This window comes from Paraburkholderia sp. JHI2823, assembly GCF_038900695.1.
In the GTDB taxonomy this organism is placed as follows: domain Bacteria; phylum Pseudomonadota; class Gammaproteobacteria; order Burkholderiales; family Burkholderiaceae; genus Paraburkholderia; species Paraburkholderia mimosarum.
Window position 1 is genome coordinate 1 of sequence record NZ_JAYMRY010000030.1, and the last position, 99,719, is coordinate 99,719.

At 66.6% G+C, this 99,719-nt stretch carries 94 protein-coding genes, 1 pseudogene and 1 riboswitch; of the genes and pseudogenes, 41 read left to right on the forward strand and 54 right to left on the reverse strand.

Features of this window, described 5'->3' with window-relative positions; all coding sequences use genetic code 11:
- Positions 1-2: 2 nt before the first annotated feature.
- The 6 genes from paaC to VSR34_RS26515 all read left to right on the forward strand — a co-directional run bounded on the left by paaC (position 3) and on the right by VSR34_RS26515 (position 4,930).
- The gene (gene paaC, locus VSR34_RS26490; protein ID WP_342964011.1) at positions 3-773 is read left to right on the forward strand and encodes a 1,2-phenylacetyl-CoA epoxidase subunit PaaC; all 771 of its coding nucleotides are present in this window, start codon (positions 3-5) and stop codon (positions 771-773) included.
- Between the two features lie 38 nt (positions 774-811).
- Positions 812-1,342 carry a 1,2-phenylacetyl-CoA epoxidase subunit PaaD gene (gene paaD / locus VSR34_RS26495; protein ID WP_042292954.1) on the forward strand — a complete coding sequence of 177 codons (531 nt, stop codon included), beginning with the start codon at positions 812-814 and terminating at the stop codon, positions 1,340-1,342.
- A gap of 1 nt (position 1,343) precedes the next feature.
- A complete protein-coding gene (gene paaE, locus VSR34_RS26500) occupies positions 1,344-2,432 on the forward strand; it encodes a 1,2-phenylacetyl-CoA epoxidase subunit PaaE (RefSeq protein ID WP_342964012.1) in 1,089 nt (362 codons plus the stop codon).
- Between the two features lie 161 nt (positions 2,433-2,593).
- Positions 2,594-3,415 (forward strand): DUF1835 domain-containing protein, encoded by an 822-nt coding sequence (locus VSR34_RS26505; protein WP_342964013.1) that lies wholly within the window; start codon positions 2,594-2,596, stop codon positions 3,413-3,415.
- Between the two features lie 5 nt (positions 3,416-3,420).
- The gene (locus tag VSR34_RS26510; RefSeq protein WP_028232818.1) at positions 3,421-4,023 is read left to right on the forward strand and encodes a TetR/AcrR family transcriptional regulator; all 603 of its coding nucleotides are present in this window, start codon (positions 3,421-3,423) and stop codon (positions 4,021-4,023) included.
- A gap of 241 nt (positions 4,024-4,264) precedes the next feature.
- Positions 4,265-4,930, forward strand: coding sequence for a GNAT family N-acetyltransferase (locus VSR34_RS26515; RefSeq protein ID WP_342964014.1), 666 nt, complete (start codon positions 4,265-4,267; stop codon positions 4,928-4,930).
- A 77-nt stretch (positions 4,931-5,007) separates the two neighbouring features.
- On the opposite strand, the gene VSR34_RS26520 is transcribed toward VSR34_RS26515, so the two are convergent.
- Entirely contained in the window at positions 5,008-5,502 is a 495-nt protein-coding gene (locus tag VSR34_RS26520; protein WP_342964015.1) for an Lrp/AsnC family transcriptional regulator, read from the reverse strand.
- Positions 5,503-5,638: 136 nt separating this feature from the next.
- On the opposite strand from VSR34_RS26520, the gene hppD reads away from it, so the two are divergent.
- Positions 5,639-6,736, forward strand: a complete 1,098-nt coding sequence (gene hppD / locus VSR34_RS26525; protein WP_028215302.1) for a 4-hydroxyphenylpyruvate dioxygenase — start codon at positions 5,639-5,641, stop codon at positions 6,734-6,736.
- 141 nt (positions 6,737-6,877) lie between these two features.
- Here hppD and VSR34_RS26530 read toward each other — a convergent pair whose 3' ends face one another.
- Entirely contained in the window at positions 6,878-7,066 is a 189-nt protein-coding gene (locus VSR34_RS26530) for a hypothetical protein (RefSeq protein ID WP_342964016.1), read from the reverse strand.
- A gap of 387 nt (positions 7,067-7,453) precedes the next feature.
- Between VSR34_RS26530 and VSR34_RS26535 the strand changes: the two genes are divergently transcribed.
- Positions 7,454-11,050, forward strand: a complete 3,597-nt coding sequence (locus VSR34_RS26535; protein WP_342964017.1) for an indolepyruvate ferredoxin oxidoreductase family protein — start codon at positions 7,454-7,456, stop codon at positions 11,048-11,050.
- A gap of 93 nt (positions 11,051-11,143) precedes the next feature.
- Here the strand turns inward: VSR34_RS26535 and VSR34_RS26540 are convergent, their stop codons facing one another.
- Positions 11,144-13,429 carry an NADP-dependent malic enzyme gene (locus VSR34_RS26540; RefSeq protein WP_176072324.1) on the reverse strand — a complete coding sequence of 762 codons (2,286 nt, stop codon included), beginning with the start codon at positions 13,427-13,429 and terminating at the stop codon, positions 11,144-11,146.
- A gap of 318 nt (positions 13,430-13,747) precedes the next feature.
- Entirely contained in the window at positions 13,748-15,004 is a 1,257-nt protein-coding gene (locus VSR34_RS26545; RefSeq protein ID WP_028212101.1) for an MFS transporter, read from the reverse strand.
- A 418-nt stretch (positions 15,005-15,422) separates the two neighbouring features.
- Between VSR34_RS26545 and VSR34_RS26550 the strand changes: the two genes are divergently transcribed.
- Positions 15,423-16,109 (forward strand): orotate phosphoribosyltransferase, encoded by a 687-nt coding sequence (locus VSR34_RS26550; RefSeq protein ID WP_028212100.1) that lies wholly within the window; start codon positions 15,423-15,425, stop codon positions 16,107-16,109.
- 108 nt (positions 16,110-16,217) lie between these two features.
- Here the strand turns inward: VSR34_RS26550 and VSR34_RS26555 are convergent, their stop codons facing one another.
- Positions 16,218-16,916, reverse strand: coding sequence for a response regulator transcription factor (locus VSR34_RS26555; RefSeq protein ID WP_028232739.1), 699 nt, complete (start codon positions 16,914-16,916; stop codon positions 16,218-16,220).
- 266 nt (positions 16,917-17,182) lie between these two features.
- On the opposite strand from VSR34_RS26555, the gene VSR34_RS26560 reads away from it, so the two are divergent.
- Positions 17,183-17,773, forward strand: coding sequence for a YbhB/YbcL family Raf kinase inhibitor-like protein (locus VSR34_RS26560; protein WP_042292304.1), 591 nt, complete (start codon positions 17,183-17,185; stop codon positions 17,771-17,773).
- Between the two features lie 341 nt (positions 17,774-18,114).
- Positions 18,115-19,062, forward strand: a complete 948-nt coding sequence (gene argC / locus VSR34_RS26565; protein ID WP_342964018.1) for an N-acetyl-gamma-glutamyl-phosphate reductase — start codon at positions 18,115-18,117, stop codon at positions 19,060-19,062.
- 236 nt (positions 19,063-19,298) lie between these two features.
- Here argC and VSR34_RS26570 read toward each other — a convergent pair whose 3' ends face one another.
- Entirely contained in the window at positions 19,299-19,664 is a 366-nt protein-coding gene (locus VSR34_RS26570; protein WP_028212095.1) for a response regulator, read from the reverse strand.
- Positions 19,665-19,964: 300 nt separating this feature from the next.
- The gene (locus VSR34_RS26575) at positions 19,965-20,843 is read right to left on the reverse strand and encodes an NAD(P)-dependent oxidoreductase (RefSeq protein ID WP_028232742.1); all 879 of its coding nucleotides are present in this window, start codon (positions 20,841-20,843) and stop codon (positions 19,965-19,967) included.
- Positions 20,844-20,985: 142 nt separating this feature from the next.
- Here VSR34_RS26575 and VSR34_RS26580 point away from each other — a divergent pair, with 142 nt between their 5' ends.
- A complete protein-coding gene (locus VSR34_RS26580; RefSeq protein WP_042292307.1) occupies positions 20,986-21,810 on the forward strand; it encodes a Mut7-C RNAse domain-containing protein in 825 nt (274 codons plus the stop codon).
- A gap of 102 nt (positions 21,811-21,912) precedes the next feature.
- On the forward strand, positions 21,913-22,188 hold the full coding sequence (locus VSR34_RS26585) for a hypothetical protein (RefSeq protein WP_028212093.1): 276 nt from the start codon (positions 21,913-21,915) through the stop codon (positions 22,186-22,188).
- A gap of 142 nt (positions 22,189-22,330) precedes the next feature.
- Here VSR34_RS26585 and VSR34_RS26590 read toward each other — a convergent pair whose 3' ends face one another.
- Positions 22,331-22,552, reverse strand: coding sequence for a hypothetical protein (locus VSR34_RS26590; RefSeq protein ID WP_028212092.1), 222 nt, complete (start codon positions 22,550-22,552; stop codon positions 22,331-22,333).
- 437 nt (positions 22,553-22,989) lie between these two features.
- Between VSR34_RS26590 and VSR34_RS26595 the strand changes: the two genes are divergently transcribed.
- The gene (locus VSR34_RS26595; protein WP_036019053.1) at positions 22,990-23,955 is read left to right on the forward strand and encodes a DMT family transporter; all 966 of its coding nucleotides are present in this window, start codon (positions 22,990-22,992) and stop codon (positions 23,953-23,955) included.
- A 451-nt stretch (positions 23,956-24,406) separates the two neighbouring features.
- Here VSR34_RS26595 and VSR34_RS26600 read toward each other — a convergent pair whose 3' ends face one another.
- The 7 genes from VSR34_RS26600 to VSR34_RS26630 form a co-directional block, all read right to left on the reverse strand.
- The gene (locus VSR34_RS26600) at positions 24,407-24,910 is read right to left on the reverse strand and encodes a CinA family protein (RefSeq protein WP_342964019.1); all 504 of its coding nucleotides are present in this window, start codon (positions 24,908-24,910) and stop codon (positions 24,407-24,409) included.
- 115 nt (positions 24,911-25,025) lie between these two features.
- On the reverse strand, positions 25,026-25,784 hold the full coding sequence (locus VSR34_RS26605) for a Sir2 family NAD-dependent protein deacetylase (RefSeq protein ID WP_244145476.1): 759 nt from the start codon (positions 25,782-25,784) through the stop codon (positions 25,026-25,028).
- A 289-nt stretch (positions 25,785-26,073) separates the two neighbouring features.
- Complete coding sequence (glmS, locus tag VSR34_RS26610) at positions 26,074-27,900, reverse strand: glutamine--fructose-6-phosphate transaminase (isomerizing) (RefSeq protein ID WP_342964020.1); 1,827 nt, start codon at positions 27,898-27,900, stop codon at positions 26,074-26,076.
- A gap of 67 nt (positions 27,901-27,967) precedes the next feature.
- Positions 27,968-29,329 carry a bifunctional UDP-N-acetylglucosamine diphosphorylase/glucosamine-1-phosphate N-acetyltransferase GlmU gene (glmU, locus tag VSR34_RS26615; protein ID WP_028212087.1) on the reverse strand — a complete coding sequence of 454 codons (1,362 nt, stop codon included), beginning with the start codon at positions 29,327-29,329 and terminating at the stop codon, positions 27,968-27,970.
- Positions 29,330-29,520: 191 nt separating this feature from the next.
- The gene (gene ttcA, locus VSR34_RS26620; protein ID WP_342964021.1) at positions 29,521-30,516 is read right to left on the reverse strand and encodes a tRNA 2-thiocytidine(32) synthetase TtcA; all 996 of its coding nucleotides are present in this window, start codon (positions 30,514-30,516) and stop codon (positions 29,521-29,523) included.
- Positions 30,517-30,519: 3 nt separating this feature from the next.
- On the reverse strand, positions 30,520-30,915 hold the full coding sequence (locus VSR34_RS26625) for a dihydroneopterin aldolase (protein ID WP_342964022.1): 396 nt from the start codon (positions 30,913-30,915) through the stop codon (positions 30,520-30,522).
- A gap of 210 nt (positions 30,916-31,125) precedes the next feature.
- On the reverse strand, positions 31,126-31,950 hold the full coding sequence (locus tag VSR34_RS26630; protein ID WP_342964043.1) for an SDR family oxidoreductase: 825 nt from the start codon (positions 31,948-31,950) through the stop codon (positions 31,126-31,128).
- Positions 31,951-32,002: 52 nt separating this feature from the next.
- Between VSR34_RS26630 and VSR34_RS26635 the strand changes: the two genes are divergently transcribed.
- Both VSR34_RS26635 and VSR34_RS26640 read left to right on the forward strand, forming a co-directional pair.
- The gene (locus tag VSR34_RS26635; RefSeq protein ID WP_342964023.1) at positions 32,003-33,205 is read left to right on the forward strand and encodes an SAM-dependent methyltransferase; all 1,203 of its coding nucleotides are present in this window, start codon (positions 32,003-32,005) and stop codon (positions 33,203-33,205) included.
- A 19-nt stretch (positions 33,206-33,224) separates the two neighbouring features.
- Positions 33,225-33,419 carry a DUF2905 domain-containing protein gene (locus VSR34_RS26640; protein ID WP_028212082.1) on the forward strand — a complete coding sequence of 65 codons (195 nt, stop codon included), beginning with the start codon at positions 33,225-33,227 and terminating at the stop codon, positions 33,417-33,419.
- A 39-nt stretch (positions 33,420-33,458) separates the two neighbouring features.
- On the opposite strand, the gene VSR34_RS26645 is transcribed toward VSR34_RS26640, so the two are convergent.
- The 4 genes from VSR34_RS26645 to VSR34_RS26660 all read right to left on the reverse strand — a co-directional run bounded on the left by VSR34_RS26645 (position 33,459) and on the right by VSR34_RS26660 (position 38,484).
- On the reverse strand, positions 33,459-34,712 hold the full coding sequence (locus VSR34_RS26645; RefSeq protein ID WP_342964024.1) for a multifunctional CCA addition/repair protein: 1,254 nt from the start codon (positions 34,710-34,712) through the stop codon (positions 33,459-33,461).
- Entirely contained in the window at positions 34,709-35,359 is a 651-nt protein-coding gene (locus VSR34_RS26650) for a glutathione S-transferase family protein (RefSeq protein ID WP_028212080.1), read from the reverse strand. Before VSR34_RS26650 ends, VSR34_RS26645 begins: the two co-directional genes overlap by 4 nt.
- Before the next feature lie 47 nt (positions 35,360-35,406).
- Entirely contained in the window at positions 35,407-36,363 is a 957-nt protein-coding gene (locus VSR34_RS26655; RefSeq protein WP_028212079.1) for a complex I NDUFA9 subunit family protein, read from the reverse strand.
- Positions 36,364-36,510: 147 nt separating this feature from the next.
- A complete protein-coding gene (locus VSR34_RS26660) occupies positions 36,511-38,484 on the reverse strand; it encodes a lytic transglycosylase domain-containing protein (protein ID WP_028212078.1) in 1,974 nt (657 codons plus the stop codon).
- A gap of 8 nt (positions 38,485-38,492) precedes the next feature.
- On the opposite strand from VSR34_RS26660, the gene VSR34_RS26665 reads away from it, so the two are divergent.
- The gene (locus VSR34_RS26665; protein WP_238327830.1) at positions 38,493-39,119 is read left to right on the forward strand and encodes a 5-formyltetrahydrofolate cyclo-ligase; all 627 of its coding nucleotides are present in this window, start codon (positions 38,493-38,495) and stop codon (positions 39,117-39,119) included.
- A 29-nt stretch (positions 39,120-39,148) separates the two neighbouring features.
- Here the strand turns inward: VSR34_RS26665 and VSR34_RS26670 are convergent, their stop codons facing one another.
- On the reverse strand, positions 39,149-39,661 hold the full coding sequence (locus VSR34_RS26670; protein WP_028212076.1) for a winged helix DNA-binding protein: 513 nt from the start codon (positions 39,659-39,661) through the stop codon (positions 39,149-39,151).
- A 209-nt stretch (positions 39,662-39,870) separates the two neighbouring features.
- Here VSR34_RS26670 and pxpB point away from each other — a divergent pair, with 209 nt between their 5' ends.
- From pxpB to VSR34_RS26695, 5 genes are all read left to right on the forward strand, one after another.
- Positions 39,871-40,530: a 5-oxoprolinase subunit PxpB gene (gene pxpB, locus VSR34_RS26675; RefSeq protein WP_036019022.1), complete on the forward strand. Its 660-nt coding sequence runs from the start codon at positions 39,871-39,873 to the stop codon at positions 40,528-40,530.
- Positions 40,527-41,594 carry a biotin-dependent carboxyltransferase family protein gene (locus VSR34_RS26680; protein ID WP_342964025.1) on the forward strand — a complete coding sequence of 356 codons (1,068 nt, stop codon included), beginning with the start codon at positions 40,527-40,529 and terminating at the stop codon, positions 41,592-41,594. The genes pxpB and VSR34_RS26680 overlap by 4 nt, the downstream gene beginning before the upstream one ends.
- Before the next feature lie 40 nt (positions 41,595-41,634).
- Positions 41,635-42,390: a 5-oxoprolinase subunit PxpA gene (gene pxpA, locus VSR34_RS26685; protein ID WP_342964026.1), complete on the forward strand. Its 756-nt coding sequence runs from the start codon at positions 41,635-41,637 to the stop codon at positions 42,388-42,390.
- A 219-nt stretch (positions 42,391-42,609) separates the two neighbouring features.
- A complete protein-coding gene (locus tag VSR34_RS26690; protein WP_342964027.1) occupies positions 42,610-43,362 on the forward strand; it encodes a DUF969 domain-containing protein in 753 nt (250 codons plus the stop codon).
- Positions 43,359-44,312, forward strand: a complete 954-nt coding sequence (locus tag VSR34_RS26695) for a DUF979 domain-containing protein (RefSeq protein ID WP_342964028.1) — start codon at positions 43,359-43,361, stop codon at positions 44,310-44,312. Before VSR34_RS26690 ends, VSR34_RS26695 begins: the two co-directional genes overlap by 4 nt.
- A 177-nt stretch (positions 44,313-44,489) precedes the next feature.
- Here VSR34_RS26695 and VSR34_RS26700 read toward each other — a convergent pair whose 3' ends face one another.
- From VSR34_RS26700 to VSR34_RS26750, 11 genes are all read right to left on the reverse strand, one after another.
- A complete protein-coding gene (locus VSR34_RS26700; protein ID WP_342964029.1) occupies positions 44,490-45,584 on the reverse strand; it encodes a TraB/GumN family protein in 1,095 nt (364 codons plus the stop codon).
- Positions 45,585-45,768: 184 nt separating this feature from the next.
- Complete coding sequence (locus VSR34_RS26705) at positions 45,769-46,803, reverse strand: peptide ABC transporter ATP-binding protein (protein WP_342964030.1); 1,035 nt, start codon at positions 46,801-46,803, stop codon at positions 45,769-45,771.
- The gene (locus VSR34_RS26710; RefSeq protein WP_028212068.1) at positions 46,800-47,798 is read right to left on the reverse strand and encodes an ABC transporter ATP-binding protein; all 999 of its coding nucleotides are present in this window, start codon (positions 47,796-47,798) and stop codon (positions 46,800-46,802) included. The genes VSR34_RS26705 and VSR34_RS26710 overlap by 4 nt, the downstream gene beginning before the upstream one ends.
- 2 nt (positions 47,799-47,800) lie before the next feature.
- Entirely contained in the window at positions 47,801-48,718 is a 918-nt protein-coding gene (locus VSR34_RS26715) for an ABC transporter permease subunit (protein WP_028212067.1), read from the reverse strand.
- A 54-nt stretch (positions 48,719-48,772) separates the two neighbouring features.
- Positions 48,773-49,786: an ABC transporter permease subunit gene (locus VSR34_RS26720; protein ID WP_028212066.1), complete on the reverse strand. Its 1,014-nt coding sequence runs from the start codon at positions 49,784-49,786 to the stop codon at positions 48,773-48,775.
- A gap of 130 nt (positions 49,787-49,916) precedes the next feature.
- Complete coding sequence (locus VSR34_RS26725) at positions 49,917-51,551, reverse strand: ABC transporter substrate-binding protein (RefSeq protein WP_028231378.1); 1,635 nt, start codon at positions 51,549-51,551, stop codon at positions 49,917-49,919.
- Between the two features lie 315 nt (positions 51,552-51,866).
- Complete coding sequence (gene metF, locus VSR34_RS26730; protein WP_028212064.1) at positions 51,867-52,697, reverse strand: methylenetetrahydrofolate reductase [NAD(P)H]; 831 nt, start codon at positions 52,695-52,697, stop codon at positions 51,867-51,869.
- Positions 52,698-52,728: 31 nt separating this feature from the next.
- Positions 52,729-53,082 carry a phage holin family protein gene (locus tag VSR34_RS26735; RefSeq protein ID WP_028203399.1) on the reverse strand — a complete coding sequence of 118 codons (354 nt, stop codon included), beginning with the start codon at positions 53,080-53,082 and terminating at the stop codon, positions 52,729-52,731.
- A gap of 134 nt (positions 53,083-53,216) precedes the next feature.
- Positions 53,217-54,635, reverse strand: a complete 1,419-nt coding sequence (gene ahcY, locus VSR34_RS26740) for an adenosylhomocysteinase (protein ID WP_028212063.1) — start codon at positions 54,633-54,635, stop codon at positions 53,217-53,219.
- 33 nt (positions 54,636-54,668) lie between these two features.
- Positions 54,669-54,787: riboswitch (S-adenosyl-L-homocysteine riboswitch) on the reverse strand.
- A gap of 240 nt (positions 54,788-55,027) precedes the next feature.
- Positions 55,028-55,750 carry an LrgB family protein gene (locus VSR34_RS26745; RefSeq protein ID WP_028212062.1) on the reverse strand — a complete coding sequence of 241 codons (723 nt, stop codon included), beginning with the start codon at positions 55,748-55,750 and terminating at the stop codon, positions 55,028-55,030.
- Positions 55,751-55,790: 40 nt separating this feature from the next.
- Positions 55,791-56,270 carry a CidA/LrgA family protein gene (locus VSR34_RS26750; RefSeq protein WP_028212061.1) on the reverse strand — a complete coding sequence of 160 codons (480 nt, stop codon included), beginning with the start codon at positions 56,268-56,270 and terminating at the stop codon, positions 55,791-55,793.
- 154 nt (positions 56,271-56,424) lie between these two features.
- On the opposite strand from VSR34_RS26750, the gene VSR34_RS26755 reads away from it, so the two are divergent.
- Entirely contained in the window at positions 56,425-57,372 is a 948-nt protein-coding gene (locus tag VSR34_RS26755) for a LysR family transcriptional regulator (RefSeq protein WP_028212060.1), read from the forward strand.
- 40 nt (positions 57,373-57,412) lie between these two features.
- On the opposite strand, the gene VSR34_RS26760 is transcribed toward VSR34_RS26755, so the two are convergent.
- Positions 57,413-59,053: a GMC family oxidoreductase N-terminal domain-containing protein gene (locus VSR34_RS26760; protein WP_342964031.1), complete on the reverse strand. Its 1,641-nt coding sequence runs from the start codon at positions 59,051-59,053 to the stop codon at positions 57,413-57,415.
- 385 nt (positions 59,054-59,438) lie between these two features.
- On the opposite strand from VSR34_RS26760, the gene VSR34_RS26765 reads away from it, so the two are divergent.
- Both VSR34_RS26765 and VSR34_RS26770 read left to right on the forward strand, forming a co-directional pair.
- Positions 59,439-61,187 carry an isovaleryl-CoA dehydrogenase gene (locus VSR34_RS26765; protein ID WP_342964032.1) on the forward strand — a complete coding sequence of 583 codons (1,749 nt, stop codon included), beginning with the start codon at positions 59,439-59,441 and terminating at the stop codon, positions 61,185-61,187.
- An 83-nt stretch (positions 61,188-61,270) separates the two neighbouring features.
- The gene (locus VSR34_RS26770) at positions 61,271-62,752 is read left to right on the forward strand and encodes a coniferyl aldehyde dehydrogenase (protein ID WP_342964033.1); all 1,482 of its coding nucleotides are present in this window, start codon (positions 61,271-61,273) and stop codon (positions 62,750-62,752) included.
- Here VSR34_RS26770 and VSR34_RS26775 read toward each other — a convergent pair.
- The 5 genes from VSR34_RS26775 to fliE all read right to left on the reverse strand — a co-directional run bounded on the left by VSR34_RS26775 (position 62,730) and on the right by fliE (position 66,105).
- The gene (locus VSR34_RS26775) at positions 62,730-63,161 is read right to left on the reverse strand and encodes an EscU/YscU/HrcU family type III secretion system export apparatus switch protein (protein ID WP_342964034.1); all 432 of its coding nucleotides are present in this window, start codon (positions 63,159-63,161) and stop codon (positions 62,730-62,732) included. The two genes, VSR34_RS26770 and VSR34_RS26775, sit on opposite strands and share 23 nt — an antisense overlap.
- On the reverse strand, positions 63,158-64,705 hold the full coding sequence (locus VSR34_RS26780) for a flagellar hook-length control protein FliK (RefSeq protein WP_342964035.1): 1,548 nt from the start codon (positions 64,703-64,705) through the stop codon (positions 63,158-63,160). The genes VSR34_RS26775 and VSR34_RS26780 overlap by 4 nt, the downstream gene beginning before the upstream one ends.
- A 144-nt stretch (positions 64,706-64,849) precedes the next feature.
- On the reverse strand, positions 64,850-65,182 hold the full coding sequence (locus VSR34_RS26785; protein ID WP_028231371.1) for a flagellar protein FliT: 333 nt from the start codon (positions 65,180-65,182) through the stop codon (positions 64,850-64,852).
- Positions 65,179-65,625: a flagellar export chaperone FliS gene (fliS, locus tag VSR34_RS26790; RefSeq protein ID WP_028212054.1), complete on the reverse strand. Its 447-nt coding sequence runs from the start codon at positions 65,623-65,625 to the stop codon at positions 65,179-65,181. Before fliS ends, VSR34_RS26785 begins: the two co-directional genes overlap by 4 nt.
- A gap of 144 nt (positions 65,626-65,769) precedes the next feature.
- Entirely contained in the window at positions 65,770-66,105 is a 336-nt protein-coding gene (gene fliE / locus VSR34_RS26795) for a flagellar hook-basal body complex protein FliE (protein ID WP_028212053.1), read from the reverse strand.
- Positions 66,106-66,400: 295 nt separating this feature from the next.
- Between fliE and fliF the strand changes: the two genes are divergently transcribed.
- From fliF to fliR, 13 genes are all read left to right on the forward strand, one after another.
- A complete protein-coding gene (gene fliF, locus VSR34_RS26800; protein ID WP_028212052.1) occupies positions 66,401-68,206 on the forward strand; it encodes a flagellar basal-body MS-ring/collar protein FliF in 1,806 nt (601 codons plus the stop codon).
- A complete protein-coding gene (gene fliG / locus VSR34_RS26805; protein ID WP_028212051.1) occupies positions 68,196-69,191 on the forward strand; it encodes a flagellar motor switch protein FliG in 996 nt (331 codons plus the stop codon). Before fliF ends, fliG begins: the two co-directional genes overlap by 11 nt.
- Entirely contained in the window at positions 69,184-69,861 is a 678-nt protein-coding gene (gene fliH, locus VSR34_RS26810) for a flagellar assembly protein FliH (protein WP_028212050.1), read from the forward strand. The genes fliG and fliH overlap by 8 nt, the downstream gene beginning before the upstream one ends.
- Complete coding sequence (gene fliI / locus VSR34_RS26815; RefSeq protein ID WP_081716003.1) at positions 69,855-71,555, forward strand: flagellar protein export ATPase FliI; 1,701 nt, start codon at positions 69,855-69,857, stop codon at positions 71,553-71,555. Before fliH ends, fliI begins: the two co-directional genes overlap by 7 nt.
- A complete protein-coding gene (gene fliJ, locus VSR34_RS26820) occupies positions 71,552-72,004 on the forward strand; it encodes a flagellar export protein FliJ (protein ID WP_028212048.1) in 453 nt (150 codons plus the stop codon). Before fliI ends, fliJ begins: the two co-directional genes overlap by 4 nt.
- Positions 72,005-72,025: 21 nt before the next feature.
- Complete coding sequence (locus VSR34_RS26825) at positions 72,026-73,648, forward strand: flagellar hook-length control protein FliK (RefSeq protein WP_342964036.1); 1,623 nt, start codon at positions 72,026-72,028, stop codon at positions 73,646-73,648.
- A gap of 352 nt (positions 73,649-74,000) precedes the next feature.
- Positions 74,001-74,513 carry a flagellar basal body-associated protein FliL gene (fliL, locus tag VSR34_RS26830; protein WP_342964037.1) on the forward strand — a complete coding sequence of 171 codons (513 nt, stop codon included), beginning with the start codon at positions 74,001-74,003 and terminating at the stop codon, positions 74,511-74,513.
- A gap of 46 nt (positions 74,514-74,559) precedes the next feature.
- Complete coding sequence (fliM, locus tag VSR34_RS26835; RefSeq protein ID WP_028212045.1) at positions 74,560-75,558, forward strand: flagellar motor switch protein FliM; 999 nt, start codon at positions 74,560-74,562, stop codon at positions 75,556-75,558.
- On the forward strand, positions 75,551-76,009 hold the full coding sequence (gene fliN, locus VSR34_RS26840) for a flagellar motor switch protein FliN (protein WP_028212044.1): 459 nt from the start codon (positions 75,551-75,553) through the stop codon (positions 76,007-76,009). The genes fliM and fliN overlap by 8 nt, the downstream gene beginning before the upstream one ends.
- Positions 76,010-76,170: 161 nt before the next feature.
- Positions 76,171-76,665 (forward strand): flagellar biosynthetic protein FliO, encoded by a 495-nt coding sequence (gene fliO, locus VSR34_RS26845; RefSeq protein WP_342964044.1) that lies wholly within the window; start codon positions 76,171-76,173, stop codon positions 76,663-76,665.
- A gap of 102 nt (positions 76,666-76,767) precedes the next feature.
- Entirely contained in the window at positions 76,768-77,511 is a 744-nt protein-coding gene (gene fliP, locus VSR34_RS26850; protein ID WP_342964045.1) for a flagellar type III secretion system pore protein FliP, read from the forward strand.
- A 10-nt stretch (positions 77,512-77,521) separates the two neighbouring features.
- Positions 77,522-77,791 (forward strand): flagellar biosynthesis protein FliQ, encoded by a 270-nt coding sequence (fliQ, locus tag VSR34_RS26855; protein ID WP_028212041.1) that lies wholly within the window; start codon positions 77,522-77,524, stop codon positions 77,789-77,791.
- Between the two features lie 37 nt (positions 77,792-77,828).
- Positions 77,829-78,620 carry a flagellar biosynthetic protein FliR gene (gene fliR, locus VSR34_RS26860; RefSeq protein WP_028212040.1) on the forward strand — a complete coding sequence of 264 codons (792 nt, stop codon included), beginning with the start codon at positions 77,829-77,831 and terminating at the stop codon, positions 78,618-78,620.
- A 78-nt stretch (positions 78,621-78,698) separates the two neighbouring features.
- Here fliR and VSR34_RS26865 read toward each other — a convergent pair whose 3' ends face one another.
- From VSR34_RS26865 to VSR34_RS26930, 14 genes are all read right to left on the reverse strand, one after another.
- On the reverse strand, positions 78,699-79,124 hold the full coding sequence (locus tag VSR34_RS26865) for a hypothetical protein (RefSeq protein WP_028231366.1): 426 nt from the start codon (positions 79,122-79,124) through the stop codon (positions 78,699-78,701).
- Positions 79,125-79,135: 11 nt separating this feature from the next.
- The gene (locus VSR34_RS26870; protein WP_342964038.1) at positions 79,136-80,122 is read right to left on the reverse strand and encodes a hypothetical protein; all 987 of its coding nucleotides are present in this window, start codon (positions 80,120-80,122) and stop codon (positions 79,136-79,138) included.
- Positions 80,123-80,363: 241 nt separating this feature from the next.
- Positions 80,364-81,608 carry a flagellar hook-associated protein FlgL gene (gene flgL, locus VSR34_RS26875; protein ID WP_028212039.1) on the reverse strand — a complete coding sequence of 415 codons (1,245 nt, stop codon included), beginning with the start codon at positions 81,606-81,608 and terminating at the stop codon, positions 80,364-80,366.
- A gap of 11 nt (positions 81,609-81,619) precedes the next feature.
- Complete coding sequence (gene flgK, locus VSR34_RS26880) at positions 81,620-83,647, reverse strand: flagellar hook-associated protein FlgK (protein WP_028212038.1); 2,028 nt, start codon at positions 83,645-83,647, stop codon at positions 81,620-81,622.
- A 212-nt stretch (positions 83,648-83,859) separates the two neighbouring features.
- Positions 83,860-84,621, reverse strand: a complete 762-nt coding sequence (locus VSR34_RS26885; RefSeq protein ID WP_028212037.1) for a flagellar brake protein — start codon at positions 84,619-84,621, stop codon at positions 83,860-83,862.
- 238 nt (positions 84,622-84,859) lie between these two features.
- On the reverse strand, positions 84,860-85,858 hold the full coding sequence (gene flgJ / locus VSR34_RS26890; protein ID WP_028212036.1) for a flagellar assembly peptidoglycan hydrolase FlgJ: 999 nt from the start codon (positions 85,856-85,858) through the stop codon (positions 84,860-84,862).
- A 10-nt stretch (positions 85,859-85,868) separates the two neighbouring features.
- Entirely contained in the window at positions 85,869-87,068 is a 1,200-nt protein-coding gene (locus VSR34_RS26895) for a flagellar basal body P-ring protein FlgI (RefSeq protein ID WP_028231364.1), read from the reverse strand.
- Entirely contained in the window at positions 87,062-87,775 is a 714-nt protein-coding gene (locus VSR34_RS26900) for a flagellar basal body L-ring protein FlgH (RefSeq protein WP_028212034.1), read from the reverse strand. The genes VSR34_RS26895 and VSR34_RS26900 overlap by 7 nt, the downstream gene beginning before the upstream one ends.
- Before the next feature lie 35 nt (positions 87,776-87,810).
- Complete coding sequence (flgG, locus tag VSR34_RS26905; protein ID WP_028231363.1) at positions 87,811-88,599, reverse strand: flagellar basal-body rod protein FlgG; 789 nt, start codon at positions 88,597-88,599, stop codon at positions 87,811-87,813.
- Positions 88,600-88,663: 64 nt separating this feature from the next.
- Entirely contained in the window at positions 88,664-89,422 is a 759-nt protein-coding gene (gene flgF, locus VSR34_RS26910) for a flagellar basal-body rod protein FlgF (RefSeq protein WP_028212032.1), read from the reverse strand.
- Positions 89,423-89,449: 27 nt separating this feature from the next.
- Complete coding sequence (flgE, locus tag VSR34_RS26915) at positions 89,450-90,688, reverse strand: flagellar hook protein FlgE (protein WP_342964039.1); 1,239 nt, start codon at positions 90,686-90,688, stop codon at positions 89,450-89,452.
- 26 nt (positions 90,689-90,714) lie between these two features.
- Positions 90,715-91,371 carry a flagellar hook assembly protein FlgD gene (locus VSR34_RS26920; protein WP_081716005.1) on the reverse strand — a complete coding sequence of 219 codons (657 nt, stop codon included), beginning with the start codon at positions 91,369-91,371 and terminating at the stop codon, positions 90,715-90,717.
- Between the two features lie 199 nt (positions 91,372-91,570).
- The gene (gene flgC, locus VSR34_RS26925; protein ID WP_028212029.1) at positions 91,571-91,996 is read right to left on the reverse strand and encodes a flagellar basal body rod protein FlgC; all 426 of its coding nucleotides are present in this window, start codon (positions 91,994-91,996) and stop codon (positions 91,571-91,573) included.
- A 110-nt stretch (positions 91,997-92,106) separates the two neighbouring features.
- Entirely contained in the window at positions 92,107-92,628 is a 522-nt protein-coding gene (locus VSR34_RS26930; RefSeq protein WP_028212028.1) for a flagellar basal body protein, read from the reverse strand.
- Between the two features lie 246 nt (positions 92,629-92,874).
- On the opposite strand from VSR34_RS26930, the gene flgA reads away from it, so the two are divergent.
- The 3 genes from flgA (at position 92,875) to VSR34_RS26945 (ending at position 95,321) form a co-directional block, all read left to right on the forward strand.
- Positions 92,875-94,272, forward strand: a complete 1,398-nt coding sequence (flgA, locus tag VSR34_RS26935; protein ID WP_342964040.1) for a flagellar basal body P-ring formation chaperone FlgA — start codon at positions 92,875-92,877, stop codon at positions 94,270-94,272.
- Positions 94,273-94,465: 193 nt separating this feature from the next.
- Positions 94,466-94,828, forward strand: a complete 363-nt coding sequence (flgM, locus tag VSR34_RS26940) for a flagellar biosynthesis anti-sigma factor FlgM (protein WP_342964041.1) — start codon at positions 94,466-94,468, stop codon at positions 94,826-94,828.
- A 49-nt stretch (positions 94,829-94,877) separates the two neighbouring features.
- Positions 94,878-95,321, forward strand: coding sequence for a flagellar protein FlgN (locus VSR34_RS26945; RefSeq protein ID WP_028212025.1), 444 nt, complete (start codon positions 94,878-94,880; stop codon positions 95,319-95,321).
- Between the two features lie 165 nt (positions 95,322-95,486).
- On the opposite strand, the gene VSR34_RS26950 is transcribed toward VSR34_RS26945, so the two are convergent.
- The 3 genes and pseudogenes from VSR34_RS26950 to flhF all read right to left on the reverse strand — a co-directional run bounded on the left by VSR34_RS26950 (position 95,487) and on the right by flhF (position 99,499).
- Positions 95,487-96,218, reverse strand: coding sequence for an RNA polymerase sigma factor FliA (locus VSR34_RS26950; RefSeq protein WP_028212024.1), 732 nt, complete (start codon positions 96,216-96,218; stop codon positions 95,487-95,489).
- A gap of 424 nt (positions 96,219-96,642) precedes the next feature.
- A pseudogene (locus VSR34_RS26955) lies at positions 96,643-97,425 on the reverse strand (MinD/ParA family protein); the annotation flags it as partial.
- A complete protein-coding gene (flhF, locus tag VSR34_RS26960; protein ID WP_342964042.1) occupies positions 97,418-99,499 on the reverse strand; it encodes a flagellar biosynthesis protein FlhF in 2,082 nt (693 codons plus the stop codon). The gene flhF and the pseudogene VSR34_RS26955, both read right to left, overlap by 8 nt.
- Positions 99,500-99,719: the final 220 nt, after the last annotated feature.

Sequence of the window (99,719 nt, forward strand, 5' to 3'; positions counted from 1 at the left end):
TGCTGCGCCTTGCCGATACGGCGCTGATCCTCGGTCAGCGCAACACGGAATGGTGCGGCCACGGCCCGGTCCTCGAAGAGGACATCGCACTCGCCAACATGAGCCTCGACCTGATCGGTCAGGCGCGCCTGCTCTACACGCATGCCGCCACGCTCGAAAAGGCGCTCACCGGCCGCGAACGCACCGAGGACGACTACGCCTATTTCCGCGCCGAGCGCGAATTCGCCAACTACACGTTCGCCGAGCTGCCGCATTTCGGCCCGCTCACCGGCACGACGCATTCGTCCAACGATTACGCCGTGACGATCGTGCGCAATTTTCTCTATGCCTCGCTGATGGCACATCTGTGGACGGCGCTGCTGCGCTCCGCCGATCCCCAGCTGGCCGCGATTGCGGAGCGCTCGATCAAGGAAACGCGCTACCACCTCCACCATGCGCGTGAGTGGCTGATCCGTTTCGGCGACGGCACCGACGAATCGCACCGCCGCGCGCAAGCCGCGCTCGACTGGCTGATGCCGTACACGCGCGAGTTCTTCAGCACCGACGCCGTGGAAACGGCCGTGGCCGAAGCCGGCATCGCGCCGCTCACCGCGCAGCTGGAAGCGGCGTGGCGCGCCGACGTGGAAGCCGCGTTCGAAGAAGCCACGCTCACGCTGCCCGAGCAGGTGTTCCACATCACGACCGGCAAGCACGGCGAACACTCGGAACACATGGGCTTCGTGCTCGCCGAGATGCAGAGCCTCGCGCGCCAGCATCCGGACGCGCGCTGGTAAGCACGCTTCACGCTCACGCAGGAACAGGGGAAGTCACGATGCAAGCAACGGCAGATCGCGCGCTCGAACGCGCGTGGGAAGTGCTCGAAGCGGTGCCCGATCCGGAGATCCCGGTCGTGTCGATCCGTGAACTGGGCATCCTGCGCGAAGTCCGCCGCGCCGAAGACGGCCACCTCGAAGTGGTGATCACACCCACTTACTCGGGCTGCCCGGCGATGTCGCAGATCGCGGAGGACGTCGGGCACGCGCTCGAAGCCGCCGCACTCGGGCCCTACCGCATTGCGACGACCTTGACGCCCGCGTGGACCACCGACTGGATCACCGACGAAGCGCGCGAGAAGCTGCGCGCCTACGGCATCGCGCCCCCCACCGGCAACTGCGGCGGCGGCGCGGGCCAAGCCGCCAGCGAGCAGCCCATCGCGTTCATCCCGAAGCTGCCCGCGCCCGCCTGCCCGCACTGCGGCTCGAAGCACACCGAACGCCTCGCGCAGTTCGGCTCGACCGCGTGCAAGGCGCTCTACCGCTGCATTGACTGCCGCGAACCCTTCGACTACTTCAAACCGTACTGATATGGCCACTCCGCAATTCCATTCGCTGCGCATCCGCGAAGTGCGGCCCGAAACCGCGGACGCGGTCTCTGTCGCTTTCGAAGTCCCGCCCGAGCTGCGCGACGCGTATCGCTTCACCCAGGGTCAGTTCGTCACGCTCAAGACCCATATCGACGGCGAGGAGACGCGCCGTTCGTACTCGATCTGCGTGGGCGTGACCGACTATGACCGCGACGGCGAACTGCGCATCGGCATCAAGCGCGTGCGCGGCGGGCGATTCTCGAACTTCGCGTTCGAGCAGCTCGCGCCGGGCCACGAAATCGAAGTGATGACGCCCGACGGCCGCTTCTTCACGCACCTGAACGCCGAGCACGGCAAGCACTACGTTGCGTTCTCGGGCGGCTCGGGCATCACGCCCGTGCTCGCGATCATCAAGACGACGCTCGAAACGGAGCCGCGCAGCGCGTTCACGCTCGTGTACGGCAATCGCAGCGTCGACGCGATCATGTTCGCCGAAGAGCTGGAGGACCTGAAGAACCGTTTCATGAGCCGCTTCCGGCTCTATCACGTCCTTTCCGACGACCTGCAGGACGTCGAGCTGTTCAACGGCGTGCTCGACCAGGCCAAGTGCGCGGCGTTCCTCGAAACGCTGCTGCCGGCCGACGAAATCGACGAGGCCTTCATCTGCGGTCCCGGCCCGATGATGGACGCAGCCGAGGCCGCGTTGAAGGACGCGGGGGTGCCGCAGCAGAATGTTCACGTCGAGCGCTTCGGCTCGCCGCTGCCGCAAGCGGGCGTGCCGCCTGTCGAAATCACGGAGAACACGCCGGCCGCGGACCTCGAAATCGTCATCGACGGCAAGAAGCGCAAGATGCGCCTGCCGTACGAAGGCGTGAGCCTGCTCGACGTCGGCCTGAAGGCGGGCCTCGCGCTGCCGTACGCCTGCAAGGGCGGCGTGTGCTGCACCTGCCGCGCGAAGGTGCTCGAAGGCGAGGTGAAAATGGACAAGAACTACACGCTCGAAGAGCAGGAAGTAAAAGACGGCTTCGTGCTCACCTGCCAGTGCCATCCGGTGAGCGAGCGTGTGGTCGTGAGCTACGACGAGCGTTAAGGCGTTAGCGCAACAGCCCGCTTTCGGCCTGCAGGCGATCCGCTTACACTAGGGGCCGCCCGCCGGTGTTGCAGCGCAGCGCTGCACACCGGCGGGCGGCCCTTTGTCTTTTGCGCGCTTTCGGGCGTCCTGGCGTTCGTCGTGAACGCAACGGGTTGTCGATGACCACAATTCACCTCATTTATGGCGAGCCTGGCGCGGCGGCGCTGCGCCGGGCGCTCCAGACGGCCGATCGCCAGGACCGCGTGATCGCCCTGCGCGACGACCTGACGGTAGGCCCGCTGCGCGATATCGACGAAGCGGGCGACCCAGGTGTGGCGCAACGCGCCGCCTTCTGGGAAGGCCTGGATGGCGCAACGGCCGCGCTTGCGCACGACGACTGCGCGGTGCTGACAGCGCTCGAGGCCGACGACGCCCACCTGGTGATCTGGCACACGCACGACGCCGCGCACCAGCTCGCGCTGCGGCGTGTCTGCTATCGCTTGCGCGCCGTCCCGCAGCGCTTGAACGAAGTGCGCCTCACCGCCGAACCCATTGCAGGCGCGAACCTCTCGGCCCGCCGCCTTTCGGCGCTGCTGCTCGACGCCGCACCGATCTCGGTACTGCGCATCACGCGCCTCGCGCTCGAGTGGCAGGGAGCCAAGTTCGCCAATGGCGAAATGCGCCGCTGGCGCGACAACACCTTTTCAAGCGGCACGTGGAGCGATCTCGACGCACTGATACTCGACGTGCTCGACGCCCACGAGCCGCGGCAGTCCGAAACCTCGTGGCTCGACAGCGACGCGCTCGGCGCGGCGCTCACGGGCGCCGGTTTCACGGTCGACGAGCCCGTTGTCCTGTGGCGCCTGCGCGAACTGTTCGCGGCCGAAGCACTGCGCCTGCGCGACGACGTGTGCGCCGCCAGCGCTCCCCTCGCGGCAGCCGCGCGCGCTGCGCGGCCGCCTCTCCCCAAAACCGCCACGCACCTTTCCTTCCCTCGCTGAATCCCATGGCACGCACCCGAGCGCCCGACCACGAAACTCAACGCGACCAGATCCTCGAACTCGCCGCCACCAAATTCGCGCAAACGAGCTACCCAAGCACGTCGATGGCCGACCTCGCGGCCGCGAGCGGCACCTCGAAGGCGCGGCTTTACCATTACTACGAAAGCAAGGAAGCGATCCTCTTCGATCTGCTCGACCGCTACACGAAGCGGCTGATGCTGATCATCGCGGAGGTGGAAGGGGCGAGCCAGCGGCGCGGCCTCGACGAACGCGAGAGCTTCGCGGAGCTGATCCGCGCTTTCCTGGCGGAATACGAAACCTCGCACAGCCGCCACGTGGCGCTTCTGAACGACGTCAAATACCTGGTGGACGCCCAGCGCGAGATCGTCCTGAACCGCCAGCGCGACGTGGTCGCCGCCTTTACACGCCAGCTGGCACGCGCCTACCCGGGTCGCGTGACGAGCGAAAACCAGACCGCGCTGACGATGATGGTCTTCGGCATGATCAACTGGACGTTTACCTGGCTCAAGCCAGGCGGCCGCATGGGCTATCGCGACTTTGCCGAACAGGTGATCGACGTGGTCGATCACGGCCTGAAGGGCGCCTGAGCGGGAGAAATTTCCGGGCTGGACTGCTGCGGTGCGACATGATGTATCGCGACAACAGTTGACCGGTCAAACTATTCGATCAGAATACTTCTTAAAAATCAAAGAGTTACACTTATAAATTTGTTAATTAGGTGCAACACTCAAATTTACACTCCGGGTTTTCCCTAGAGTGCACCCAGGGTTTCCGCTAGAATGCGTTCTGCACTGCATCATGCCGTACGCATTTTAAGGAGAACCCATCATGACCCTGCTTTCGACCCAAGCCAGCGAGCCGACCCTGGCGTCCGTTCGCTCGATGACGTCCGGTCATGCGCCCGTCATGGTGCGAGTACTCACTTCCGCAGACCGCGAACGCCTGCTCGCGCACTTCCTCGCACTGGAAAGCGACGACCGCCTGCTGCGCTTTGGCCAGGCCGCTCCGGACCACGTCATCGAGAAGTACGTGCGCTCGATGGACTTCACGCGCGACACCGTGTTCGGCGTGTTCGACCACCAGCTGCAACTGGTCGGCGTCGGCCATCTGGCGTATCTGCCGGCGGACGGTAACGGCCGCACCGCTGAATTCGGCGTGTCCGTGCTGGAAAGCGCGCGAGGTCAGGGCATCGGCTCGAAGCTGTTCGAGCGCGCCGCCATCCGCAGCCGCAATACGCATGTCACCACGCTCTACATGCATTGCCTGTCGCGCAACTCGACGATGATGCACATCGCGAAAAAGTCGGGCATGAAGATCGAGTACGCCTACGGCGAAGCCGACGCGTACCTTTCGCTCGAGCCGGCCGACCAGAGCAGCATCATCGCCGAAATGCTTCAGGAGCAAGCCGCCGTGTTCGACTACGCGCTCAAGCGTCAGGCGCGCCAGGCCAGCAAGTTCATCGAGACGATCCTGCCTCAAGCGGTCGCAGCGTGACTCCTGCCCCTCGGGACTGACTAATGCATTGGAAAAAGCGGCTTCGGCCGCTTTTTTTTCGTCAGCGGGGCGCGCAATCAGCGAATCGGCAACGCCGTCGTTTCCTTGAACGTGTCGAGTGAAAAGCTGGATTTCACGTCGATCACCGACGGATGGTGCAGCAACTGGCTCTGCACGAAGCGCGAGAAATGCGCCATATCCTCGACCTGCACGCGCAGGAGGAAGTCCATATCGCCAGTCATGGCGTGGCAGGCCACCACTTCCGGCCAGGTCTGCACGGCCGCGCGGAACAGTTCGGCGTGCGTCACGCCCTCGCGCCCCGCCGCCGTGGGCCCGCGCTTTTCGAGCCGCACGTTCACGTACGCGAGCAGGTCGAGCCCCAGCTTCTGGGCATCGAGCAGCGCCACGTAGGCGCGAATCACGCCGCTCTCCTCCAGGCGCCGGATGCGCCGCAAACACGGGCTCGGCGAGAGATTCACACGCTCCGCGATCTCCTGGTTGGAGAGGCGGCCATTCTCCTGAAGGATTGCCAGAATACGCCTGTCGATCGCATCCAATTCGAGGCTTGCCATTTTCTGCCCTCCCATGATTCTTTAAAGGCAGTTTATAGCGCAAACCGACGACAGCGCGACCCAACTCGCAAGTTTTCTCCCAATACGGCGGTCTACACTCTGCTACACGAAATCTGATCTACGTCAGGAGACAACCATGCTGGTCCCCACCTGGGAGAACCCCGTCGGCACCGACGGCTTCGAGTTCATCGAATACACCGCGCCGGACCCCAAGGCGCTCGGCAAGCTGTTCGAACGCATGGGCTTCACGGCCATTGCGCGTCATCGCCATAAGGACGTCACGCTCTATCGCCAGGGCGAGATCAACTTCATCGTCAACGGCGAACCCGATTCGTTCGCGCAGCGCTTTGCGCGTCTGCACGGCCCGTCGATCTGCGCGATCGCGTTCCGCGTGCAGGACGCCGCCAAGGCCTACAAGCACGCGCTCGAGCTGGGCGCATGGGGCTTCGACAACAAGACGGGCCCGATGGAGCTGAATATCCCCGCCATCAAGGGCATTGGCGATTCGCTGATTTATTTCGTCGATCGCTGGCGCGGCAAGAACGGCGCCGCGCCGGGCAGCATCGGCGACATCAGCATCTATGACGTCGACTTCGAGCCGATTGCGGGGGCCGACCAGCACCCGGTCGGGCACGGCCTCACCTACATCGATCACCTCACGCACAACGTCCACCGCGGCCGCATGAACGAGTGGGCGGAGTTCTACGAACGCCTCTTCAACTTCCGCGAAATCCGCTACTTCGACATCGAAGGCAAGGTGACGGGCGTGAAGTCCAAGGCGATGACCTCGCCCTGCGGCAAGATCCGCATTCCGATCAACGAGGAAGGCGGCGAGACCGCGGGCCAGATCCAGGAATACCTCGACGCCTATCATGGTGAGGGCATCCAGCACATCGCGCTCGGCACGAACGACATCTACCGCACCGTGGATGGACTGCGCGCCAAAGAGATCGCCCTGCTCGACACCATCGACACCTACTACGAGCTCGTGGACCGCCGCATCCCGAACCACGGCGAGCCGCTCGACGAGCTGAAAAAGCGCAAGATCCTGATCGACGGCATGCCCGAAGACCTGCTGCTGCAGATCTTCACGGAGAACCAGATCGGCCCGATCTTCTTCGAGATCATCCAGCGCAAGGGCAACCAGGGCTTCGGCGAAGGCAACTTCAAAGCCTTGTTCGAATCGATCGAGCTCGACCAGATCCGCCGAGGTGTGGTGCAGGACAAGGCCTGATCCGCATCGACCGCTAAGCCCGCTAAAGGCAAATAAAAAGGGCGAAGACCACGCGATCTTCGCCCTTTTTTCTTCTGAACCCTTCGCCGCACACCCCGGCGCCGGGCGGGTGAATGGAACGCTGCGCGGATCAGCGCGGCATCAGGATTTGCGCCCGGCTTTCGTGGCGGGCATCGCGTTCGTCCCCGCCTTGGCGCTCAGCGTGTACTCGGCGCAGCGGGTCGTTGCGTTCGCACCGCTCTTCGTGCTGGCGTTCGAATGCAGCGGCGTGCTGATGGCAAAGAATGCAGCCGAGACCGTCAGGAAGGTCTGGATATGTCGATGATTCATGCTGTACTCCTTTTTTCAGACTGCCTGTTGCGACAGCGCCCTTTCAAATACCGCTAACGACAAGGGGCGCTGAGCGGCTCGCACAGGTGAAGGAGTTAGACAGGATATTCAAGACCGGTTCCTCGCCTGTGCACTTTTTACACGTTGTTACTCGTCGGAAGAAATCCGATACATCCTTTGTTACATCGGATTTCGCCAAGTTTCGTGACGCCTGGACACCGGCCCGGAAAGTGCAGTGAGTTCCGGGTGTCAAGGCGGCGGGTTTATCCGAGTGCTACTATCGAAAAAAAGAAGCCAATATGGCGACCCCGGCCAACGCATTCACAAGATGCCGAGGCCCTGAATTTCTGGCGATCCCACAACGGATTGGTTGGAGGAAGACACATAATGAATGCCCCGCTAGACGCAGGTCAGCGCGCTTCGCTCGAAGCCGCACTCGCTTCCGTCACGCTCGACGATAAATACACCCTCGAACGCGGCCGCGCGTACATGAGCGGCATCCAGGCGCTGGTCCGCCTGCCGATGCTGCAGCAGGAACGCGACAAGGCCGCCGGTCTCAATACCGCGGGGTTCATCTCGGGATATCGTGGCTCGCCGCTCGGCGGTCTCGATCAGTCCCTCTGGAAGGCGAAGCAGCATCTCGCCGCGCATCAAATCGTGTTTCAGCCCGGCGTCAACGAAGACCTCGCCGCGACCGCCGTCTGGGGCTCGCAGCAGGTGAACCTGTACCCGGCCGCGAAATACGACGGCGTGTTTTCGATGTGGTACGGCAAGGGCCCCGGCGTCGACCGCAGCGGCGACGTCTTCAAGCACGGCAATTCGGCGGGCTCCTCGCCGCACGGCGGCGTGCTCGTGCTCGCCGGCGACGATCATGCGGCCAAGTCTTCCACGCTCGCGCACCAGTCGGAGCACATCTTCAAGGCCTGCGGCCTGCCGGTGCTGTTTCCGTCGAACGTGCAGGAATATCTCGACTTCGGCCTGCACGGCTGGGCCATGAGCCGCTACTCCGGCCTCTGGGTCGCGATGAAGTGCGTGACCGACGTGGTCGAATCGTCGGCTTCGGTGGAGATCGATCCGCATCGCACCAGCATCATCCTGCCCGAAGACTTCGCGATGCCCGAAGGCGGCCTCAACATCCGCTGGCCGGATCCGCCGCTCGTGCAGGAAGCGCGTCTGCTCGACTACAAGTGGTATGCGGGCCTCGCCTATGTGCGCGCGAACAAGCTCGACCGCGTCGAGATCGATTCGCCGCATGCGCGCTTTGGCATCATCACGGGCGGCAAGGCGTATCTCGACGTGCGCCAGGCGCTCACCGATCTCGGCCTCGACGACGAAACCTGCTCGCGCATCGGCATCCGGCTCTACAAGGTGGGCTGCGTGTGGCCGCTCGAGGCGCAGGGCGCGCACGCGTTCGCGCGCGGGCTCCAGGAAATTCTCGTGGTCGAGGAGAAGCGTCAGATCCTCGAATACGCGATCAAGGAAGAGCTGTACAACTGGCCTGACGCGCAGCGTCCGCGCGTGTTCGGCAAGTTCGACGAGAAGGATGGCGCCGGCGGCGAATGGTCGGTGCCGATGGGCAACTGGCTCCTGCCCGCGCACTACGAACTTTCGCCCGCGATCATCGCCAGGGCCATTTCCACGCGGCTCGACAAGTTCGAGCTGCCCTCCGACGTGCGTGCGCGCATCGCCGCACGCATGGCCGTGATCGAGGCCAAGGAAAAGGCGCTCGCAAAGCCGCGCGTGCAGGTCGAGCGCAAGCCGTGGTTCTGCTCCGGCTGCCCGCACAACACGTCGACCAACGTGCCCGAGGGCTCGCGCGCCATGGCCGGCATCGGCTGCCACTACATGACCGTGTGGATGGACCGCAACACGAGCACCTTCAGCCAGATGGGCGGCGAAGGCGTGGCGTGGGTCGGCCAGGCGCCGTTCACGAACGACAAGCACGTGTTCGCCAACCTGGGCGACGGCACCTACTTCCACTCGGGCCTGCTCGCCATACGCGCGGCGATCGCCTCCAAGGCGAACATCACGTACAAGATTCTCTACAACGACGCCGTGGCGATGACGGGCGGCCAGCCCGTCGACGGCACGCTCACCGTGCCGCAGATCACGCATCAGGTCGCAGCCGAAGGCGCGGCGAAGATCGTGATCGTCACCGACGAACCCGGGAAGTACGAGGGTGTGACAACGCTCGCGCCGGGCGTGACGATCCATCACCGCGACCAGCTCGATGCGATCCAGCGCGAGCTGCGCGAGATTCCCGGCACGACGATCCTGATCTACGACCAGACCTGCGCGACCGAAAAACGCCGCCGCCGCAAGCGCGGCACGTATCCGGACCCGGCGAAGCGCGTCGTCATCAACGAGGCCGTGTGCGAAGGTTGTGGCGATTGCTCGGTGCAATCGAATTGCCTGAGCGTCGAGCCGCTCGATACGGAATACGGCACGAAGCGCCAGATCAACCAGTCCACCTGCAACAAGGACTACTCGTGCCTGAAGGGCTTTTGCCCGAGCTTCGTGACGGTCGAAGGCGGCCAGCTGCGCAAGCCAAAGACCAGCAGCGTGGCGAACGAGGCGATGCCGGCCGTGCCGACGCCTGACGTGCCCGCGATCGATCGCCCCTATGGCGTGCTCGTCACGGGCGTGGGCGGTACCGGCGTGGTGACGATCGGCGCACTGCTCGGCATGGCCGCGCATCTCGAGGCCAAGGGCGTGACCGTGCTCGACGTGACCGGCCTCGCGCAAAAGGGCGGCGCGGTGATGAGCCACGTGCAGATCGCCAACCGCCCCGATGACATTCACGCTACGCGTATCGCCATGGGCGAGGCGAAGCTCGTGATCGGCTGCGACGCCATCGTGACCGCCGGCGACGACTGCGTCTCGCGCATGCAGGAAGGCATGACGCACGTGGTGCTCAATAGCGCGCACACGCCGACCGCCGAGTTCATCAAGAACCCGCAGTGGCAGTTCCCGGGCACCAGCACCGAAGCCGACGTGCGAGCGGCGGCGGGCACGGACAACGTCGCGACCGTCGATGCGAACCGCTACGCGCTAGCGCTGCTCGGCGATGCGATCTACACGAACCCCTTCGTGCTCGGCTACGCGTGGCAAAAGGGCTGGCTGCCGCTCATGCACGAGTCGCTCGTGCGCGCGATCGAACTGAACGCGGTGCAGGTCGAGAAGAACCTTGCGGCGTTCGAGTGGGGCCGGCGCGTGGCGCATGACCGCGCGGCCGTGGATCAGCTCGTGAAAAAGCCGGTTCTGGATCAGAACACGGACGCTGCCGGTGCGAAGATCGTTTCCCTGCACACGCCCAAGGCGCTCGACACGCTCATCGAAAAACGCGCGGAGTATCTCGCCGCGTATCAGAACGAGGCGTATGCGCGCCGTTATCGCGCGTTCGTCGAAAGCGTGCGGCAGGCCGAAGCGAAACTCGAACACGTGGATGGCCGGTCCCCGCTCACCGAAGCCGTGGCGAAGAACCTGCACAAGCTGATGGCGTACAAGGACGAATACGAAGTCGCGCGCCTTTACGCGGACCCGGCGTTCATCGAGAAGATCAAGGCGAGCTTCGAAGGCGACTGGAAGGTCAACTTCCATCTCGCGCCGCCCGCGTTCGCGAAGCACGACGACAAGGGCCATCTCGTGAAGAAACAGTACGGCCCGCGCATGCTCGCGGCCATGCGTCTGCTCGCGAAGCTCAGGTTCCTGCGCGGCACGGCGCTCGATCCGTTCGGCCGCACGGAAGAACGCCGTCATGAGCGTGCGCTCATTGGCGAATACGAGACGCTGATGCGCGAGGTGATGGGTGGGCTGAGCGAGGCTAATTTGCCGTTGGCACTGGAACTCGCGAACCTCCCCGATGCGATTCGCGGCTATGGCCACGTCAAGGAGAACAACCTCAAGGCCACGCGTGCGAAGTGGGCGACGCTGCTCGCGAAATGGCGCTCTCCGGAAAACGGCGCAGCGCGGCACGCGGCTTGATGCCGGCTTGACGCTGTTGAAGCTGTAAATACGAAGGGCGCTCCATGCAACATGGAGCGCCCTTTTCACATCAGGCGATCAGCGAAAGCTCGTTTACTTCGCCGCTGCCTTCGAGACCTCCGCGTTCGCCGAAGCCACCGCCGTCATGTTGATGATGCGTCGCACCGTCGCGGCAGGCGTGAGGATGTGCACCGGCTTCGACGCGCCCAGCAGGAACGGGCCGACCGTCACGCCTTCGCCGCCAATCACCTTCAGCAGGTTGTACGCGATGTTGGCCGCTTCCACGTTCGGCATGATCAGCAGGTTCGCTTCGCCCGTGAGCGTCGTGCCCGGGAACGACTGCTTGCGGATCAGCTCGGAGAGCGCCGCGTCGCCATGCATTTCGCCGTCCACTTCCAGTTGCGGCGCACGGGCGGCGATCAGCTCGCGCGCGGCCTGCATGCGCTGCGACGTCGACGAACGCACGCTGCCGAAGTTCGACGAAGAAAGCAGCGCGACCTTCGGCGTGATGCCGAACTTTTCGATCTCGCGCGCGGCGAGGATCGTCATGTCGGCGAGCTGCTCGGCGCTCGGCACTTCGTTCACGTAGGTATCGCTGATGAAGATGTTGCGCCCCGGCAGCATCAGCAGGTTCATCGCCGCGTAGTTTTCTGCTTCGCTGGCCTTGCCGAACACCTGGTCGACGAACTTGAGGTGATAGTCGAAGCTGTTCAGCAGACCGCAGATCATGCCGTCGGCATCGCCCAGATGCACGAGGATCGCGCCGATCAGCGTGTTGAACTTGCGCACCGAAGCCTTCGCCACTTCAGGCGTAACGCCCTGTCGCGCGCCGAGTTCGTGGTACGCCTGCCAGCTTTTCTGGAAGCGCGGATCGTCTTCGGGATCGACGATCTCGAAGTCGGTGCCCGGACGCAGCTTCGAGCCCATCTTCTTCAGGCGCATTTCCACGACCGACGGACGGCCCACGATGATGGGCCTGGCGATCTTCTCGTTGAGCACGAACTGGGCGGCGCGCAGCACGCGCTCGTCTTCGCCCTCGGCGAACACGATGCGCGCGCACTTCGCCTTCGCCGCCGCGAACACGGGCCGCATCACCATGCCCGAGCGGTAGACCGTCGCGCCAAGCTGCTCGCGGTAGGCTTCCATGTCCTGGATCGGGCGCGTGGCCACGCCCGAATCCATCGCGGCCTGCGCCACGGCCGGTGCGATCTTGATGATGAGGCGCGGATCGAACGGCTTCGGAATCAGGTACTCCGGGCCGAATTCGAGCGTGTGGCCTTCATAGGCCTTCGCCACTTCGTCGCCCTGGTCGGTTTCCTCGGCCAGTTCCGCGATCGCGCGCACGCATGCGAGCTTCATCTCTTCCGTGATGGTCGTCGCGCCCACGTCCAGCGCGCCACGGAAGATGAACGGGAAGCACAGCACGTTGTTGACCTGGTTCGGATAATCCGAACGTCCCGTGGCGATGATCGCGTCCGGGCGCACCTTCTTCGCTTCTTCCGGGCGGATTTCCGGCTCGGGGTTGGCGAGTGCGAGGATCAACGGCCTGTCGCCCATCTCCTTGACCATCTCGGGCTTGAGCACGCCTGCGCTCGAGCAGCCGAGGAACACGTCGGCGGCCTTGATCGCGTCGCCGAGCGTGCGCGCATCGGTGTTGGCGGCGTAGCGCGCCTTCGACGGATCGAGATTGCCGCGGCCTTCGTAGATCACGCCCTTCGAGTCGGCAACGAGGATGTTCTCCTTCTTGAGACCCAGCTTCACGAGCAGGTCGAGACACGCGATCGCCGCCGCGCCCGCGCCCGAACACACGAGCTTCACGCTGCCGAGATCCTTGCCCACGACCTTCAGGCCGTTGAGGATCGCAGCCGACGCGATGATCGCCGTGCCGTGCTGGTCGTCGTGGAAGACCGGGATCTTCATGCGCTCACGCAGCTTCTGCTCGATATAGAAGCACTCGGGCGCCTTGATGTCCTCGAGGTTGATGCCGCCGAGCGTCGGCTCGAGCATGGCGATGGCGTCGACGAGCTTGTCCGGGTCCAGTTCGTCGAGCTCGATGTCGAACACGTCGATGCCGGCGAACTTCTTGAACAGGCAGCCCTTGCCTTCCATCACCGGCTTGGCCGCGAGCGGGCCGATGTTGCCGAGGCCGAGCACGGCCGTGCCGTTCGTCACGACGCCGACGAGGTTGGCGCGCGAGGTGTATTTCTGCGCATCGAGCGGGTCTGCGTGGATCGCCTCACAAGCGGCTGCAACGCCGGGCGAGTAGGCAAGCGAAAGATCGACCTGGTTCGAGAGCGGTTTGGTCGGCGTGACCGAGATCTTGCCGGGCTTCGGATTCTGGTGATACGCGAGCGCGCTTTGCTTCAGTTGTTCATCCATTTTCAGGCCTGCCTGGACATGAGAGACGTAGAGAGAGAATGTTTTATTTTCGTAAGCCCACCAGGACGTCTCGCCGCGCAAGATTTCGAAGGCGTGGGATCCGCAGGCAAGCCAACGAACCCGGCAGCAGACGAAACGCAGACGAATCACCTGAACGACACGGCGCGAACTACGCGGCGCGAGCGCTCCAGCGGGGCCGATTAGTGTACACCTCGTGCCGTACACGTCCACTTGGGTCAGGCACTCATAGCGGGCATGGGCGCGGCTGAGAAAGCAGCGGCGCGCGCGATACCGTGTCGTCTTACGGATGAGCGGCGATCATTCGAGCGCCGCGCCGCGCCGTTCGGGAATCAGGAAGAGCGTGGCGAAGATGTCGAGTACATAGATCGAGGCGAGCATGCCGAGTGCCGCCGCGAAAGAGTAGCGCGCCGCGAGCGCGCCTACGGCGAGCGGCCCGAAGCCGCCCACGGCGCGGCCGATGTTGAAGAGCACGTTCTGCGCGGTTGCGCGCGCGGCGGTCGGATACAGCTCCGAGATGAGCGCACCATACCCGCCGATCATGCCGTTCACGAACACGCCCATCGCCGCGCCGCCGATCAACAGCGCGAACGGCGTGGAAAGCTGCGCGTAGACGAACACCATGATCACGGCGCCCGCCTGGTAGAACAGGAACGCTGGACGGCGGCCGAAGCGGTCGGCCGCGACGCCGAAGAGCCAGATGCCGAGCGCCATGCCAGCGACAGTCGCGGCGGTCCAGAGCCCCGACTTCGTGAGCGAATATCCAAAGGACTTCGACAGGTACGCGGGCAGCCAGATCATCAGCCCGTAATAACCGAAGTTCTGCACCGAGCAAAGCACGGCCACGCCGAGGCTCGCACGCGCGGTACGCGCATCGGCCACGAGCAGACGCAGCGCGCGCGGGCGTTCTGCCTTGCCGGCCACGGCAACGCGCTGTGCATGCGCAAGAAAGAGTGCTGGCTCCTCCACGCGCCGGCGCACCACGAACGAGACGACGGCCGGCAAAAGCCCGATTGCGAACATGCCGCGCCAGCCGATCACGGGCAGCAACAACGGCGTGAGCAGCGCCGCGGCCAGCACGCCCAGCTGCCAGCCAAGCCCGACATACGACGACGCCCGCGCGCGCAGCCGCGCCGGCCACGCCTCGGCGACGAGCGCCATGCCGATGCCGAACTCGCCGCCGAGCCCGATGCCGGCAATGGTGCGATAGACGAGCAGATCGCCGTAGCCGCGCGCGAGCGCGCACATCCCCGTGAAGACCGCGAAGAGCAAGATGGTCCAGGTGAGCACGCGCACGCGTCCGTAGCGATCGCTCAGGACACCGAACCCGATGCCGCCCGCGACCGCGCCGACGAGCGTCCACGTGACGAGCGCGCCAGCCTGCGCGCCGCTCAGATGCAGATCGGCGCTGATCGCGGGCAACATGAAGCCGAGCATCAGCAGATCGAAGCCGTCCATGGCGTAGCCGAGCACCGAAGCGACGAGTGCACGCAGGGCGTGGCCGCGCGTGGCAGCGGCTGTTGTGACAGAGGCGGCAGGCGGAGAAACGGCAGTCATGTGGGCAATCCTGTGGCGCACGCGCTCGCGGGGGAAGGCGAACCGGCGTGAGTGTAAAGGCGCGGCCAGACCGTCACAACCGAGGAACAAACGGACGGCACCGTTCGCGTCCGCCTGATGCCCGGGCGACAACGCCAACCGGAGCGTCCCGGGCGTTCGCGCCCCAGATAGCAGTCGCCGGTTGCCGGCGCGACTCGTCGGCGATCGTCAAGTCGGGTAAAATACCGGCCTACGCGCGCAAGAGAAGCCGTCCGGATCGGGCGAGTCGTCGAGACCCAGGATCGTGAGAAAGGTCAGACGATCGACGCCCCCGGGCCGCGCATCGCAGGCGCCGAAGCGAGGCTTCGGCGCCGCCGTGCCAGCGCCACCGGGCCACCGCGCCCACCCTCCTCCCGCACTCATACCCAAGGATTCGCCCATGACAGGCTACGATCGCCAGACGATCTCGGACACGACCGCCAAGATGCTGCTCGAAGTGAAGGCCGTGCACTTCAACGCCGAAAAGCCCTTCATCTTCACTTCCGGCTGGGCGAGCCCGGTCTACATCGACTGCCGCAAGCTCATCTCGTATCCGCGCGTGCGCCGCGGCCTGATGGAAATGGCCGAAGCCACGATCCTGCGCGACGTCGGCTACGAGCAGATCGACGCCGTGGCCGGCGGCGAAACCGCGGGCATTCCGTTCGCGGCATGGCTCTCCGACCGCCTGATGGTGCCCATGCAGTACGTGCGCAAGAAGCCGAAGGGCTTCGGCCGCAACGCGCAGATCGAGGGTCTCCTCACCGAAGGCCAGCGTGTTCTGCTCGTCGAAGACCTGACCACGGACAGCCGCAGCAAGATCAACTTCATCAATGCGTTGCGCACGGCCGGCGCGCAGGTGAACCACTGCTTCGTGCTGTTCCACTACAACATCTTCAAGGAAAGCGTTTCGGTCCTGAAAGACATCGACGTCGATCTGCACGCGCTCGCCACCTGGTGGGACGTGCTGCGCGTCGCCAAGCAGTCGGGCTACTTCGAGACGAAGACGCTCGACGAGGTCGAGAAATTCCTGCATGCGCCGGCAGAGTGGTCGGCGGCGCACGGCGGCGCGACAGCGGCACCGCAGTAAGCGCCCGCGCGCAGCTAGCGCAAAGCAAAAGGCCATCTGCTTCGTGGGCAGATGGCCTTTTTTACGGCCCCGTGCCGTAATTAACGTGCGGAAATCGACATGAGGAATTCAATGCGCCGTTTCTGCCTCGCCGCCCTCCTTTGACGCCTGCGAAGAAAGGTTGAGCAACCCATTGCTCTGCGCATACTGAAACAACTCCGGGTCTCGATCGAGTCCGAGCTTGCGCATCGCCGTATTTTTTTGGGTACTAATAGTCTTAATGCTGCGACTGAGTTTTTCGGATATTTCTTTAATCGTCATTCCCGAAACGAAAAGTCGTACGACTTCGAGTTCGCGTTTTGAGAGCGTGACTTCCTCCGATTTACCGCCGCTGTTAGCGCGAAACTGATCGAGCGCGATCCTCACCTGCGGGCTCATGTACTCGAGATTACGACTCACATGCTGCACCGCGAGGCCGATGTGGCTCAGATCGTCGGATTTGTGCACTACCGCGATCACGCCCAGCTCGCCGAGGCGTTTGAGCAGCGCGGCGTTCTCGAGCATCGTAAGGACGACGATGGGGATATTGGGGAAGTTGCGTCGCAGGTAGCCGATGAGCGGCAGGCCGTCACCATACTGGCCGCCAGGCATGGCAAGGTCGGTCACCAGCACATCGCAGGGAACCGTCTGCAACACCTTGACCAGCTCCGTGGATTGGCGTGCGCGGCCAACAACCTGAATTCCCGGGAAATTGAGTAGTGCCTGTTCCGCACCAAACAAGATCACCGGATGATCGTCGGCGACTACGACCCTGATTGGTTGCTGCATTACCCCTCCGTGTAGCCAAATCTGTTTCTCTCTCCGGCGCGCGGCAAGTTCATATTGGCTTCTTCTTGTGGCGCCCGGCGGCCTCACGTGCCCGAACGGGAGATTTCATGACTATAGCCGAATCTTTCGGCGCACTTTGTTCACGTGCAGGAGAAACCTCGCTCGCTTATGCCCGCTATATTGGACAGATTTGGGCCAGAGGGCAAATGAAACGTTTCCTTCAGGAGAATGTGGCCCGAATTTCACAAACCCAGGAGAACTCGCTGATGCGCACTCCATATGACTTCGAGCTGAATTGCGCGCCCCGCGCAAGCATAATCGCGAGGCTTGCCGTGGCGAGTCTCGGGATCGTTTCGGCTTTAGCTTATTCTGGCGAAAACTTCGCACTCTCCAGCGCCGACCTGACGGATGGCGGCAAAATCGGCCCACGCCAGATATTTAACGACGCGGGATGCAACGGCCCGAATCGATCACCGAGCTTGACGTGGCGCAATGCTCCAGCGGGGACGCGGAGCTTCGCCATTACTGTCTTCGATCGCGACGCGCCAGGGCGCGGCTGGTGGCACTGGGCCGTCGCCAATGTTCCCGCGAATGTGACGAGCCTGCCCGAGAATGCCAGCGCGTCGGGCGCGCTGCGCAAGCTCGGCGCAATCGAGGCGCGCAACGATTTCAACGTCGACGGTTACGGCGGACCTTGCCCGCCTCCGGGCAATCCGCATCGCTACGTCATCACCGTTTATGCATTGCGCATCGACACGCTCCCCCTCGCCCAGGGGCGCCCCGCTGCGTTGTTCGATCGCGAAATCAGCGGGTCGACCCTTGGCAGCGCGAAGCTCACGGTGACATACGGTCGTTGATCGAGCGCGCCGTGGGTCGAGAGCGGTTCACCGCGAGGTATGCGTCGGGCGGCCAACATGCGCCCGAGCGCCTCTGGCGAACCGACGCCCGCAAGATCGCGAGCCGTTCGGTCCCCGAAGAAATCCTGCGGCGCTACACGTGCCTTCACGCGTGGCTCGCCTCGGCTCGCGGGCAGACCCGTTTTTTTGGCGACGCGTTCACACGTGCGCCCGCATGAAGTCTTAAAATACCGTTCCGGCGCCGCCTGGCTGACGCGTGGCGCAGCGCCCGGCATAGCCTCTGCAATTCCGCTTGCAACTTCGCTTGCAACCCCGCAATCCCCGCGTTCAGAGAGACCGAGATGAGCACGAAAGTTTTTGTCGACGGACAGGAAGGCACGACTGGCCTGAAGATTTTTGAATACCTGTCACCGCGCACCGACGTCGAAATCCTGCGTATCGACGATGCGAAGCGCAAGGACGTCGAGGAACGCCGCCGTCTCATCAACGCTTCGGACGTCACCTTCCTCTGCCTGCCAGACGTTGCCTCGCGCGAATCCGCGTCGCTCGTCGAGAACGACCGTACCGTGCTGATCGACGCGAGCACGGCGTTCCGCACGCACGCGGACTGGGCCTATGGCCTGCCCGAGTTGACCCGCGCGCAGCGGGAAAAGGTGCGTACCTCGAAGCGCATCGCGGTGCCGGGGTGCCACGCGTCGGCGTTCATTCTGGCCATGCGCCCGCTCGTCGAGGCGGGCCTCGTCGCGCCGGAATTCGCCGCGCATAGCTACTCGCTCACGGGCTACAGCGGCGGCGGCAAGAAGATGATTGCGGAGTACGAAGCAGGCGGCAACGCGAAGCTCGCGAGCCCGCGTCCCTACGCGCTCGGCCTCACGCACAAGCATCTGCCGGAAATGGCGGTGCACGGCGGCCTGAAGTCGGCGCCGGTGTTCACGCCGATCGTCGGACCGTTCTACAAGGGACTCGCCGTCACCACTTATTTTTCGCCGCAGCAGCTCACGCGTCGCGCCAGACCGCAAGACGTGCAGGCGCTCTTCGCCGAGTACTACGCCGGCGAGCCGTTCGTGCGCGTCGCGCCTTTCAACGCCGAGGAGAATCTCGACGCCGGCATGTTCGACGTGCAGGCGAACAACGACACGAACCGCGTCGACCTCTTCGTGTTCGGCAATGAAGAGCAGTTCGTCACCGTCGCGCGCCTCGACAATCTGGGCAAGGGCGCCTCGGGCGCGGCGATCCAGTGCATGAACGTCGCGATCGGCGCGGCTGAGAATACTGGCCTGCATGCCTGATGCGCCCGCAACGGGAGCGCAAACAAGAAAACCGGCTCGTTGAGCCGGTTTTTTTTCGCCCGTACGAAGCGTACGCGTCCGACGTACAGGCAAAAAAAAGCCCGCCAATGTCGGCGGGCTTAATCCATATCAGAGGAGACATGGAGGAGACAGGAACCAGTATAGCGACTAGCGTGATGCAATGCAACATGTAAAGTAGTGCACACCCTGAATGTTGCTTCGCAACAACGCATTTGTCACGATCCCGTCATAGAAAGAATGAACATCAGCTGATCGAGCCCTACGGGCCGCACGAGATGGACGTCGAAGCCCGCCGCCAGCGCCTCGTCGCGGTGGCGCGATTCTCCCCACCCGGCCAGCGCGATCAGCAATGGCACGCGTTCGCCGCTCACCGCGCGAAGGCGGCGCACGATCGTGGCCGGCTCGTCCTGCGCCAGCGAAAGCGCCATGACGGCCACGGCCGGGGCTCGGCGCGCCGCTAGCTGGATCGCGTCGTCGAGCGTCTTCGCGGCGGAGACCCCGTAGCCAAGGTCGGTCAGCAAGGTGCTGAGCCCGTTCAGTGACTTCTCGTCGTTATCGGCGATCAGGATGCGGGTCTCCATTCGCCGTCTCCTACCCTGTTGTGGCTGCGCGCCCAGATTTCCCGTTGGGTCTGTCGTGCGGCCTGTCGTCTGACCGGTTTCCCGTCCTGCATTCGCGAACGGTGCCGGGAATCCGGCCGCCGTCCGTTGCGATGCGCCCCTATTGTGCTTAGCCGCCCGGCACGCATTTGTGCGTCACCGAGCGGTTGTCTGAAGATTTTGACGCCGTATGACCGGGCAACGTTCGCCGCGGCTCATTGCATCGTGACGCGAGGCGGCGATTCGACGACGAGCCAGCTCCCGCTCGGCTGCCGCCAGCCGCTATCCGATGCCGCGCCCCGCGCGACGCGCCGCCACGTTGCCCAGCACGGCGAAATCGCGCTCGCCGTCGCCATGCGCCACCGCTTCGAGCAAACTGTCGCGCAGCACGCTCGCGAGAGGCATCGGCGTTGCCGCCTGGTCGGCGGCGGCCAGCGCGAGCCGCACGTCCTTGAGGCCGAGACGCGCCTTGAAAAGCGCCGGCTCGTAGCGCCGCTCGGCGATCATGGCGCCATAGCCCGCATAAACCGGACCCGGAAACGGTCCGCCCGTCACGACGTCGAGAAAGTCGCGCATCGGCACACCGTAGCCGTCGAGCAGCGCCGCCGCCTCGCCGAGCGACTCCACGGCCGAAGCCAGCATGAAATTCGCGGCGAGCTTCATCACGTTTGCCTGCTGCGGCTGGGCGCCGACGTGCCATGTCTTCTGGCCGATCGCGTCGAAAAGCGGTTGCACGCGCGCTATTGCTTCGGCCGCCCCAGCGGCCATGATCGTGAGCTTCGCCGCCTGCGCGGCATCCGGCCTTCCCAGCACCGGCGCCGCGACGTAGTGCAGGCCGCGCGAGGCATGCGCCTGCGCCAGCGATTCGGCCAGCGCCACCGAAATGGTCGCCATGTTCACGTGCACGAGCCCTTGACGGGCATGGTCGAGCAGCGTCGCGTCGATCACCTCGCGCAGCGCGGCGTCATCGGCGAGCATCGAAACCACGGCATCGCCGGCAAAGGCCTCACGAGGCGAGCCGACGATGCGCGCGCCCGCCGCCGCTGAAGCCTGCGCCTTCGCCGCCGTGCGGTTCCATACGCGCACCGTATGGCCCGCCTTCAGCAGATTGCCGACCATCGCGGCGCCCATCTCGCCGAGACCGATAAAGCCAATGTCCATCGCCCACTCCTTCCACGAAAAGCCGTGACAACAACCGGGAAAACGTCCACTAGAACACAAGCCGGCCCACGTTGCATGCGCGCCCCGAGGAAATGAACGCGCCGCCGCGCGCGGCGAGGCATGCGGTGCGATACTGCTTTGCATGGTCACCGCCACCTTCCGCTTTTATGAGGAGCTGAACGACTTTCTGGCGCGGCCGCTGCGCCGGCGTGCGTTCAGTTGCGCCTGCGCGCGCAACGCCACGGCGAAGCACATGATCGAAGCGCTCGGCGTGCCGCATACGGAGGTCGAGCTGATTCTCGTGAATGGCGAATCGGTAGGTTTCGAGCACCCGCTCGCCGACGGCGACCGCGTGGCCGTCTACCCGAAGTTCGAGGCGCTCGACATCCGGCCCCTGCTGCGCGTGCGCGACGCGCCGCTGCGCGAGTTGCGCTTCGTCGCCGATGCGCATCTTGGCGGCCTCGCCCAGCTCCTGCGGCTGGCCGGCTTCGACACGCTCTACGACAACCACTACCCCGACGACGAAATCGAGACGCTCGCCGCCGCCGAGCACCGCATCGTGCTCACGCGCGACCGCGAGCTGCTCAAGCGGCGCAGCATTACGCACGGCTGTTACGTGCGCGCGCTCAAGCCGCGCGCCCAGGTCCACGAGATCTTCGAGCGGCTCGACCTTGCGGCGAGCGCCCGGCCGTTCCGTCTGTGTCTCATGTGCAACGCGCCGCTGCGGCCCATCGAGCGCGCGGCCGTGCGCAAGCGTGTGCCGGAGGGTGTCTATGAGCGGCAAACGCGCTTCGTCACCTGCGACGTCTGCGAGCGCGTGTTCTGGGAAGGCTCGCACTGGCAGCGCATGCGCGCGCTAATGGATGGCCTCACGCGCCGAACCGGCGGTCCGCTCGAGACGCCCGACGCGCGCGAAGTCCGCAAGCGGCACGACGACGGCGAAGGGCTGGATCCAGGCGGCGCCTGAAGGCGAGCGTCGCTGGTTCGGCACCGCCGCACCTGCCGGCAATGGACGCGCGCGAGCGTTTGCGTACAATGCGCGCCACCGCCCAACACCGGAGCACGACATATGGCCATGAAGAAAACCGACCTTGAAAAGAACAAGGCGCTGAAACTGATGCAGGCGACGCACAAGTCCGGGCCCGAGCGCTTCGGCAAGGGCTCGGCGGCACCGGCGCTGGACCGCCGCGAGCAACGCAAGCTGGATCAGGCGCAAGGGCTCGTGCCGTTCGCGTGCAAGCTCAACGCCGAACTCGTCGAGAAGCTGAAGTCGCGCGCCGCGGACCATCCGGGCGGCCTCAACGGCCTGGTCGCCGAACTGCTCGAGGCTGGACTCGCACGTTGAGCGCCCGGGCGGCGCCGTCGAGCCCTCTCGCGCTGCAACGCCCACGGCGAACGAAAAAAAAAGCCAGAGCAATGCTCTGGCTTTTTCATGGCCACGGTTGCGCGCGGCGTCGAAACCGCGCGAACCTGGCCGCGCAGGCGTTTTAGTTCGCCTGACCCTTGTCGGCGGTGCCGGCGGCCGATGCGCTTTCCGACACAGCGGCGCGCTTGCCGTGTTGCTTGAGCTCCTTGTGGTGCTTCTTGGCCTTCGCCGGTGCGCTGGCTGCCGGCGCGGTTGCGGCGGGAGCCGAAGCGTCTTGTGCAAATGCCTGAACCGAAATCAGTGCGACCGATGCTGCGATGAGCGAGGCGAGAGTCTTTTTCATCTGTTGTTCCCCAAACCTGACAAATAATGACCGGCACGTTGTGAATTAGAGCAGCGTGAAACCGCGACACGGTCCGCTTGCCGATCGGGGCGGGCGTTTCGCGCGAAGCAGTATCACGCAGCGTTGGACGTTTGTCATCCGTAAATGGACCGGTGTATTTTCCGGGCGACAATTTCCTTTCAATTCGGATACGATTGGCATTTACGCTCCGCGGTTCGTTGTCCTTTCGCGTAATGCGCTGAATTGCCTTGCCGCTGGTCAGTTCGTGTCCGATTCGCAGCGAATCCAGGCACGATCGCAGACACGATCGCGAGCAAGGAAACGACCCCTAACGTCCCATGCGCAACAGTGCGCCGCACGCGATCGGCGCGCTGGCCGCCGAAAGCGCCGTCGCACCCCCCGCTGTTGCACCGTTACACGCGAATAGAGATCTCCACTTGCCATCCACCACCCGCCGCCACGTGCGCGCCAATCTGCTGATGCTGGCCGCCGCCCTGATCTGGGGCTCGGCATTCGTCGCCCAGCGACTCAGTCTCGATAGCATCGGCCCCTTCCTGTTCACCGGCCTGCGTTTTCTGCTGGGCGCCGGTGTGGTCTCGGCCTTCTTGTTCGTGCGCCGCCGCGCCGGCCCGCGCGCCGTGACAGGCGGACTCAGCCCGGCGCCCCGGGCGCTGTTCACCGGCGCGCTGCTGCGCTCCGGCGCGGTGCTCGGCGTCGTCCTGGCCGCCGCCATCTCGCTCCAGCAAATCGGCCTCGGCTACACGAAGATCGCCAACGCCGGTTTCATCAGCTCGCTCTATGTCGTGATCGTGCCGATGCTTGGCGTGCTGCTGCGCCATCGCACGGGACTCGGCACCTGGCTCGGCGCCGCGCTCGCAGCGGTCGGCCTCTACTTTCTCAGCATCAACGAGCACTTTTCGGTGATGTACGGCGACTGGTACCAGCTTGGCTGTGCGCTCGTGATCTCGATCCAGGTCATGCTCGTGGGCCACTACGCGCCGCGCCACGATCCGCTCGCGCTCTCGATCGTGCAGTTCGTCGCCTGCGGTGTGGTGTGTCTCGTGATCGGGCTCGCCTGCGAACCACTGCGCGCGGCCGATATCGTGCGCGCCGCGCCGACCATCCTTTATGGCGGCGCGCTTTCGGTGGGCGTCGGCTATACGCTGCAAGTCGTCGCCCAACGCGACGCCGCGCCCGCGCACGCCGCTGTGATATTCAGCATGGAAGGCGTATTCGCCGCGCTCGCGGGCTGGGCCGCACTCGGCGAAACGCTTACGCCGCGCGCACTCGCCGGCTGCGCGCTCATGCTCGCGGGCCTGCTGGCCTGCCAGTTGCTGCCGGCATGGCAGGCGCGCGTGCGCGCTCGTCAGCGCGCCGCCACGCAGCCCACGGAGACGGCGTAAAGACGGCATACGGCACGTCGCGCACGCCCAGTTCGCCGCCGGGTTTCGATGAATGGCGTCGCCTTCGCGCGACGCCTTTTTTTCGCGCAGACTTTTCACGTGGATAACGACGCGCAATCGTGCTGCGCCGCCCGGGTTATCCACGCCCACCTCTGGATAACCTGGGGACGACCTGGCGAACGCCCTGTGGAGCATTTCTTGATAACCCCACGTCGGACCGAGCAACCCGAAAAGTTATCCCGCAAGCGCGCAACGCGTACAGCGTTTGTCCGCATGGCTATTCGATCGGCATCGATATGAACGGATTGGCAATTTCCCTGTTGTCCACAGTTAACGCCAGGACTTGTTAACTGCTACTACTTATAAATATAAATACTCAAATGAATATGGAGAAAACGCGCGACGCTCGCTGCGCGTGCGTGCTGCGCAGTCGCGCAGAGACATCGCGGCTTCAATGTTCTCGCGCGAGCACGCTATCGACGAACCGCGGCAACCCGAGCAATGCGCGGCGCGCGACCGACCTGCGAATCTCGTTGCGTCTCCCGGAAAAGCAGACCGTTTCGCCAGCGCTATGCACGCGACCCTCTTCGATGAACGCCCACGCGAAGCAATGCGTCACCGCTGAACTGCGCTCGTCGTCTTCGTGCGCGAAGAGGCCTATGCTCGCCAACGCAACGCTCGCGCGTCCCGCGCTTCGCGCAAGCGCACCTTCGGCGGCTTCGCGCGCAATCGCTTCGCTCACGAGCCCGCAGCGTTCGACCGTCTGCGCATTCACACCGGGCAGTGCCGCGAGCGCCGCTTGCGAATGCGCGACGCAGCCGCCATCGAGACACCCCGACGCTCCGCGCTGCTCCGCCAGCATCACGCCGATCGCACCGGCGGTGCAGGTCTCGACACTCGCGAGCACGAGCGAGCGCGATTTCAGATAGCCGACGATCTGCTTCGAGATGTTCATGGCGACAACGAATGAAAAGCGAAAATGCGAGTGTCGCACGCGGAGACAACGAAAAAGGGCGTGGCTCCCGAGGAGACACGCCCTTGCTCGATGCGCCATGCGGTGACACCGCGCGTTAGCCGCCCGCCATCATCCGCTCGATGATGGGCTCGAGATTGCGCAAGCCGATGGTCGCGGGCTCGGCCGCCACGACGCCGAAGCATTCCGTGCGCCGCGGCGCCGGGTCGACGAGGAAATTGCGTTCGTGGCGCCCATAGCGCTCGGGTGGCAGCAGCCGCTCAGGCGGAATGACCTCGAACGCCGTGCCGATGGCGATGAAGAGATCGCCCGGCGTCATGTCGCGCTGAATGCGCCACAGCGTCTCGTATTCGGGCGCCGCCTCGTTGAAGAACACGACGCCGGGCTTCACGCTCTCCACCTGCCCGCACGCGGGACAGGCGGCCTGCGGATCGAGTCCCTTGCCGGAGACCGGAAAGCGATAGTCGCAATCGGTGCACAGAAGCGAAATCATGTCGCCGTGCAGATGCGTGACCTGACGCGCACCGGCCTGCTCGAGCAGGTCGTCGATGTTCTGCGTGACGAGATGCACGCGCTCGGTGCCCCAGGCGTTCTGCCACTTCGCGAGTCGCTCATGGGCGGCGTTCGGGCGCGTGTCGACGCATTCGGCGATGCGCTGGTTGTAGAAGCGGAACACCGCGTGCCGGTTGCGGCGCCACGTGAGGTAATTGCATACCTCGTCGATGCTGGCTTGGGACCAGATGCCGTCGCCGGTGCGGAACGTCGAAATACCGCTCTCCGCAGACAGGCCCGCACCGGAAAACACGAACAGGCGGGGCAGTCGGCCTGACTGGCCAGGTTGCCGGGATTGCACCACTTTTGTCTCCTTGGTCGAACCGCGACATTATGACTGGCCGAGGGCGTTTCGGCAGCGGTTGGCGATGGAGACGTACCCCGTCGCCCTAGCGAGCGCGCAGCGGCGCCTGGAGGCGGCGCTGCGCGCGAGATGAGCCCGCCCCTATGCGGCGGGTGCGCGAGGCGTCTGAGCGGCCTCTCGGTGCTTCCAGCTCGATGGCACAACAAAAAGGGGATGCCGCACTGGCATCCCCTCTCTCAGGACGTTCCCGGCGCGGCCACAGAAGACGACCTGCGACGCGCGAAAAGCCTCACTCCACCGTCACCGACTTCGCGAGATTGCGCGGCTTGTCGACATCGGTGCCGCGCGCGCAGGCCGTGTGATACGCGAGCAGTTGCAGCGGCACGACGTGCAGGATCGGCGAAAGCAGCCCGTAGTGCTCCGGCATGCGGATCACGTGGATGCCATCTTCGCTCGTGATGTGGGTATCCGCATCCGCGAAGACGTAGAGCTGGCCGCCGCGCGCGCGCACTTCCTGCATGTTCGACTTGAGCTTTTCGAGCAGCGCGTCGTTGGGCGCCACCGTCACCACGGGCATCGCCTCGGTCACGAGCGCGAGCGGCCCGTGCTTGAGTTCGCCCGCCGGATAGGCCTCGGCGTGGATGTACGAGATTTCCTTGAGCTTGAGCGCGCCTTCGAGCGCGATGGGGTAATGGAGCCCGCGCCCGAGGAACAACGCGTTTTCCTTGCGCGCGAATTCCTCCGACCACGCGATGATCTGCGGCTCCAGCGCGAGCACGCCATTGAGCGCCGCCGGCAGATGGCGCAGCAGCTTGAGATACGCGCTTTCCTGCTCGGCGCTCACATGGCCGCGCAGCTTGCCGAGCGTCACGGCGAGAATGAACAGGCCCACGAGCTGCGTGGTGAACGCCTTGGTCGACGCCACGCCGATCTCGCGCCCGGCGTGCGTGAGGAATTTGAGTTCGGTGAGGCGCACCATCGCGCTCGTCGCCACGTTGCACACCGCGAGCGTGTGCTGCATGCCGAGCGACTGCGCGTGCTTGAGCGCGGCGAGCGTATCGGCGGTTTCGCCCGACTGCGAGATCGTCACGACGAGCGCGCGCGGATTCGGCACCGACTCGCGATAACGGTATTCGCTCGCGATCTCGACATCGGTGCGGATCTTCGCCACCGATTCGAGCCAGTACTTCGCCGTGAGGCCCGCGTAGTAGCTCGTGCCGCACGCGAGAATCAGGATGCTGTCGATGTCGTTGAACACTGCGCCCGCGCTCTCGCCGAAAAGCTCGGCGGCGAAGGCATCGGTGGCGGGAATCGTGTCCGAGATCGCGCGCGGCTGCTCGAAGATTTCCTTCTGCATGTAATGGCGATACGGCCCGAGATCGACCTCGCCGCCATACGCACCGTAGGCCTGCACATCGCGCGCCTCGCGCACGACTTCCACGCCCTGGCGATCGATGATGCGCACGCCCTCGAGCGTGATCTCGCACACGTCGCCTTCTTCCAGATAGCTCACGCGCTCGGCGCTGCCCGCGATGGCGAGCGCATCCGATGCGATGAAGTTTTCGCCCTTGCCATAGCCCACCACGAGCGGTGAGCCGGCGCGCGCGCCCACCACCGTATGCGGCTGGCTCTTGTGCACCACGCCGATCGCATACGCGCCCGCGAGCTGCTGCACGGCCGCGCGCACGGCGGCGAACAGGTCGCCTTGATAGAGGCTGTGGATCAGGTGGGCGATGACTTCGGTGTCGGTTTGCGAGACGAACTCGTAGCCCTTCGCGCGCAGCGTTTCGCGCAGCGACTCGTAATTCTCGATGATGCCGTTGTGCACGATCGCGAGCGTGTCGCGCGAGAAGATCGGGTGCGCGTTGTTCACCGTGGGCGCCCCGTGCGTGGCCCAGCGCGTGTGGGCGATGCCGGTCACGCCCTCGAAGCGCGCCTCGCGCACCTGCTCGTCGAGTTCGGCCACACGCGCGACGCTGCGCACGCGTTGCGGGCCGTCGGCCGTCACGACGGCCACGCCGCATGAGTCGTAGCCGCGATATTCGAGCCGCCGCAGTCCTTCGATCAGTACGGGGACGATGTTACGAAGCGCAACCGCGCCGACGATGCCGCACATGGATTCGATCCTTTGCAATGAGGGCGCCGCGCAGCTTTTGACGCAGCGGCGCCTGGGATTCAACCGTTCAGTTCTTTTTCTTGACCGGCCGAACGTAGCCGGTTTTTGCGATCTGCGTCTTCTCGTTGAGCGCGAGCGTCGCTTCGGGCACATCCTTCCACACCGTCGTGCCAGCCGCGATCGTCACGCCACGGCCCACGCGCACGGGCGCCACGAGCTGCGTATCCGAACCCACGAACACATTGTCCTCGATGACCGTGCGGTGCTTGTTCGCGCCGTCGTAGTTGCAGGTGATGGTGCCCGCGCCGATGTTCACACCCGCGCCCACGTCGGCGTCGCCCACGTAGCTCAGGTGGTTCGCCTTCGAGCCGAGCCCGATGTTCGCGTTCTTCACCTCGACGAAGTTGCCCACGTGGACTTCGTCGGCGAGCTTCGCGCCCGGGCGCAGGCGCGCGTACGGCCCGAGCACCGCGTTCGCGCCCACCGCCGCGTTTTCGATGTGCGTGTAGGCGTCCACGCGCGTACCCGCGCCGATCGACGCGCCGCGAATCACGCAGTTCGGGCCGATGCTCACGTTGTCCGCCAGCGTCACGTCGCCTTCGAACACGCAGTTCACGTCGATGAACACGTCGCGCCCGCACGTGAGCGAGCCGCGCACGTCGATGCGCGCCGGGTCCGCGAGCGTCACGCCCGCCACGAGCAGCGCCTCGGCCACGTTGCGCTGGTGCACGCGCTCGAGTTCGGCGAGCTGCTGCTTGCTGTTCACGCCGAGCGTTTCCCATTCTTCGTCGGGTTGCGCGGTCACGGCCGGATGGCCGGAGGCGATCGCGGCTTCCACGACGTCGGTGAGGTAATACTCGCCCTGGGCGTTGTCGTTCTTGAGCGCGGCGAGCCAGCCCGCGAGCGGCGCGGTGGGCGTCACGACGATGCCCGTGTTGATCTCGGCGATCTTGCGCTGTTCTTCGTTCGCGTCCTTCTGCTCGACGATGCGCACGACCTTGCCCGCCGTGTCGCGCACGATGCGGCCGTAACCGGTCGGATCGTCGAGCGTGACGGTGAGAATGCCGTAGCCGTCCTGGCCGGCGGCATCGACAAGGCGCCTGAGCGTCGAGGCACGCGTGAGCGGCACGTCGCCATAGAGCACGAGCGTGGGCACGCTGGCGTCGAGCAGCGGCAGCGCCTGCGCGAGCGCGTGGCCCGTGCCGAGCTGCTGCGCCTGCAGCGCGAACTGGACGTCGGGCGCGCCGACGGCCTCGCGCACCGCTTCGCCGCCATGGCCGACCACGACCACGAGGCGGGTGGGCGAAAGCGTGCGGGCGGTGTCGATGACGTGCGAGAGGAGCGGCCTGCCGGCGAGCGGATGCAGGACCTTGGGCAGCGCGGAGTGCATGCGTTTGCCCATGCCTGCCGCGAGGATCACGATGTTCATTGCATCGGTGAGCGAATGGGGAATGAAGCGGCCGATTTTAGCATGCGGGGTATGCCCGACACGCCCACAGGACGGGCCGCCAAGTCCTCAATAAACACTCTTTTACAACGGCTTTTCAAAACCGTCCGGCGCAAAGCAAAACGCTCCGATGCAGGGTCGGAGCGTTTCAGGCAAACCGCGGCGGCGGTGGCTCAAATGTCGTCGAATGGCGTGAACTTGATCGTCGTGCCATCGGCGGGTGCCGGATCGGTCGAACACGGCTCCTCGTCGAAAGCGATATCGCCCGCCGGATCGGCCACGCCCGTCGCGCGCAGCCCTGCGAAGTCGAACAGCTTCGCGTCCATGAGGTGCGAAGGCACGACGTTGCCGAGCGCGTTGAACATGTTCTCGATGCGACCCGGGAAGCGCTTGTCCCACTCGCGGATCAGCGCCTTCATCTCCGCGCGCTTCAGGTTCGGCTGGCTGCCGCACAGGTTGCACGGAATGATCGGGAATTCGCGCAGCACCGCGTACTTCTCGAGATCGGTTTCCTTCACGTAGGCGAGCGGGCGGATCACGACGTTCTTGCCATCATCCGATTGCAGCTTGGGCGGCATGCCCTTGAGCTTGCCGCCGTAGAACAGGTTCAGCAGCAGCGTCTGAAGGATGTCGTCGCGGTGGTGACCGAGCGCGATTTTGGTCGCGCCCAGTTCGCCCGCCACGCGGTACAGGATGCCGCGCCGCAGGCGCGAGCACAGCGAGCACGTGGTCTTGCCCTCGGGCACGAGGCGCTTGACGATGCTGTACGTATCCTGATTCTCGATGTGATACGGCACGCCCACGCGGTCGAGGTACTCGGGCAGCACGTGCTCCGGAAAGCCCGGCTGCTTCTGGTCGAGGTTCACGGCGACGATGTCGAAGTCGATCGGCGCGCGCTCGCGCAGGCGCAAGAGCACATCGAGCAGCGCATAGCTGTCCTTGCCGCCCGAGAGGCAGACCATCACCTTGTCGCCGTTCTCGATCATGTTGTAGTCGCCGATCGCCTGGCCGACCTGGCGCACGATGCGCTTGAACAGCTTGTTGTTCTCGTAGGCTTCCTTCTGCTCGCGGCGCGTGAGCGCGCGGCGGCCCGCTTCTTCGTTGTGCGCGTCGTGATGCGCTTCGCTCGTGGCGTCCTCGCCGACGGGGAGCGTTTCGGGGGCGTTCATGAATCAGTCCTCTTTGATACGAAAGACCTCGACGCCCACCGCGTCGCAGTCCGGATAAACGTCGGGCTTCTCGGTCGAGACGCGCACCGCGCGCACCTGTTCGTGCGAGAGCAGCGCCGCGGCCAGATCGTCGCAGAGCGTTTCCTGCAGATGGATATGGCCTTTGCCCACGCGCTCGGCGACGGTCGAACGCATGAAGTCGTAGTCGACGACTTCGCGCAGCTTGTCCTCGCGCGGCGTGGTCAGCGCGAGCGGCACGAACAGGTCGATGTTGATGACGACACGCTGTTCGCCGCGCTTTTCGAAGTCATGCACGCCGATGTTGATGTGCACTTCGTAGTCGCGCAGGAAAAGCCGGCGGCAGTCGGCGAGCCGGGGGTAAAGCAAAACGGTGGACATGTATCTTCCAGTCGATAAAAGCGTGCGTCTTCTCGCACGTATGCGGGCGCCGGGCGCCCGGCGTCATTGGAGCCGGTCTGCGCAACCGCTCGTGCGCGGCGGTTCGCGTTCCTTCGTGTTCGTCAGTACCGCTGGCTCGCGGTTCTGCGCTCGGCGGCGCTATGCATTTAGTTGCAAATGCGGCGTCGCGCGCGATGCAACCACGGTACTTCAGCCGCCCGTCAAAAACATCACGTCGCGTGGCAGCGGCACGAGGTGCTGGCCGCCGTCCACGACGAGCGTCGCGCCGGTCACGCCGGAAGCCCCGGCGAGATACAGCGCGGCTTCCACGAGATCGGCGGGCCGCGACGCGCGTTTGAGCGGCGTGACCCGGTGCGCGGCGGCGAAGGTTTCCGGTGTCTGGTCGCCAGACTGCATCGTGAGGCCGGGCGCGAGCCCCACCACGCGCACCTTCGGTGCGAGCGCCTGGGCGAGCGCGACGGTGGCGTTCTGCAACGCGGCCTTCGTCAGCGTGTACGACAGATAGTCCGGATTCATGTTGTACAGCTTCTGGTCGAGCACGTTGATCACACAGGCGCGCTGCGTCTCGTCGTCCACTGCCGCTTCGGGCGTGGCCTCGTACAGCGTGCGCGCCAGCACGAGCGGCGCGCCCACGTTGATCGCCATGAGCTGCAGCAGCTTCGCATAGCCCACGTCGCGCGCGGTGTCTTCGTCGAAGCGCGAGGCGTTGTTCAGCACGCACGCCGGCCGGCCGAGCGCCGCGGCGCAGTCCTGCACGAGCCGGGCCACTTCCGCTTCGTTGCCCAGATCGGCGTGCAGCGCCACGGCCTTGCGGCCCAGCGCCGCGATCTGGGCGACCACTTCATCGGCGGCTTCGCGCGACTCGCCGTAATGCACCGCGACGTCCCAGCCGCGCGCCGCGAAGCCGAGCGACAGCTCGCGGCCAATGCGGCGCGCCCCGCCCGTCACCAGCACCACAGGCGCTTGCTGATTGGCGTCTGAATTGGGGTGCGATGCCCGGAGGGTGGCGGACATGCCGGCGTCAGCCGGGCGGATGCCGGGAGTTGCGCTCATTTACAATGCCGGGATGAATCCGAAAGCTCACGAACCCGATAGTTTACCTGTTCCCGAGCCGATCGCGCTCGCGCAGTCCGAAGCGCTCGCGGCCACGCTGCGCGCCGAGATTGCGGCGGCGGGCGGCTGGCTGCCGTTCGACCGCTACATGGAACGCGCGCTGTACGCGCCGGGACTCGGCTATTACGGCGGCGGCGCGCGCAAGTTCGGCCTCTTTGCCGCCGATGGCAGCGACTTCGTGACCGCGCCCGAGCTTTCGCCGCTCTTCGCCGCGACGCTCGCACGCGCCGTGGCCGAAGCGCTGGCCGCCAGCGGCACGCGCCGCCTGATGGAGTTCGGCGCGGGCACCGGCCGTCTCGCGGCGGGCGTCATGCTCGCCCTCGACGCCGCGGGCGTGCCATTCGATTCCTACGCGATCGTCGATCTGTCGGGCGAGTTGCGCGAACGCCAGCGCGAGGCCCTCGCGAAGCTCGCGCCCGCGCTGCTCCCACGCGTGACCTGGATCGACGCGCTGCCCGCGCAGTTCGAAGGTGTCGTGATCGGCAACGAAGTGCTCGATGCGATGCCGGTGCGCCTCTTCGCTCGCAAGGACGCCGTGTGGCACGAGCGTGGCGTGGGCGTGAACGCCGCAGGCGCGTTCGTCTTCGCCGATCAGCCCGCGAATTCGGGCCGCGACGCCAACTGGCCCGAAGGCGCGCTCGCGGGCGTGGAAGGCAGCGAAGACTACGTGACCGAAACGCACGAAGCGGCGCTCGCGTTCACGCGCACCGTATGCGCGATGCTCCAGCGCGGCGCGGCCTTCTTCATCGACTATGGGTTTCCGCGCCACGAGTACTACCACGCGCAACGCACGCAAGGCACGCTGATGTGCCACTACCGGCACCGCGCGCACGGCGACCCGTTTCTGTACCCCGGCTTGCAGGACATCACCGCGCACGTGGAATTCACGGGCATTGCCGAAGCCGGCGTCGAAGCGGGCGCGGACCTGCTCGGCTACACCACGCAGGCGCGTTTTCTGATGAACGCGGGCATTACCGAAGTGCTCGGCGAAATCGATCCGCGCGATCCGCAGCGCTTCCTGCCCGCCGCGAACGCGGTGCAGAAGCTCGTGTCGGAAAGCGAGATGGGTGAACTCTTCAAGGTGATCGCGTTTTCGCGCGGCATCGACGAAACCATCACGGCGTTCGCGCGCGGCGACCGCAGCCACACGCTATGACGCTTACGCCGAGGCGTTCATGATCCGCTGGTTCCTCACCACCTTCATCGCCGTCGCGATTCTCTCCAGCGCCCAGCCGTGGCTCAGGAAGCTCGGCATCGGGCGCCTGCCCGGCGACATCACGCTGCGCATTTTCGGCCGCGAGTACCCGTTGCCATTCATGTCGACGCTCGTGCTTTCCATGGCGCTCTCGTTGCTCGTACGCGCGCTCTGAGGGCCATCGCACGAACGCCCCGAAGCGGCGCGCCGCGCGTCAGGCACAAGCGAGCGCACCTTCCACGGCCGCGATGCGCGCCTCGTGCACGGCTAGCTTGATCTTCTCGGCGCCGCCCTTCGCGCCCGACTCCGCGATCGAGCGGGCGATCGCCCCTGCATCCACGCCGCGCGCGGCCACGAGCGCCACGCGCAGCCGCTCGGCCTGCGGATAAGGCGCGTTCTCCCAGTTCAGCCGCCCGCGCAAGTCCGACTCGCAGGCCTGCAGCGCCTCGGCGAAACGCGCGGGCTTGCGCAGTGCGTCGCAGCGTTCGAGCATGCGCACGAGCGCGGCCGCGCCCATGTCCATCACGCGATGGATGTTGCCGTGCTCGCGCGCGACGAGCACCGCGAGTTCGCGGCAGTCGTTGGGCACGCGCAGGCGGTCGCAAAGCGGCTTCAGCAGTTCGACGCTGCGCCCTTCGTGGCCGATGTGGCGCGGCAGCACGTCCTCGGGCGTCGTGCCCTTGCCGAGATCGTGCGTGAGCGCCGCGAAGCGCACCGGCAGCGCGTAGCCCTGCGCCGCGGCATGGTCGATCACCATCATCACGTGCACGCCCGTGTCCACTTCCGGGTGATAGTCGGCGCGCTGGGGCACGCCCCACAGCGCATCGACCTCGGGCAGCACGCGCGCGAGCGCGCCGCAATCGCGCAGCACCTCGAACATGCGCGAGGGTTTCGCTTCCATGAGCCCGCGCGAGATTTCCTGCCACACGCGCTCCGGCACGAGCGCATCGACTTCGCCCGAGGCGACCATTTCGCGCATGAGTTCGAGCGTTTCAGGCGCAACGGTGAAGTCGGCGAAACGCGCAGCGAACCGCGCGATGCGCAGGATGCGCACGGGGTCTTCGAGAAACGCTTCGCTCACGTGACGAAACACGCGCGCTTCCAGGTCGCGCGCGCCGCCGAACGGATCGACGACCGGCCCCGTGAGCACGCCGCCCGGCTGCACTTCGCGCGCCATCGCGTTGATCGTCAGGTCGCGGCGCGCAAGATCTTCTTCGAGCGTCACGTCGGGCGCGTAGAAGAACTGGAAGCCGTGATAGCCCGCGGCCGTCTTGCGCTCGGTGCGCGCCAGCGCGTACTCCTCCTGGGTCTCGGGATGCAGGAACACCGGAAAATCCTTGCCCACCGGACGATAACCCTGCGCAGCCATCTGCTCGGGCGTCGCGCCCACCACGACATAGTCGCGGTCGCGCACGGGCAGCCCGAGCATCTCGTCGCGGATCGCACCGCCTACGACATAGATCTTCATTCGTCGTCGCGTTCGTCGTCGGCGACGATGTGCGTTTCGCGGCGCGCGGCTGCGACCCACTCGGCCACGGCGGGCAGCGCGCTCACGCGCTGCGCGTAAGCCGCCGCTTCCGGCGAGAGCTTCGGCGCATAGCTATTGAAGCGCATGACGACCGGCGCATACATGGCATCGGCAATGCCGAATTCGCCGAACAGGAAGGGGCCGCCGCTCGCTGCAAGACACTCGCGCCAGAGCGCGTCGATGCGGGCGATATCGGCGAGCGCGCCAGGCGTCGCGCCGGCGCCTGGCTTCACCTTGCGGATGTTCATCGGCATGTGGTTGCGCAATTCGCCGAAGCCCGCATGCATTTCGGCGCTCACGCTGCGCGCGCGGGCGCGGGCGTTCGCATCGCGCGGCCACAGCGCATGCTGCGGGAAGCGCTCGGCGAGCGTCTCGGCAATCGCGAGCGAATCCCACACGGCAAAGCCGTCTTCGGAGACGAGGCACGGCACCTTGCCCGAGGCCGAAAACGCGAGGATCGAGGACCTGGTGCCCGGCTCGTCGAGCTCGATCAGCACTTCCTCGAACGCGATGCCGAAGTGCCTGAGCAGCACCCACGGGCGCATCGACCACGACGAATAGTTCTTGTCTCCGATAACGAGCTTCATTGTTCCAATGACCGTAGTGAGTTGAAGGGAAACCAGCCAGCGGCGAATCAGCGGTGCGCGCTGGCGCGAAAGATGTTCAGCCGCGAGCGCAGCGAGGCGTCGGCGAGATAGAGCGGCGCGATCGTCTCGATGCTCGCCGGGTCGATATCGAGTTCGGGTGCGAGCGGCCCGGTCATCACGCTGTCCACCTTCATCGAATCGAGATTATCGCGCGTGAGCACCGGCACGCCGGGCGCCATCTCGAAAGAAAGCGCCTGCAGACGCCCGAAGGCATCGGGCAGCCGCACGATACGCGCGCGCCGGCCGATCACTTCGCCGCAGTACTGCACCAGCTGCTCGAGCGTATAGACCGTCGGGCCGCCGAGTTCGTAAGTGTGCCCGCTCGCGGCATCGAGATCGAGCACGTTGACGATCGCCTTTGACACGTCGCCGACGAACACCGGCTGGAACTTCGCATCGGGCATCGCGAGCGGAATGATCGGAAAGAGCCTTTGCAGGAGCGCGAAGCGGTTGAGGAACGTGTCCTCGGGGCCGAACACCACCGAAGGCCGGAAGATCGTCGTGGCGAGCGACGTGGAGGCGTGCACGGCTTTTTCGCCGTCGCCCTTCGAGCGCAGATACATGCTCGGCCCGCGCGGGTCGGCACCGAGCGAGCTCACGTGGATGAGCCGGTGCACGCCCTTGCCCTCGCAAGCGGCGACGATCTTCGTGGGCAACTCGACGTGCAGCTTCGCGAAGCCCGGGCCGTAGGGATCGCCGCGGCCGCCATTGAGCGTGCCGACGAGATTGATGACCGCGTCCGCGTTCTCGACGAAGGCGGCGAGCGCGACCGGATCGGACACATCGGTCTCGATCACGTCGATGGGCAGCAGGGTGAGATGGCGGGCGTTGTAGCGGCGGCGGGTGGCGATGCGTACGTCCTTGCCCGCCTCGACGAGCGCGTTGACGAGGTGGCTGCCGATGAATCCCGAACCGCCGATGACCGCAATGGCTTGATGTCTCATCTTCGACCTCCTCGGGCAGACGGCGCCGCCGCGTACGAGGTCCGGTTCGTCCCGCAGCGCGCCGGCCAGAAGGCGCAGCACGCCGCGTGCCGTCATGCCGCGCGCGGTCCACAAGTAGGGAAGCGGCGCGGCGTGACGACCCGGCGCTTACGGCGAGATATAGCCGAGACGCGCCTTCAGCGATTGCGGACGGCCCTCGAAAAGCGCCGCATAGTAGACCGTGTTCGACAACACGTTTTTCACGTAATCGCGGGTTTCCTGGAACGGGATGGTTTCCGCGAAGATGGCGCCTTCGACGCCGCCCTGCAACGACTGGCGCCACGCGCGCGGGCGCCCCGGCCCGGCGTTGTAGCCCGCGGTGGCGAGCACGGCCGAGCCGTCGAACTGATTGTAGATCATCGACAGATAGTTCGTTCCGAGCAGGATATTGGTGTTCAGATCGTCGAGCTGGTCACGCGAGAGCGGGCCGAGGCCGATCTTCTTCGCCACCATTTGCGCCGTGGCCGGCATGATCTGCATGAGGCCGCTCGCGCCCACGCCCGACTTCGCGTTGAGGATGAAGCGCGATTCCTGGCGGATGAGGCCGTAGGCCCATTCGACGTCGAGCCCGTTGGTCTGCGCGTCGCGCTCCACCACGTCGCGGAACGGCGCGAGGTAGCGCAGCGAGAAGTCGTGCTCGGTTTGCGTGCGATCGGCGGTGTTGACGGTGCGGTCGAGCAGCTGGATGCGTTTCGCGTATTCGGCGACGGCGAGGAGCTGGCGATCGCTCATGCCGCGCAGTGGCCAGTTCCATTCGCGGTTGCCTTCGAGCCGCAGGTTCAGCGCGTAGAAGCGCTGCGCGAGCGCGAAGCCCGGTGTTTGCGCGGCCTGGGCAATTTCCGCGTCGCTCACCGTCGTCCTGGCCGGAATCGTGATCTTCTGGCCGAGTTCTTCGGTGGCGAGCTGGCCGTAGAAGTTATAGCCCTGCGAGATCGACGCGAATTCCTGGTTCGCCTGCCCCGTTTCGCCCGCCTGCTTGAGCGCGCGCGCGTGCCAGTAGACCCACGAGGGTTGCGTGCGCAGCGCCGCCGGCATCTGCTCGATCGACCAGCGCACCATCGTCCAGTCGCCGCCCAGCAGCGCCGCGCGGGTGCGCCATTCGTACGCGGGGCTCGAGAGCGGCGCGTTGACCGAGAGGCGATACCAGCCGAGCGCGGCGGGCAGGCGCTTGAGCGCGCCCTGATAACCGATCGTGCCCCAGCCGATCGCGCGCTCCGGCGAACTGAGCTGTGGCGCGACGGTGGCGAAGGTCGCCGCGGCCATGGCCGGGTCTTTGCTCGCCATCACCGTCACGGCGAGCAGCGCGAGCTGGTGCGATAGCGGATCGGCGGTGACGCCTTGCGCGAGCGTGAGCGGCGGCGTGCTGACGGCCTGGCTGAACGCCGTGGGGTCGGGGCGCTGCGCGAGGCCGTCGAGCAGCTTCGCGCCGGTCGACGTCTGGTTCTGCTCATACGCGATGCGGATCTGCTGCCACACGTCGTCGCCCGAAAACTGGCCCTTGATGGCGAGCGCCGTGATGAGATCCACGCAGCCGTCGCCGTAATAGCGCGGGTCGGTGAGCAGCGCGCGCGCATCGTCCGCGACGCTCTCGCCGCGCGCGGCGCGCGACTCGAGCGCGTAGCACTTCACCTGCGTGTCGTCGTTGAGCACGAAGCGCGCATACTGCCGGTCGAAGTTCGCCCAGTCGTGGCGCGCGCCGAGCACGAGCAGATAGTCGTTGCGCAGGCGGTCGGCGATCGCCTGGCCGTCGTAGCGCTGCAGGAACGACTGCACCGGTGCATCGGGCGCGTCCACGCGCGCATGGCCCTGCGAGTCGAAGAGCTGCGGCTTGAGCTGGAAGTATTCGAGATACGAAGGCGCCGGGTAATCGGGGATCGTCGCAGCGAGTTGCGCGGCGCGCGCGGGATCATTGTTGCGCGCGGCTTCGCGAAGCTGGATGAAGGTCTGATCGTCGTTGGAAAGGACGGCGCCTACGGGCAGTGCGACGGGGCGCACGGCGGACGCCGTGCTGCATGCTACGAGTGCCGCGCCGGTCAGTGCGAGACCGACCACGCGATATACTCGGACGAGGCGTTTGGACATCGTTATTTCTGGAGCGCGAAGTGACCCAAAGGATAGCACGCAACCCCCATGCGGAATCCAAAAAGGACTGGCGTGCAAGGCTCCTTCCCCGGCGAATCGAGGCGGCTTCCAACGCGGCAATCGGTGAGGCATTGACGGTTCGTCTCGAAGCGCTCATCGCGCAATTTGCGCCGCGTTCGATCGGGTTCTATTGGCCCTTGCGCGGCGAGTTCGATGCGCGCGCCTGGATCGCCGCATGGCTCGCACAGGATGCCTCGCGCCGCGCCGCCCTCCCCGCCATTGCCGAGCGCCACGCACCGCTCGTCTTCCACGCATGGACGCCCGATGCGCCGATGCGCGAAGGCCATCACGGCATTCCCGAGCCGCTGGCGCAAGAGGCGCTCACGCCCGAGCTCCTGCTCGTGCCTTGCGTGGGTTTCGATCGCGACGGCTACCGGCTGGGTTACGGCGGCGGCTACTACGACCGCACGCTCGCCGCATGGCCGGGCGCGGCCTTGCCCGTCACGGTTGGCATTGCATATGAAGCGTGCCGCATCGACGACGGCGTGCTCGCGCGCGAGGCGCACGACCTGCCGCTCGACGCCGTGGTGACGGAAGCCGCCACGCACCTTTGTCAACGTTCGCGCGCTCGCTGAAAGCGCGTGCACGCATCAGACGAATCGCATCAAAGCGAAGCCGCCGCGCGTGCGGCCGTGTCGTAGAGCCCAGACGCATTGCGCATGAGCTGCGCGGCGTCGCCGATCTGCTGGTTCGTGAGGCCGCTTTCCTTGAGCGTCGCAATGAGGCAGCTCTCGCGCACGTCGCGATAGCGCAGGCACAGCGCCTGGCCTTCCGGCGTGACCGAAAAGAACACTTCCTTGCCGGTCTTTTCGCTTTTTACATACCCTCTGGAAACAAGCTTCTTCAACGCGTACGTGGCCACGTGCGTGTCCTCGATGTTGAGCACGAAGCAGATATCCGCGAGCTTCTTGCGGCGCTCGCGATGGCCGACGTGATGAAGCAGCGACACCTCGATCGGCGTCATGTCCTTCACGCCCGCCGCCGACATGCAACGCACCATCCAGCGGTTGAACGCGTTGCTCGCCATGATGAGCGCGTACTCGAACTCGGAAAGCTCGGCGCTCGACTCGGAGACGAGATGTTCGGACGAAACGATCTTGGTCGGCTGGCGCGACATGGCAGATAACCCGGTAGTCGGTGGTCGATGAGTCAAAGCGGTGTGCGTGAGTGTAATTGCAGGGCGTTCCGCATGCGCCTGGCGAAAACGCTTATTGATAATTTGTAGATAATTTATCGACAATGTACGCTATAAAGGAACGCCGCCGGCCGGCCACTGCCCTGCGCCGTTCTTTCGACCGGCCGAACCGCCCCCTGATCGATCCCGACATGCCGAATTCCGCTCCCCGCATCTTTCCTCTCGGTGACGAGGCGCTCGTCTGCGAAGCGCCGCCGCCCGCCACGCTCGACGTGCAGCGCCGCGTCTGGGCCGTCGCCGCGCTCGTGCGCGGCTGGGCGCCCGTGCGCGAAGTGGTGCCCGGCATGAACAACCTGACGATCACCTTCGACCCGCTCACCGCCAACGCCGCGGCGCTCGCCGGCGCGCTCAGGGACGCATGGCGCGACGCCGAAGACGCGCCCGAGGCGGGCCGCGAAGTCGAGATACCCGTGGTCTACGGCGGCGAGGAAGGTCCCGATCTGGAAGCGGTCGCGCACCAGTGCGGGCTCGCAGCGGCCGACGTCGCCGCGCGCCATGCCGCAGGCGCTTATACGGTGTTCTTCCTCGGCTTCCAGCCGGGCTTCGCGTATCTCGGCGGCCTCGAACCCGCGCTGCACGCGCCGCGGCGGCGCGAGCCGCGTCTTGCCGTCCCGGCGGGCTCGGTGGGCATCGGCGGGGAGCAGACGGGCATCTACCCGGCCGCCTCGCCGGGCGGCTGGCAACTGATCGGCCGCACCGCGCTCAAGCTTTTCGACCCCGCGCGCAATCCGCCCACGCTGCTCATGCCCGGCGACCGCGTGCGCTTCACCATCGCGGAGCTGCACGCATGATCGAAGTCCTGCGCGCGGGCCTGCTCACCACGGTCCAGGATCTCGGCCGCCCCGGCTACCGGCATCTGGGCGTCGCCAGCGGCGGCGCGCTCGATGCGCTCTCGCTCGAAGTGGGCAATCGCCTCGTCGGCAACCGGCCCGACGCGGCCGGCATCGAAATCACCTTCGGCCCCGTCGCGCTGCGCTTCGCGCGCGCCACGCGCATCGCCATCACCGGCACCGACTTCGGCGCCACGCTGGGCGCGCGCCCCGTCTGGTCGTGGTGGAGCCTGCCCGTGGCCGCGGGCGAGGAACTGGTGCTCAACGGCGCGAAGCGCGGCATGCGCGCCTATGTGTGCGTGGCGGGCGGCATCGACGTATTGCCCATGCTCGGCTCGCGCAGCACCGATCTCGCAGCGGGCTTCGGCGGCCTCGCGGGCCGTGCGCTCAAGGACGGCGACCGCCTCGCCACGGGCGCCTCGTTCGCGCCGGGCCGCGATCGCGCCGCGCTCGATCCGCGCGCGCCGGCCTTCGGCGTGAAGGCGCCCGTGTGGTGCAACTTCGCGCTGGTGGACGAACCGCATCACCGGCGCGGCCGCCACCCGGACGGCATGGCCTGGGCCGTGCCCGTGCGCGTGCTGCGCGGCCCCGAGTACGACAGCTTCACGGCCGAGGCGCAGCGCACGCTCTGGTCCGACGAATGGCAGGTCACGCCCAACAGCAACCGCATGGGCTTTCGGCTTGCGGGCACGCCGCTCGCGCGCACGAGCGGCGCGGACCTGCTTTCGCACGCCGTGCTGCCCGGCACGATCCAGGTGCCGCCGAGCGGCCAGCCCATCGTCCTGATGGCCGATGCGCAGACCACGGGCGGCTACCCCAAAATCGGCTCCGTGATTCGCGCCGATCTCTGGAAGCTGGCGCAAGTGCGTCTGAGCGCGGGCGTGCGCTTCGTGGAGGCGACGCCAGCCGCCGCGCGCGCCGCGCTGGAAGAGGAACGGGCGTATCTGCGGCAGATCGACGCCGCGATCGCCATGCACGACGAGCGCTACGCGAGCCGCCGCGCGAGCGCGGCCGCCGGCGCGTGATTGATGCCCCATCCGTAGCAAGCGCAGTAAGAGGAACACCATGACCACCATCGATCTGAACGCCGATCTCGGCGAAGGCTGCGGCTCCGACGAGGCGCTGCTCGACCTCGTGAGCTCCGCCAACATCGCGTGCGGCTGGCACGCGGGCGGCGCCAATGCGATGCGCGAATGCGTGCGCTGGGCCGTGGAAAAAGGCGTGTCGATCGGCGCGCACCCGAGCTTCAACGACCCCGAGAACTTCGGCCGCAAGGAGATGAACCTGCCGGCCGAGGAAATCTACGCGGGCGTGCTCTATCAACTGGGCGCGCTCTCCGCGATTGCCCAGGCCGAAGGCGGCCGCATTGCCCACGTGAAGCCGCATGGCGCGCTCTACAACCAGGCCGCGCGCGACCCCCGGATCGCCGAGGCGATCGTTTCCGCCGTGCACGACTTCGATCCCTCGGTGACCGTGTTCGCGCTCGCGGGCAGCGGGCTCGTCACGGCGGCACGCGAGGCGGGGCTCGTGGCGGTGGAAGAAGTGTTCGCGGACCGCGGCTATCGCGCGGACGGCTCGCTCGTGCCGCGCAGCGAGCCCGGCGCGCTGCTCGACGACGAAGACACGGTGCTCGCGCGCACGCTCGCGATGATCCGCGAGCAGCGCGTGCAGGCCGTCGACGGCGCCTGGGTGGCGCTCAATGCGCAGACCATTTGCCTGCACGGGGACGGCCCGCATGCGCTCGCGTTCGCGCGGCGCATCCGCACGGCGCTCGACGAAGCCGGTATCGGCGTGCACCCCGCGGGGGCGGGCGAAGTCTGACGCTCGCTCGCGCCCATACACTGGAACGCGCGGCATGGCCGCGCGTCAGTCGAGCCGCATCGCAGAAGCTTTTCGCAAGGCAAACCTTCGGGTAGCCGAGGCTTGCCAGGCATAGTCATACCAAGCAGGTTCGTAGTAGTCCGAACGGCCGTCAGAGCCGCGAAGTCAGAGCCGCGACCCGCGGCAAACCACGACAAGCCAATACGTTTGGAGATCCACATGCAGAGCACCGTCAACCTATGGCCGCTAATCGGCGTGGCCGTCATCATCGCGGGCTTCCTGTTGCGCTTCAATCCGATGCTGATCGTCGCCGCGGCGGCCGTCGTCACCGGTTTCGCCGCGGGCTTCGAGCCCGGCAAGATCCTCGCCGCCATCGGCACCGGCTTCATCAAGACCCGCAACATCCCGCTCATCATCCTGCTGCCGCTCGCCGTGATCGGCCTGCTGGAGCGCCACGGCCTGCGCGAGCGCGCGCAGATCTGGATCGGCAGCATCAAGGCCGCGACCGCGGGGCGCCTTCTCATCGTCTATCTGCTCGTGCGCGAGCTCACGGCGGCAGTCGGCTTGACGGGCCTCGGCGGCCATCCGCAGATGGTGCGTCCGCTCATCGCCCCCATGGCCGAAGGCGCCACCGAAAACCGCTTCGGCAAGATTTCCGACGCCGTGCGCTACAAGCTGCGCGCGTACTCGGCCGCCACCGACAATGTCGGCCTCTTCTTCGGCGAGGACATCTTCGTGGCGTTCGGCGCAATCGTGCTGATGGTCACGCTGCTCAAGGAAGCGGGCGTCTCCGTCGAGCCGATCCACGTGGCGTTCTGGGGCATCCCCACGGCGATCTGCGCGTTCGTGATACACGGCACGCGGCTCTGGCTGCTCGATCGCAAGCTCGAACGCGAGCTGGGCGGCGCGCGCAAGCCAGCCGGCAACGGCAGCGCGGTGGCCTCCGCGACCCGCCCGGGAGACGAAGCATGACGCTCACACTCAACTGGCTCTTCTGGCTGGTCGGCATCGTTCTGCTGATCGTGGGCGGCATGATCGCCGTGGATCGCGCGCATCCGCGCCGCTTCACGGCGGGTGGCTTCTGGCTGCTCTACGCGCTCATCTTTCTGACTGGCGACCGGCTGCCCGCCCAAGTCGTGGGCGTACTCGTGCTGGCCATGGCGCTCATTGCGGGCTGCGGCGGTGTGACGGCCGCGAAACCCAAGGTGCTCGCGCTCGAGACGCGCATGGCGAGCGCGAAGCGGCTGGGCAACAAGCTCTTCGTCCCGGCACTCACGATTCCCGTCATCACCGTCGCACTCACGCTCGCGGCGAGCCACCTCGTCTTCGGCGGCACGCCGCTCATCGACCCCAAGAACGTCACGCTGATCGGCTTCGGCGCTGGCTGCGTGATCGCGCTCGTGATCGCGTGCATCATCACGCGCGACAGCGTCGGCCAGTCGATGCAGGAAACGCGCCGCCTCGTCGACGCGCTCTCGTGGGCCGCCGTGCTGCCGCAAATGCTCGGCATGCTCGGCCTCGTGTTCTCGGACGCGGGCGTGGGCAAGGCAGTCGCGCACATCACGACGTCCTGGATCAACATGGACGTGCGCTTCGTCGCCGTGGTGGTGTATTGCGTCGGCATGGCGCTCTTCACCATCATCATGGGCAACGGCTTTGCGGCGTTTCCGGTAATGACGGGCGGCGTGGGCGTGCCGGTGCTGGTGGGCGTGTTCCACGTCAATCCGGCGATGATGGCCGCCATCGGCATGTTTTCGGGCTACTGCGGCACGCTCATGACGCCGATGGCCGCGAACTTCAACATGGTGCCCGCGGCGCTGCTGGAACTGCCCGACAAGAACGCGGTGATCCGCGTGCAGGTGCCCACGGCGCTGGGCATACTCGCGGCCAATATCGTGCTGCTGAACGTGTTCGGGTTTTGACGCGCGCGCCCGGTCGCGAAACAGGACGAAAAAGCCGGTGCGAGCCGGCTTTTTTACTGCAATCAAGGCAACGGTGATTGGGCAACGAAGCCGCGTCGAGCGTCCCTGCCGAGGCTCGACCAAGCGTGTTCGCGCCAGCGCGAACGCCTCGCGTCAGGAACGCAGGGTATCTGCCCTTCAGCCCGGCTCGACCGTGAAGCCGCGCTGGCGCAGCAGTTCGAGCACGCCCCTCGGGCCGCCCAGGTGAAGCGCGCCGACCGCCACGAAGAGCGGCTTGTTGGGCGCCACGTATTGCTGCATGCGCGAAACGAAGCGCCGGTTGCGCTCGTAGACGATGCGGTTGTCGACCGATGCCGCCACGCGCGCATCGTGCGAGAGCTTTTCGGTACGCGCCGAATCCCACGCGGCGATCGCGTCGGCGTCGCCCACGCGCCACAGGTGCAGGAGCGTCTGGACGTCGGCGACGTTTTGCGCCGACGTCTGCGCGAGATCCTGCGCGAGCATTTCGCGTTGCTGCGCGAGGCTCAGGTTCGTGAAGGTGCGCATCTGCTCGGCGAGCGTCTCCAGTCCGACGATGCGGCGGTCCTTCCAGCGCAGGAACACGTTCTGCAATTGCGCCTCGGTGCCGTACTCGGTCTGCAGGCCGGCGCTCAGCGAATCGTAGGTCTCCACGAGCAGCGAGGCGAGCCACGGCCGCATCTTGCGGATCTCGGCGAGCGCTTCGGGATTGCCGCGCAGGCGCGCCGCCAGTTTCTGCCAGAGCGGATCGGGCAAGAGACCCGGCAGGCAGGGCCGCCGGCAGACGCCATATTTCGAGACGTCGTCCTGGGAAACGAGCAGATCGTCGGGGGAAAGCTCCAGCGCGAGAATGGGCGAGGCGGCGAGCGCCGCGAGAATCTGCGGACGAAACGGCTGGCCCGGCGGATAGTCGGCGGGGTCGCCCACGTGCAGCGTGCCGAGCAGATAGAGGGTGAGATTGCCGCGCGTGGCGACGTAGAACGGCATGCGCGCCGGTTGCGTGCGCACCGGGCCGCCAGCCGTCGTGCCCGAGGCATAGCTCGGCACGGCGGGCGCGGCGTGAAAGCCGGGAATGCCGCCGCTCGAGCCACGCGGTACGGGCACGGCAGGGCGCACGCCCGGCGTATGGGCGGCGGCACCCGCGGCTAAGGCGACGCCAGGCAATGCCGCCAGGGCGCTGCATGCGAGCGCCAGCACGAGCGCCGCGCTCGGCGCCATCCTCAGCAACGCACGGAACGCCACACTAAAAGGCACGCCACAAGCCAAACCGAATGTCACCCGACGAGCCGCGCGCCGCCCCGCAAACACGGCGAGAGCAGCCAGCGCGACGGTAGATAAAGCGGTGAAAAAAACGGTGGAAAAAACAACGAAAAAGGCGGCGCGACGGCCGCCCCACAGCAGGCGGCGCGCAAACATAAAACGACGCGCCGCCGTCGCTTCAGGCCGGCATGGGCCGCCCATCCTCTTCCCCCACCTCCTCTGCACGATGGCAGGATACCTGACGGCCATCGACTTCGCGAAGTGCGGGGACTTCCTTACGACATCTCTCGATCGCGTATGGACACCGTTGATGGAACGTGCAACCAGATGGCGGATTGAGCGGCGAAGGCAATTCGCCCTCGAGCTTGATCTTCACGCGGCGATCCCCTTCGAAGATCGCGGGCGTGGCCGAGAGCAGCGAGCGCGTGTACGGATGGCGCGGACGCGAGATCACCGTGTGCTTGTCGCCGAGTTCCGCCACGCCGCCCAGGTACATGACCATCACGTCGTCGGCGATGTGCTCGACCACGGCCAGGTTGTGCGAAATGAACACGTAGCTCGTGCGGAACTGCTCCTGCAAGTCCATGAACAGATTGAGGATCTGCGCCTGGATCGAGACATCGAGCGCGGAGACCGGCTCGTCGGCCACGACGATCTGCGGGTCGAGGATCATCGCGCGCGCGATCGCCACGCGCTGGCGCTGGCCGCCCGAAAACATGTGCGGATAGCGCTTGGCGTGCTCGGGACGCAGGCCCACGATGCGCATCATGTGCGCGATGCGGTCCGCGCGCTCGCTGGCCGTGAGCCGCGTGTTGATCGCGAGCGGCTCGCCGAGCGTCTGCTCCACGGTCTTGCGCGGGTTGAGCGAGGCGAACGGGTTCTGGAACACCATCTGTACGCGGCGGCGCAGCGCGGCGATCTTCGCGGTGTTGGCGTGCGCAACGTCTTCGCCGTCGATGGTGAGCTTGCCCGAAGTGGGCGGCTCGATCATCGTGAGCTGGCGCGCGAGCGTCGATTTGCCGCAGCCCGACTCGCCCACCACGGCGAGCGTGCGCCCGCGCGTGAGCGAAAACGACACGCCGTTGAGCGCCTTCACGGTGCCCGAGCCGAACATGCCGCGCTTGACGGTGTAGTGCTTCTTGAGATCTTCCGCGACGAGAACCTTGTCTTCCTTGTGGTCCTCATGAGCCGCGTGTTGCTGGACTGCGTTCATCGCGCGCCTCCTTGGGAAAGATTCACCGCCGCGTTCAGCGGCTTGATGCAGCGCACTTGCGCGTAGCCGCTCTCATCCGCCACCGCGTCGAGCGCGGGGCGCGCCTTCATGCAGTCGTCCACCACGTATTTGCAGCGCGGCGCGAAAAGACAACCGCCCGGCCGGTCGTCGCGTCCGGGCACCATGCCGGGCAGCGCGGCAAGCCGCATCGCCCCCTTGTTGTGCTCGGGAATGGCGGCGAGCAGCGCCTCCGTGTACGGATGATGCGGACGCGAGAAGATATCGGGCACGCGGTTCGTCTCGATGATCTCGCCCGCGTACATCACGGCCACGCGCTGCGCGACTTCCGAAACCACGGCCAGATCGTGCGAAATCAGCACGAGCGCCATGCCGCGCTCCTTCTGCAGGCGCACGAGCAGCTCCATGATCTGCGCCTGGATCGTCACGTCGAGCGCCGTGGTGGGCTCGTCGGCGATCAGCAGCTTCGGGTTGCAGGCCACGGCCATCGCGATCATCACGCGCTGGTTCATGCCGCCCGACATCTGGTGCGGAAAGTTGTCGATGCGGTTCTTCGCGTCGGGAATGCCGACCTGATCGAGCAGCTCCAGGGCGCGCGCGTGCAGCGCGGCGCCGCGCAAGCCTTCGTGCAGCTTCAGCACTTCCTTGATCTGATAGCCGACCGTGTAGCTCGGGTTCAGGCTCGTGAGCGCGTCCTGGAACACCATCGCGATGTCCTTGCCGACGATGCTGCGGCGCTCCTTGCCCGTGGCGTTGAGCAGATCCCGTCCGTCGAACGTGATCGAGTCGGCGCTCACCTTGCCGGGGGCGTCGATGAGGCCCATGAGCGCCATCATCGTCACGCTCTTGCCCGAGCCCGATTCGCCGACGATGCCGAGCACTTCGCCCGGCCCCACCGAGAGATTCACGCGGTCCACGGCGGGCAGGCCGTTGAAGTCCACCGCCAGGTTGCGGATAGTTAGCAGTTCTGTGGTCATGTTCATGCCATCCGCTTGAGCTTGGGATCGAGTGCGTCGCGCAGCCCGTCGCCGAGCAGGTTGATCGCGAGCACCGAAATGAGGATGGACAGACCGGGCATCGTGACGATCCACCATGCGCTGTCGATATAGTCGCGCGCCGAGGCGAGCATGGCGCCCCACTCCGCCCTCGGCGGCTGCACGCCGAGGCCGAGGAAGCCGAGCGCGGCGGCGTCGAGAATCGCCGAGGAAAAGCCGAGCGTCGCCTGCACGATGAGCGGCGCCGTGCAGTTGGGCAGCACCTGCGAGAACATCAGGCGCAGCGTGCCGGCGCCGGCCACGCGCGAGGCGGTCACGTATTCCTTGTGCAGTTCGCCCAAAGCCGAGCCGCGCGTGAGACGCACGTAGCCGGGCAGCGCCACGATCGCGATCGCGAGCATGGTGTTCGTGAGACCCGGGCCGATGATCGCGACCACGGCCACGGCGAGCAGCAGCGAAGGCAGCGCGAGCAGCACGTCCATGAGACGCATGATCGGCGTGTCGGCCCACTTCTCGAAGAACGCGGCCACGAGCCCGAGCACGATGCCCGGAATCAGCGCGAGCACGACCGAAACGCAGCCGATCCACAGCGAGAGCCGCGCGCCGTACATGAGACGCGAGAGGATGTCGCGGCCCGCTTCGTCGGTGCCGAGAATGAACTTCCAGTTGCCGCCGTCGAGCCACGCGGGCGGAATCTTCACGGAATCGCGGTATTGCTCGATGGGGCTGTGCGGCGCGATCAGCGGCGCGAAGATCGCGACGAAGATGAGCACGAGCACGATCACGCCGGCGCTCACGGCGCCCTTGTTGCGCGAGAAGTTCGCCCAGAATTCGCGCAGCACGAGCGCGCGGCCCGAAGGCGGCGTGACGGCGCGAGGCACGGTGTTCTGAATGTCAGCCATCATGCCTCCTGGTCGCGGTTGGGGTGTTGGGGGGTGTGCATGTTCATGGCTCGCTTACCTCGTATGTCGAATGCGCGGGTTGAGCACGCCGTACAGCAGATCGACGAACAGGTTCACGACGATCACAAGCGTCGCGATCATGAGAATGCCGCCTTGCACCACTGGATAATCGCGCCGGCTGATCGCGTCGATCAGCCATTTGCCGATGCCGGGCCAGGAGAACAACGTTTCGGTGAGCACCGCGCCGGCGAGCAGCGTGCCGACCTGCAGACCGATCACGGTCACCACGGGAATGAGCGCATTGCGCAGCGCGTGCACGACGATCACGCGCAGGGGCGAGAGGCCCTTGGCGCGCGCGGTGCGGATGTAGTCCTCGCGCAGCACTTCGAGCATCGACGAGCGCGTCATGCGCGCGACCACGGCGAGCGGAATCGTGCCGAGCACGATCGCAGGCAGGATCAGATGGCTCAACGCGGACCGGAACGCGCCTTCGTCGGTGCCGGGCAGGAGCGAGTCGATCAGCATGAAGCCCGTGACGTGCGGAATGTCGAATTCCACGGCGATGCGCCCCGACACAGGCGTCCAGCCGAGCTTCGACGAGAACACCATGATGAGGATGAGCCCCCACCAGAAGATCGGCATGGAGTAGCCGGTGAGCGCGGTGCCCATTACGCCATGGTCGACGGCGGTGCCGCGCCTCAACGCCGCGAACACGCCGGCGGGCAAGCCGATCGCGAGCGCGAAGATGAGCGCGCAGATCGAGAGCTCGACGGTGGCGGGAAAGCGCGCGAGAAACTCGCCCATCACGCTCGTGTTGGTGATGATCGAGGTGCCGAGATTGCCGTGCACCGCGTGCCAGACGTAGTGCAGGTACTGCATCGGCAAGGGCTCGTCGAGCCCCAGGCGGTGCATCGCCTCGGCGTGCATTTGCGGATCGACGCCGCGCTCGCCCATCATCACTTCGATGGGATCGCCCGGAATCAGGTGAATGAGTGCGAACGCCAGAATGGTGATGCCGATGAACGTCGGAATCACCATGCCGATGCGGCGCAATACGAAGCGGAACATATGATGTTCCCCCAAAAAGCTTGAAATGAAACGCAACCGGCGACAGGGGCTCGTGACCCCGGTCGCCGGACCATTTTCCGCCGGTCCGGGCTGATCAGCGGACCGAGCGAAAAGTCTTACCCGATTATCCTTACTGCATGCCCACGCCGTCGAAGCGCGCGTAGCCGAGCGGTTCGATGCGCATGTCGGTCACCTTCTTGCTGACCGGCTGATAGACGGTCGAGTGGGCGATCGGCGAGAACGGCAGTTGCTGGGCGAAGATATGCTGCGCATCCTGGTAGAACTTCGTGCGCTGCGCGACTTCCGACGTCTGGCGGCCCTTCTGGACCAGTTCGTCGAAGGGCTTGTAGCACCACTTGCCGAAGTTGTTGCCGTTCACGGCCTCGCAGCCGAGCAGCGTGCCGAGCCAGTTGTCGGGGTCGCCGTTGTCGCCCGTCCAGCCGATCAGCATCGAGTCGTCCTCGCCCGCGTGTGCACGCTTGATGTATTCGCCCCACTCATACGTGACGATCTTCGCCTTCACGCCGATCTTGGCCCAGTCGGCCTGGATCATCTCGGCCATCAGGCGTGCGTTCGGGTTGTAGGCGCGCTGCACGGGCATCGCCCACAGCGTGATCTCGAAGCCGTTCGACTGGCCGGCCTTGGCGAGCAGCGCCTTGGCCTTCTCCGGATCGTACGCATTCGCCGGCAGGTTCTTCACGAAGGACCACTGCGTGGGCGGCATCGGGTTGGTCGCGAGCTGGCCCGCGCCCTGGTACACCGAGTCGATGATCGCCTTCTTGTTGATCGCCATGTCGAGCGCGTGGCGCACATCGACGTTGTCGAGCGGCTTGTGCGTGACGTTGTACGACAGGTAGCCCAGGTTGAAGCCCGGCTGCGACGGCATCGCGATGTTCGGCTCGGCCTTCAGCGGCGCGATGTCGGCGGGACGCGGATAGCTCATCACCTGGCACTCGTCGCGCTTGATCTTCTGCACGCGCACGCTCGCGTCCGGCGTGATCGAGAAGATCAGCTTCGCGAGCTTCACGGCGCCCGGCTTCCAGTAGTCGGGATTGCCGTCGTAGCGGATCGTCGCGTCCTTCGTGTAGCTCTTGAAGATGAACGGACCCGTGCCGACCGGGTTCTGGTTGATGTCGGCGGCCTTGCCCGCCTTCAGCAGTTGATCGGCGTACTCAGCCGACAGGATCGAGGCGAATTCCATCGCCATGTTCTGGATGAACGGCGCGTTCGGCTCGTTCAGCGTGAACTTGACCGTGTACGGGTCGACCTTCTCGATCTTCGCGATCAGCTTGTCGAGGCCCATGTCCGTGAAGTACGGGAACGACACCGGGTACGCCTTGCGGAACGCATTGTTCGGATCGAGCATCCGCTCGAACGAGAACACGACGTCGTCGGCGTTGAATTCGCGCGTGGGCTTGAAGAACGACGTGGTCTGGAACTTCACGCCATGGCGCAGATGGAACGTGTAGGTCTTGCCATCCGCGGAAACGTCCCACGATTGCGCGAGGCCCGGCTCGACCTTGGTGCCGCCGCGCTCGAATTCGACGAGGCGGTTATACACGGTGAACGTGTTCGCGGTGAAGTCGGTGCCGGTCGTGTATTGGGCCGGGTCGAAGCCAGCGGGGCTGCCTTCCGAGCAGTAGACGAGCGTCTTGTTCGGAATGCTTTGCGCCGCGTGAGCGAGCGGCGCGCCGCCAATCGATGCCGCTGCGAGCGCCACGAGAGACGTCATTCGTGCCGCACGCAACAGTTTGTTTTGTTTCATGTTTCCTCCGGTTCAATGCCGGCTTGCGCCAGCGTAGCGCGATCTTACTTGAGCACGTGCCGCAGTCAAGCAACCAAAAGTCCCGTCGCTTGCGGAAAACGCCGGGTTGACAGGAGCAGCCGTTGCCGCATGCTGCGATGCAGCGTGCATTTGCCTGGTTTGGCTTGCTGGAACAGGACAATACCGCGCCGAATTGCCACGCGCTGCGCCGTCATGTACGCCGCTCGAATCGCGCTCTCAATAAAAAACCGCGCGGCCCGTTCGGGAACCGCGCGGTTTTTTTGCCGTCTGGCGACTTGCGCCGCCGGCGAGAGATCAAAACCCGAGCCGCTCGCAGATGGCCTTGGTCGCCGACGCCGCATTGAGCGTGTAGAAGTGCAGGCCCGGCACGCCCGCATCGACGAGACGGCGGCACAGGTCCGTCACCACGTCGAGGCCGAACGCGCGGATCGACTCGCGGTCGTCGCCAAAGCTTTCGAGGCGCTTGGCCACCCAGCGCGGCACTTCGGCGCCGCACATCTCGGAAAAACGCATGAGCTGCGTGTAGTTCGTGATCGGCATGATGCCGGGCACGACCGGAATATCCACGCCCAGCTTCTTCGCGTCTTCGACGAAGCGGAAATACGCGTCGGCATTGAAGAAGTACTGCGTGATCGCCGAATTGGCGCCCGCCTTCACCTTCTGGGCGAACGCTTCGAGGTCGTGGCGCGGCGAGCGCGCCTGCGGGTGGTACTCGGGATACGCGGCCACTTCGATATGGAAAGCGTCGCCGGTTTCCTCGCGGATGAAGGCGACGAGTTCCGACGCGTAGCGCAGTTCGCCCACCGCGCCCATGCCCGAGGGCAGGTCGCCGCGCAGCGCCACGATATGGCGGATGCCGTGCGAGCGGTATTCGCCGAGAATCGCGCGCAGGCTCTCTTTCGAGGAGCCGATGCACGAGAGGTGGGGCGCCGCTTCGATGCCGTCCTTCGCGATATCGACGACGGTATCGAGCGTGCCCTGCTGGGTCGAGCCGCCCGCGCCGAACGTCACCGAGAAGAACTTCGGCTTGAGCGTCGCGAGCTGGGCGCGCGTGGCGCGCAGCTTCTCGACGCCGTCCGGCGTCTTCGGCGGGAAGAATTCGAATGAAAGTTCGATCGGTTTCATGTTGATGAGGCCGTAAAGGCCTTGGCTAGCGTCAGCCGAGGCTGCGGTTGCCGAAAATCAGCGCCGAGAGCAGCCACGACACGATGCTGTACAGGATCGAGCCGAAGAATGCCGACCAGAAGCCCGATACCTCGAAGCCCTTCAGGAGCGATGCGGCGAGCCAGAAGCACAGCGCGTTCACCACGAGGATGAAGAGGCCGAGCGTGAGGATCGTCACGGGCAGCGTGAGCACGATCAGGAGCGGGCGCAGCACGGCGTTGATGAGGCCGAGCACGATCGCGACGATGAGCGCGGTGCCGAAGCTGCGAATGTGGATCGACGGAACGAGCCAGGTGATGATCAGGAGCGCGAGCGCGTTGATCAGCCAGGTCAGCAGCACGGTCATAAGGACTCCTTTTGCATCGTTGCTTTTATGTCGGCAGGGCCGGCGGCGGATGCCGCCCGCGGTCCGCACGCACGTTGCGTGCGCAGGGATTGGGGTCAGCATCCGCCCGATCGCTTAAACGGTCCTTAAGCCTGTTAATAGCGATAGTGGTTCGGCTTGAACGGACCGTTCTTGTCGACGCCGATGTACGCAGCCTGGTCGTCGGACAGCACGGTCAGGTTCGCGCCGATGCGCGCGAGGTGCAGGCGCGCGACCTTCTCGTCCAGATGCTTGGGCAGCACGTACACCTTGTTCTCGTACTTCTTGCCTTCCACGAACAGTTCGATCTGCGCGAGCGTCTGGTTCGTGAACGAGTTCGACATCACGAACGACGGGTGGCCCGTGGCGCAGCCCAGGTTCACGAGGCGGCCTTCGGCCAGCAGGATCACGCGCTTGCCGTCCGGGAAAATGATGTGGTCGACTTGCGGCTTGATGTTGTCCCACTGGTACTGGCGCGTGGAAGCGACGTCGATTTCCGAATCGAAGTGGCCGATGTTGCAGACGATGGCGTTGTGGCGCATCGCCTTCATGTGGTCATGGCCGATCACGTGGTAGTTGCCCGTTGCCGTCACGAAGATGTCGGCCTTGTCGGCGGCGTATTCCATCGTCACGACGCGGTAGCCTTCCATCGCCGCCTGCAGCGCGCAGATCGGATCGATTTCCGTGACCCACACGGTCGCGCCGAGACCGCGCAGCGACTGCGCGCAGCCCTTGCCCACGTCGCCGTAGCCGGCAACGACCGCGATCTTGCCCGCGATCATCACGTCGGTCGCGCGCTTGATGCCGTCGACGAGCGACTCGCGGCAGCCGTACAGGTTGTCGAACTTCGACTTCGTGACCGAGTCGTTCACGTTGATGGCCGGGAACGGCAGGCGGCCGTCCTTTTCCATCTGGTACAGGCGGTGCACGCCGGTCGTGGTTTCTTCGGTCACGCCCTTGATCTGCGAGAGGCGCTTCGAGTACCACGTCGGGTCGATGTCGAGGTGCGCGGCGATCGACTTGTAGAGCGCGACTTCCTCTTCGTTCGTGGGCTTGGCGATGACCGAACGGTCCTTTTCGGCCTTCGAGCCGAGGATCAGCAGGAGCGTGGCGTCGCCGCCGTCGTCGAGGATCATGTTGGCGAACTCGCCGTTCGGCCATTCGAAGATGCGGTGCGAGAACTCCCAGTATTCGTCGAGCGATTCGCCCTTGAACGCGAACACCGGCGTGCCGCCCTGCGCGATGGCGGCGGCCGCGTGGTCCTGGGTCGAGAAGATGTTGCACGAGGCCCAGCGCACTTCGGCGCCGAGTGCCTTCAGGGTCTCGATCAGCACGCCCGTCTGGATCGTCATGTGCAGCGAGCCGGCAATGCGCGCGCCCTTGAGCGGCTGCTGCGCCTTGTACTCTTCGCGAATCTGCACGAGACCGGGCATTTCCGTCTCGGCGATGTCGAGCTCCTTGCGGCCCCAGCCGGCGAGCGACATATCGGCGACGACGAAATCGTTGGCTTGATCTTGCGGAACTGCGGCGTTCATCACGCCCTCCTTTCTAAAAGTGACTAGAAATTAAAGACGTGAGCGCCGTTTCAGTGCGGTCGATTCCGTGGGATTTCCGTGGATTGAACCGGATTGAAGCACTTTCGAGCCTGGCGGGTTAGAGAAAACCCGTCGCAACGCTCCTCGAAAGCGAGCCGAGATTGTAGCAAATCGGAATGGCCTCCGCGCGCAGGCGACTTGTGCTTTGGCGACGTGCGCGTCGGCGACACGCGCGTGTGCGACCTCTGCGTAGGCGACATGCGCGTTGGCGACATGCGCGTTGGCGACATGCGCGTCGGCGACATGCGCATTGGCGACATGCGCGTCGGCGATACGCGGGTAAGCGACGTCCGGGTACGCGATGAAGCGGGCGCGAGCGCGGCCGCCGCCCATCAAACCGGCAGGAACCCGAGCGCCGGCGCGAGCAGCACCATCACCACGCCCGCGATCATCATCGTGAGGCTCGCGACCACGCCCTCTTCGCTGCCCAGCTCGCGGGCCTTCGCCGTGCCCACGCCGTGGGCCGCCGCGCCAAAGAGCGCGCCCCGCGCGAGCCGCGTGCGCAGTGGCACGAGGCCGAGCACCAGCTCGCCGAACAGCATGCCGCACACGCCCGTGGCGATCACGAAGAGCGCCGTGAGGTCGCGCGGCGCGTGGATCTTGTCGGACACGGCCAGCGCGAACGGCGTGGAGATCGAGCGCGTCATGAGGCTGCGCTGCAACTCGGGAGACAGGTGCAGGAGCTTGGCCAGCGCAAGCGAACCGCCCACCGCCACGACGATGCCGACCGTCACGCCCACCGTGAGCGAGATCCAGTGGCGCCTGATGAGGTCGCGGTATTCGTAGATCGGCACCGCGAAGGCCACCGTGGCCGGGCCGAGCAGCCACATGAGCCAGCGCGTGTCCTGGAAGTAGACGGGGTAGGGAATATGGAGCGCGAGGACGAACACGCCGAGCACCACGGGCACCGCGACGAGCGGCGTGAGCCACGGCGCGCGAAAGCGCGCATAGAGCGCCTTCGAAGCGAAATAGAGCGCGACGGTCAGGATGAAGCAGACGGCGGCGATGAGCCGCGCGGCGTCGTCGGCGAAGAGCGACGAATAGAACGCGTTCATGATGCAGTCACCTTCATTGTCGATTCAGGCGCCTCACGCCTCAAGCCCGCGCCAGGTGGCGCGTGTTGCGCACGCGGCGCAGCGCGAGCCACCGCTCGAGGCGCGCGGCCTGCTCGACGGCGAACGCCACGGCCACCATCACCATCAGCGTGCCGCCCACCACGACGAGCGCGAGACGCCAGCCGTCGGCGCGAAAGAGGCCGCCGTACTTGACCGCCGCGACAGCGGCCGGGATGAAGAACAGCAGCATGTCGGAGAGCAGCCAGTCGGCGCCCGCCTTTACCCAGCGCGGCGTGACGCCGCCGCAGAGAAGCAGCGCTAGCAGCAGCACGAGGCCCACCACGCCGCCCGGCACCGGCAGATGCGTAACGCGCGTGAGCGCGTCGGCGGCATACCAGACGCCCGCCAGCAGCGCAGCCTGCGCCGCGATGCGCCCGATGCGCCGGCCGAGGCCCGCCACGCCATCCCCGTTGCGCGCGGCGCTTGCGGAGACTTTCGCGGTCGTGTTCGGAGTAGTCATGGCAAACCCTAAGTGACACTGGAATGGAAGTCAGTATAGGGTTCCACGCTCCATAAACATAATGACTTAGAATCATCAGTTACATTCCCTATTGGAATGCACCAACTCGGCACACCGCTGAGCGTTCCTCCTGCACATTTGTGGAGTCCCGATCTTGGAACTGCGCGCGCTTCGCTATTTCATCGAGGTGGTGCGGCAACAGAGTTTCACCGCCGCAGCCGAAAAACTGCATGTCACACAGCCGACCATCAGCAAGATGGTCAAGGCGCTCGAAGACGAGACGGGCACGCAGCTGCTCCTGCGCGACGCACGCCAGATGGTGCTGACCGACGCCGGGCGCATCGTCTACCAGCGCGGCCAGGACGTGCTCGCCGCGCAGGCGCAACTGGAGGCCGAGCTTGCCGACCTGGGCACGCTCGGGCGCGGCGAACTCACCATCGGCATTCCGCCGATGGGCGGCTCGCTCTTCACGCCCGCGATCGCGACGTTCCGCCAGCGCTATCCGAGAATCGAACTGAAGCTCTTCGAGCAGGGCTCACGGGCGATCGAGGCCGCGCTGATCTCGGGCGAACTGGAGCTGGGCGGCGTGCTGCTGCCCGTGGATCCCGCGCTCATCGACGTCTTGCCGATCTCGCACGAGCTGCTGTGGCTCGTGGCGCGGCGCGGCTCGCGCTGGGACAACAAGCTCGCGGTGCCGCTCGCGGAGCTGGCCGGCGAGCCGTTCGTGTTCTACGGCGAGAGCCTCGCGCTCAACGACGTCGTGCTCAACGCGTGCCGTACGGCCGGCTTCGTGCCGCAGGTGGTGGGGCGCAGCGGCCACTGGGACCTGATGGCGGCGCTCGTGCTGGCCGGCGTGGGCATCGCGCTGCTGCCCGCGCCGTATGTGCGCCGGCTCGACGCCGAGCGTTTCACCTGCCTGCCCGTGAGCGAGCCGCAGATCACCTGGGACATGGCGATCGGCTGGAAGCGCAGCGGCTATCTATCGCACGCGGCGCGCGCCTGGCTCGAAGTCGCGCGCGCGGAGTACGGCAAGCCATTCACGTTCCTCGACGACTTCGTGCATCCGCCGGGGCTGGAGAAGCGGCCGGGGGAATCGTCCTGAAGCCACGGCCGCGGAAAAGCAGAAAACGCGAGGCGGTGCATCAAACCACCACGCGCTGAAGTCCGGTATCGCTGGCATGTCTCGCGTGCGCGATGAAGTCGGCGGCGCGCTCGCCGATCATCACGGTCGGCGCATTCGTGTTGCCGCCGATGAGCGTCGGCATGACCGAGGCGTCGGCAATGCGCAGGCCCTCCACGCCGCGCACGCGTAATTGCGGATCGACCACCGAGCGTTCGTCGCCTCCCATGCGGCAAGTCGCTACGGGGTGATAGATCGTGTCGGCATGGCGGGCGATCGTCTCGCGCAGTTGCGCGTCGCTCTGGCCGGGATCGGTGTAAAGCTCGCTGCCGCCCAGTTGCGCGAGCGCGGGCGCGTCGAGGATGCGCCGGGCAATGCGTGCGCCATTGGCGAGCGCGTCGAGATCGCGAACATCGGATAGAAAGCGCGGGTCGATCACAGGCGCCACACGCGCGTCGGCGCTCGCGAGCGTGACGGTGCCGCGGCTCGCCGGGCGCAGCACGCACACGTGCAGCGAGTAGCCGTGGCCCCAGTGCAGGCGGCGGCTGTGATCGTCGACGAGCGCCGTGCAGAAGTGCAGTTGCAGGTCGGGCCGGTCGAGCTCCGGGCGGCTCTTCAGGAAGCCGCCCGCCTCCGCGACGTTCGTCGTGAGCATGCCGCGCCGCCCGACCAGATAGCGCACGAGGCCCGCGCTCATACGCGCCGCGCCGCGCAACGAGTAGCCCACGGTCTCGCTCGAATGCACGCGCTTGTTGAAGGTGAAATCGATGTGGTCGATCAGGTTGCGCCCGACGTCGGGCGCGTCGTGGCGCACGGGTATGCCGAGCGCGCGCAACTCGTCGGCGGGGCCGATGCCCGAGCACATCAGCAGCTGCGGCGAGTTGAAGGCGCCCGCCGCAAGGATCACCTCGGCGCGCGCCTCGAGCGTCTCGATCGCGCCGCCGCGCGCAAGCTCCACGCCGCTCGCGCGCGCCCCATCGAACGTCACGCGCAGCACCGTGGCGTTTGCGATCAGATGCAGGTTCGGCAGCTTGCGTGCGCGTGTCTCGTCGTATAGCCAGGCGCGCGCCACCGACCAGCGTTCGCCGCCGCGCTGCGTCACCTGATAGAAGCCGACGCCCTCCTGCTCCTCACCGTTGAAGTCGTCGTTGAGGCGAAAGCCTGCCTCGCACGCGGCGGCGACAAACCGTACCGCCACCGGATTGCGCTCGCGCAGGTCGGCCACGGCGAGCGGCCCGCCCGTGCCATGCCAGGCACTCGCGCCGCGCTCGTTGTCTTCGGCACGCAGGAAGTACGGCAGCACGTCGCGCCACGCCCAGCCCGTGCAGCCCAGTTGCGCCCATTCGTCGTAGTCGAGGGGATGGCCGCGCGTGTAGATCATCGCGTTGATGGCGCTCGAGCCGCCGAAGCCGCGGCCGCGCGGCTGGTAGCCGCGCCGGCCGGCGAGCCCCGGCTGCGGCACGGTCTCGTAGGCGTAGTTGTTTCGCGTGCGAAACGGCACGAGCGCCGCGACCCCGAGCGGCATCTTGACGAGCGGATTGCGCGCCGTGTGCGGCCCCGCTTCGACGAGCGCGATGCTCGCGTCAGGGCAGCGTTCGGCCAGGCGCCCGGCCAGCGAGGCGCCGCCCGAGCCGCCGCCTACGATGATGTAATCGTATTGCATCGTCTCCGGTCTCCTGTCGTGGCATGCTACATGCACGCTCGTTCGTTTCTGGCATTGATCGCGCATTGTAGGAATGCGTGCGGTACAGGGGCAGCGTTTATGTCAGAGCGCCACCTCTAATCGTGGCACGGCCTCGCCGCCTATGATGGAAGGCGGCTCAGGCGTCAGCGCCGAAATGGAAAGGTTCCAGCAAGCTGCACAGGAAACGCTGGAGCGCACCGGCATCGATCACTTCGCTAACGCTTCGCGGGGCGAGGACGGTGCGCCAAGCCGCCCCCGGTCACGACAACGAACACAACACGGATGACCGCACGCGAAGCGGGCAGCATGCTTTGCATGGAATCGGAGGAGCAGGCACTCACTCTGGCCGACAGGAGACAAGCAAATGAACTCGACGGACGTCACGCATCGCCCCGGCACGACACACGAAGTCACGAACCAGGCGCCGCCGCTTGCCGACTACAACCTCTTCACCACCGACGCCGCGCTCGGCGAGGCGCTCACGCGCGCGGGCGCGGACTGGCACCGCGAGACCCTGACGCGCCACGGCGAGGCGCTGGGCAAAGCGCAAACGCTCGCACTCGCCGACCTCGCCAACCGCCACGAGCCCGAACTGCACACGCACAGCCCGCGCGGCGAGCGCATCGACGAGATCGAATTCCATCCGGCCTGGCACGAACTGCTCGCGCTGCTGCGCGAGCAAGGGCTGCACGCGCTGCCCTACTCGGACCCGCGCCCAGGCGCGATGGCCGCGCGCTGCGCGGGCTACTTCCTCCATGCGCAGATCGAGTCGGGTTCGCTCTGCCCGCTCACCATGACGTTCGCGAGCATCCCCGTGCTGCAGCGCGAGCCGGCGCTGTTCGAAACGCTGCGCGAGGCGCTTTACACACGCGAGCACGATCCTCGCGACGTGCCGCTCGCGCAAAAGCGCTCGATGATGATCGGCATGGGCATGACCGAGAAACAGGGCGGCTCCGACGTGCGCAGCAACCGCACCGAGGCGCGGGCGGCGGGCATCGAGACGGGCCGCGGCGCGGCTTATCTGCTCACCGGCCACAAGTGGTTCTTCTCCGCGCCGCAGTGCGACGCGCATCTCGTGCTCGCGCGCACCACGGAGCATGACGGCTCGGGCGCCCCCAGTCTCTCGTGCTTCTTCGTGCCGCGCTATCGCCCCGACGGCACGAAAAACGCGGTGAACGTGCAACGTCTGAAAAACAAGCTCGGCAACCGCTCGAACGCGAGCAGCGAAGTAGAGTTCTTCGACGCGTACGGTGTCATGGTCGGCGACGAAGGCCGCGGGGTGGCGACCATCATCGAGATGGCGAACTACACGCGGCTCGACTGCGTGATTGGCAGCGCGGCGCTCATGCGCGCGGCGCTCGTGCAGGCGATCCATCACGCCCGCCACCGTAGCGCGTTCGGCCGCCCGCTCGCGCAGCAGCCGCTCATGCAGAACGTGCTGGCCGATCTCGCGCTCGAATCGGAGGCGGCGACGGCGCTCTTCATGCGCCTCGCGCGCGCATTCGAGGACAGCGCCGATGCCCGACCCGACGAAGACAGCGTCGACACGACCGCGCTCGAAGCGCGCGCCTGGCGGCGCATCGTCACGCCGGCCGCGAAGTTCTGGGTCTGCAAGCGCGCGCTCGCGTTCACGGGCGAGGCGATGGAGGTGTGGGGCGGCAACGGCTACGTCGAGGAAGGGCCCATGGCGCGCTTTTACCGCGAAGCGCCCGTCAACTCGATCTGGGAGGGCTCGGGCAACGTGATGTGCCTCGACGTGCTGCGCGCGCTGGAGCGCGAGGCCGACGCCGCGCAGGCGCTCTTTCTCGCGTGGCGGCGCGACGCGCAGACTCACCCCGTGCTCGACGCCGCGCTCGACCGCCTCTCGGTGCTGCTCAACGGCGCGCCGGGCACGCGCGAGACAAGCGCGCGGCGCATCGCGCAGCAAATCGTGCTGATCGCGCAGGCCATCCTGCTGCGCGAAGCCGCGCACGAGGGACCGCATGAGACGGCGGATGCGTTCATCGCCACGCGTCTGGACGAGCACGACGCCGACTGCGACCGCGTGTTCGGGACGCTGCCCGCGCGCTTCGATCACGCGGCGATCATCGAGCGGGCCTTTCCATCGCGCTGAGAACCTGCCCCGACCATCCATCTATCGCACACGCACCGTTCGCCCGCGCGCCACAGCGCCGGCGGACCTCACGAGGACCGACCATGAGGCAGGATCTGCCCGAAGCCACCGCCCACGACACGCACGCCACGCACGACGCGCGCGCTGCACATGATGCCCGCGAGCCAGACCCGCGCGCCGCGCTGGACACGCTGCTCGCCGCGCAACGCGAAGCCTTCCTGCGCGACCCGTTCCCCTCGTGGGAAACGCGCGCGCGCCATCTCAAGACGCTGCGCGACGTGCTGTTCTCGCACCGCGACGCGCTCGCCGAAGCGATGAACGCCGACTTCGGCCAGCGCTCGAAAGCGGAAGTCGCGCTCGCGGAATTCGTGGTCCTCAAGCAGGAGATCGACGCGGCGCTCAGGCACGGCGCGCGCTGGATGAAGCCGCGCCGGCGCCCGGTGGGCAAGTGGCTGCTGCCGGGGCGCGCCAAGGTGGTGCCGCAGCCGCTCGGCGTGGCGGGCATCGTCGTGCCGTGGAACTATCCGCTGCTGCTCGCCGCGAGCCCGCTCGTGTGCGCGCTCGCGGCGGGCAACCGCGCCATGATCAAGATGTCGGAACTCACGCCGCGCACGTCGGCGCTCTTCGAGGCGTTGATCGGCAAGGCCTTCGCGCGCGACCACGTGGCCGTCGTGAACGGCGATGCCGCGGTGGGCGCCGCCTTCAGCGCGCTGCCGTTCGACCATCTGCTGTTCACGGGCTCGACGCGCGTGGGTCACGAGGTCATGCGCGCGGCCGCCGCGAACCTCACGCCCGTCACGCTCGAGCTGGGCGGCAAGTCGCCGGTGATCATCGGCGAAGAGGCGCGCCTGAACTACGCGGTCGACAGCGTGCTGCTAGGCAAGACGCTCAATGCGGGACAGACCTGCATCGCGCCCGACTACGTGCTGCTGCCGCGCGGTCAGGAAGCGGCTTTCATCGCGCGCGCCCGCACGCGCTTCGCGCAGCTCTATCCCGACTTTTCGAACAACCGCGACTACACGTCGATCATCTCGGCGCGCCACTTCGAGCGCCTCCAACGTCTCGCCGGCGAAGCCGAGGCGAGCGGCGCGCAATTGCACGCGCTCGGCCCGCACGACGCCGCGACGCGGCGCTTCGCGCCCGTCATCGTGACGCAGGCGGGCGCACAGACGGCGCTCATGCAGGAAGAAATCTTCGGACCGATCTTGCCACTCGTGCCCTACGACACGCTCGACGAGGCCCTGCGCTACGTGAACGCGCGCCCGCGCCCGCTCTCGCTCTACGTCTACGCCGACGACTCGCGCACGGTCGAGCGCGTGACCCGCGAAACGGTGGCGGGCGGCATGTCGGTCAACGAGACGCTCCTGCACCTCGCCGCCGAGGGGCTGCCGTTCGGCGGCGTGGGCGCGAGCGGCATGGGGGCATATCACGGCTACGAGGGCTTCGTGACGTTCTCGAAGATGAAGCCGGTGTTCACGCAGGCGCGCCTGAACGCGCGGACACTCATCGCGCCGCCCTACGGCAGACGGATCGCCATGCTGATCAGGTTGATGTTGAAGGCTTGAAGGGCAGCGCGGGGCGGCCGCCACGGGCGCCGCCGATCTCCCGCATGCCGCGAACGTCGTGGATATCGCGCGGGGCGCCGCCGGCCGGGCTCGCGGCAGGATTGCCGTGGCGCGCCTGCGCCGCCGCTTTGGCCTTCGCGTCGTTTTCCGCTTCGAGCCGGTGCAGCCACGCGAGCAGTTCGGCCACCGCCTGATAAAGCTGCGGCGGGATCTTCGTGTCGAGGTCCACGCGCATCAGCAGCGAAACCATCTCCGGCGCTTCGTGCACATAGAGGCCGGCCTCCCGCGCGCGCTGCACGATCATCTCGGCGACGAGGCCGTAGCCCTTCGCGACCACGCGCGGCGCGCCGTCGGCTTCGGGGGCATCGTAGGCGAGCGCCGCGGCGCTCTTGCGGTGCGTGCGGCTCATCCCAGCTCCCAGTCTTGATCTCGATCCTCGCGGGCACCGTGCGCATCCGCCGTGGGGCTGACCGGCGCGGCCGGCGCGCCAGACGCGGTTTGCGCGGCGTACGCGCTCGCGGCCCTGGCCGCTTCGGCGGGGCTCGTCCCCGCGCCGCCGCCGATCTCGCGGATCGTGAACCCGGCGAGCGTGAGGCCGAGCGCTTCGAGTCGTCCGCGCAGCGCGTCGCTTTGCGCGGTGAGCTGCGCCGCGCCGCCCGTGCTCGCCTGCACCCGCACGGCGAGCGTCGAGCCCGTGAGCGTCAATTCCGCATCGACGGTGCCGAGTTGCGGCAGCGCGAGCGTGAGGCGCGTGCGCCATGGAATGTCGTCGGGGCCCACCCCGCCTGCGCCATGGTGGGGATCGTGGGCGTCATAGTCGTCCTGCTGGATGCTCCAGTCGACTCGCACGCCCGGCCAGGCCTCACCGTTCCAGCGAAACTCGCCGGTCGCGAGCAGGTCGAGCTGCTGGCGAACGAGCGGAATCACCGCCGGATGCACCGATGGGCCGGCAGCCTGCGCGGCGGTGTCGTGCACGGCGGGCAGCAGGGTATCGGCCAGCGTCGCGGCTGCGCGCCCCGGGCCTTGGGTTTGCCCCATGGGCGCCTCGCCGTGCGGATCGGCCAGCGCGGGGAAGGCGCGCGCCAACGCCGCGTTGGGGTTGGCGGCACTGGCGTTGGCCGCCTCGCCGCGCGGGCCGCCTGGCGCGTCGGCGAAGGTTTCGGTCCACTGCACGTCGTCGATCTCGTCCGCGGCTCGGCTCCAGTCGAGCGAAAGCTGCGCGTTCGAGCCGAGCAGGCGGTTCTGCGGCTCGTCGGCAAGCTCGGCGGGCGAGCGCTGGCCGCGCAGCCACTGCGCGAGATGGGCTTCGTAGAAGAGTCCGCTGGCGCTCACGGTCTGCGCGAGCGATGCCGCCAGCGCGGCGACCGGGCCGGCAAGCGCCGCGGCGCCAGCCTGGGCGGCCTGGCTCGTTTGTCCGGCCTGGACGCTTTGCGTGGTCTGCGTGGTCTGCGTGGTTTGTGTGGTTTGTGCGGTTTGAGGAGACGCGGCTTGCGCGTCGGCGCTGCTCGCGGCGTCGGCCGCGCCGGCTAGCGCCTCTGCGGCCACGGCCTGCGCCGCGAGCGCCGTGTCGGCCAGCAGTGCGGCTTCCACCGCTTGGGCTTCGGCGCCTGCGACGCCGGGCAGCGGCAAGGAGGCCGCGCCGTCAGCCGCGCCGGCCGTGCCGCCGGCATCCGGATTCGCCCAGAGCGGCGCACGGCCCACCACGGCGGGCGTCGCCTCGCCGCCCGAGCGGATGATGGCGTCGAGCGCCAGCGCAACCGCCGAAAGGACGGTCTGCGTCGAGTTCTGGGCGCTGCTGGTGCTGGTTTCGCTGTCGGCGAGCGCCGCTGTGCCCGTGGCAAGCGCGGAGACGCCCGTTTGCGCCGCCCCGGCCGCGCCTTGCGGGCCGACCGGCGTGAGCGCCGCGATGCGGCTTGCCTGGAGCGCGGCGGCTCCGGTGTCGATTCCGTTCATGGTGTTCCGGATCTGCGCACGGCGCTTGGCTGCCCGTTCCTGTTGACCTCTGTGCCGATGCCTTGCGCGGCGCTCGTTGCCCGTCACGGCCGAGGCTTCGAGCCGTCGCGCGCCAGACCTGCGCCGGCACGCCGGCGCGCCGCGCTAGCGCGCGCCGTAGATTTCCTGCAAGACCCGCGCAGGCTGCGCGGTGCCGTAAAAGAGTGCCGAAAGCCGCGCCATGCAAGGGCTCGCGAGGTCGCGAATGGCGGCGTCGTCCGCGAGAATCTGGCGGATGAGTTCGTACTTGCGCGCCCTTTCGGCAACGTTGAGCCGTACGACCCCTTCGGCATCCTTGAGGCCATCGACGAGGAGCCGGTATTTCTCCTGCAGGCCGATCAGATCGTTCCAGTGCGCATCGCGCGCGGCGCAGAGCATCTGCCCCGAGACAGCCGCGATCGCTTCGTAGCGGGCGAAGTAGTCTGCTTTTGAACTCATCTCGTCAATGAGCCGGGCGCTGACGCAGACGCCCTTTCGGCCATCCGCGCCACTTCCGGCCCTATCCCCAACCAGGCTTCTTCGAGCGTAGCCAGCAGTCCGTCGACCTCGACCAGCATGGTCTCGCTCTGATTGATATTGGCTTCCAGCAAGCGCTTCGTCATGTAGCTGTAGAGCGCATTGAGGCGCTGCGCGATCTCGCCGCCCGCCTCGAGGTTCAACGCGAGCTGGAGCCCGCTTTCGACAATCCGGATCGCCTTGGCGATCGCCTCGCAGCGCGGGCCGACGTTGCCGGCCTGCAAATGCATCCGTGCCTGCGCGATGGCCTGCCGCGCGCCCTGATAGAGCAGCACGATCAGCTTGTGCGGGCTTGCACCCATGACCCCCGTTTCGACGCCCACTCGTGCATAGGCGTTGGCTCCAGACTGGGCAGGGGAAAACATCGGCGCTTCTCCTCGATACGTGTGGCTGTGAATGCGGTCGCCCGGCAGGCGGCGCATGCGCCGCGACGAGCAGTTCTAGCCGGGTTATCGGATCGTAGGGGAAGAAGCTTTAGCGCATCGAGCGGGCGGACGCCTCGGGTGCCGTCAGACCTGGATCTGCATGATGTCGGTGTAGGCCGCGACGAGCTTGTTGCGCACCTGCAAGCCGAACTGGAAGCCGATGTTGGCTTTCTGCATGTCGACCATCACGTCGTTGAGCGACACGTTGTTCGCGCCCAGCTCGAACGCCTGCGACTCGCCGACCGCCTTCTTCTGGGCGTCGCTGATCTGGTCGAGCGACGACTTGAGGGCCGCGGCGAACCCGCCGGCCGTCGCCGCGCCCGACTTCTCGTCGGCTGCGGTGGGGCCGCCGGCCGCCTGCGCCGCCATCGACTGCATTTGCGCGAGGGCGGACGTGAGCGGGGATACTGGCACGGTCATGTTTGCTCCACGAAAAAGGACATGCGAAGGGCATGCGAAGGACACGCGGGGTTTCGGGGACGAGCCCTGAGGCCGGACGTCGAGCGATGCGGCGGCCCGGGCCGGCACGGCGCGCCGACAGGACGCCGAATCTGGAGGAGAGCATAGCAGCGGCCCGTTTTCGACAGCCCCGAAACTAGGGGGAAAACCCGGCTCTATTCGCGCAATCGGCTTGTAAGCGGCTGCGGATAATGCGTCAAGTGAAAGTCTTTGCCGCGCGCGGCGAGACCTGCAAGCCTCCGGAGATACCCGTCGCATGGATTCGACAGCCAACTCGTTGATCAACCCCGATGCCCGCATGGGCCTCGCCACCTCTGGCGCCGGCGCCGCGCCCGGCGCTGGCGCGGGCGCAGGCCTGGGCGCCGCGGAAGACCTCGGCGGCGGCTTTGCGCAGCGCCTCGGCTCGCTTTCGTCGCTGCGCAACGTGCGCGGCAACCCGCGCGCGCCGCTCATTTTTGCCGTGGCACTGCTGGTGGCCGTGGTGGCGGGTCTCGTCCTCTGGTCGCGCGCCCCCGACTACAAGGTGCTCTACAGCAATCTCTCGGACCGTGACGGCGGCGCGATCATTACCGCGCTCCAGGCCGCAAACGTTCCCTACAAGCTCTCGGACGCCGGCGGCGCGATTCTCGTGCCCTCCGAGCAGGTCAACGAAATGCGCCTGCGCCTCGCCTCCCAGGGCCTGCCGAAGAACGGTTCGGTGGGCTTCGAGCTGATGGACAACCAGAAGTTCGGCATCAGCCAGTTCGCCGAACAAATCAATTACCAGCGCGCGCTCGAAGGCGAACTCGAGCAGACCATCCAGTCGATCGCGAGCGTGAAGTCGGCGCGCGTGCATCTCGCCATTCCGAAGCCCTCGGTATTCGTGCGCGAGCGCGAGGCGCCTTCCGCCTCGGTGCTCGTGAACCTGTACCCGGGCCGCATTCTCGACGACGGCCAGGTCGCCGCCATCACGCACATGGTGGCTTCCGCCGTGCCGGACCTGCCGGTGCGCAACGTGACGGTGGTCGACCAGGACGGCAACCTCCTCACGCAGAGCGCCACGGGCGTGGGCCTCGACGCGTCGCAGCTCAAGTACGTGCGCCAGGTCGAGCACGATACCCAGTCGCGCATCGACGCGATCCTCGCGCCGCTCTTCGGCGCCGGCAACGCGCGCTCGCAGGTGAGCGCCGACCTCGACTTCTCGAAGCTCGAGCAGACCTCCGAGGCCTACGGTCCGAACGGCAACGCGCAGGCCGCCGCGATCCGCAGCCAGCAGCAGAACATTTCCACGGAGATGCAGCAAAGCGGCGCGGGCGGCGTACCCGGCGCGCTCACGAACCAGCCGCCGCAGCCGGCCTCCGCGCCCATCAGCGCGCCGGCGGGCGCGAGCGGCGCAGCCGCCTCGGTGCCGGTCTCCGATCATCGCGACACCACCACGAACTACGAGCTCGACAAGACCGTGCGCCACTATCAACAGGCGCCGGGCGACATCAAGCGTCTTTCGGTGGCCGTGATCGTGAACTATCAGCCCAAGCTGGACGCCAAGGGCCACGCCACCCTGCAGCCGCTCGACGCGCAGAAGCTCGCGCAGGTGGAGCAGCTCGTGAAGGACGCCATGGGCTACGATGCGAAGCGCGGCGACTCGGTGAACGTGGTGAACGCCGCGTTCCGGACCGAAGTCGATCCGAACGCGAACCTGCCATGGTGGCGCCAACCCGACATCCTCGCCCTTGCCAAACAGATTGCGACGTGGCTTGGCATTGGCGCGGTCGCCCTGTTCCTCTATTTCGTGATGGTGAAGCCGGCGCTGCGCCGCGCGTTCCCGCCGCCCGAACCGGTCGCGCCTGCGCTGCCGGGCATGGCGGACGGCGAGCCGCTGCTGCTCGACGGCATCCCCGAGGCCGTGCGCGTGGGCGCGAGCGGCGAAGGCGAAGAAGGCGCGGATAGCGAAGCCGCCCTGCTCGCCTTCGAAAACGAGAAGAACAAGTTCGAACGCAACCTGGAATACGCGCGCACCATCGCGCGCCAGGATCCGAAAATCGTCGCAACCGTCGTGAAGAGCTGGGTGAACGATGAACGCTGAAGGCGCTAACAAGAGCGCGCTGCTGCTCATGTCGATCGGAGAGCAAGAGGCCGCCGAGGTCTTCAAGTTCCTCGGTCCGCGCGAAGTGCAAAAAATCGGCGCCGCGATGGCGGCGCTCAAGAACGTCAAGCGCGAGGAAATCGAGGCCGTGCTGCAGGACTTCGTCAAGGAAGCCGAGCAGCACACCGCCTTCTCGCTCGACTCGAACGACTACATCCGCAACGTGCTCAACAAGGCGCTGGGCGAGGACAAGGCCGGCGCGATCATCGACCGCATTCTCCAGGGCGGCGACACGAGCGGCATCGAAGGCCTCAAGTGGATGGATTCCGGGTCGGTCGCGGAGCTCATCAAGAACGAGCACCCGCAGATCATCGCGACGATCCTCGTGCACCTCGACCGCGACCAGGCCTCGGAAATCGCCTCGTGCTTCACCGAGCGCCTGCGCAACGACGTGCTGCTGCGTATCGCGACGCTCGACGGCATCCAGCCGCAGGCGCTGCGCGAGCTCGACGACGTGCTCACGAACCTCCTCTCGGGCAGCGACAACCTCAAGCGCAGCCCGATGGGCGGCATTCGCACGGCGGCCGAGATCCTCAACTTCATGACGAGCCAGCACGAGGAAGGCGTGATCGAGAACGTGCGCGCCTACGACGCGGAGCTCGCGCAGAAGATCATCGACCAGATGTTCGTGTTCGAGAACCTGCTCGACCTCGAAGACCGCGCGATCCAGCTGCTGCTCAAGGAAGTCGAGTCGGAATCGCTCATCATTTCGCTCAAGGGCGCGCCGCCCGCGCTGCGCACGAAGTTCCTCTCGAACATGTCGCAGCGCGCGGCCGAACTGCTCGCCGAAGACCTCGACGCGCGCGGTCCGGTGCGCGTGTCGGAAGTCGAGGCGCAGCAGCGCCGCATCCTGCAGATCGTGCGCAACCTCGCCGAGAGCGGCCAGATCGTGCTAGGCGGCAAGGCGGAAGACGCTTATGTCTGAGACGACATCTTCGAACAGCCGTCGCTCGGCGTACCAGCGCTGGGAGATGGCGTCGTTCGATCCGCCGCCTCCCCCGCCGCCGCCGCCCACGCCCGACGAGGCGGCCGCCTTCGAAGCGCAGCTCCAGCATTTGCGCGACACCGCCCACCAGGAAGGGCTCAAGTCGGGCCATGTGGCGGGCCAGGCGCTCGGCTATCAGGCCGGTCACGAACAGGGCCGCCAGCAAGGCTTCGAGCAGGGTCAGGCCGAGGCGCGCGCGCAGGCGGCGCAGCTCGCGGCGCTCGCGAGCCGCTTTAGCGACGCGCTCGAAACGGCTCAGGCCGGCGTAGCCGAGACGCTCGTCGAGCTGGCGCTGGACATCGCGCAGCAAGTCGTGCGCCAGCACGTGCAGCATGACCCGACGGCGCTCGTCGCGGTCGCGCGCGAAGTGCTCGCGGCCGAGCCGCAGCTCGCGGGTTCGCCGCAGCTCGTGGTGAGCCCCGCCGACCTGCCGATCGTCGAGGCCTACCTGATGGAAGATCTGGAGGCGCGCGGCTGGACCGTGCGCACCGACCCGACGATCGAGCGCGGCGGCTGCCGCGCGCAGGCCGCGACGGGCGAAACCGACGCCAGCATCCGCACGCGCTGGGAGCGCGTGACGGCGGCGCTCGGCAAGGCGAGGCCATGGTGAATCATTCGCAGCCGGCGAGCCATCAGGCGATCCACACGGGCGGCCTCACACCGCTCGAACAGGAACTCGCGCTCGCCTCCTTCGGGCCGCTCGCGCACGATCCCGCACAGCTCGGCGCGCTGCTCGTGGGCGACCTCGACATCCCGAACGCGCGCGAGATCGCCGCAAGCGACGCGATCGATGCAATCGACGCCGCGCTGGCCGCCGATGCCGCCGATGCCCCGCCAACCAGCGCGGCCCCCGCGACGACGGACCACGGCGCGCCTCCCGAAGCGCGCCCCGCGCCCTACGTGCCGCCGCCGAACTACGACCCGGCCAACCCGTTCCTGACCGCGTGGAACGCGCAACTGCGCGGCGTGCGTGACCGCAATGCGCTCGCGCTGCCGCTGCGCGGCTGCGGGCGTCTCACGCGCGCAGCTGGCCTCGTGCTCGAAGCGGTGGGGCTGCGCCTCGCCGTGGGTGCGGAGGTGATGATCGAGCTGCCCGCGGGCAGCTCGCTGCCGATGGCCGAAGCCGAAGTGGTCGGCTTTGGCGGCGACAAGCTCTTCCTCATGCCGACGACCCAGGTCGCGGGCCTCTTGCCCGGCGCGCGCGTCTGGCCGCTCGAAACCGCACCGATCGCCGACCCGATGGCGGGCGCCAAGCGCCTGCCGGTGGGCTGGGGCATGCTCGGCCGCGTGGTCGACGCCTCCGGCAAGCCGCTCGACGGTCTCGGTCCGCTGAACACCGAGGCCGACGCGCCGCTCACCGCGCCCGTCATCAATCCGCTGAACCGCGAGCCGATCCACAAGGTGCTCGACGTGGGCGTGCGCGCGATCAACGCGCTGCTCACGGTCGGACGCGGCCAGCGCATGGGCCTCTTCGCGGGCTCGGGCGTGGGCAAGTCGGTGCTGCTCGGCACGATGGCGCGCGCGACCAGCGCCGAAGTCATCGTGATCGGCCTGATCGGCGAGCGGGGCCGCGAAGTGAAGGAATTCATCGAGCAGATCCTCGGCGAGGACGGCCTCGCGCGCTCGGTGGTCGTGGCCGCGCCCGCCGACGTCTCGCCGCTCCTGCGCATGCAGGCCGCCGCGTACAGCACCTCGCTCGCCGAATATTTCCGCGACCAGGGCAAGCACGTGCTGCTGCTCATGGATTCGCTCACGCGCTATGCGATGGCGCAGCGCGAGATCGCGCTCGCGATCGGCGAGCCGCCCGCGACCAAGGGCTATCCGCCCTCGGTGTTCGCGAAGCTGCCGGCGCTCGTCGAGCGCACCGGCAACGGCCCCGAGGGCGGCGGCTCGATCACGGCGTTCTACACCGTGCTCACCGAAGGCGACGACCAGCAGGACCCGATCGCCGATTCGGCGCGCGCGATTCTCGACGGCCATATCGTGCTCTCCCGCGCGCTCGCCGAGGCGGGGCACTATCCGGCCATCGACATCGAGGCTTCGATCAGCCGCGCGATGACCGCGCTGATCGACGACCCGCATCTGAACCAGACGCGTGCATTCAAGCAGATGCTTTCGCGCTATCAGCGCAACCGCGACCTCATCAACGTGGGTGCCTACGTCAGTGGGCGCGACGCCGTGCTCGACCGGGCGATCGCGCTGTATCCGCGCATCGAGGCCTTCCTTCAGCAGGGTTTTCGCGAAACCGCGAATTATGATCAGAGCGTCGAGATGCTCGGCCAACTGATTGGAGCCAGGACATGACGAAACAGACCGCGCTGCAAACCTTGATCGGCCTCGCCCAGGACGACGTCGACGCCGCCACGCAGAAGCTTGGCCGCGTGCAACGCGAGCGCGGCGAGGTCGAGAAGCAGTTGCAGGCGCTCATCACCTACCGCGACGAGTACCACACGCGCTTCACCCAGTCGGCGCGCACCGGCATGGCTGCGGGCAACGTGCGCAACTTTCAGGCTTTCATCGACACGCTCGACTCGGCCATCGAGCAGCAGCGGCGCATTCTCGAGCAGGCCACCGCGCGCGTGGAGGCCGCCAGGCCCGAATGGCAGCGCAGCAAGCAGAAGCTCGGCTCCTACGAGGTCCTGCAGTCGCGCCAGGACGAAGTCGAGGCCCGCAAGGACGCCCGCCGCGAACAGCGCGACGCCGACGAACACGCGGCCCGCGTGCTACGCATGCGAACGTCGCAACACCCGTAACACGTTTTCGAGGCCGCCAGCATGTCGCTCCTCTCCGCCGTTTCCTCGCTGCTCGGCGCCGCCGCCGACGCCGTGACGGGCAATCCCGCATCGAACGCCACATCGAACGCCGTTTCGAACACCATCAGCCAGTCGGACGCATCGGGCCAGACTTTCGCGCAGAGCCTGCAACAGCACATCGACGCGCAGAACGCCCAGCACTCGCAGGCGAGTCAACCCAGTCAACCCAGTCAGCCCAGTCAGTCCAGTCAGGCCGTGCAGTCGTCGCAAAGCTCGCAGCGCAATGCGGCTGCGCAGTCCAGTTCGAGTGCGCCGACCGGCACCAGCAGCGCGTCGCAAAGCACGAGCAACAGCACGCAGACGACCGGCACGAGTTCGAACCAGGGCTCGCAGCCTGCGTCGGGCACCGATCGCCGCGCCGACGCCGTACGCGCCCAGCAAAAGCAGGCCGAAGCCGCGGGCGCGCAGATCGCCTCCGCCCAGGCACAGCAAGCCCAGCTGGCGCAGCAGGGCCAACAGACGCAGACCGGCGCGAGCACCGACGGCAGCCAGACGAGCGGCGACACCACGCTTGCGGGCGTCGCCTCTGCCGCGGCGGCGGCAGCGGCCACGGCCACGGCCGCCGCAGGCGCGGGCACGTCGGGCACGTCGGGCGCCGCGGGCGCATCAGGCGACGGCACGGGCAGTGCAGGCACCGCGAGCGCCAACCCGAAGTCGGTGCACGATGCCCTGCAAGCCGCGCTCGCGACGCTGCGCGGCGGCGCGGCGGCGCTCTCCACCCATGCGGTCAGCACGGCAGGCGCGGCCAGCACGACGGCGAGCAGCACTGCCACCGGCACGACCGCGGGCGCCGGCTCCAGCATCGCCAGCAGCTTTGCATCGCACCTGAGCGCGCATGCGCAGGACAAGGCGTTCAGCGCGGCGGCCAGCAGCGGGGCGGGTGCCGACGCGGCCAGGAGCGCGACCTCAGCCACGCCCGACGCCGCAAAAGCGGTCACCGATGCGCTCACCACAGCGGCCCAGCAGCAGTCCGGCGGCGTCGCGCCGGCCGCCAGCACGGCCAGCCCCGCCATGACCGACACCCAGGGCGCGACCCAGGCGGCCGCCATCGCCGCGGCAACGGCCGCGCAGGCCCAGGCCGCGCAGGCGGCGAGCGCAACCGCGAATCCGGCGGCCGCGGCCGCTTCCGCGTCGCTCGCGCCGCAGGTCGGCACGAACGATTGGGAGGACGCGCTGAGCCAGAAGGTCGTGTTCCTCTCGAACGCCCACCAGCAGTCGGCGGAACTCACGCTCAATCCAAAGGATCTCGGGCCGCTGCAGGTCGTGTTGCAGGTGACGGAAAGCCACGCGCATGCTCTTTTCGTTTCCCAGCACCAGCAGGTGCGCGAAGCCGTGGAAGCGGCGCTGCCCAAGCTGCGCGAGGCCATGGAGCAGAACGGCATCGGCCTTGGCAGCGCGAGCGTGAGCGACGGCTTCTCGCGCCAGATGAACCAGCAGGCGCAGCAGGACCGCAGCGGCTCGGGCCGCTCCGGCTCGTCGGGTTCGGGCGGCACGCTCGGCACGGTCGCTTCGGGCGAGGATCCCGGCACCCCCACCGCGAGCGTCACGCAGCGCACCGTCGGGCTGATCGACACGTTCGCCTGACCGTTTCCACACGATCTCCCCGACCCCCCCATCCGCCCTCGCTGCCCGACGCCCGTTCGGGCGGTGCGGCGGCGCTCGCAACTGCCAGCGGCCGCACGGCGCGCCGTGAGCCTCCCCGCGCTCCATATCGACCGGCGACCGGCGACCGGGGCACCGCGCCGCTTCGCCCTGCGCTGCGCCACCGCTGCCCACGGCCGGTTCGCAGCTTTCAACAAAACCACGAGATAGCCGGAATTCTCCCGTCTATTCCTCCCATCGCTGAAAGGAAAAAGCCGGAACAATGCAGCATGCCCGGAGTGACCATCGGATCGGTGCTCCGGACCCTCGCACGCATCCTGGCTGACTTTTCGACATGGCGACCACCCCCGCATCCCAGCAAGCCGCGCCTCAGGGCGCGAAACCCGGACCGATGAAGCGCATTCTCGTGATCGCGCTCATTGCGATCCTCGCCGCCAGCGCGGCGGCCGCCGCGACCTGGTTCGTCATGTCGCGCCATCCGGCTGGCGTGCCCGCTGCGTCGGCTGGGCCCGCCGCGGCGGCGCCCGCTCTGCCCGTGTACTACGCGCTCGAGCCGATGACCGTCAACCTGCAGTCCGACGACGGCGAATCGCACTACCTGCGCATCGGCCTCACGCTCAAGCTCGACAACCAGGCCACCCAGGACGCGCTCGTGGCGCGCATGCCCGAGATCCGCAGCCGCCTCTTGCTCGCGCTCTCGAACAAGCATCCGTCCGATCTCGCACCGCTCGACGGCAAGCGCGCGCTCGCCACGGAGCTCGCCGTGCTGATCTCGCAGCCCGTAGGCGGGAACGAAAGGCCAATGCACGTCGACGACGTGCTGTTCACCGAATTCGTCGTCCAGTGAGCGCGGCTGACATGACCACCGCGATGGAGGGCCAGTCATCATGACGATGGGTCACGACGAGTTCATGTCCCAGGAGGAGGTCGATGCCCTCCTCAAAGGCGTCACCGGCGAAGTCGATTCCGACTCGGGTGCGGCCGACAAGCAGGGTGTGCGGCCCTACAACATCGCGACGCAGGAGCGTATCGTTCGCGGCCGCATGCCGGGCCTCGAAATCATCAACGAGCGTTTTGCGCGCCTGTTGCGCGTCGGCATCTTCAATTTCATGCGCCGTACCGCCGAGATCTCGGTCGGTCCGGTGCGCGTGCAGAAGTACAGCGAGTTCACCCGCAACCTGCCGATCCCGACGAACCTGAACCTCGTGCACGTGAAACCGCTGCGCGGCACGTCGCTGTTCGTGTTCGACCCGAACCTCGTGTTCTTCGTCGTGGACAACCTGTTCGGCGGCGACGGGCGCTTCCACACGCGAGTGGAAGGCCGCGACTTCACGCAGACCGAGCAGCGCATCATCGGCAAGCTGCTCAACCTCGTGTTCGAGCACTACACGAGCGCGTGGAAAAGCGTGCGGCCGGTGCAGTTCGAGTTCGTGCGCTCCGAAATGCACACGCAGTTCGCAAACGTTGCCACGCCCAACGAGATCGTGATCGTCACGCAGTTCTCGATCGAATTCGGTCCGACGGGCGGCACGCTGCACATCTGCATGCCCTACTCGATGATCGAGCCGATTCGCGACGTGCTCACCTCGCCGCTGCAAGGCGAAGTGCTCGATGTGGACCGCCGCTGGGTGCGCGTGCTCTCGCAGCAGGTGCAGGCCGCCGAAGTCCAGCTCACGGCCGACCTCGCGCAGGTGCCCGTCACCTTCGAGCAGATCCTGAACATGAAGAAGGGCGACGTGCTGCCCATCAACATCGCGGAGCACATCGTCGCCAAGGTCGACGGCGTGCCGGTGATGGAGTGCGGCTACGGAATTTTCAATGGTCAATACGCGTTGCGGGTCCAGAAGATGATCAGCGCAGCCGACACGATGAAGGAAGGTGGATATGAGTGATGTAAACGGCACGAGCGCAGACGAGCCGGTGCTCGACCCGGGTTTCGACGCCGCTGTGCAGGAAGCGGGCGGCGACTCCATGGACGACTGGGCGAGCGCGCTTGCCGAGCAGAACAGCAACGAAGCGCCGGCCGCGCAACCGGCGGCCGTGTTCCAGTCGCTCTCGAAGGTCGATTCGACGAAGACGGCCAACGACATCGACATGATTCTGGACATTCCCGTTCAGATGACCGTCGAGCTGGGCCGCACCAAGATCGCCATCCGCAACCTGCTGCAACTCGCGCAGGGCTCGGTGGTGGAACTCGACGGCATGGCCGGCGAGCCGATGGACGTGCTCGTGAACGGCTGCCTCATCGCCCAGGGAGAAGTGGTGGTCGTGAACGACAAGTTCGGCATTCGCCTGACCGACATCATCACGCCGTCCGAGCGGATCCGGAAGCTGAACCGATGAACCGCGAGGCAGTTCGCGGCGCGGCGCACACGCGCGCTTTGCAGCACGCCTCACGCCAGGTCTCGCGGCTGATCCGCCAATCCCGCGGCGCGCGGGCGCTGCGCTTTGCGTCGCGCCTCGCGGTGCACCTCTCGCTCGGGCTCGCCGCGGTTTTCGCCGTGATGAGCGCGCGTGCCGCCGATCTCCAGGCGATCAACGAAGCCGCGCGTGCAGCTTCGGGCGCCTCCGCCGTGATGGCCGGCAGCGCAGTGCCCGCGCTCGGCTTCGGCGCCGTCGTGCAGACGGTGCTGGGCCTTGCGGTCGTGATCGGCGTGGTGTTCGGCTGCGCCTGGCTCGCACGGCGTCTGGGCCTGCAAGGCGGCCCGAGGAACGCGCTCGTGAGGACCATCGGCGGGGCCGCGCTCGGCGGCAAGGAGCGCGTGGCCGTGGTCGAAATCGGCGATACCTGGCTCGTGCTCGGCGCGGCGCCCGGCAACGTGCGGCTGCTGCACACCATGCCCGCGGGCGAACTCCCCGCCGGCGCCATGGCCGCGAGCGGCCACCCGGGCTCCGGCCTCTCAGGCACCTTCGCCCAGCGCTTTCGTGACGCGCTGAAAGGCGAGGCGGACAAACGCTTCAAGACGCGTTTCACACGACACGACGGCGGAGCGCAGTAAATGCAAGGCAGTTCCCTTCACGCGGCGCCCGCAGGCGGCGACGCCCGCGCACGCGCGGATTCCCTCGCGAAGCTCGCCCGAACGGCGCTCCCATTCGCGCTGATGCTCGGCGCGCTCGCGCTCGCCTTCGCGCTGCCGCACGTCGCGCACGCGCAAGCGGCAGCACCGCCGGCTGGCCTGCCCGCCTTCAACACGAGCCCCGGCCCGAACGGCGGCACGACGTATTCGCTGAGCGTGCAGACGATGCTGCTGCTCACGATGCTGTCGTTCCTGCCCGCGATGGTGCTGATGATGACGAGCTTCACGCGCATCATCATCGTGCTCTCGCTGCTGCGCCAGGCGATCGGCACGACGACCTCGCCGCCCAACCAGGTGCTCGTGGGCCTCGCGCTCTTTCTCACGCTGTTCGTGATGTCGCCGGTGCTCGACAAGGCGTACAACGACGGCTACAAGCCGTTCTCGGCCGGCACGATCTCGATGGACGACGCCGTGGCGCGTGGCGTCGCGCCCTTCAAGACCTTCATGCTGCGCCAGACGCGCGAGTCCGACCTCGCGCTCTTCGCGCGCATCTCGCACGCGGCGCCGATGCAGGGCCCCGAAGAAGTGCCGCTCACGCTGCTCGTGCCCGCGTTCGTCACCAGCGAGCTGAAGACGGGCTTCCAGATCGGCTTCACGATCTTCATTCCGTTTCTCATCATCGACATGGTGGTGGCGAGCGTGCTCATGTCGATGGGTATGATGATGGTCTCGCCCGCGACCATTTCGCTGCCGTTCAAGCTCATGCTGTTCGTGCTCGTGGATGGCTGGCAGCTGCTCATCGGCTCGCTCGCGCAGAGCTTCATCTGAGGATCCGAACATGACGCCCGAAATGGTCATGACGCTCTCCCACGAGGCGATGTACGTCGCGCTGCTGCTCGCCGCGCCGCTGCTGCTCGTCTCGCTCGTCGTGGGTCTCGTGGTGAGCCTTTTCCAGGCCGCTACGCAGATCAACGAACCCACCCTATCGTTCATCCCCAAGCTGATCGCCATCGCGGTCACGCTCGTGATCGCCGGGCCGTGGATGCTCACGACGATGCTCGACTACATGCACCGCATGTTCACGAGCATTCCGCAGCTCGCGGGTTAAACGCGGCCGCGCCGCCGCGTGCCCTCTGCCGCCCACGATGTTCACGGTCACCTACGCGCAGCTCAACGCCTGGCTCACGGCGTTCCTCTGGCCGTTCACGCGCATTCTCGCGCTCGTGGCGGTCGCGCCCGTCGTGGGCAACCGCTCTGTGCCCACGCGCGTGAAGATCGGCCTCGCGGGCTTCATCACGCTGATCGTCGCGCCCACGCTCGGGGCCATGCCGCAGGTCACGGTGTTCTCGGCCGAGGGCGTGTGGATTCTCGTCAACCAGTTCCTGATCGGCGTCGCGCTCGGCTTCACGATGCAGCTCGTGTTCGCGGTCATCACCATGGCGGGCGACCTCATGAGCCTCGGCATGGGCCTCGGCTTCGCGAGCTTCTTCGACCCGCAGGCCAACACCAGCACGCCCGCGCTGGCCTCCTGGCTGAACATGATGGCGATGCTCGCGTTCCTCGCCTTCGACGGCCATTTGCAGATGATCGCGGCGCTCGTCGCCACCTTCCAGTCGGTGCCGGTCACGGCGAGCGTGCTGGGCGCCTCGGGCTGGCGGCTGATCGCGGGCTATGGCGCGACGGTCCTCTCCTCGGGCCTGCTGCTTGCGCTGCCGGTGGTGGTCGCGCTCCTCATCACCAATCTTTCGCTCGGCATTCTCAACCGCGCGGCCCCGCAAATCGGCATCTTCCAGATCGGCTTTGCGCTCACGATGCTCGTCGGCCTGTTGCTCATCCAGCTCATGATGCCGAACCTGATTCCCTACTTCGCTCGCCTCTTCGACAGCGGCATCGAGCAGATGGGACGCGTGGCGGGCGCGCTGCGGCCGCCGGGGTGAAGGGGGTTCCGTTGGCGCAAACAGGTTTCAATCATGCGACTCGCAGGGACTTTTCGGACACGTACGTTGGAACGCTCTCTACCGTTTGATTGACACGGACTCGCACAGCACCGCCATTTCTGCGCCACACGATGGCTCAAGCACGAACAGCGTTAGCCGCCCGGCCCGAAAATCGGACGCGTACTTATCGCCTTCTTCCCCGCTGATCCCCGTACCTTTCGAATCATCGCGACTGTTGATCCACTGCACCCATGTCTGCGCGTCAGCGGACGTAAAGGTGTGTTTTGGTGAGATCAAAAGCCTCGACGCGACATTCTGACCGGCGAAATCGATCAGGCGTTGCGCGACAACCTCGAAGAATTTCAACACTTCAACTTCGCCCCCAACGCGGCGGAAGCGCAGCGTAAGGGAACGCGCTTCGGGATCGTGTTCAATTCCGCGCAATTCGGCATCGTGAAAGCTCGGAAAATCCGCAACGCTTCCGATATCAATGTACGTATCCATAACGAAAACACTCACGGCAATAAAGAAAAGGGAACTCCAGGACCGCGCACGCCACTCTCCCAGTTGTGCGAGTGCGGGACACCCTGCCCATGGTCGTGGTCAAAATCGAAATCTACGACTGCCTTGCCATCGCCTCCATATCGGCGCATCTGGCCACTGCCGGGGTTTGTGTACCACGTACCCGGCTCGCCTTCATTGGGTGTCTTCGCAATATCGAATGCATCGTCGTGACGCAGATCAGGCTGATAATTGAACGGCTGCGCATCACCAAGCCGCGTCGAGGTGTCGCCATTGTCATCGCTGAACACGCGAGACTCACGCGTGTCGCTGCCGAGTTCATTGCCATCTGAATCGTACGCCCCGAGCACGGCTCCCGCAGCCACATCAACCGCGCGAGGCCAACCAGTTCCGCCGCGAGAACCTGCGGCGTTGCTTACGGTCGCGGCTGCCCTGACGGCAAACGGCACGTATGCCGTGCGATCGACAAAGCATCCGTTCTCATCAAGCGGTACGAACTGGCCGTCATGGACCCCGTAGACGGTCGGCTTAGGGTCTGGTGTCCGTTTCGGCCAGCTCTGGGGTGCGTAGAACCGGGCAACCCGCCGACTACCCCGCCACGCCCGGTCGATAGCTGGAACGATCCGGCCATCGCGTACCGCGTCACGGAGAATGCGCGTCACGTCTTCGCCGTCGACTGGTGCAGACAGGCCCGAGATCCGCAGGTGTTCGCCGATAAACGCGGCATAGGCGCTGAAATCACGACACGCACGCGCGTGGCACCGCCTGATGGAAGTTCGGAAAAACCGGTCGAAGTCCTTCCGATCCTGTTCGATCGTTTCTTCGCGTTGCTTACGCGCTTTCTGCCGCTCCTCGAAAGAGAGAGTCCAGCCGCGATCAACGTCCTCCACGTCACTCACGGGCACGAGTGAGCATTGCCAGTCGCTCGTTAAAGGCACGCACAGCGCGTTATACGAATACCCCCATTCGGGAAGCGACATGTTCTCCTCCGCATCGATCTGAGGCCGGTATATCTAGCACGCAGCGAGACGGGAGGCTTTGCGGTGGGATAAAAGGCCGACAACACGAGCGAAACGAGCCGAGCCGGTGTGGACCTCCGGCAAACCGGGACCGGGTGCCCCAGTGTCGAGCCGGTCAGTAGTTTTGCGGCGTCCAACAAAAAAGAAAGCGGACCGAAGTCCGCTTTCCTGGTCAACCGCCCGATCGCCCGACCGCTCGCGATCAGGGATTGATGTACTGGAACAGCGACAGGTTCTGCGTCGCCGCGAAGCTCTTCTGCGAGGCCGTGAGCGCATTCGAAAGCTGTTCGTACTGGCTGATCGCGGCCACCGTGTCGGTGCTCGTGAGGTCCGAGAGGTTCGACGTGATCTGCAGCGAGTTGGTCGACGTGACCGTCTGCAAGGCCTTCACCTCCTGCTCGCGGCCGCCCACCGAAGCCTGCACGGTGATGACGTTCGACAGCGAATTGCCGATCTGCGTGAGGCCCGTGTTCAGCGCGTTGTTGAGGCTGGCGACCGCCGCGGTCGAGCCGCTCACGGGCGTGTTCAGCGCGCCGATGATGCTGTCGATGCTGGCGAACACATCGGTGTTCTGCGAAGCCGTGGCGGGCGTGACCCCGAAAGTGTCGCCTGCGGAAGGCGTGCCCGTGATCGTCACGTTCATGCCGCTGCCGAGCGAAATCGCGTTGCCGGACGTGAACGTGGCGGGCGTCGTGGTCGTCGCCGGGCTCGCGCTGTTGTCGGTCACCGTGTAGGTGAGCGCGCCGGTGACGGGGTCGGTGCCGAACGCGATCGAGTAGTTGTCGTTGTTGGTCGCCTGCGTCGGGTCCGTGACCGTCACGCCGCTGATCACGCCCGTGCCCTTGTTCGCCGCGTTGCCCGAGGCCACGATGTCGGAGCCTACCGCCTGCACGCTCTGGAACACCGCCGTACCCGTATCGCCCACGGCGATGTTGCGCGAGCCGGCCACCTGAATCACGCGCTGGCCTGCGTCGCCGTTGTACGTCACGCCGCCGCCCGACTTGTTCGAGAACACCTGCGAGGTGCTCTGGAAGCCCGAGAAAATGTAGTTGCCGGCGCCGTCCGTCGTATTGGCGAGCGTGAGCAGCTGATCGCGATAGCCCTGCATCTGCTGGGCGATGCCCTGGCGCGCCGTGTCGGTGAGCGAGCCGTTCTGTGCTTCGATGATGAGCGAGTGGATGCTCTGCATCGTGCTGGTCACGCTCGTGAGCGTCGTGTCCTCGAGCTGCAGCGCGGTGAGCGCCGTCGTCTGGTTCGCCGAGTACTGCGTGAGCGTCGCGCTGGTCGCGGAAAGCGTCACGGCCTGCGCGGCGCCGAGCGGATTGTCGGCGGGGTTCGAGATCGACACGCCGGTCGAGATCTGCTGCTGGATCTGCAGGAGCTGGGACTGCTGGTTCTCCATCGTCGAGACGTTGGAGGAGAAAATCTGGGAAGTCGCGATACGCATGGGTCAGCGCCTCACTGAATAATGCCGATCAAGGTCTGGAACAGCGTCGCCGCCGTCTGGATCACCTTGCTGTTTGCCTGGTATAGCTGCTGATACTTCATCAGGTTCGCAGCTTCTTCGTCGAGGTTCACGCCCTGCACCGACTGCTGTTGCGAAGTGAGCTGCGTGACGAGCGACTGCTGCGACGTGTTCGATGCCTTGAGATCGCTCGCGGCGTTGCCGATCGTGTTGACGTAATTCGCGTACGCGGTGGTGAGCGTGGCCGATCCGGTGAACGCCGTGCTCGAAGTGAGATTCGCAAGCGCCAGCGCGTTGCGGCCGTCTTGCGTGCCGCTCTTGTTCCCCGCCACCGTGAACGTGTCCTTGTTCGACGGCGTGCCCGTCATCGTGAAGCTCACGTTGGTCGCGACGCCATTGGCGCCGGTCGAGTCCGTGAGGTTCGTGATCGTGTACGTGGCGCCCGTGGCCGGGTTGTAGCTGACACCGGTCACCGGGGGCGTCGCCGCGCTGTTGATCGTCACGCTCGTGCTCGTGGTCGAGCCGGGCGTGGTGATCGTCACCGTCGTGCCGTTGGGCAGGCCGGTCAACATGCCGGTGGTCGAGTCGTAGGTCAGCGTGACCGGCAGGTTGGTCGTCGAATAGCCCGTGCCCACCGCGCCTTGCGTGACGTTGGCCGTGCCGGCGTTCGTGGTGGATGCCGAAACGACTACCGGCGTGGCTGCCGCGATGGCCGCGGGGTCGCTGGTGGCGACCGCGAAGCTCGCAAGCGCGCCGGATGTCGGCTCGATCGTGAACGAATCGCCCGCGCTCAGCGTGCCCGAAGGCGTGATCGAAAAGCCGCCGATCGTGAGCGGCGCCGTGCCGTTCGGCACGGACGCAACCGCCGTGTTCGTCGTCGTGTCGGTCAGGTTCCAGTTCGCGCCGTCGTAACTGAGCTTGAAAGTGTCGGTGGGGGGCTGCGTGGTGTTCGTGAGCGTCGCGCTCACCGAAGTCAACGGGTCGGGGTTCGTCGAACTGGCGGTGACGACCGGATTACCCACGGTGAAGAGCGCGCCACCCTGGCCGCCCGAGAGCGTGAGGCCGAGCGCATTCTGCGCGTTCACCTGCGAGGCGAAGCTCGTGACGATCGCGCCCAGTTGCGATTCGGCCGGATCGAGCGTGTTCTGCACGAACGAGACGAGGCCGCCCACGGTGCCGCCTTGCACCGCCGCCGAACCCAGCACCTGCGGCGTACCGAGCGACGCGGGGCTGGCGCCGTTCTGGCCCACCCAGGTCACGTCGAGTTCGGACGGATTCGCGTTCGACGGCTGCGTGCCGAGGTTGTAGCTGTTGCTGCTCACCACGAGCGGCTGGCCGTTGCCGAGGAAGACGCTGTAGCCGCTGCTGCCCTGCACGACCTGCACGCCGACCAGTTGCGAGAGGCTCGCCACGGCTTGATCGCGCTGGTCGAGCAGCTGGTTGGGCTGCTGGCCGCCCGCGCTCGCGGCCGTGATCTGCCCGTTGAGTTTCGCGATCTGCTGCGTGTAGGTGTTGATCTGCGCGACGGCGCTCGTGAGCTGCGTATTCACGCTCTGGCGCATCGAGTCGTACTGCTGGCTCGCGGCGTTGATCTGGGTGGCGAGCGTCTGCGCGTCGGAGAGCACGGTCTGGCGCGCTGCCGTGCTCGAAGGCGAATTCGAGACGTTCTGCAGCCCGGTGAAGAAGTTCGTGATCGCGGTCGAGATGCCCGAGGTGGGACTACCCACGAGGTTCGCGAGCTGCGTGGCGAGGGTGTACGAGGCCGTGTATGCGCTGCTGGTCGACTGTGCGTTGTTCAGCGCCGTCGTGAGGTACTGGCTGTAGGCGCGCTGCACGGTCGCGGTGGTGACGCCGCCGCCGATATAGCCGCTCGACGTGTACTGACCGGCCGATTCCTGATACACCGGCGATTCGACGTTGTATCCCGGGGTCGTCGAATTGCTGATGTTCTCGCCGGTGGTCGAGATACCAATCTGCGCAGCCTGCAGGCCGCTCAGACCGATCGAGAAGATGTTGGACATGCGTGATCCTCGAAAGCGGGCTGCCCCCTGGCAAGCCGCGAAGTGAACTCACGGTATATCGGCAGCGCACTGCGAAAATTAAGCGCTCGATGAGGGCGAAAACGTTAGCGCGAAGATTGCAGCCCGGTGGCTACCCCAGGGTCCTTAGGTATCCCTGGGAGTGCGCGCCGGGCGAACCGGCGCGCCGTGCGCCGGTTCGGCGACGCCTGCGCTCAGGCGCGCGCGAGCGCGCGGCGTTTCATCTCGAGCTGCGTGATGTAGCGCTGCAGCGTGTTCTCGGCGGAGCCGGGCAGCGCCTCGAAGCGAAAGCCCAGGTGATAGCGGCGGTCGCCATTGGGCAGGTCGATGAAGCGCTGCACGACGAGCGAGAGGTCCACGCGCAGCTTGCCGTGCGCGCGCAGGTCGAGCTCGGCGTCGGGAAGTTGCAGGCCCATGGGGAGATCCGCCACGCGCTCGTCGGTCGTGCGCAGTCCGAGGCCGCCGAGCGAGAGGTCATGGACCTCGTAGGCGAAGCGGGGGCCGCCGCCCGGCAGATCGCCGCGGCAAATGCACGGTTCGAGCACGGGCGTGTCGACGCGGAAGTACTCGCGCCGCTGCACGTAGAACAGCACTTCGGGGAAACTGGCTTCGAACGCGGGGCGTCCTTCGAACTCGGTGCGCCGCGGCGTGGCCGTCCTGAACTCCACGCGCACGCCTTCGGGCGACGCATGGAACAGGCACTCAGGCGCGGCGAGCACGCCCGCGTTCTGCTCGGGCAGCGCGCCCCAGTCGAACACGAAAGTCTGCTCGCGCCCGTTGACGGCCAGAACGCGGGTGACGAGCTGCCCGCCGCGGTACTGGAGGGTCAGGAAGTCGCCGCGGTTGAGGAGATTGCGTAGCTGGACGCCGATCTCGAGCGGATTGCGGCGCCCGAAATCGTGGGAGCCATCCGCGCCCTCGCCTGCTTCCTGTGGATTCGTCTGAACGGTATTCATCGGCCTGCCGGAAATTCGTGAACGTGCCAGCGCGCCAGCGGGACCGGCCCGCGCGCGCCGTTCGGGCGGTCCTACCGCCCGGTTTGCTTTTTCATCTCGCCTGCTTTAGCGGCAAGCCGTTCGAAAAATTTAGGGATTGGGCACAAAAAAAGTGCGCCTGTTTCCGCCACGAAATCCGCTGGCGCGGCTTCTTCCAGCAACTACGCCGAGGCAACGTTTGCGATGGGCGAATTTGCCCTTATGCCATCCGCTGCATGATCGTCAGCAGTTTCTTCGCGTAGTGCGGGTCGGTGGCGTAGCCCGCGCGCTGCATGCCGTGCGCGAAGCTCTCCGCGCTCTTCGAGCCGTTGATCACCGACGCATAGCGCGGGTTTTTCTTGAGCACCGTCGCGTAGTCGGTCATCGCATCCTCGTACGAGTCGTAGGCGCGGAACTTCTCCACCACGCGATGCGGCTGGCCGTCCACATACTCGGTCGTGACCGTCGAGACGGTCTTGCCGGTCCAGTCCTTCGTCGCCTTGATGCCGAACACGTTGTGGCTCGTCGAGCCGTCGGCATTCTTGATCTCGCGCTTGCCCCAGCCCGATTCGAGCGCGGCCTGGCCGAGAATGAAGCGCGCCGGGATGCCTGTGGTCGAGCTGGCCTGCTGCGCCGCGTTGGCGAGCTTGTCGACGAAGGCGTCCACCGAGGCTTCGCCGTTGCCCTTGACGGGCGGCGTGAGCGCGCTGTTGCCGCTGTAGCCCGTGCCCTTGCCGAGCGAGCCGTTGGCCGCTGCATTGCCATAGGCGCGACCCAGCGCGTTGAGCATCGCGAGATTGCCCTCGTTCGCGTCCGAGCCCGAGAGGCCGGAGATCGCACCCGCCACGCCGCCTGCACCACCTGCGCCGCCTGCGCCATTCGCGCCGTCGGCGCCGCCCATGCTGCGCATGAGCTGCTTGATCATCGCGTTCGCCACGCCGATGCCCTTGTTCGACATCTGCTGCGAAAGCTGCTGGTCGAGCATCGAGGTGAACTGCTTGCTGTCGCTGGAATCGAGCGGGCTGTCGTCGGGCGTCGCGTCGCGCATGCTCTTGAGCATCATCTGCGTGAAGACCGCGTCGAACTGCTTCGCGGCCATCTTCACGCCCTGCTGGGGCGAGGCGTTCGCGGCCGCGCGCATCGCGTCGAAACCCTGGACGTCGAGCGCGAAGCGGTTGGTGATGTCGAGACTGCCGCCGACGTTGTTCGTCTTATCCAAGTTACACCTCTTAGATGATCTCGAGGTCGGCGCGCAGTGCGCCCGCCGCCTTCATCGCCTGCAGGATCGACATGAGGTCCGCCGGTGTCGCGCCGAGCGCGTTGAGCGCCTTCACGACCTCGGCGAGATTGGCGCCCGCCGTCACGAGCTTGAGCGATCCGTTGTCCTGCTTCAACTGGATCTGCGACTGGCGCGTCGCCACCGTTTGTCCATTCGAGAACGCGCCGGGCTGGCTCACCGCCGTCTGCGTGTTCACGACGACCGAGAGATTGCCGTGCGCGACCGCGCAGCTCTCGAGCGTCACCATCTGGTTCATCACGATCGAGCCGGTGCGCGCGTTGAGGATCACCTTGGCGGCGGGCTGCGCCGGCGTCACGTTGAGATCCTGGACCTGCGCGATGAAGCCCACCTGAGCCGAAGGGTCGCCGGGGCCGTGCACCTGGATCGTGCGGCCGTCGAGCGGCATGGCCACACCTTCGCCGAACATGTTGTTGATCGCCGAGACGATGCGCTGCGTCGTGTCGTAATCCATGTCGTTGACGGTCATCGTGAGGAGGCCGCCTTGCTGCGAGACCGGCGAAACCACGGCGCGCTCGACGATCGCGCCGCCCGCGATGCGGCCCGCCGCGAGCTGGTTCACCTGCACCCTGCTGCCGTTGGCCGAGGCGCCCGCGCCGCCCACGGCCACGTTGCCCTGGGCGAGCGCATAGACCTGGCCGTCGGCGCCCTTGAGCGGCGTAAGGAGCAGTGTGCCGCCACGAATGCTCTTCGCGTTGGCAAGCGAGGAAACCGTCACGTCGATCTGCTCGCCGGGCCGCACGAACGGCGGCAGCGTGGCGGTCACCATCACCGCGGCGACGTTCTTCAACTGCATGTTGTTGAGTGTCGACGAGGAACCCGTCGAGCTCGACGTGTTGTTGATCGAGATGCCGAGGTTCGCGAGCATGTTCGCGAGCGTCTGCGTCGTGAACGGCGCCTGGGTGGTCTGGTCGCCCGTGCCGTCCAGCCCCACCACGAGGCCGTAGCCGATGAGCGGGTTGTCGCGCACGCCCTGGAAGGTCGCGAGATCCTTCACGCGTTCGGCGCGTGCCGGCGTCGCGAAAGCGACGAGTGCGCCGCCGGCCAGCACGAAGCCCAACACCACACCGATGGCGGCCAGCGCGTCTTTCAGGCGCGAGCGGCGCGAACCATGAAAACGGATCTTCACCATGGCGCGAGATTCAGGAAGAAGCGTTGCAGCCAGCCCATCGTCTCGGCTTCGTCGATCACGCCCTTCGCGGAGTATTCGATTTTCGCGTCGGCGACCTCGGTGGAAAGCACGGAGTTGTCTCCGGCAACGGTGTTCGGATTGACGACGCCTGAGAAGCGCACGAATTCATTGCCCTGGTTGATGAGCATCTGCTTCTCGCCGGACACGACGAGATTGCCGTTGGGCAGCACGTTCGTGACGGTCACGGTGATGACGCCCGTGAACGTGTTCGAGGCGTTGGCGCCGCCCGTGGCGTCGAACTGGTTCGCGCCCGTCGTATTCAGGTTCGCCCGGTTGAAGAAGCCCGGGAGGAAGTTGGCGGTCCCCGCGACGCTCGTGCTGCTGCCGCGCTTGGTGTTCGCGCCCGATGACTTGGTCGCGTTGATGTTTTCGGAGATGACGATCGTGAGGATGTCGCCGATATTGCGCGGACGCTGGTCCTCGAAGAGCGGCCGTCCCGCGTAGCCGGGGTTGTAGATCGCACCCGGCGAGGTGTTGACGGGCGGCTGCGGCGGCACGGCCGTCATGGGCTGCTGGGTGATCGGCTGCCGGTTGGGGAGGTAGGCGCAGCCCGCCAGCAACGCGAGCGCCACGCCCGCCACGAGCGCGCGGCACTCGGCCGTGCGCGGCGCGCGGGTGCGAGGATGGTTTCGAACGGACTGCGACATAGTACTCACCGACTTGTTTAACCAGGGATCCGACCTCAGACCTGCATCTGGCTGAGGGTTTGCAGCATCTGGTCGGATGTGGTGACCGCCTTGCTGTTGATTTCGTAGGCGCGCTGCGTCTGGATCATGTTCACGAGTTCCTGCACCACGTTCACATTCGACGATTCCACATAGCCCTGGCTGAGCGTGCCCGAGGCGTTCTGACCCGGCGTGGAGATCGTGGGCGCGCCCGACGAAGCCGTTTCCGAAAGCAGGTTCTGGCCGTTCGACTGCAGGCCGGCCGGATTGATGAACATGGCGAGCTGCAGCGAACCGATGGTCGTGTTGTTGGCCGAGCCCGGCGTCGTGACCGTGACCACGCCGTCGCTCGCGATGGTGAGCGAAGTGGCGTTGGCCGGCACCGTGATCGCCGGGATCACCTGGTAGCCGCTCGCGGTCACGAGCTGGCCCTGCGCGTTGGTCTGGAACGAACCGTCGCGCGTGTAGGCCGTCGTGCCATCGGGCATCTGCACCTGGAAGAAGCCCGCGCCGTTGATCGCCACGTCCTTCGAGTTGCCCGTTTGCTGCAGATTGCCTTGCGTGAAGATGCGCTCGGTCGCGATCTGCTGCACGCCGGTGCCGACCTGGCTGCCCGAGGGCAGTTCGGTTTCCTGGGTCGAGTTCGCACCCGGCTGGCGCAGCGTCTGGTACATGAGATCCTCGAACACCGCGCGCGAGCCCTTGAAGCCATTGGTGCTCACGTTCGCGAGGTTGTTCGAGATCACGTCCATTTGCGCCTGCTGGGCGTTCATGCCGGTAGCGGCGATGTAGAGCGATCGGTTCACGGTGTCTTTCTCCCGGCCCGTGGTCTGCGATTTTTATCTGCGAGACCGGCGGCCTTGAATGTGCTTAGCTGAAGTTGAGCAGCTGGTTCGCGCTCTGTTCGTTCTGGTCTGCGTTCTGCAGCAGCTTGGTTTGCATCTGGAACTGGCGCGCGTTGGTGATCATCGAGACCATCGCCGCCACGGGGTTCACGTTGCTGCCCTCGAGCGATTCGGTCGCGACCTGCACGGTCCGGTCCGCGTCGGCGGGATTGCCGTCCGCCGTGCGAAAGAGGCCGTCGTCGCCGCGCGTGAGCGAGCCCGCCGGCGGATTGACGAACTTGATCTGGTCGATCATCGCGACCGCGCTGGGCGGGCTGCCCGGCGCGACGACCGAAATCGTGCCGTCCTTGCCGATCGTGACCGCCGAACCGGGCGGCACCGCGATCGGGCCGCCGCCGCCGATCACCTGCAGGTTGGAGGCGGTGACGAGCTGGCCGTTTTCATCGACGTGCAGGTTGCCCGCACGCGTGTACGCCTCGTTGCCGTCGGCCGTCTGCACCGCCATGAAGCCCGCGCCCTGGATCGCGATGTCGAGCGGGTTGCCGGTGCGCGAGATCGCCCCGGGCGTCATGTCCGACCCAGGCGTTGCCGAGAGCACGAAGGTGCGCGTGGTCTGGTCGTTCACCGTCGAGCCGTCGCCGAACGCCATCGGCACGGCGCGAAAGTTGGCGAGCTGCGCGCGAAAGCCCGTAGTCGAGACATTCGCGAGGTTGTTCGCGACGACGGCCTGCTGCTCGAGCGCCTGGGTCGCGCCCGTCATCGCGGTATAGATCAGTCGGTCCATGATGTGCCCGGTACGTGGTTAGGCGCGTTACATCTGCAGCAGCGTCTGGTCGACGGTCTGCTGGGTCTTGATGGTCTGCGCGTTCGCCTGGTAGTTGCGCTGGGCCGTGATCAGGTCGACGAGCTGGTTGGTCAGGTCGACGTTCGACGCTTCGAGCGCGCCGCCCGTGAGCGTGCCGTGGTTCGTGCTGCCCGGCGTGGAGACCTGCGCGACGCCCGATGCGTTCGTTTCCTGGTACTGGTTGCCGCCCAGATCGATGAGGCCGTTCGGGTTGTTGAAGTTGGCGAGCACGATCTGGCCGAGCGCCATGGTTTGGCCGTTCGAGTAGTTGCCGGTGATGGTGCCGTCCGAGCCGATCGAGAAGTTCGCGAGCGTGCCGCTCGCGTAGCCGTCCTGCGCGAGACTGTTCACGCCGTTGGCCGAGCCGTACTGCGTCGTGCCCGTGAAGTCGAGCGTCAGCGCCTGCGGCGTCGTCGAGCCGTCCGTCGGGTTGATGCTGAACGAGAACGACGTGGTCCCGTTGGTCGTCGCCGGGGCCGTGGCCACGATGCTCTGGAGCGCGCCGGCGCTGCTGAACTGCGCCGTGCCGAGCTGCGAAACCGCACCGCTCTGGCCCGCGTACACGTCCCACTGGCCGCTCGTCGCGTCCTTGACGAAGTACATGTTGACCTGCTGCGTGCCGCCTAGCGTGTCGTAGGTCGTGATCGACGTCGAATACGTGTAGCTCGTCGAATCCGTCGCGCTGAACGGCGTGGTGGTCGGCGTCGTCGCCTGGGCGTTCAGGTTCAGCTGCGCGGTGATGTTCTTCGTCGCGAGCGGCGCGATGTTGGTGGTCGGCACCTGGAGCGGCACGGTCTGCGCCGTATTGACCACGCCGGTGGAATTCGCGGCGTAGCCCATCAGGTCGTGGCCCGCCGCATCGGTGATAAAGCCGTTCTTGTTGAGCTGGAACACGCCGTTGCGCGAGTACGTGATCGTGCCGTTGTTCGACATCTGGAAGAAGCCGTTGCCGTTGATCGCCACATTGAGCGCCTGGCCCGTCGTGTTGATCGTGCCTTGCGCGAAATCCTGCTGCACGGTCGAGAGCGCGGCGCCGAGGCCGATCTGGTTGCCCACGGAAGTCGCGATGGTGTTCGCGTAGACGTCGGCGAACTGCGCCGTGCTCTGCTTGAAGCCGGTCGTGTTCGCGTTCGCGATGTTGTTGCCGATCACGTCGAGGTCGTTCGCCGACGCGTGGAGGCCGCTCAATCCTTGCTGGTAGCCCATGTGTGTCTACTCCGCGTTTATCGTGTTCAGAGAATGGCGGCGACGCTCGAAAGCGCGACCGTCTTGCCGTTGGCGAGCTTCAGGCCCGCGCTGCCGTCCGACTGCTGGACCACGCCCTGCACCTGGCTGGCGACGAGCGCCGTCGCCGTGGCGGACTGGCCGTTGGTCGTCGCGGTGGCGGTGACCTTGTAGGTGCCGTCGGCAACCGTGTTGCCCGCGCTGTCCTTGCCGTTCCACGTGACCGGCACGGTGCCGGCCGACTGCGCGCCGAGATCGAACGTGTTGACGACCTGGCCTGCCGCGTTGGTGATCGTGAGCTTCACATCCGAAACGGCCGAAGGCAGCGTGACGCCTAGTTGCGGCGCCGTGCCGCTCGACACCGTGGCGCTGCTGCCCGCCGCGAGCACGTTCGAGCCGATCAGCAGCGCGGCCTGCGCGTTCTGGCCCGCCGACAGCTGCGTGGAGAGCGACGTGAGCGACGTGTTGAGCTGCTGGATCCCCGAAACCGTGTTGATCTGGGCGAGCTGCGAGGTCATCTGCGAGCTGTCCATCGGGTTGGTCGGATCCTGGTTCTGCAACTGCGCGACGAGCAGCTGCAGGAACGTGGTCTGCAGGTTGCTGGCGCTCGTCGACGAGGACGAACCCGACGAACCCGCCGAGCTCGCCGAGCTCGTGCCGTTCATGGTGTCGAGCAGTTGCTGCGACACAGTGGTGGTGGTCCCACCGATGGTTGTGCTGCTGGAACTCAACGCGTTCTCCTCGATTGCGCTTCGTGCGTGGCGTGTGGTGGCGGGCGGCACAGGGTTTCGCGCCCGCTGGTCTCTGTATTGACTGCGTTCTATGAATTTGCTGCGCAGTGCTTGCGGCGACTCGACTGCCGGCTCAGGTGCCGATCGTCAGCGTCTTGAGCATCAGCTGCTTCGCCGTGTTCAGCGTTTCGACGTTGGCCTGGTACGAGCGCGACGCCGAGATCATGTTCACCATCTCCTGCACCGGATCGACGTTGGGCATCGTCACGTAGCCGTCGGCGTTGGCGGAAGGATTGGCGGGATCGTAGGTCTCTTTCATCGGCGTGGGGTCGTCGACCACGCCCGTCACCCTCACGCCGCCCACCTGCTGGCCCGAGGCCGTGCGCGCGCCGCCGAGCGGATTCACCGCGAACACGACCTGCTTCGCCTTGTAGGGCTGGCCGTCGGGGCCGGTCGTGCTGTCGGCGTTGGCGAGATTGGACGCCGTCACGTTCAGGCGCTGCGATTCCGCCGTCATGGCGGAGCCGGCAACGCTGAAGATGTTCATCAGGGATGGCATGGTTTCATTGACCTCACATCAAGTGCGCGGGACACGCGCGTTGGTCGCTGCTTGTTCGTTGCTTACTCGTTGTTTGCTCGTTGCTCGTGCGTGGCTCCGCGCTCGCTCGATCAGCTCGAGCCCGAGGTGATCGCGGACAGCATCGTCTTGATCTGCTGCGAGACCACCGTCATGCCCGACTCGAAGTGCAGCGCGTTGTCGGCAAACTGCACGCGCTCGGTGTCGAGATCGACCGTGTTGCCGTCCAGCGCAGGCTGCACCGGCACGCGATACATGAGCTGGCTCTTGTAGGTGTCGGCCGGGCCGCCCGTCGGGATCAGCTTCGCGTCGCCGGCGAGGTGAGCCGACTCCGTGGTCGCCATCTGCATGCCGCTCGTCACGCCTGCCGGCTGCGCCATCGCGAGCGGCTGGGCGTTGCCGCCCGCCGTGCGCGCCAAGGCCCCCGCCGTGCCGCTCACCGCGCCTTGCTGCCTGAGCGCGCCCGCGAGCGAGGCCGAGAAGTCCACGTCGCGCGCCTGGTAACCGGGCGTGTCGGCGTTCGCGATGTTCGAGGAGATCAATGCCTGGCGCGTGGCGCGCACATCGAGCGCTTCGCGCCCAAAGGCGAATTCGGCATCGAGTTTGTCCAGCATCGGGCGTTCTCCGTGAGAAGAAAGGGGTCTCGGCGTGGGCGCGGCGGCTTCGCCATCGGCGGGAAATCCCGCGCAAACGTTAGGCGCGCAGCCCGAAGGCTTTTGCGCATGGAGTGGAATATTAGGCGCGGGTGGCAAGAACCAATCGGACGAATAGCCGGTAAAGCGCCCCTCTATTCGAAGCAAGCGAGCGGGGGCCGCCGCCTAGAATGCGAGGCGTGTCAATGCATTCGATGGAGAACGACGATGCCGCAAACAGCCTCATTCCGCGAGCCGCGCGCCGGCCTGGAACGGCGTGCGCGCGCGCTGTCGTGGGCTGTTTCACGGGCCGCTTCGTGGACCTGCGTGATGGCGTGCGCCCTTGGCGGCGCGCTCGCCCAGGCGCAAACCGCGGCGCAGACACAAGTACCGACCCAGGCACAGGCACAAACGCAGGCACAAACCCAGCCCCAGGGCGCGGGCGGCCAGATCTTCATTGCAGGCAACGGCGAGCGCGCCGGCGCCGACGCCGCGCAGATGAACGCGCTGCTCGCCGCTCCCGCGAAGCCCGCGGCGCGCAGCGCCGGCGCCGGCGTCGGCGCGGCGGCGAATGCTGCAGCGAGTGGGTCCGCGAATGCCGCAAATGGCTCCGCGCCGCTACGCGCGTCGAGCTACGCCGATCTGAACACGCGCGGCGTGCCCGAAGATGCGCGCGCAGGCGTCGACGCGAATGGCATGATCACGATCCCGGGTCCTGGCGAGCGCGCGTCGCAAGGCGATGCGCCGCGCATCGTCACGATTCCCGCGCCGGGGACGAGCGCTCAACCCATGCGCGTGCCGGCCGCCAATGCGTACAACGCGGGCGCGCTCCAGCGCGTGAATGTCGCGGCCGCCGCGAACCGCGTCGCCCCGGTGGTCGTCGATGCAGCGGCAACGAACCCGGCCGCCGGAGCGAGGCCGGTTGCGAACGCCAACGCCAATACAAATGCGAACGCCAACGCCAACGTCAATGGAAGCGCGAACGCCCAGGCCGCGCCGCCCGGCCAGCAGGACGGCGAATCGGTCCGCGCGGCCGTGCTCGCCTATCTTCAGCAACAGTCGGCGGGCCTGCCGGGCCATGTGAGCATCACCGTCAATCCGGTTTTCCCGCGCGGCCTCGCGGCCTGCGCCTCGCTCGAACCGTTCATGCCGCCTGGTGCGCGCACCTTCGGCCGCATGACGGTGGGCGTGCGCTGCATCGGCGCCAGGCCGTGGACGCTCTACGTAGGCGCGCGCATTGCCATCGAGGTGACGTACTACGTGGCCTCCCGGCAGATCGGCGCGGGCGAGGTGCTCTCCGCCGCCGACTTCACGCCGCGTTCGGGCGACCTCGCGAGCCTGCCGCAAACCATCATCACCGATCCCAACCAGGCGCGCGGCGCCGTCGCGCTCGCGCGCATCTCCGCCGGACTGCCGCTGCGCTCCGATATGCTGCGCAGCGCGGCCTCGGTGATCATCGGACAGACCGTCAAGGTGATCGCCGTGGGCACCAACTTCACGATCTCCGCCGAAGGCAGCGCGCTCAATAACGGCGAGCCCGGCCAGCAGGTGCGCGTACGCACGAGCGGGGGACAGGTCATCACGGGCGTGGTCAAGGACGCCGGCACCGTGCAGGTGCAGATCTAGGGCCGGTTCAGGCCGGTTTTCAGCGGCCTGTCCGGGCGGCAAGAGCCCCCTCGCCCCCAGGCCTGGCGCTCGCGCGGCGGTACGCCGCTGTGTGCGCAGGCACACGTAACAGCATGTAACGTTGGGACTTTCACGCTAAAGTTCGGCCGGGCCTATGCCGTTATCAAGGTCAAATCGATCAGGAAAGCCCATCGTGAAAGTTGACACTTCCACCCGCAATGAGCCGCGCGCCGTGCGGGATGGCCTCGCGCGTTCGCAAAGCGATTCGACCGGCGCCGTGAGCGCCACGAACACCGGCAATGCCGCCACGTCCAGCGGCGCGAGCGCCGCCGGCACTTCCGGCGCCTCTCAAGGAGACGCGAACGTGAGCCTCTCCTCTCTCTCGTCGACGCTGCGTTCGCTCGCGGCGAGCGGTGCCGCCGACATCGACATGGCCCACGTTCAGTCGATCAAGGATGCGATCCGCAACGGCACGCTGCAGATCGACTCCGGCAAGATCGCCGACGGCGTGATCCAGACCGCGCGCGACCTCCTGAAGCCGACGTCGCTCAACTGATGTTCGACGCACGAGCGCTGCACAAACACTGTTTTCCGGGTGCCTCGCAATGAAAGATGCCTTGTTGGCCACACTGATCGACGAACACGCCGCCGTTGAAGCGTTCGCGTCGCTGCTCGCCTGCGAAGAGAAGGCGCTCGTGTCGGCAGACGGCATGGACACGCTGCCGCAGATCGTCGAGCAGAAGACGACGCTCACGCAGCGTCTCGCGGGTCTCGAAAAGGCGCGCGACGCGCAACTCGCCGGCCTCGGTCTGCCCGGCGGACGCAAGGGCATCGAGATGGCCTGCGACGGCGACACGCGTCTCGCGAGCCAGTGGGCGCTGCTCAAGGGCGCGACCGAGCGCGCGCGCCGCAGGAACCTCACGATCGGCATGATGATCCGCACGCGCATGGAGCATAACCGCCGCGCGCTCGCGATCCTGCGCGGCGACACGGGCAACGGCGCAATGCTGTACGGTCCCGACGGGCGGCTGCCGGCGTTCGGGCTGTAGGCGCTCGCGCGGTTCGTTTGTCGATGTGAAAAAGCCGAAGCGGCCGTGCTTCGGCTTTTTCGTTTCTGCTGTCGAACGCGCCAACAAAAAAGCCGGTGGCTCGCGCACACCGGCTCTTTCACTGCACTGCACCCCGCGCTGATATGCACGCCTCCCCTACTGGCCTCAATTCTCCGTGCCCGCCCACGACATCTCACGCAGCCGCGTGCGCAAGCGCGCCACCGCCTGGCTGTGCAGCTGGCACACGCGCGACTCGCTCACCTCCATCACCGCGCCGATCTCGCGCAGGTTCATGCCGCGCTCGTAGTAGAGCGACATGAGAAGCTTCTCGCGCTCGGGCAGCCGGTCGATCGCCTCGACGAGCGCGCCGCGCAGACTGTCGTCGAGCAGCGCCGAAAGCGGGTCCGAATGATCGACGCAGTAGCGGTCGAGGAACGGCTCGTCTTCGGCGGAGCGGTCAAAGTCTTCGTAGTAAATGAGCTGGCTGCCGTGCAGATCCTGCAGCATCGACTGGTACTCGTCGAGCGGCATCTGCAGGTGCTCGGCGATCTCCGTTTCGCTCGCCGAGCGGCCAAGCCGCTGCTCCACCTTGTGCACCGCGCTCTCCACTTCACGCGACGTGCGGCGCAGGCTGCGCGGCAGCCAGTCGTTGCTGCGCAACTCGTCGAGCATCGCGCCGCGAATGCGCTGGCTCGCGTAGGTCTCGAACTGCGCGCCCTGATCTTCCTTGTAGCGGTTCGCCGCGTCGAGCAGGCCGATCATGCCCGCCTGGATCAGGTCGTCGAGGTCCACGCTCGCCGGCATCTTGGCCACGAGCTGCAAGCCGAGCCGTCTTACGAGCGGCGCGTATTTCGCCAGCACGTCGGCCTGCGAAATCTTTCCTTGAGCGTTGTACATCGTGCTCTCCACTTCTCATCTCCCTTGCGGCAACGTCGTGCGCACGTCAGACGTGCCGCGGCGACGGCCGCTGTGCGGGCGCGTCGGCCCGCCAGCCCACGTGGGCCGCGGACGCAGATGTCGCGTCGGGTGCGGAATGCACACCCGTCACGGCCGCCGCGAACGAATCGGCGTTCGCGGCGAGCGTGCTGTGTGCGGTGTGTCCTGCGTTTGCCTCGGCTGCCGCGTGCGGCGCGCCGTCCAGATCCCCGGCGTCATGCAGCGCATGCGCCGCGAGGGCTTGCAGTCTTGCTCCGTCCTGCTGGTCGACGAGCGTTTCGCCCACCGCTTCGCCCACCGTTTCGCGGTCGTACCAGCGACGCGCGTCCGCGCTCGCGAACGCGGCGTTGGCGCGCGCCGTAGCCGGCGAACATGCCGACACGGCAGGTCGCATCGGCCAGTGCGGCAGCTCGGAAGCCACGTGCCGGAAGTCGCGCGCAGCGGCCGTCGAAGGAAACGCATCGACGATGCAGCGCGCGAGCTTGAGCGCCTGCGCCATGTGCTGATCGGCGGCGACGCAGCCGGCGCTCTCGAGCGACACGCTCAGGTAGCGCCCCGCCACGCCCGCGAGATTCTCGATCGCGGCGTGCGCGTCGCTCGCGTTCGCCACGTGGGTCGCGAGCACGCGGAACTGCGCGATCGCATGCGCGAAGTGCAGCCGTTTCATGCACGCGTAGGCGTCGGTGATCGCCTGCGCGCCGATGCGCATCACGATCAGCACGTCGTGCGCGTGCATCGCGAGCGGCGAGAGGGCGCCTTCGGCGTCGAGCTGCGCGTCGATCAGCACGATGTCGGCGGGTCCGGAAATCACCTTGCGCAGCTGAGCGCTCGTGTACTGGGCGCGGTTGTCACGCGATGCAGCGAGCACGCCGAAGCCGAGCGCGTGACGGCCGACGGCCTCTTCGAGCGTGAGCTCGCCGCGCATCACCGCGGCGAAATTGCCCGCGCCGCGCACGCCGCCCAAGAGCGAGCACACCGAGCGCGGCCCGAGGCACTCGTCGATCACGAGCACATCCTTGCCCTGCGCGGTGAGCGCCGCCGCGAGATTGACCACGGCGGTCGTGCGCCCGGGCGAGCCCGAGCCGCCCGTCACCGCGACCACGCGCGAGCCTTCGCGCGCCAGCAGACGTCGCAGCCCTTCGGCCTGATCGATCACAAACTTATCCAAACCGTACCTCGGGAGCCTGCGAGCCCGAACGAATCGACAACGCAGAGAGGAGCGCCGGGATGTCGTCCTCGTGCGGCACGAACGGCGAGCGGTCGCGCGGAATGCAAAAGGCGCTGCGAATCAGGAAACGCCGCGTCGCCACGTAAAGGTTTTCGGGCACTTTCTGGCCCGTCGAGACGTAATGCACGGGCAGCTTGTAGCGCAGCACGGTGTCGAGCGCGCTGCCGAGGTTGGTCGCCTCGTCGAGCTTGGTGAGAATGCAGCCCGTGAGCGGCGCGTTTTCCGGGCCGCTCTGGTAGGCCTGCACGACTTCGTTGAGCGTGTCGCCGTGGTTCGTGGCCGAGAGCAGCAAGAGACGCTGCACGGGGCGCCCCGCGCCGCACAGCATGGCGATCTGGTCGGCCACGGCGCGGTCGCGCTGGCTCATGCCGATCGTGTCGATCAGCACGATGTGCTTGTTCTTGAGTTCGGTGAGCGCGAGCTGGAGGTCCGCGCCGTCGCGCACGGCGTGCACCGAAACGCCGAGGATCTTGCCGAAGATGCGCAGCTGCTCGTGGCCGCCGATACGGTAGCTGTCGGTGGTGAGCAGCGCGACCTTGCTCGCGCCGAAGCGCATCACGCAGCGCGCGGCGAGCTTCGCAGTGGTCGTGGTCTTGCCGACGCCCGTCGGGCCCATCAGCGCGAACACGCCGCCGCGCTCCATGAGCGCTTCTTCGTTTTCGAGCACGGGCAGGTTCGATTCGAGCACCGACTGGAGCCACTCCATGCCGGCCTCTTCGCTCTCCACCTCGGGCAGGCGGTCGATCACCATCTTCACGAGCTGCGCGGAGAAGCCGGCGGCGAAAAGCTGCTTGGTGAGTGCGCCCTGCACGGGGTTGCGACGCTGGCGCTCGCCCCACATCAGACCGGCGAACTGCTCTTCCATCATGCCGCGCATCGAGGCGAGCTCGTTCATCACGGTTTCGTTGACGACCTGCTCGATGCGCGCGCGGATCGCTTCGCTCACGTTTTGCGCCACATTCGCGCCGCCTTCGGCCGCGCCCTGCGTCGTGCGGTTGCCGGGCGTGGGCGCCGGGCCGGCGGCGTCCGGGCTGTGGCCCAGGCGCTGCGCGGCGCGGCGCGCGGCGACATGCGCAGCTTCGAGCGCCCAGTCGGGCGTGGTCGCGTCGACGTCGGGCGGCAACACAGGATCGGCGATATTGCCGAGGCCCCTCGCGGCCGCTGACGCGGGCGTCATGCCCGGGTCGCGCACACCGTTCTGCTGATTCGCAATGCGGCGAGCGTGGTCGATCAGCCAGGGATTGGATTCGGCCATCGTGCGCGGGGCGTCGCTCGTGTACTGGGAAGCGGCCTCTTCGAGCCGCGACGCGGCTTCGCGCGCGAAGGCCGGCCCAGCGGAGGCGGCGGGGTTGGCCACCGGGTTCGCGAGCGGCGCGAAGGCCGGCTTGGCGAGCTGCTCGGTCGCGGCCTGCAGCGCCTTTTGCAGCGGCGTGTGCTGATTCGGCATGCCCGCCTGCGTCTGCGGCAGCGGCGATTGCGCCGCCTGCGGGGCCGCCCCGGCGCGCGAGCCGGCGGAGCCGGACGAAAGCGCGGAACCGGCCTGGGCATCCTGGCCGAGCGAGACCGCGGCGTCGTTGGCGTGGTCGCCTTGTGCGTTGGCGTCGTCGGCGAGCGTGTCGTCGTCTTCGGCGCCCACTTGCGGGCTCGCGCCGAACACCGACGAGAACACGTCCGGCATGCCGCTGGCGTAGGGGTTCGAACCGGCGCCGGCGAGCGCAGCGGGTGCCGCAAGCGCTGCGGGCGCCGAGCCGGGCGCAGCGCGAGGCGTGCGAGCCATTTGCGTCATCGCGGCGGACGCCTGCGCGAACGGGGCGCCCGAGCCGCCCTGGCCTTGCACCGCAGCGCCATCGGCCGGCGCGATCGCCGCGAGGTCGCGATCCGCGAGCGCGACGATCTCGACGCTGCCGTCGTCGAGCGTGCGGTTCGACAGAACGACGGCGTCCGCACCCAGCGCTTCGCGTACGAGCCGAAACGCGTCGCGGCTGGTGCCACCGATGAATTTGCGAATGTTCAAGCTGAGCCCCCGATGAGGTGGGCGGCCTATGCCGCCGCCGGTCGTCTTTTGCTGGAATGCCGCGGGATTGCTGCCGGCCGCGCGTCGCACGCAAGGCCTTTTCCGATGTTGGAATTATTTCGAAGGTGGCCCCCCCATGATCGATGGATCAGGGCGGAGAAATGTGGGCAATTCGCGGAATCGGGGGGTGGGGGGGCGCGGTCTTACGGCAAGCCCGTAG

Excerpts from the sequence above, each read along its gene's own strand:
- VSR34_RS26735 (WP_028203399.1), bottom strand. The coding sequence starts at position 53,082 with ATGACCGTGCTGCTGACCTGGCTGATCAACGCGCTCGCGCTCCTGATC.
- pxpB (WP_036019022.1), top strand. The coding sequence starts at position 39,871 with ATGCCGAATTCCGCTCCCCGCATCTTTCCTCTCGGTGACGAGGCGCTC.
- fliI (WP_081716003.1), top strand. The coding sequence starts at position 69,855 with ATGGTGAATCATTCGCAGCCGGCGAGCCATCAGGCGATCCACACGGGC.
- VSR34_RS26625 (WP_342964022.1), bottom strand. The coding sequence starts at position 30,915 with ATGTCCACCGTTTTGCTTTACCCCCGGCTCGCCGACTGCCGCCGGCTT.
- VSR34_RS26920 (WP_081716005.1), bottom strand. The coding sequence starts at position 91,371 with ATGAACGGCACGAGCTCGGCGAGCTCGGCGGGTTCGTCGGGTTCGTCC.
- flgF (WP_028212032.1), bottom strand. The coding sequence starts at position 89,422 with ATGGACCGACTGATCTATACCGCGATGACGGGCGCGACCCAGGCGCTC.
- VSR34_RS26870 (WP_342964038.1), bottom strand. The coding sequence starts at position 80,122 with ATGTCGCTTCCCGAATGGGGGTATTCGTATAACGCGCTGTGCGTGCCT.
- VSR34_RS26865 (WP_028231366.1), bottom strand. The coding sequence starts at position 79,124 with ATGGATACGTACATTGATATCGGAAGCGTTGCGGATTTTCCGAGCTTT.
- VSR34_RS26760 (WP_342964031.1), bottom strand. The coding sequence starts at position 59,053 with ATGCAATACGATTACATCATCGTAGGCGGCGGCTCGGGCGGCGCCTCG.
- VSR34_RS26635 (WP_342964023.1), top strand. The coding sequence starts at position 32,003 with ATGAATCCGAAAGCTCACGAACCCGATAGTTTACCTGTTCCCGAGCCG.
- VSR34_RS26655 (WP_028212079.1), bottom strand. The coding sequence starts at position 36,363 with ATGAGACATCAAGCCATTGCGGTCATCGGCGGTTCGGGATTCATCGGC.
- fliE (WP_028212053.1), bottom strand. The coding sequence starts at position 66,105 with ATGACCGTGCCAGTATCCCCGCTCACGTCCGCCCTCGCGCAAATGCAG.
- VSR34_RS26765 (WP_342964032.1), top strand. The coding sequence starts at position 59,439 with ATGAACTCGACGGACGTCACGCATCGCCCCGGCACGACACACGAAGTC.
- VSR34_RS26545 (WP_028212101.1), bottom strand. The coding sequence starts at position 15,004 with ATGACTGCCGTTTCTCCGCCTGCCGCCTCTGTCACAACAGCCGCTGCC.
- argC (WP_342964018.1), top strand. The coding sequence starts at position 18,115 with ATGAGCACGAAAGTTTTTGTCGACGGACAGGAAGGCACGACTGGCCTG.
- VSR34_RS26600 (WP_342964019.1), bottom strand. The coding sequence starts at position 24,910 with ATGAACATCTCGAAGCAGATCGTCGGCTATCTGAAATCGCGCTCGCTC.
- VSR34_RS26745 (WP_028212062.1), bottom strand. The coding sequence starts at position 55,750 with ATGAACGCGTTCTATTCGTCGCTCTTCGCCGACGACGCCGCGCGGCTC.
- VSR34_RS26825 (WP_342964036.1), top strand. The coding sequence starts at position 72,026 with ATGTCGCTCCTCTCCGCCGTTTCCTCGCTGCTCGGCGCCGCCGCCGAC.
- VSR34_RS26660 (WP_028212078.1), bottom strand. The coding sequence starts at position 38,484 with ATGTCCAAACGCCTCGTCCGAGTATATCGCGTGGTCGGTCTCGCACTG.
- VSR34_RS26505 (WP_342964013.1), top strand. The coding sequence starts at position 2,594 with ATGACCACAATTCACCTCATTTATGGCGAGCCTGGCGCGGCGGCGCTG.
- glmU (WP_028212087.1), bottom strand. The coding sequence starts at position 29,329 with ATGAACATCGTGATCCTCGCGGCAGGCATGGGCAAACGCATGCACTCC.
- VSR34_RS26690 (WP_342964027.1), top strand. The coding sequence starts at position 42,610 with ATGCAGAGCACCGTCAACCTATGGCCGCTAATCGGCGTGGCCGTCATC.
- fliJ (WP_028212048.1), top strand. The coding sequence starts at position 71,552 with ATGACGAAACAGACCGCGCTGCAAACCTTGATCGGCCTCGCCCAGGAC.
- VSR34_RS26670 (WP_028212076.1), bottom strand. The coding sequence starts at position 39,661 with ATGTCGCGCCAGCCGACCAAGATCGTTTCGTCCGAACATCTCGTCTCC.
- fliR (WP_028212040.1), top strand. The coding sequence starts at position 77,829 with ATGTTCACGGTCACCTACGCGCAGCTCAACGCCTGGCTCACGGCGTTC.
- VSR34_RS26710 (WP_028212068.1), bottom strand. The coding sequence starts at position 47,798 with ATGACCACAGAACTGCTAACTATCCGCAACCTGGCGGTGGACTTCAAC.
- VSR34_RS26535 (WP_342964017.1), top strand. The coding sequence starts at position 7,454 with ATGAATGCCCCGCTAGACGCAGGTCAGCGCGCTTCGCTCGAAGCCGCA.
- VSR34_RS26680 (WP_342964025.1), top strand. The coding sequence starts at position 40,527 with ATGATCGAAGTCCTGCGCGCGGGCCTGCTCACCACGGTCCAGGATCTC.
- fliM (WP_028212045.1), top strand. The coding sequence starts at position 74,560 with ATGGGTCACGACGAGTTCATGTCCCAGGAGGAGGTCGATGCCCTCCTC.
- VSR34_RS26540 (WP_176072324.1), bottom strand. The coding sequence starts at position 13,429 with ATGGATGAACAACTGAAGCAAAGCGCGCTCGCGTATCACCAGAATCCG.
- VSR34_RS26900 (WP_028212034.1), bottom strand. The coding sequence starts at position 87,775 with ATGTCGCAGTCCGTTCGAAACCATCCTCGCACCCGCGCGCCGCGCACG.
- VSR34_RS26630 (WP_342964043.1), bottom strand. The coding sequence starts at position 31,950 with ATGTCCGCCACCCTCCGGGCATCGCACCCCAATTCAGACGCCAATCAG.
- fliG (WP_028212051.1), top strand. The coding sequence starts at position 68,196 with ATGAACGCTGAAGGCGCTAACAAGAGCGCGCTGCTGCTCATGTCGATC.
- VSR34_RS26510 (WP_028232818.1), top strand. The coding sequence starts at position 3,421 with ATGGCACGCACCCGAGCGCCCGACCACGAAACTCAACGCGACCAGATC.
- VSR34_RS26650 (WP_028212080.1), bottom strand. The coding sequence starts at position 35,359 with ATGAAGCTCGTTATCGGAGACAAGAACTATTCGTCGTGGTCGATGCGC.
- VSR34_RS26640 (WP_028212082.1), top strand. The coding sequence starts at position 33,225 with ATGATCCGCTGGTTCCTCACCACCTTCATCGCCGTCGCGATTCTCTCC.
- VSR34_RS26885 (WP_028212037.1), bottom strand. The coding sequence starts at position 84,621 with ATGAATACCGTTCAGACGAATCCACAGGAAGCAGGCGAGGGCGCGGAT.
- fliL (WP_342964037.1), top strand. The coding sequence starts at position 74,001 with ATGGCGACCACCCCCGCATCCCAGCAAGCCGCGCCTCAGGGCGCGAAA.
- VSR34_RS26580 (WP_042292307.1), top strand. The coding sequence starts at position 20,986 with ATGGTCACCGCCACCTTCCGCTTTTATGAGGAGCTGAACGACTTTCTG.
- fliN (WP_028212044.1), top strand. The coding sequence starts at position 75,551 with ATGAGTGATGTAAACGGCACGAGCGCAGACGAGCCGGTGCTCGACCCG.
- VSR34_RS26950 (WP_028212024.1), bottom strand. The coding sequence starts at position 96,218 with ATGTACAACGCTCAAGGAAAGATTTCGCAGGCCGACGTGCTGGCGAAA.
- ahcY (WP_028212063.1), bottom strand. The coding sequence starts at position 54,635 with ATGAACGCCGCAGTTCCGCAAGATCAAGCCAACGATTTCGTCGTCGCC.
- ttcA (WP_342964021.1), bottom strand. The coding sequence starts at position 30,516 with ATGAACGCCCCCGAAACGCTCCCCGTCGGCGAGGACGCCACGAGCGAA.
- VSR34_RS26575 (WP_028232742.1), bottom strand. The coding sequence starts at position 20,843 with ATGGACATTGGCTTTATCGGTCTCGGCGAGATGGGCGCCGCGATGGTC.
- flgL (WP_028212039.1), bottom strand. The coding sequence starts at position 81,608 with ATGCGTATCGCGACTTCCCAGATTTTCTCCTCCAACGTCTCGACGATG.
- flgE (WP_342964039.1), bottom strand. The coding sequence starts at position 90,688 with ATGGGCTACCAGCAAGGATTGAGCGGCCTCCACGCGTCGGCGAACGAC.
- fliH (WP_028212050.1), top strand. The coding sequence starts at position 69,184 with ATGTCTGAGACGACATCTTCGAACAGCCGTCGCTCGGCGTACCAGCGC.
- fliQ (WP_028212041.1), top strand. The coding sequence starts at position 77,522 with ATGACGCCCGAAATGGTCATGACGCTCTCCCACGAGGCGATGTACGTC.
- flgC (WP_028212029.1), bottom strand. The coding sequence starts at position 91,996 with ATGCCATCCCTGATGAACATCTTCAGCGTTGCCGGCTCCGCCATGACG.
- VSR34_RS26585 (WP_028212093.1), top strand. The coding sequence starts at position 21,913 with ATGGCCATGAAGAAAACCGACCTTGAAAAGAACAAGGCGCTGAAACTG.
- VSR34_RS26750 (WP_028212061.1), bottom strand. The coding sequence starts at position 56,270 with ATGACTACTCCGAACACGACCGCGAAAGTCTCCGCAAGCGCCGCGCGC.
- hppD (WP_028215302.1), top strand. The coding sequence starts at position 5,639 with ATGCTGGTCCCCACCTGGGAGAACCCCGTCGGCACCGACGGCTTCGAG.
- VSR34_RS26720 (WP_028212066.1), bottom strand. The coding sequence starts at position 49,786 with ATGTTCCGCTTCGTATTGCGCCGCATCGGCATGGTGATTCCGACGTTC.
- VSR34_RS26785 (WP_028231371.1), bottom strand. The coding sequence starts at position 65,182 with ATGAGTTCAAAAGCAGACTACTTCGCCCGCTACGAAGCGATCGCGGCT.
- VSR34_RS26560 (WP_042292304.1), top strand. The coding sequence starts at position 17,183 with ATGCGCACTCCATATGACTTCGAGCTGAATTGCGCGCCCCGCGCAAGC.
- VSR34_RS26715 (WP_028212067.1), bottom strand. The coding sequence starts at position 48,718 with ATGGCTGACATTCAGAACACCGTGCCTCGCGCCGTCACGCCGCCTTCG.
- VSR34_RS26590 (WP_028212092.1), bottom strand. The coding sequence starts at position 22,552 with ATGAAAAAGACTCTCGCCTCGCTCATCGCAGCATCGGTCGCACTGATT.
- fliF (WP_028212052.1), top strand. The coding sequence starts at position 66,401 with ATGGATTCGACAGCCAACTCGTTGATCAACCCCGATGCCCGCATGGGC.
- fliS (WP_028212054.1), bottom strand. The coding sequence starts at position 65,625 with ATGTTTTCCCCTGCCCAGTCTGGAGCCAACGCCTATGCACGAGTGGGC.
- glmS (WP_342964020.1), bottom strand. The coding sequence starts at position 27,900 with ATGTGCGGCATCGTCGGCGCGGTTGCGCTTCGTAACATCGTCCCCGTA.
- fliP (WP_342964045.1), top strand. The coding sequence starts at position 76,768 with ATGCTCGGCGCGCTCGCGCTCGCCTTCGCGCTGCCGCACGTCGCGCAC.
- VSR34_RS26695 (WP_342964028.1), top strand. The coding sequence starts at position 43,359 with ATGACGCTCACACTCAACTGGCTCTTCTGGCTGGTCGGCATCGTTCTG.
- metF (WP_028212064.1), bottom strand. The coding sequence starts at position 52,697 with ATGAAACCGATCGAACTTTCATTCGAATTCTTCCCGCCGAAGACGCCG.
- VSR34_RS26530 (WP_342964016.1), bottom strand. The coding sequence starts at position 7,066 with ATGAATCATCGACATATCCAGACCTTCCTGACGGTCTCGGCTGCATTC.
- VSR34_RS26520 (WP_342964015.1), bottom strand. The coding sequence starts at position 5,502 with ATGGCAAGCCTCGAATTGGATGCGATCGACAGGCGTATTCTGGCAATC.
- VSR34_RS26780 (WP_342964035.1), bottom strand. The coding sequence starts at position 64,705 with ATGAACGGAATCGACACCGGAGCCGCCGCGCTCCAGGCAAGCCGCATC.
- VSR34_RS26705 (WP_342964030.1), bottom strand. The coding sequence starts at position 46,803 with ATGAACGCAGTCCAGCAACACGCGGCTCATGAGGACCACAAGGAAGAC.
- fliO (WP_342964044.1), top strand. The coding sequence starts at position 76,171 with ATGAGCGCGCGTGCCGCCGATCTCCAGGCGATCAACGAAGCCGCGCGT.
- VSR34_RS26550 (WP_028212100.1), top strand. The coding sequence starts at position 15,423 with ATGACAGGCTACGATCGCCAGACGATCTCGGACACGACCGCCAAGATG.
- VSR34_RS26725 (WP_028231378.1), bottom strand. The coding sequence starts at position 51,551 with ATGAAACAAAACAAACTGTTGCGTGCGGCACGAATGACGTCTCTCGTG.
- VSR34_RS26930 (WP_028212028.1), bottom strand. The coding sequence starts at position 92,628 with ATGCTGGACAAACTCGATGCCGAATTCGCCTTTGGGCGCGAAGCGCTC.
- VSR34_RS26895 (WP_028231364.1), bottom strand. The coding sequence starts at position 87,068 with ATGGTGAAGATCCGTTTTCATGGTTCGCGCCGCTCGCGCCTGAAAGAC.
- VSR34_RS26515 (WP_342964014.1), top strand. The coding sequence starts at position 4,265 with ATGACCCTGCTTTCGACCCAAGCCAGCGAGCCGACCCTGGCGTCCGTT.
- paaD (WP_042292954.1), top strand. The coding sequence starts at position 812 with ATGCAAGCAACGGCAGATCGCGCGCTCGAACGCGCGTGGGAAGTGCTC.
- flgK (WP_028212038.1), bottom strand. The coding sequence starts at position 83,647 with ATGTCCAACATCTTCTCGATCGGTCTGAGCGGCCTGCAGGCTGCGCAG.
- VSR34_RS26775 (WP_342964034.1), bottom strand. The coding sequence starts at position 63,161 with ATGAGCCGCACGCACCGCAAGAGCGCCGCGGCGCTCGCCTACGATGCC.
- VSR34_RS26945 (WP_028212025.1), top strand. The coding sequence starts at position 94,878 with ATGAAAGATGCCTTGTTGGCCACACTGATCGACGAACACGCCGCCGTT.
- pxpA (WP_342964026.1), top strand. The coding sequence starts at position 41,635 with ATGACCACCATCGATCTGAACGCCGATCTCGGCGAAGGCTGCGGCTCC.
- VSR34_RS26770 (WP_342964033.1), top strand. The coding sequence starts at position 61,271 with ATGAGGCAGGATCTGCCCGAAGCCACCGCCCACGACACGCACGCCACG.
- paaE (WP_342964012.1), top strand. The coding sequence starts at position 1,344 with ATGGCCACTCCGCAATTCCATTCGCTGCGCATCCGCGAAGTGCGGCCC.
- VSR34_RS26570 (WP_028212095.1), bottom strand. The coding sequence starts at position 19,664 with ATGGAGACCCGCATCCTGATCGCCGATAACGACGAGAAGTCACTGAAC.
- VSR34_RS26645 (WP_342964024.1), bottom strand. The coding sequence starts at position 34,712 with ATGAAGATCTATGTCGTAGGCGGTGCGATCCGCGACGAGATGCTCGGG.
- VSR34_RS26555 (WP_028232739.1), bottom strand. The coding sequence starts at position 16,916 with ATGCAGCAACCAATCAGGGTCGTAGTCGCCGACGATCATCCGGTGATC.
- flgA (WP_342964040.1), top strand. The coding sequence starts at position 92,875 with ATGCCGCAAACAGCCTCATTCCGCGAGCCGCGCGCCGGCCTGGAACGG.